General features: G+C 66.9%; 117 protein-coding genes and 1 tRNA gene (2 of these 118 only partly in view). 58 read left to right on the top strand and 60 right to left on the bottom strand.

Annotated elements, in window-relative coordinates; all coding sequences use genetic code 11:
* From ACQI46_RS16075 to ACQI46_RS16055, 5 genes are all read left to right on the top strand, one after another.
* Positions 1 to 98 carry the 3' portion of a hypothetical protein gene (locus ACQI46_RS16075; RefSeq protein ID WP_427095009.1) on the top strand. Its footprint begins 67 nt before the window's first position, so only the last 98 of its 165 coding nucleotides appear in the window; its start codon lies off the left edge, out of view; its stop codon occupies positions 96 to 98.
* A 10-nt stretch (positions 99 to 108) separates the two neighbouring features.
* The gene (locus tag ACQI46_RS16070; RefSeq protein WP_427095008.1) at positions 109 to 741 is read left to right on the top strand and encodes a hypothetical protein; all 633 of its coding nucleotides are present in this window, start codon (positions 109 to 111) and stop codon (positions 739 to 741) included.
* Between the two features lie 335 nt (positions 742 to 1076).
* Positions 1077 to 1361 carry a hypothetical protein gene (locus ACQI46_RS16065; RefSeq protein ID WP_427095007.1) on the top strand — a complete coding sequence of 95 codons (285 nt, stop codon included), beginning with the start codon at positions 1077 to 1079 and terminating at the stop codon, positions 1359 to 1361.
* A gap of 382 nt (positions 1362 to 1743) precedes the next feature.
* Positions 1744 to 5538, top strand: coding sequence for a transglycosylase family protein (locus ACQI46_RS16060; protein ID WP_427095006.1), 3795 nt, complete (start codon positions 1744 to 1746; stop codon positions 5536 to 5538).
* Between the two features lie 25 nt (positions 5539 to 5563).
* A complete protein-coding gene (locus ACQI46_RS16055) occupies positions 5564 to 6052 on the top strand; it encodes a hypothetical protein (RefSeq protein WP_427095005.1) in 489 nt (162 codons plus the stop codon).
* Between the two features lie 452 nt (positions 6053 to 6504).
* On the opposite strand, the gene ACQI46_RS16050 is transcribed toward ACQI46_RS16055, so the two are convergent.
* On the bottom strand, positions 6505 to 7209 hold the full coding sequence (locus tag ACQI46_RS16050; RefSeq protein ID WP_427095004.1) for a TIGR02391 family protein: 705 nt from the start codon (positions 7207 to 7209) through the stop codon (positions 6505 to 6507).
* Between the two features lie 839 nt (positions 7210 to 8048).
* Here ACQI46_RS16050 and ACQI46_RS16045 point away from each other — a divergent pair.
* The gene (locus ACQI46_RS16045; RefSeq protein ID WP_427095003.1) at positions 8049 to 8666 is read left to right on the top strand and encodes a hypothetical protein; all 618 of its coding nucleotides are present in this window, start codon (positions 8049 to 8051) and stop codon (positions 8664 to 8666) included.
* A gap of 829 nt (positions 8667 to 9495) precedes the next feature.
* Here ACQI46_RS16045 and ACQI46_RS16040 read toward each other — a convergent pair.
* Entirely contained in the window at positions 9496 to 9873 is a 378-nt protein-coding gene (locus ACQI46_RS16040; RefSeq protein ID WP_427095002.1) for a hypothetical protein, read from the bottom strand.
* Between the two features lie 656 nt (positions 9874 to 10529).
* Between ACQI46_RS16040 and ACQI46_RS16035 the strand changes: the two genes are divergently transcribed.
* Positions 10530 to 11351, top strand: a complete 822-nt coding sequence (locus ACQI46_RS16035; protein ID WP_427095001.1) for a siderophore-interacting protein — start codon at positions 10530 to 10532, stop codon at positions 11349 to 11351.
* Between the two features lie 3 nt (positions 11352 to 11354).
* Here ACQI46_RS16035 and ACQI46_RS16030 read toward each other — a convergent pair whose 3' ends face one another.
* Together ACQI46_RS16030 and cwsA are read right to left on the bottom strand one after the other, a co-directional pair.
* A complete protein-coding gene (locus tag ACQI46_RS16030) occupies positions 11355 to 11672 on the bottom strand; it encodes a hypothetical protein (protein ID WP_427095000.1) in 318 nt (105 codons plus the stop codon).
* Positions 11673 to 11737: 65 nt separating this feature from the next.
* Complete coding sequence (gene cwsA, locus ACQI46_RS16025) at positions 11738 to 12139, bottom strand: cell wall synthesis protein CwsA (RefSeq protein ID WP_427094999.1); 402 nt, start codon at positions 12137 to 12139, stop codon at positions 11738 to 11740.
* Positions 12140 to 12226: 87 nt separating this feature from the next.
* On the opposite strand from cwsA, the gene ACQI46_RS16020 reads away from it, so the two are divergent.
* A complete protein-coding gene (locus ACQI46_RS16020; protein ID WP_427094998.1) occupies positions 12227 to 12772 on the top strand; it encodes a peptidylprolyl isomerase in 546 nt (181 codons plus the stop codon).
* Between the two features lie 12 nt (positions 12773 to 12784).
* Here ACQI46_RS16020 and ACQI46_RS16015 read toward each other — a convergent pair whose 3' ends face one another.
* Positions 12785 to 13201 carry a PH domain-containing protein gene (locus ACQI46_RS16015; RefSeq protein ID WP_427095081.1) on the bottom strand — a complete coding sequence of 139 codons (417 nt, stop codon included), beginning with the start codon at positions 13199 to 13201 and terminating at the stop codon, positions 12785 to 12787.
* Positions 13202 to 13359: 158 nt separating this feature from the next.
* The gene (crgA, locus tag ACQI46_RS16010; protein WP_427094997.1) at positions 13360 to 13641 is read right to left on the bottom strand and encodes a cell division protein CrgA; all 282 of its coding nucleotides are present in this window, start codon (positions 13639 to 13641) and stop codon (positions 13360 to 13362) included.
* Positions 13642 to 13722: 81 nt separating this feature from the next.
* Between crgA and ACQI46_RS16005 the strand changes: the two genes are divergently transcribed.
* On the top strand, positions 13723 to 14484 hold the full coding sequence (locus tag ACQI46_RS16005) for a DUF881 domain-containing protein (protein WP_427094996.1): 762 nt from the start codon (positions 13723 to 13725) through the stop codon (positions 14482 to 14484).
* Between the two features lie 47 nt (positions 14485 to 14531).
* Positions 14532 to 15206, top strand: a complete 675-nt coding sequence (locus ACQI46_RS16000) for an aminodeoxychorismate/anthranilate synthase component II (RefSeq protein WP_427094995.1) — start codon at positions 14532 to 14534, stop codon at positions 15204 to 15206.
* On the opposite strand, the gene pknB is transcribed toward ACQI46_RS16000, so the two are convergent.
* From pknB to ACQI46_RS15965, 7 genes are all read right to left on the bottom strand, one after another.
* A complete protein-coding gene (gene pknB, locus ACQI46_RS15995) occupies positions 15184 to 17061 on the bottom strand; it encodes a Stk1 family PASTA domain-containing Ser/Thr kinase (protein WP_427094994.1) in 1878 nt (625 codons plus the stop codon). The two genes, ACQI46_RS16000 and pknB, sit on opposite strands and share 23 nt — an antisense overlap.
* Positions 17061 to 18350, bottom strand: a complete 1290-nt coding sequence (locus ACQI46_RS15990) for a protein kinase domain-containing protein (RefSeq protein WP_427094993.1) — start codon at positions 18348 to 18350, stop codon at positions 17061 to 17063. The genes pknB and ACQI46_RS15990 overlap by 1 nt, the downstream gene beginning before the upstream one ends.
* Positions 18347 to 19822: a D,D-transpeptidase PbpA gene (pbpA, locus tag ACQI46_RS15985; protein ID WP_427094992.1), complete on the bottom strand. Its 1476-nt coding sequence runs from the start codon at positions 19820 to 19822 to the stop codon at positions 18347 to 18349. Before pbpA ends, ACQI46_RS15990 begins: the two co-directional genes overlap by 4 nt.
* Positions 19819 to 21234, bottom strand: coding sequence for an FtsW/RodA/SpoVE family cell cycle protein (locus ACQI46_RS15980; protein WP_427094991.1), 1416 nt, complete (start codon positions 21232 to 21234; stop codon positions 19819 to 19821). Before ACQI46_RS15980 ends, pbpA begins: the two co-directional genes overlap by 4 nt.
* Positions 21231 to 22763: a PP2C family protein-serine/threonine phosphatase gene (locus ACQI46_RS15975; protein WP_427094990.1), complete on the bottom strand. Its 1533-nt coding sequence runs from the start codon at positions 22761 to 22763 to the stop codon at positions 21231 to 21233. Before ACQI46_RS15975 ends, ACQI46_RS15980 begins: the two co-directional genes overlap by 4 nt.
* A complete protein-coding gene (locus tag ACQI46_RS15970) occupies positions 22760 to 23227 on the bottom strand; it encodes an FHA domain-containing protein FhaB/FipA (protein ID WP_427094989.1) in 468 nt (155 codons plus the stop codon). Before ACQI46_RS15970 ends, ACQI46_RS15975 begins: the two co-directional genes overlap by 4 nt.
* Before the next feature lie 90 nt (positions 23228 to 23317).
* Entirely contained in the window at positions 23318 to 24745 is a 1428-nt protein-coding gene (locus ACQI46_RS15965; protein ID WP_427094988.1) for an FhaA domain-containing protein, read from the bottom strand.
* Positions 24746 to 24953: 208 nt separating this feature from the next.
* Between ACQI46_RS15965 and ACQI46_RS15960 the strand changes: the two genes are divergently transcribed.
* Positions 24954 to 25036: transfer RNA gene (locus ACQI46_RS15960), tRNA-Leu, on the top strand.
* A gap of 369 nt (positions 25037 to 25405) precedes the next feature.
* On the opposite strand, the gene ACQI46_RS15955 is transcribed toward ACQI46_RS15960, so the two are convergent.
* The gene (locus ACQI46_RS15955) at positions 25406 to 26692 is read right to left on the bottom strand and encodes a hypothetical protein (protein WP_427094987.1); all 1287 of its coding nucleotides are present in this window, start codon (positions 26690 to 26692) and stop codon (positions 25406 to 25408) included.
* A gap of 676 nt (positions 26693 to 27368) precedes the next feature.
* Here ACQI46_RS15955 and ACQI46_RS15950 point away from each other — a divergent pair.
* Positions 27369 to 28667, top strand: a complete 1299-nt coding sequence (locus ACQI46_RS15950) for a hypothetical protein (RefSeq protein WP_427094986.1) — start codon at positions 27369 to 27371, stop codon at positions 28665 to 28667.
* A gap of 113 nt (positions 28668 to 28780) precedes the next feature.
* Here ACQI46_RS15950 and ACQI46_RS15945 read toward each other — a convergent pair whose 3' ends face one another.
* The 7 genes from ACQI46_RS15945 to putP all read right to left on the bottom strand — a co-directional run bounded on the left by ACQI46_RS15945 (position 28781) and on the right by putP (position 36129).
* Entirely contained in the window at positions 28781 to 29506 is a 726-nt protein-coding gene (locus ACQI46_RS15945) for a DUF6308 family protein (protein ID WP_427094985.1), read from the bottom strand.
* A 176-nt stretch (positions 29507 to 29682) separates the two neighbouring features.
* Positions 29683 to 30336: a GntR family transcriptional regulator gene (locus ACQI46_RS15940; protein ID WP_427094984.1), complete on the bottom strand. Its 654-nt coding sequence runs from the start codon at positions 30334 to 30336 to the stop codon at positions 29683 to 29685.
* A gap of 15 nt (positions 30337 to 30351) precedes the next feature.
* Positions 30352 to 31899 carry a GMC family oxidoreductase gene (locus ACQI46_RS15935; protein ID WP_427094983.1) on the bottom strand — a complete coding sequence of 516 codons (1548 nt, stop codon included), beginning with the start codon at positions 31897 to 31899 and terminating at the stop codon, positions 30352 to 30354.
* Entirely contained in the window at positions 31896 to 32774 is an 879-nt protein-coding gene (locus tag ACQI46_RS15930) for a dioxygenase (RefSeq protein WP_427094982.1), read from the bottom strand. The genes ACQI46_RS15935 and ACQI46_RS15930 overlap by 4 nt, the downstream gene beginning before the upstream one ends.
* Before the next feature lie 486 nt (positions 32775 to 33260).
* Entirely contained in the window at positions 33261 to 34070 is an 810-nt protein-coding gene (locus ACQI46_RS15925) for an alpha/beta fold hydrolase (protein WP_427094981.1), read from the bottom strand.
* Between the two features lie 105 nt (positions 34071 to 34175).
* Entirely contained in the window at positions 34176 to 34535 is a 360-nt protein-coding gene (locus ACQI46_RS15920; protein ID WP_427094980.1) for a nuclear transport factor 2 family protein, read from the bottom strand.
* Positions 34536 to 34599: 64 nt separating this feature from the next.
* Positions 34600 to 36129: a sodium/proline symporter PutP gene (putP, locus tag ACQI46_RS15915; protein WP_427094979.1), complete on the bottom strand. Its 1530-nt coding sequence runs from the start codon at positions 36127 to 36129 to the stop codon at positions 34600 to 34602.
* Positions 36130 to 36478: 349 nt separating this feature from the next.
* Here putP and ACQI46_RS15910 point away from each other — a divergent pair, with 349 nt between their 5' ends.
* Positions 36479 to 37093 carry a universal stress protein gene (locus ACQI46_RS15910; RefSeq protein WP_427094978.1) on the top strand — a complete coding sequence of 205 codons (615 nt, stop codon included), beginning with the start codon at positions 36479 to 36481 and terminating at the stop codon, positions 37091 to 37093.
* Positions 37094 to 37131: 38 nt separating this feature from the next.
* Here ACQI46_RS15910 and ACQI46_RS15905 read toward each other — a convergent pair whose 3' ends face one another.
* The 6 genes from ACQI46_RS15905 to ACQI46_RS15880 all read right to left on the bottom strand — a co-directional run bounded on the left by ACQI46_RS15905 (position 37132) and on the right by ACQI46_RS15880 (position 42083).
* Positions 37132 to 37581 (bottom strand): hypothetical protein, encoded by a 450-nt coding sequence (locus tag ACQI46_RS15905; RefSeq protein ID WP_427094977.1) that lies wholly within the window; start codon positions 37579 to 37581, stop codon positions 37132 to 37134.
* A 70-nt stretch (positions 37582 to 37651) separates the two neighbouring features.
* Positions 37652 to 39475: an alpha/beta hydrolase gene (locus ACQI46_RS15900; RefSeq protein WP_427095080.1), complete on the bottom strand. Its 1824-nt coding sequence runs from the start codon at positions 39473 to 39475 to the stop codon at positions 37652 to 37654.
* A gap of 69 nt (positions 39476 to 39544) precedes the next feature.
* Positions 39545 to 40363 carry a mycofactocin-coupled SDR family oxidoreductase gene (locus tag ACQI46_RS15895; RefSeq protein ID WP_427094976.1) on the bottom strand — a complete coding sequence of 273 codons (819 nt, stop codon included), beginning with the start codon at positions 40361 to 40363 and terminating at the stop codon, positions 39545 to 39547.
* Between the two features lie 121 nt (positions 40364 to 40484).
* The gene (locus ACQI46_RS15890) at positions 40485 to 40811 is read right to left on the bottom strand and encodes a contact-dependent growth inhibition system immunity protein (protein WP_427094975.1); all 327 of its coding nucleotides are present in this window, start codon (positions 40809 to 40811) and stop codon (positions 40485 to 40487) included.
* Between the two features lie 19 nt (positions 40812 to 40830).
* Complete coding sequence (locus ACQI46_RS15885) at positions 40831 to 41250, bottom strand: pyridoxamine 5'-phosphate oxidase family protein (RefSeq protein ID WP_427094974.1); 420 nt, start codon at positions 41248 to 41250, stop codon at positions 40831 to 40833.
* A complete protein-coding gene (locus ACQI46_RS15880; protein WP_427094973.1) occupies positions 41247 to 42083 on the bottom strand; it encodes an NAD(P)H-binding protein in 837 nt (278 codons plus the stop codon). The genes ACQI46_RS15885 and ACQI46_RS15880 overlap by 4 nt, the downstream gene beginning before the upstream one ends.
* Positions 42084 to 42163: 80 nt before the next feature.
* Between ACQI46_RS15880 and ACQI46_RS15875 the strand changes: the two genes are divergently transcribed.
* Positions 42164 to 43123 carry a cupin domain-containing protein gene (locus ACQI46_RS15875; protein WP_427094972.1) on the top strand — a complete coding sequence of 320 codons (960 nt, stop codon included), beginning with the start codon at positions 42164 to 42166 and terminating at the stop codon, positions 43121 to 43123.
* Between the two features lie 92 nt (positions 43124 to 43215).
* Here ACQI46_RS15875 and ACQI46_RS15870 read toward each other — a convergent pair whose 3' ends face one another.
* From ACQI46_RS15870 to ACQI46_RS15835, 8 genes are all read right to left on the bottom strand, one after another.
* A complete protein-coding gene (locus ACQI46_RS15870) occupies positions 43216 to 43416 on the bottom strand; it encodes a contact-dependent growth inhibition system immunity protein (RefSeq protein WP_427094971.1) in 201 nt (66 codons plus the stop codon).
* A 160-nt stretch (positions 43417 to 43576) separates the two neighbouring features.
* A complete protein-coding gene (locus tag ACQI46_RS15865) occupies positions 43577 to 43903 on the bottom strand; it encodes a contact-dependent growth inhibition system immunity protein (protein ID WP_427094970.1) in 327 nt (108 codons plus the stop codon).
* A 130-nt stretch (positions 43904 to 44033) separates the two neighbouring features.
* A complete protein-coding gene (locus tag ACQI46_RS15860) occupies positions 44034 to 44366 on the bottom strand; it encodes a contact-dependent growth inhibition system immunity protein (protein ID WP_427094969.1) in 333 nt (110 codons plus the stop codon).
* Positions 44367 to 44406: 40 nt separating this feature from the next.
* Positions 44407 to 44745, bottom strand: coding sequence for a contact-dependent growth inhibition system immunity protein (locus ACQI46_RS15855; RefSeq protein WP_427094968.1), 339 nt, complete (start codon positions 44743 to 44745; stop codon positions 44407 to 44409).
* Between the two features lie 120 nt (positions 44746 to 44865).
* Positions 44866 to 45201, bottom strand: a complete 336-nt coding sequence (locus ACQI46_RS15850) for a contact-dependent growth inhibition system immunity protein (RefSeq protein WP_427094967.1) — start codon at positions 45199 to 45201, stop codon at positions 44866 to 44868.
* Between the two features lie 120 nt (positions 45202 to 45321).
* Entirely contained in the window at positions 45322 to 45654 is a 333-nt protein-coding gene (locus ACQI46_RS15845) for a contact-dependent growth inhibition system immunity protein (protein WP_427094966.1), read from the bottom strand.
* Positions 45651 to 47492 carry an RNase A-like domain-containing protein gene (locus ACQI46_RS15840; RefSeq protein ID WP_427094965.1) on the bottom strand — a complete coding sequence of 614 codons (1842 nt, stop codon included), beginning with the start codon at positions 47490 to 47492 and terminating at the stop codon, positions 45651 to 45653. The genes ACQI46_RS15845 and ACQI46_RS15840 overlap by 4 nt, the downstream gene beginning before the upstream one ends.
* On the bottom strand, positions 47489 to 47767 hold the full coding sequence (locus tag ACQI46_RS15835) for a hypothetical protein (protein ID WP_427094964.1): 279 nt from the start codon (positions 47765 to 47767) through the stop codon (positions 47489 to 47491). The genes ACQI46_RS15840 and ACQI46_RS15835 overlap by 4 nt, the downstream gene beginning before the upstream one ends.
* Before the next feature lie 197 nt (positions 47768 to 47964).
* Between ACQI46_RS15835 and ACQI46_RS15830 the strand changes: the two genes are divergently transcribed.
* Positions 47965 to 49569: an SLC13 family permease gene (locus tag ACQI46_RS15830; RefSeq protein ID WP_427094963.1), complete on the top strand. Its 1605-nt coding sequence runs from the start codon at positions 47965 to 47967 to the stop codon at positions 49567 to 49569.
* Positions 49566 to 50630 carry a tartrate dehydrogenase gene (locus ACQI46_RS15825; protein WP_427094962.1) on the top strand — a complete coding sequence of 355 codons (1065 nt, stop codon included), beginning with the start codon at positions 49566 to 49568 and terminating at the stop codon, positions 50628 to 50630. Before ACQI46_RS15830 ends, ACQI46_RS15825 begins: the two co-directional genes overlap by 4 nt.
* A 22-nt stretch (positions 50631 to 50652) precedes the next feature.
* Here the strand turns inward: ACQI46_RS15825 and ACQI46_RS15820 are convergent, their stop codons facing one another.
* On the bottom strand, positions 50653 to 51273 hold the full coding sequence (locus ACQI46_RS15820) for a TetR/AcrR family transcriptional regulator (protein ID WP_427095079.1): 621 nt from the start codon (positions 51271 to 51273) through the stop codon (positions 50653 to 50655).
* A gap of 149 nt (positions 51274 to 51422) precedes the next feature.
* Between ACQI46_RS15820 and ACQI46_RS15815 the strand changes: the two genes are divergently transcribed.
* The 4 genes from ACQI46_RS15815 to ACQI46_RS15800 are packed head-to-tail and all read left to right on the top strand — an operon-like array spanning position 51423 to position 53779.
* The gene (locus tag ACQI46_RS15815; protein WP_427094961.1) at positions 51423 to 52145 is read left to right on the top strand and encodes a hypothetical protein; all 723 of its coding nucleotides are present in this window, start codon (positions 51423 to 51425) and stop codon (positions 52143 to 52145) included.
* The gene (locus ACQI46_RS15810; RefSeq protein ID WP_427094960.1) at positions 52142 to 52915 is read left to right on the top strand and encodes a hypothetical protein; all 774 of its coding nucleotides are present in this window, start codon (positions 52142 to 52144) and stop codon (positions 52913 to 52915) included. Before ACQI46_RS15815 ends, ACQI46_RS15810 begins: the two co-directional genes overlap by 4 nt.
* Positions 52912 to 53502: a cytochrome c oxidase subunit 3 gene (locus ACQI46_RS15805; protein ID WP_427094959.1), complete on the top strand. Its 591-nt coding sequence runs from the start codon at positions 52912 to 52914 to the stop codon at positions 53500 to 53502. The genes ACQI46_RS15810 and ACQI46_RS15805 overlap by 4 nt, the downstream gene beginning before the upstream one ends.
* Before the next feature lie 4 nt (positions 53503 to 53506).
* Positions 53507 to 53779 (top strand): cytochrome C oxidase subunit IV family protein, encoded by a 273-nt coding sequence (locus tag ACQI46_RS15800; RefSeq protein ID WP_427094958.1) that lies wholly within the window; start codon positions 53507 to 53509, stop codon positions 53777 to 53779.
* Here ACQI46_RS15800 and ACQI46_RS15795 read toward each other — a convergent pair.
* Both ACQI46_RS15795 and ACQI46_RS15790 read right to left on the bottom strand, forming a co-directional pair.
* Complete coding sequence (locus tag ACQI46_RS15795; RefSeq protein WP_427094957.1) at positions 53764 to 54450, bottom strand: phosphonatase-like hydrolase; 687 nt, start codon at positions 54448 to 54450, stop codon at positions 53764 to 53766. The genes ACQI46_RS15800 and ACQI46_RS15795 overlap by 16 nt on opposite strands.
* 8 nt (positions 54451 to 54458) lie before the next feature.
* A complete protein-coding gene (locus ACQI46_RS15790) occupies positions 54459 to 55574 on the bottom strand; it encodes a TIGR03364 family FAD-dependent oxidoreductase (protein WP_427094956.1) in 1116 nt (371 codons plus the stop codon).
* A 109-nt stretch (positions 55575 to 55683) separates the two neighbouring features.
* Between ACQI46_RS15790 and ACQI46_RS15785 the strand changes: the two genes are divergently transcribed.
* The 4 genes from ACQI46_RS15785 to ACQI46_RS15770 all read left to right on the top strand — a co-directional run bounded on the left by ACQI46_RS15785 (position 55684) and on the right by ACQI46_RS15770 (position 60697).
* A complete protein-coding gene (locus ACQI46_RS15785) occupies positions 55684 to 56199 on the top strand; it encodes an HD family phosphohydrolase (protein ID WP_427094955.1) in 516 nt (171 codons plus the stop codon).
* The gene (locus ACQI46_RS15780; RefSeq protein ID WP_427094954.1) at positions 56196 to 56891 is read left to right on the top strand and encodes a GntR family transcriptional regulator; all 696 of its coding nucleotides are present in this window, start codon (positions 56196 to 56198) and stop codon (positions 56889 to 56891) included. Before ACQI46_RS15785 ends, ACQI46_RS15780 begins: the two co-directional genes overlap by 4 nt.
* Before the next feature lie 271 nt (positions 56892 to 57162).
* On the top strand, positions 57163 to 59298 hold the full coding sequence (locus tag ACQI46_RS15775; protein ID WP_427095078.1) for an MMPL family transporter: 2136 nt from the start codon (positions 57163 to 57165) through the stop codon (positions 59296 to 59298).
* Between the two features lie 112 nt (positions 59299 to 59410).
* The gene (locus ACQI46_RS15770; RefSeq protein WP_427094953.1) at positions 59411 to 60697 is read left to right on the top strand and encodes a nucleotide disphospho-sugar-binding domain-containing protein; all 1287 of its coding nucleotides are present in this window, start codon (positions 59411 to 59413) and stop codon (positions 60695 to 60697) included.
* On the opposite strand, the gene map is transcribed toward ACQI46_RS15770, so the two are convergent.
* The gene (map, locus tag ACQI46_RS15765; RefSeq protein WP_427094952.1) at positions 60620 to 61390 is read right to left on the bottom strand and encodes a type I methionyl aminopeptidase; all 771 of its coding nucleotides are present in this window, start codon (positions 61388 to 61390) and stop codon (positions 60620 to 60622) included. The genes ACQI46_RS15770 and map overlap by 78 nt on opposite strands.
* Before the next feature lie 81 nt (positions 61391 to 61471).
* Here map and ACQI46_RS15760 point away from each other — a divergent pair, with 81 nt between their 5' ends.
* Positions 61472 to 61738, top strand: coding sequence for a helix-turn-helix domain-containing protein (locus ACQI46_RS15760; RefSeq protein ID WP_427094951.1), 267 nt, complete (start codon positions 61472 to 61474; stop codon positions 61736 to 61738).
* Here the strand turns inward: ACQI46_RS15760 and ACQI46_RS15755 are convergent.
* Positions 61735 to 63252 (bottom strand): glycosyltransferase family 39 protein, encoded by a 1518-nt coding sequence (locus tag ACQI46_RS15755; RefSeq protein WP_427094950.1) that lies wholly within the window; start codon positions 63250 to 63252, stop codon positions 61735 to 61737. The two genes, ACQI46_RS15760 and ACQI46_RS15755, sit on opposite strands and share 4 nt — an antisense overlap.
* Positions 63253 to 63303: 51 nt before the next feature.
* Between ACQI46_RS15755 and ACQI46_RS15750 the strand changes: the two genes are divergently transcribed.
* Positions 63304 to 63573 carry a YdeI/OmpD-associated family protein gene (locus ACQI46_RS15750; protein ID WP_427094949.1) on the top strand — a complete coding sequence of 90 codons (270 nt, stop codon included), beginning with the start codon at positions 63304 to 63306 and terminating at the stop codon, positions 63571 to 63573.
* On the opposite strand, the gene ACQI46_RS15745 is transcribed toward ACQI46_RS15750, so the two are convergent.
* Both ACQI46_RS15745 and ACQI46_RS15740 read right to left on the bottom strand, forming a co-directional pair.
* On the bottom strand, positions 63570 to 63989 hold the full coding sequence (locus ACQI46_RS15745) for a ChaB family protein (protein WP_427094948.1): 420 nt from the start codon (positions 63987 to 63989) through the stop codon (positions 63570 to 63572). The genes ACQI46_RS15750 and ACQI46_RS15745 overlap by 4 nt on opposite strands.
* Positions 63989 to 65344 (bottom strand): aldehyde dehydrogenase family protein, encoded by a 1356-nt coding sequence (locus tag ACQI46_RS15740; RefSeq protein WP_427095077.1) that lies wholly within the window; start codon positions 65342 to 65344, stop codon positions 63989 to 63991. The genes ACQI46_RS15745 and ACQI46_RS15740 overlap by 1 nt, the downstream gene beginning before the upstream one ends.
* A gap of 86 nt (positions 65345 to 65430) precedes the next feature.
* Between ACQI46_RS15740 and ACQI46_RS15735 the strand changes: the two genes are divergently transcribed.
* Complete coding sequence (locus ACQI46_RS15735; RefSeq protein ID WP_427094947.1) at positions 65431 to 67068, top strand: RecQ family ATP-dependent DNA helicase; 1638 nt, start codon at positions 65431 to 65433, stop codon at positions 67066 to 67068.
* A gap of 45 nt (positions 67069 to 67113) precedes the next feature.
* Positions 67114 to 67725 (top strand): hypothetical protein, encoded by a 612-nt coding sequence (locus ACQI46_RS15730; RefSeq protein ID WP_427094946.1) that lies wholly within the window; start codon positions 67114 to 67116, stop codon positions 67723 to 67725.
* Positions 67726 to 67801: 76 nt separating this feature from the next.
* On the opposite strand, the gene ACQI46_RS15725 is transcribed toward ACQI46_RS15730, so the two are convergent.
* A complete protein-coding gene (locus ACQI46_RS15725) occupies positions 67802 to 68014 on the bottom strand; it encodes a DUF3072 domain-containing protein (protein ID WP_427094945.1) in 213 nt (70 codons plus the stop codon).
* 99 nt (positions 68015 to 68113) lie between these two features.
* On the opposite strand from ACQI46_RS15725, the gene ACQI46_RS15720 reads away from it, so the two are divergent.
* Positions 68114 to 68614, top strand: a complete 501-nt coding sequence (locus ACQI46_RS15720; protein WP_427094944.1) for a pyridoxamine 5'-phosphate oxidase family protein — start codon at positions 68114 to 68116, stop codon at positions 68612 to 68614.
* On the opposite strand, the gene ACQI46_RS15715 is transcribed toward ACQI46_RS15720, so the two are convergent.
* The 4 genes from ACQI46_RS15715 to ACQI46_RS15700 are packed head-to-tail and all read right to left on the bottom strand — an operon-like array spanning position 68607 to position 70544.
* Positions 68607 to 69416: an acyl-CoA thioesterase domain-containing protein gene (locus ACQI46_RS15715; RefSeq protein ID WP_427094943.1), complete on the bottom strand. Its 810-nt coding sequence runs from the start codon at positions 69414 to 69416 to the stop codon at positions 68607 to 68609. The genes ACQI46_RS15720 and ACQI46_RS15715 overlap by 8 nt on opposite strands.
* A gap of 37 nt (positions 69417 to 69453) precedes the next feature.
* Positions 69454 to 69786, bottom strand: coding sequence for a GNAT family N-acetyltransferase (locus tag ACQI46_RS15710; protein ID WP_427094942.1), 333 nt, complete (start codon positions 69784 to 69786; stop codon positions 69454 to 69456).
* Entirely contained in the window at positions 69786 to 70088 is a 303-nt protein-coding gene (locus tag ACQI46_RS15705) for a GNAT family N-acetyltransferase (RefSeq protein ID WP_427094941.1), read from the bottom strand. Before ACQI46_RS15705 ends, ACQI46_RS15710 begins: the two co-directional genes overlap by 1 nt.
* Positions 70089 to 70118: 30 nt before the next feature.
* Entirely contained in the window at positions 70119 to 70544 is a 426-nt protein-coding gene (locus tag ACQI46_RS15700) for an EVE domain-containing protein (RefSeq protein ID WP_427094940.1), read from the bottom strand.
* A gap of 94 nt (positions 70545 to 70638) precedes the next feature.
* Between ACQI46_RS15700 and ACQI46_RS15695 the strand changes: the two genes are divergently transcribed.
* Both ACQI46_RS15695 and ACQI46_RS15690 read left to right on the top strand, forming a co-directional pair.
* Positions 70639 to 70908, top strand: coding sequence for a DivIVA domain-containing protein (locus ACQI46_RS15695; protein WP_427094939.1), 270 nt, complete (start codon positions 70639 to 70641; stop codon positions 70906 to 70908).
* Entirely contained in the window at positions 70901 to 72439 is a 1539-nt protein-coding gene (locus tag ACQI46_RS15690; RefSeq protein ID WP_427094938.1) for an acyl-CoA carboxylase subunit beta, read from the top strand. Before ACQI46_RS15695 ends, ACQI46_RS15690 begins: the two co-directional genes overlap by 8 nt.
* 10 nt (positions 72440 to 72449) lie before the next feature.
* Here ACQI46_RS15690 and ACQI46_RS15685 read toward each other — a convergent pair whose 3' ends face one another.
* Complete coding sequence (locus ACQI46_RS15685) at positions 72450 to 72743, bottom strand: WhiB family transcriptional regulator (protein WP_427094937.1); 294 nt, start codon at positions 72741 to 72743, stop codon at positions 72450 to 72452.
* Between the two features lie 383 nt (positions 72744 to 73126).
* On the opposite strand from ACQI46_RS15685, the gene ACQI46_RS15680 reads away from it, so the two are divergent.
* From ACQI46_RS15680 to ACQI46_RS15600, 17 genes are all read left to right on the top strand, one after another.
* Entirely contained in the window at positions 73127 to 73852 is a 726-nt protein-coding gene (locus tag ACQI46_RS15680; protein ID WP_427094936.1) for a transcriptional regulator, read from the top strand.
* Between the two features lie 280 nt (positions 73853 to 74132).
* A complete protein-coding gene (locus ACQI46_RS15675; RefSeq protein ID WP_427094935.1) occupies positions 74133 to 75386 on the top strand; it encodes an EspA/EspE family type VII secretion system effector in 1254 nt (417 codons plus the stop codon).
* Between the two features lie 17 nt (positions 75387 to 75403).
* On the top strand, positions 75404 to 75745 hold the full coding sequence (locus ACQI46_RS15670; protein WP_427094934.1) for a type VII secretion target: 342 nt from the start codon (positions 75404 to 75406) through the stop codon (positions 75743 to 75745).
* A complete protein-coding gene (locus tag ACQI46_RS15665; protein ID WP_427094933.1) occupies positions 75742 to 76593 on the top strand; it encodes an ESX secretion-associated protein EspG in 852 nt (283 codons plus the stop codon). The genes ACQI46_RS15670 and ACQI46_RS15665 overlap by 4 nt, the downstream gene beginning before the upstream one ends.
* 16 nt (positions 76594 to 76609) lie before the next feature.
* On the top strand, positions 76610 to 77134 hold the full coding sequence (locus ACQI46_RS15660) for a hypothetical protein (RefSeq protein ID WP_427094932.1): 525 nt from the start codon (positions 76610 to 76612) through the stop codon (positions 77132 to 77134).
* Positions 77131 to 78852 carry a type VII secretion AAA-ATPase EccA gene (eccA, locus tag ACQI46_RS15655; protein WP_427094931.1) on the top strand — a complete coding sequence of 574 codons (1722 nt, stop codon included), beginning with the start codon at positions 77131 to 77133 and terminating at the stop codon, positions 78850 to 78852. Before ACQI46_RS15660 ends, eccA begins: the two co-directional genes overlap by 4 nt.
* 12 nt (positions 78853 to 78864) lie before the next feature.
* On the top strand, positions 78865 to 80340 hold the full coding sequence (eccB, locus tag ACQI46_RS15650; protein WP_427094930.1) for a type VII secretion protein EccB: 1476 nt from the start codon (positions 78865 to 78867) through the stop codon (positions 80338 to 80340).
* Complete coding sequence (gene eccCa / locus ACQI46_RS15645; RefSeq protein ID WP_427094929.1) at positions 80337 to 82565, top strand: type VII secretion protein EccCa; 2229 nt, start codon at positions 80337 to 80339, stop codon at positions 82563 to 82565. Before eccB ends, eccCa begins: the two co-directional genes overlap by 4 nt.
* The gene (locus tag ACQI46_RS15640; RefSeq protein ID WP_427094928.1) at positions 82562 to 82708 is read left to right on the top strand and encodes a hypothetical protein; all 147 of its coding nucleotides are present in this window, start codon (positions 82562 to 82564) and stop codon (positions 82706 to 82708) included. The genes eccCa and ACQI46_RS15640 overlap by 4 nt, the downstream gene beginning before the upstream one ends.
* Complete coding sequence (gene eccCb, locus ACQI46_RS15635) at positions 82705 to 84486, top strand: type VII secretion protein EccCb (RefSeq protein WP_427094927.1); 1782 nt, start codon at positions 82705 to 82707, stop codon at positions 84484 to 84486. The genes ACQI46_RS15640 and eccCb overlap by 4 nt, the downstream gene beginning before the upstream one ends.
* Before the next feature lie 146 nt (positions 84487 to 84632).
* The gene (locus ACQI46_RS15630) at positions 84633 to 84929 is read left to right on the top strand and encodes a PE family protein (RefSeq protein ID WP_427094926.1); all 297 of its coding nucleotides are present in this window, start codon (positions 84633 to 84635) and stop codon (positions 84927 to 84929) included.
* 29 nt (positions 84930 to 84958) lie between these two features.
* Entirely contained in the window at positions 84959 to 86266 is a 1308-nt protein-coding gene (locus ACQI46_RS15625) for a PPE family protein (RefSeq protein WP_427094925.1), read from the top strand.
* An 88-nt stretch (positions 86267 to 86354) separates the two neighbouring features.
* The gene (locus tag ACQI46_RS15620) at positions 86355 to 86657 is read left to right on the top strand and encodes a WXG100 family type VII secretion target (protein ID WP_427094924.1); all 303 of its coding nucleotides are present in this window, start codon (positions 86355 to 86357) and stop codon (positions 86655 to 86657) included.
* A gap of 30 nt (positions 86658 to 86687) precedes the next feature.
* The gene (locus ACQI46_RS15615; RefSeq protein WP_098005647.1) at positions 86688 to 86975 is read left to right on the top strand and encodes a WXG100 family type VII secretion target; all 288 of its coding nucleotides are present in this window, start codon (positions 86688 to 86690) and stop codon (positions 86973 to 86975) included.
* A gap of 94 nt (positions 86976 to 87069) precedes the next feature.
* Positions 87070 to 88446, top strand: coding sequence for an ESX-1 associated ATP-binding protein EpsI N-terminal domain-containing protein (locus ACQI46_RS15610; RefSeq protein WP_427094923.1), 1377 nt, complete (start codon positions 87070 to 87072; stop codon positions 88444 to 88446).
* Positions 88443 to 89969: a type VII secretion integral membrane protein EccD gene (gene eccD, locus ACQI46_RS15605; RefSeq protein WP_427094922.1), complete on the top strand. Its 1527-nt coding sequence runs from the start codon at positions 88443 to 88445 to the stop codon at positions 89967 to 89969. Before ACQI46_RS15610 ends, eccD begins: the two co-directional genes overlap by 4 nt.
* Before the next feature lie 7 nt (positions 89970 to 89976).
* A complete protein-coding gene (locus ACQI46_RS15600; RefSeq protein WP_427094921.1) occupies positions 89977 to 90294 on the top strand; it encodes a type VII secretion target in 318 nt (105 codons plus the stop codon).
* 16 nt (positions 90295 to 90310) lie between these two features.
* Here the strand turns inward: ACQI46_RS15600 and ACQI46_RS15595 are convergent, their stop codons facing one another.
* From ACQI46_RS15595 to mycP, 4 genes are read right to left on the bottom strand one after another with little or no spacing between them, the layout of a single operon-like run.
* The gene (locus ACQI46_RS15595) at positions 90311 to 90649 is read right to left on the bottom strand and encodes a YbaB/EbfC family nucleoid-associated protein (RefSeq protein ID WP_427094920.1); all 339 of its coding nucleotides are present in this window, start codon (positions 90647 to 90649) and stop codon (positions 90311 to 90313) included.
* Positions 90646 to 92256, bottom strand: coding sequence for a PPE domain-containing protein (locus tag ACQI46_RS15590; protein ID WP_427094919.1), 1611 nt, complete (start codon positions 92254 to 92256; stop codon positions 90646 to 90648). Before ACQI46_RS15590 ends, ACQI46_RS15595 begins: the two co-directional genes overlap by 4 nt.
* Positions 92253 to 93650, bottom strand: coding sequence for a type VII secretion protein EccE (gene eccE, locus ACQI46_RS15585; protein ID WP_427094918.1), 1398 nt, complete (start codon positions 93648 to 93650; stop codon positions 92253 to 92255). Before eccE ends, ACQI46_RS15590 begins: the two co-directional genes overlap by 4 nt.
* Positions 93647 to 94993, bottom strand: coding sequence for a type VII secretion-associated serine protease mycosin (gene mycP, locus ACQI46_RS15580; RefSeq protein WP_427094917.1), 1347 nt, complete (start codon positions 94991 to 94993; stop codon positions 93647 to 93649). Before mycP ends, eccE begins: the two co-directional genes overlap by 4 nt.
* Positions 94994 to 95364: 371 nt before the next feature.
* On the opposite strand from mycP, the gene ACQI46_RS15575 reads away from it, so the two are divergent.
* Both ACQI46_RS15575 and ACQI46_RS15570 read left to right on the top strand, forming a co-directional pair.
* Positions 95365 to 96426 (top strand): diguanylate cyclase domain-containing protein, encoded by a 1062-nt coding sequence (locus ACQI46_RS15575; RefSeq protein ID WP_427094916.1) that lies wholly within the window; start codon positions 95365 to 95367, stop codon positions 96424 to 96426.
* Between the two features lie 186 nt (positions 96427 to 96612).
* Positions 96613 to 97587 carry a pirin family protein gene (locus ACQI46_RS15570; protein ID WP_427094915.1) on the top strand — a complete coding sequence of 325 codons (975 nt, stop codon included), beginning with the start codon at positions 96613 to 96615 and terminating at the stop codon, positions 97585 to 97587.
* A 9-nt stretch (positions 97588 to 97596) separates the two neighbouring features.
* On the opposite strand, the gene ACQI46_RS15565 is transcribed toward ACQI46_RS15570, so the two are convergent.
* The 5 genes from ACQI46_RS15565 to ACQI46_RS15545 form a co-directional block, all read right to left on the bottom strand.
* Positions 97597 to 98007, bottom strand: a complete 411-nt coding sequence (locus tag ACQI46_RS15565; protein WP_427094914.1) for a type II toxin-antitoxin system VapC family toxin — start codon at positions 98005 to 98007, stop codon at positions 97597 to 97599.
* Positions 98004 to 98282 (bottom strand): type II toxin-antitoxin system Phd/YefM family antitoxin, encoded by a 279-nt coding sequence (locus ACQI46_RS15560; protein ID WP_427094913.1) that lies wholly within the window; start codon positions 98280 to 98282, stop codon positions 98004 to 98006. The genes ACQI46_RS15565 and ACQI46_RS15560 overlap by 4 nt, the downstream gene beginning before the upstream one ends.
* 63 nt (positions 98283 to 98345) lie before the next feature.
* The gene (locus ACQI46_RS15555) at positions 98346 to 99227 is read right to left on the bottom strand and encodes a TIGR03854 family LLM class F420-dependent oxidoreductase (protein ID WP_427095076.1); all 882 of its coding nucleotides are present in this window, start codon (positions 99225 to 99227) and stop codon (positions 98346 to 98348) included.
* Positions 99228 to 99252: 25 nt separating this feature from the next.
* A complete protein-coding gene (locus tag ACQI46_RS15550) occupies positions 99253 to 101400 on the bottom strand; it encodes an FUSC family protein (protein ID WP_427094912.1) in 2148 nt (715 codons plus the stop codon).
* A gap of 59 nt (positions 101401 to 101459) precedes the next feature.
* On the bottom strand, positions 101460 to 102026 hold the full coding sequence (locus tag ACQI46_RS15545) for a TetR/AcrR family transcriptional regulator (protein WP_427094911.1): 567 nt from the start codon (positions 102024 to 102026) through the stop codon (positions 101460 to 101462).
* Positions 102027 to 102193: 167 nt separating this feature from the next.
* Here ACQI46_RS15545 and ACQI46_RS15540 point away from each other — a divergent pair, with 167 nt between their 5' ends.
* The 8 genes from ACQI46_RS15540 (at position 102194) to ACQI46_RS15505 (ending at position 109240) form a co-directional block, all read left to right on the top strand.
* Positions 102194 to 102829: a TetR/AcrR family transcriptional regulator gene (locus ACQI46_RS15540; RefSeq protein WP_427094910.1), complete on the top strand. Its 636-nt coding sequence runs from the start codon at positions 102194 to 102196 to the stop codon at positions 102827 to 102829.
* Positions 102830 to 102924: 95 nt separating this feature from the next.
* Positions 102925 to 103857, top strand: a complete 933-nt coding sequence (locus tag ACQI46_RS15535) for a class I SAM-dependent methyltransferase (protein WP_427094909.1) — start codon at positions 102925 to 102927, stop codon at positions 103855 to 103857.
* 78 nt (positions 103858 to 103935) lie between these two features.
* A complete protein-coding gene (locus ACQI46_RS15530) occupies positions 103936 to 105339 on the top strand; it encodes an aldehyde dehydrogenase family protein (RefSeq protein WP_427094908.1) in 1404 nt (467 codons plus the stop codon).
* Between the two features lie 69 nt (positions 105340 to 105408).
* On the top strand, positions 105409 to 106272 hold the full coding sequence (locus ACQI46_RS15525) for an SDR family oxidoreductase (RefSeq protein ID WP_427094907.1): 864 nt from the start codon (positions 105409 to 105411) through the stop codon (positions 106270 to 106272).
* A gap of 8 nt (positions 106273 to 106280) precedes the next feature.
* Positions 106281 to 107270: an NADPH:quinone oxidoreductase family protein gene (locus ACQI46_RS15520; RefSeq protein ID WP_427094906.1), complete on the top strand. Its 990-nt coding sequence runs from the start codon at positions 106281 to 106283 to the stop codon at positions 107268 to 107270.
* Positions 107271 to 107278: 8 nt separating this feature from the next.
* The gene (locus tag ACQI46_RS15515; RefSeq protein WP_427094905.1) at positions 107279 to 107980 is read left to right on the top strand and encodes a haloacid dehalogenase type II; all 702 of its coding nucleotides are present in this window, start codon (positions 107279 to 107281) and stop codon (positions 107978 to 107980) included.
* A 21-nt stretch (positions 107981 to 108001) separates the two neighbouring features.
* Positions 108002 to 108736 carry a methyltransferase domain-containing protein gene (locus ACQI46_RS15510; RefSeq protein WP_427094904.1) on the top strand — a complete coding sequence of 245 codons (735 nt, stop codon included), beginning with the start codon at positions 108002 to 108004 and terminating at the stop codon, positions 108734 to 108736.
* A gap of 18 nt (positions 108737 to 108754) precedes the next feature.
* Positions 108755 to 109240, top strand: a complete 486-nt coding sequence (locus tag ACQI46_RS15505) for a DUF456 domain-containing protein (protein ID WP_427094903.1) — start codon at positions 108755 to 108757, stop codon at positions 109238 to 109240.
* Between the two features lie 91 nt (positions 109241 to 109331).
* Here ACQI46_RS15505 and ACQI46_RS15500 read toward each other — a convergent pair whose 3' ends face one another.
* The 3 genes in view from ACQI46_RS15500 to ACQI46_RS15490 are tightly spaced (at most 57 nt apart) and all read right to left on the bottom strand, a layout consistent with a single transcriptional unit that may run on beyond the window.
* Entirely contained in the window at positions 109332 to 110132 is an 801-nt protein-coding gene (locus ACQI46_RS15500; protein WP_427094902.1) for a tyrosine-protein phosphatase, read from the bottom strand.
* Positions 110132 to 111376: an acyl-CoA dehydrogenase family protein gene (locus ACQI46_RS15495; RefSeq protein ID WP_427095075.1), complete on the bottom strand. Its 1245-nt coding sequence runs from the start codon at positions 111374 to 111376 to the stop codon at positions 110132 to 110134. The genes ACQI46_RS15500 and ACQI46_RS15495 overlap by 1 nt, the downstream gene beginning before the upstream one ends.
* A gap of 57 nt (positions 111377 to 111433) precedes the next feature.
* A protein-coding gene (locus ACQI46_RS15490) for a cytochrome P450 (protein ID WP_427094901.1) crosses the window boundary here: on the bottom strand, positions 111434 to 111762 show its final stretch. The gene runs 1048 nt beyond the window's last position; the window shows 329 of its 1377 coding nt (coding positions 1049-1377); its start codon lies beyond the right edge, outside the window; it ends in the stop codon at positions 111434 to 111436.

The following is a 111762-nucleotide window of genomic DNA, read 5'->3' as shown; positions in this document are numbered from 1 at the left end:
TACCCGCCGACGAGTTCAATGCCCTCGTCGCCCGCACCCGCGAACCCGACGAGCTGGGCACCACGCCCACGCAGAACCTCGCCACGACCCACCACTAGGAGAACCGCCATGACTGACTATCCCCGCTCCGAGATGGCCCGTATCCAAGGCCGCCTCAACAGGGAAGCCGAGGCCATCCGTACCAGCCGCCGATACAGCGACACCGGTAAGCGAATCGAAATGGCCAAGGCCCTCAAGCAGGCCCGCCGCGAACGAGACCAGCTCAAGCAGTCGTTCCTCGCCGATCGACAGTCACGCCGCGAAACGTTGCAGCGAAAACTGTTCGGCATCAGCGGCGACGCCACCCCCGAACAACTCATGATCATGCGCGACTCACGCGACCGCGCCGCCAAACTCGACGGCCCCGAAGACGCCGCCACCCACCTCGAGCTGGCCACCACCTCCGGCGACACCTACATGGCCCAGGCCATCGCCATGGTCGCCGCCACCAAAGGCTGGAACGGTGTCGTCAACACCTACGCCCAGAACGCCCCCGCCGGAACAGCCACCGCCCTCGAAGAACTGGCCGACATCCCCTCGGGCTCACGCACCAACCTCATGGACACCGCCGTCTTCCGACTCGCAGAACCCGACGAACTCCGCCACTACCGCACCGACACCGACCTTGAGAACCTTGCCGCCCAAGACGCCGAACCCATCCCCGCCGGCGGCATGCGCTACGAAGGCGTGCCGACATCCTGAGACCGGTGACTCGGGGCGGCTCCTTGTCATGGCAGCCACCCCGAGTCACCCCCAAATCCCAAGGAACAGACCATGACACACCAGCCACAGCGACCTTCCGGCGCAACCGCTGCGCGCCAGGACGTTTGCTGCGGGGTGCATACGTGCAGTTCAGATGGGTGGGGAGGGACCCCGATGTTTGCTGTGGAGAAGCCCGGATGGCATAGGGCCTGCCGGTCAGTGCATGCAACGCAGATTTTCCAGGAGAGGGGCTAACTAAATTGGCCGGACAGGTCTCTGCTGGTGAGCGTCTTCGGGAACAGATGGACGCCGCCTTGGCCCGAGCTTCTCAGGAGATGGGTCAGCCGGCGGATGCGCCTCTGGAGTGGACCGAGCAGGAGGCTTCGGCACTGGAGGCCGCTTGCACCGCCGCGGACCGTTCCGAGGTGTTGAAGTCCGGTTTCGATCGGGAGTTGGCCGGGGAGAACCGTCCGTCGGTGTTGGTGAAGTTGTCTGCGGAGGTGCGGGCGCTGGACCGGCAGGTGGTGGACTTGCTGGCGAAGGTGAACGTCGGCCTCGGGGAGGGGATTTCTCAGCGACATCAGAGGGCGTCTAGGGCGCGTTGGGGGGCGAAGCGCTGATGGCTAGGGTTGCGGCGCCCCGGACGGTCTTTCCGGTCGAAGGGGTGTATCAGGCGGTCCGCCTGAAAGTCGTTGAGGGTCTGCGGGAGAACCCGAATCATGCTGGCTGGCGGCGGTGCTTGGAAGCGATCACTGCGGGGGAGCCGGTGCGTGTTCTAGACAGCTTGCTTCCTGATGACGTGAAGTCGAGTGCGGCGTACGTGGCGGCGAAGCGGGGTGTCGGCTGCTCTGGGGAGCGCTTCGTACGAACGGCCGTGACCGCGACGGTTTATCCGGATGGGCGCATTTCGTATGACGCCCAGACTGCCGCTGACTGGATGGCGGAATACATGCCCGAAGACCTTCTCGACTGGCGAGACCTCTGAGGGATTAGGAGTCTGATATGCCCATATACGTCGATGTTCTGACACGTCTGGATGAGCGTTCAGCGGCTGTGGCTGCCCGCCAGATTGAGCGGCAGTTCTCGGATGCGGGGGAGCGGGCGGGTCGGTCGTTTCAGTCTTCGATGAGTTCTGGTGTGACGGGGGGGACTGCGGCGACTGACCGGATTGGCCGGGAGATGGTGTCGCAGTTCTCAGGTCACGGCGCGCAGGCTGGTCGCGGGTTCGGGTCGTCGTTTGGTTCGGAGTTGAGCCGTTCTATTCCTGGCGCGTCGGCGTTCTCGTCCACGCTTTCGGGGTATCTGGGTGTGGCCGGTAAGGCGGGCGCTGTTGCCGGCCGGGCGTTGGGGTTGGCGTTCACGACTGCTGCGGCGGGCCTGATTGGCGCCGCTGGTGTCACCTTGTTCAAGGGGTTTGAGCGGTATCAGGCTATTGATTCGGCGAAGAACCGTTTGGAGAACCTGAACCGCGTTTTGGAGCGGACGGGCCGCGCCACTCTTGATGTGGGTGCGGTGATGGAGACCGTCAACGCCGCAGTTGAGGGAACCCCGTACTCGTTGTCGGCGGCGTTCTCCATTGCCTCTCAGGCGTTATCGACCAGTTCGGGTGATTTGAAGCGGTTCATGTCCGCCGTCACCAACACTGCCGCCTATCTGGGTAAGCCCTTGGATTCGGTCGGTGAGGGTTTCCTGCGGATCGCTTCGTCCGGCAAGGTCAGCCTCGAGCAGTTGCAGAACCAACTGGAGGGCTTCCCGGTTGACCGGATGGCCTCCATCGTTGGTGTCTCGACCGCGGAGCTGTACAAGCTGATCAGCGACGGCAAGATTGGCTTGGAGACGTTGTTGCAGACCGTCGAGCAGAACATGGACGGTTTCGCCAAAGGGTCGGTGAACACTTTAGCCGGCTCGATTGAGCAGGCGCAGACCGCTGTTGCCCGTCTGGGTGCGAACTTCCTTGGCGCGCTGTTCGGTAAGCCGACCGATGACGCCAACACGCTCAAGGATGCGATCAACGCGGTGTCGGGTCGCCTGAACGATGTGAATTCGTGGGTGACCGCGAACCAAGGGCAGATCCGGCAGGTCTTCGAGGATGGGGTTCAGGCGGCGAAGGATCTAGCTAACGCTGTCCAGGATGTGCTGGGTTGGATCGACAAGATCGGTGTCGGTGTTGACGACGCGGTCAAGGCGTTTGTGGCATGGAAGTCCATCCAGGGTGTTTCCGCGCTGACGACGGCTTTGACGAGCACGAGCACGATGCTGTCGACGGGACTTCCGGGCGCGGCGGATAAGGGCGCCAAGGGCATCAGCGCCGCCCTCTCGCGAGTGGCGGTCCCGGCCTGGCTGACCTACCTGGCGATGTCAAACGGTCCTGACATTGAACGGTGGGCCGAAGACAACATCCCCGGCGCGCGAGAACTCAACGAACTCCCCAACCCGGGCGACGCCGGTAAGGCCGCCCGCGAATGGTGGGACCGCACGATTCAGGGCGACCCCGGCAGCCCTGCGACGCCTGCACCTCTGCCGCAAATGGGCGGAGGCAGCGGCCCGGCCACGGTCGGCGGAATCCCCATCCCCGGCCTGGTCGGCCCCGGCCAAACAGGCGCGCCCCCAGCACCGTTCGGCAATTTGCCCGGACAGATCCCGCTCGGCGGTGCAACAGGTGATGCTCAGCGTCAGCGGCGCGGCTCCACGGGATTCACCCTGCCAGGCCCGGCGCCCGCCGGCAGTCCCATCCTCGATCCGACGGGCACTGGCGATGGGGAGAAGGCGAAGCTGCCTGATGCGCCGGTTCTTCCGCTGGTGTATCAGTCGACCGCTGGTTTGGATGCGTCTCTTGCTGCGGCTCTGAATCGTGTCGATGAGGCCCGTCACGATCTTGCCGAGAAGGAAGCTCGGTTGCAGCAGTTGTTGGCGTCGAATGTGGCTACTGAGGCGGATATTCAGGATGCCCGTAATGATGTGGCGAAGGCTGGGCAGGATGCGAACGAGGCGCAGGCCCGTTTCGCTGAGGCGCAGCAGGCGGCAGCCGAGAAGCATAAGAAGAAGCTGAAGTCGGCTACCAGTGACATGGAAAGCCTGGGCGCGGAGCTGGATAAGGACTTCGGTATTTCCAAGGGCTTGGCGGGGATCTTGGAGAACATCACGAAGTTCGTCGGCAATCTGATGTTGTCGGGTCCGTTGGCGATGCTGTCGAATATCGATAAGGCGAACCCGAATCAGGGGTCTGGCCTGATGGGGTTGCTGGCGTCTCAGGGGGCGTTTGGTGTCGAGTACACCCCGGCTTATCGGGCGATGCTCGAGGCCGAGAAGGAAGCGGCCTCGGCGGCGGGCGGATCGAGTGCATCGACTCCGGTTCCCGCAGCACCTATGGATGCCTCTTCGATTCCGCAGTCGAAGCATCCCGATGCTGGGTTGACGCCTGCTGCGGCGAAGCTCAATGACATTGTCGCCGCCTACTTCCCGCAGATTCAGACCATTGGCGGATACCGGCAAGACCCGCACCCGGATCATCCGTCGGGTCGGGCGCTGGACATCATGATTCCCGGCGGTACTACCCGTGGTGGTAAGAATCCGCAGGGTAAGGCGCTGGGTGATCAGATTTGGAACTTCCTTGTGGGTAACGGTTTGATCGACGAGAAGGGTTCGTTGTGGCAGACCGATACCGGTGGCGACCATTTCGATCACATCCATGCCCGGATCAAAGAGGGCATGGAGAATGCGCTGCCTGGTGTTGTGCAGGCGGCTACGACTGCGGCGCTGCCCGCGGGGGCCACCACGGCGGGTGGGTATGCGCAGTTGCCGCAGTCGCCGTTTGGGTCGATTCCGCTGCCTTTGCCGGTCACGATCGTTGGTGGTGCTCCGGGGAGTCTGCCTGGTGGTCCGACGCATGGCGGCGGTCTTCCTGGACCCGCACCTGCCGCCGCGCCGGCTTCGTCCTCTGGGCGCAACTGGGATGCGCTCGCTCAGGCCGAGGCCAGTGGGAACTGGTCGATCAACACCGGTAACGGTTACTACGGTGGGTTGCAGTTCGACCAGTCCACGTGGGATGCGTCGAAGCTGCCCGGTATGCCTGGGCGTGCGGATTTGGCGACTCGTGAGCAGCAGATCGCCGCTGCGGAGAACGCGATCCGTATGCGTGGCGGTGACCCGTCAACGTTGTGGCCGGCCAATCATCATCTTCTCGGCACCCCGGCAGCCCCGCCGGTCAGCACGGGGGTCGGTACCGGACCTATACCCGGACCGATGCCCGGTCTACCTCAAACCATGATCGGCGGCGGGGAGAGCGCCCCGATCGGGTTGGGTGGCCAGGCATACCCGGCCAGCCCTGGTGGTGGTGGTGTCGGTTTGGGTGGCATGGCGATGGACGCCGCCATGATGGGCACCAGCGCCCTCGATGTGATGATGCCCGGCTCCGGCGCGTTGGCGAAGATGGGCATTCAGCTCGCCAACCGAAGCATTCAGCAAGCCAGCCAGGTGGCGGGCATCATCGGGTCTGGCTTCCTCGAAACCTTCACCCCCGCCGGGGATAACCCGAAAGCCAGCATTGGGAACTCCTGGTTGGGCAAGGCCCTCGGCGCTGCGGCTAGCGCGGCACCGGCACTGCCCAACTTGGCTGGCGGGAAACGGGAGCAGCCGCTTGGCGGCGAAGAAAACGCCGGCCAGGGCGGCAGTCAGGCTTCGGGTAACACGATCAATCAGACGGTCAATCAGACGAATAACTACCCGACGAATGATGTTGCGGCGAGTTCTGCGGTGCGTGAGATGGGTGCGATGCATGCGACTCCGGGGCGGCAATGACCGTATCTCTGAGAAACTGACCAACGTGGCCAGCCAATCCCACGAGCCCAGTGCCGGCGACTTCCGCCGCGCAGCAGCCCTTATGACGCACCGCGCATCCACCAACGCCGATGACGTCAATGAAGGCGTCCGAGCCATTCTGGAAGAAGCCGTTGCGCATGGGCGGCTCACCCGCCTCTTGCTTGCCCTCGATGAGGCTTACCGGATATGGCTTGACAAAGTTGGGGCCGCACCGCGCGAAGCGGTCGACTATTTCGTCGACCACACAGCAAGTCAGCACGAGGACCCCTACACGCGGCGCGCGGCGGCGGCGATTCAAGCGATCAGACGCGACGATGTTAATGCGCTGAATGCGCTACTAATCGAAGTGAATGCGGAAAACGGAGGACCGCGCTTGGTAGGCGCCGTCTCCGACATCTACACAACCGCGATCCCGGAACTCTCTACCCCAGAGGTGATCTCCGATCTGCAGGCGTGGACTTTGGAGATCGCATGCTACGACCACGAGGAATGATCGACGCGCCGTGCGAGACGCCGCGAAGCGGACGCTTGGATGTCGGTCAGTACGCGTGGCGGCCTGTGTCGGCGATCGCTGTTACGTTCGACCCCTCACCGCCCAAGCAACGACCGAAGTAAGGGAAACGCGATGCTCAGCACCAGACTCGAATTGGTCCGCGAAGCTATTCAAAATTGCCAGAGCGCGACCGCGAAAGTGAGTCAGTACCGGTCGGACAACGATCCGGCCGTCAAAGCGCTCGCGGACGCGATCCACTTCTTGTCGTTTGGGGTGCAGCAGATTGGTCTCGCACTCTCAGACGAGGGCCGCGTCAACGATCTCCCCAGCCAGCGAAGCAGGTAGCCCGCAGAAAGCTTCCTACGGCCGGTGCACTTCAACGTTGGTTCAAGTCGCTCGGGCGGCTCGGTGACCGGTTCATTCGGAGGTCCTTCGACCTCCATGTCGGGTGATCACAACTTGGATGCGGCGACATCAAGCCTGCGATGAAGGAGGCTGGCGAAACCGAGGTATTCGATTGCCTGCCGGGGGTCCTCCGGCTTGAACAACTCATGCGCCTTGGGGTTTCGCACCGCTAACATCGCTCCGCTGAACAGGGCGGCGAAACCCTTTTGCTCATTCTCACCGCTATGACCGAGTTCCGATGCCACGTCGAGCACTGGGTCCGCCGTGCCGAACGCGGCACCCATCAACTTGGCTCCCGTGCGGTCAGAGATTCGGGTGAGGGCTCGAACGCGAACCTCAATAGACTTGAATGCCTCGGATACAGCGGACGCGTAGTGTCCATCGTTGAAAAGATCACTCGATGCTGAGATCACATTCGGATGCAGGTACTCGATCGTCAGGCGACGGATTGGTGCGCTCCGTGGAGGCCCTGCCTTACCCCAGATCACCTTGATCCGCGACATGCGGGGATTGCCGTTAACCTTGTTGACCCGAACCTCAGCGGCGAGACGACGGTCCTTGCCGCCGCGGGGATCGTCGACCTCGACGATGTCTCCTTCGTAGATCGGCGTTTCAATCTCGAAAGACCCCGTCCTGCCCTGAATGTGGGCCTCAACAGGCGTGCGTGTTTCGTCTTCAAGACCTTCGTTGTGGATGATGACGACAGTCTCGGTTCCCATCGTGTTTCGAATGCCATCGAGAAATCCAGCCATCAGTCAAATGTCTCCCATCGAATAAATGACGGAGTCCATGGTGGGGGGTTCGCCATCCGCTTAGGGTAAGCACGTTCTCCGCCGGAAGCGGTGACGCTGCATCAACCGGGCCGTTGTCGCTCAGCGTGACTTTGATCGAGTGCTTCACGGCAATCACCGGCGGTGGGCACCTCGACTCGCTCAGGAGAGAAGCTGCGCCATGGAGGTTCCTAACCCAATGAGCGTCGCAGCTGCGAAGAGGACGTGACCCCAGCGCTTCCGTGCGCGGTCGGGGAGTGCGAAGTCGTATAGCTGGGCGTCGTCGGATTCCCAGATATCCACGCTCGGTGTGACCCATCGTTCAGCGACCTGGGCGCCTGCCGCGGCGAGGTAAAGCGCGATAGTAATAAGTGCTGATGTCTGCATGGCCGCGCATTCAACCTGGCGGGGGTGCAGCGGTAGCTCACAGCATCGACGCACAGAGCGGCAACGCGGTCACCAATCGGGGCTGAGCCTCCGCGCCATCGCCAGCGCCACTGGGCAGAACCACCAGACGGTCGCCAATGACCTGTCTAAAAGTAGACATTCGGCGGGCGGGCGGTGTCTCATGCGGACTATCTTCACTTCGACTGGAACCGTTTGCCCGCAGGGGACGTCTAAATGATCATGCGGGACAGCGACATTGTTGACTCTGAGTTACGACTACTTCGCGCAGTGCATCGCTCACTGCGCGCCGCGGGTGGAAGTCCAACATTCGAAGCAATCGATAGGTTGCTCGACGAACGAAGCGCGATAGCCAACTCGCCTGAAAGTAGGCATTTAGACTGCGTCGAAAGGTGCCAGCGGGAAGGGGACGGCTTATGAGCGCGCAAAATGGGTTAGTCGTCGGCGCGCTCCTACTTCTAGTATTTGCTGTTGTTCTCCTGATCTATCGTAGGAATAAGGGGCGGGCGGGCAGGGCCGGAATCGGCCTATCTGTTGGTGAGTACCCATCAGGGACCGCTGCAATCGACATAGCCCTTGGCGAACTGGCCATAGCTACAAGGTTTTTCGAGAAGCGAAGGAATCAGGCGAAATACAAGGCAGAGAACGTCCTCGTTGGAACGCGAACCGCGAACGGTCTCATCGCAGTAATCGGTGTGTTGGTGACCTTCGAAGGGTGGTCTCGATGGGGGATCGTATCCACCGCCTTGGCTGCACTTGTCGCCGGCATAGCCGAGTGGGACGCTCATTACCGTCACCGCGAACTATGGATACAGAGGACCGTGGTGCTCAGCAAACTCCAGAACCTACTGCGTAACAGTCGATTTCGACTCGCACGCGGCGATGATCCTGACGGACTGGCCGCAGAGATTCTGGTAAGCCTTAGCGCGATCCTCGATGAGGATCTTAGTAACTGGACAACAATGCGCGGAGACACGGAGGATCCTCCACAAAGTCCGGAGAAGGACGTGCCCCCGAGCCCAAATGGCCAGTAATTGCCTTGGTTATTCAGTGACAGTGGAGATCAAAGAGATCGCATACAGTGCGGAGCGCGGGGTTCCGTTCAGGGCTATCAATCGCCTCGCCAGGGCCCGCGCGAGTAGGTTCACTCGATGCGTCTTTGCCGTCGTCTATCGCCCGAAGCCAAATGGCGTAGTTTAGCCAGTGGCTATCGTGCTTCGACCCATAGACAATTCCAAGCGGTAACGATCCGTCATCAAGCACCTGTCGGTGTATCCACCCCGCGATGCTAGAGGTCAGAGCTCGATCCTCACCGCGAAGGTGCGACGTGGTCAGTTGGGGCACAGCCGCCATTGAAAGGGCCGGCTGAAGGTTATTGATTATCGAAGCGATGGACGACGAGTGCTCAATATCAATGAACCAGCCACTGGTAGGCAAAGTCAGAGGATAGATCAGCCTCTCATTCCGCCAAGACCGGGCGATTTGATGCGGCGACATGTGGTCGCGCTCGGTCCACTCCTTGATGATCTCCTCTTCAAGACTTCCGAAATAAGTGTCATCGTCGAAGTACTCGGAGAGCTCGATGTCGATGTCGGGCCGTGCGTACGCAAGGGATTCAGCGTATGCACACTGTGGCGGCGCTGCGGCGTAGATAGTCCGGTGGTTAAGCACGTCGTAGCGCCCCCACTGTCCCCGCGGCTTCTTCGAGGTGCGTAACAGCGGGTTGAGCGGCCCGTACGATTCCTTGGCGATACGCCATGCAGAACCCCCAGTAGAGGGGGCGAGAGCTAGCCCAGAGACAGCGCATATGCGCTGTCCTTTATCAATGTCTGCTTGGACCATCCCTCGCCCCCATCGCCTGGTCTAGTCGTCGGTGCTATCAGCGAACGCAACGGCTGCGTCCCACACTGCCGATAGCTCACCCTCACGGAGTCGAAGAGCGGGCGACACCTCACCCAAGCGCGGGTTGGCCCCAATGAACCATGTACGAGCAATGCTGTCGTTCTCTGCTGTAGACACCTTCGCCCACACGCGATGGGCCATGATAAGTCTCGCCAAGGCCTCGTCGCGTGGTGTCGGACCGTCTGCCTTAGCCCACTTATGGGGGAGTTTCTTGTCCCGAACGCCAGCCAACAGAGCGACCAGCGTCGGTCCGAGATGACTGTTGAGTTGGCGAACCAACTCATGCGTGTCCATCTTCAGGGTTTCTTCACCGATCTTGGTGTCGATATCAATCGGCATTGCAAGATCACCTCATTTCCAATCGTGGTGGGGTGGTAGTCAGGGCCGTCGCCTCAGCCACAGGGGTCGTCACCATGTCTGAAGGTTGCGCGGCTCAGCGGTACAGTTCATTCGAACCCCCTCTTTCGATGAAGTACCGCCGACCACGCAGTCATGCTACCCAAATTCCACTCTAATGCAACCAGTCTACACGGAATATTCCGTAGCGAATCTCTCGGCGATACCGATGAGATTGCGTTTTGTGGCCTCATACCTGCGGTTCTTTCCTTATCGGACGCGCGTGCACCTCGCCTAGCTAGGGGTCGCCCCGCACACGGTGTGTTGAAAGCTCAGCGAAGCTCAAAGATGGCAGCTTCTGCCGAAAGGGTATGTGCACACGAAAATTTCAGCTGTGTAATTTGGCCCTGGCGAAACATCGGGGGTTGAGCAGTGAGCGTGCGATTGGGGGCGCGTACCCAATTCTCCCGTTGCACACACCGTGCCCACAATCTGCCCACAGTTACAGGCACTTGCAGTTATGCAGTGTTACAGGATCATTCGGGCCAAGCTGCACCGAAGCGTCCAACCTGCAACATGATTCGCCTTTGCAAGGCAGATGTCAGGAGTTCGAATCTCCTAGGCTCCACAAGTTCCCAAGGGTTTCCTACGCTGAGCCCGTGAGTTTCTCGTATGCGTCTGTCATCGAGACCAAACCCCTGAACCCCCGGCTGATCCGGATCTCCCTGCGCATCGACGATCCCGCCGGGCTGGATGTGCAGCAGGCCGCCGATTCCGCCGTCGGGGTGTACTTCACCGCCCCGGAACCGGGCGCCTCCCCCGACGGCCCGGCACGCAACTACACGGTGCGTGCCCAGCGCGACGACGTCATCGATCTCGACGTCGTTCTGCACGAGCGCGGGCCGGGCACGACGTGGGCCCGCCACACTCGGCCCGGCGACCGCGTCGGACTGGATCACGCGAGGTCCTGGTACCGACCCGATCCCGCCGCCCGGTGGCAGTTGCTGGTCACCGATCTGTCAGGCCTGCCGGCCGCCGCGCGCATCATCGAGGAACTCGATCCGACGACACCGGTGACCGTCATCGCCGAAGTCGCCGACCGCGCCGACCTGGATTACCTGCCCACCCACCCGCGACAGACGCTGGTGCACAGCATCGGCACCGGAAACGGGTACGCGCCCAGTCGGCTCGCCGCGCTGGTCGAGGAACTCCAGCTTCCCGAGGGGCACGGGTACTGCTGGTTCGCCGGTGAGGCCGCCCAGTCGCGGGCAGTCCGCAAGTATCTCCGCGGCTGCGGATTCGACCGCGACCAGTACGACATCACCGGTTACTGGAGGTTCGACTCCGAAACCTGGGACGCCGAATACGCGCGGGTGGGCGGCGCGATGTTCTCGATCTACGAGCGCGCTCTGGCCGCCGGCAAGAGCGACAAGGCCGCCCTCGAAGAGTTCGACGACGCCCTGGAGCGAGTCGGCCTGTAGCCGCTAGTCCTCGACGGTATCGATGAACGCGTGGATCTGCGCGATGTCCGGCCCCGGTGCCGCAGCGTCCTTCCAGGACTGCAGCGACGTCGTCGCCGCGCCCTGCAGCACCCGCAGATAGTCGGTCACCGAAGTCCCCGACAACGTGCCCAGCCGTTTGGCGACCTCCGGGAGGAGCGGTTCCAGAGCCGTGGCGGTGCTGGAGCCGTTGCCGGTCGCGGGCGCTTGAGCCAGCAGGGTGACGACGCGTTCCAGATCCGACCGGCTCAACCGCGGATACGCTGCGGCGAGATCCTGCTTGACGTCGTCTTTGATGCTCATCGGCTGCCTCTCGCTCGGGATGTTCTCAAGCGGCAGCGATACCCATCGTGGACGTGGCGCTACACCTAAGGCTTGGGCGTCACCTCGACGCTTGGCGGCAACGGTGACGGCTCCGGCTGCGCGGACTGGCGCGCGACCTTGAACACCGCGGCTCCCCCGGCCAGCGCCGCGACACCGAGCCCGACCCACAGCAGTTGCCGTCGCCGACGCGCGGGTTTGCGCTTTTTTGCGAGCGTGTCCGGCAGGCCGGCCACGACCTCTTGTGCTGCGGCCAGGTCCTCCTTGAGCTGACGCGTCAGCTGACCGTTGCGGTACCGGTTACCGGCCCATGCAGCCGTCGATCGCACCGAGTCGACGCCCATACCCACCGCTCCCCTGGTCAGGTCCACCGGACCGACCGTCGTGTAGTGCAGGCCTCGGGTGAACCGCTGGCTCGGCGTCATGCGGACACGCGTCTTGGAGCTCATTTCGAACCTCTTTCCACCGGACGACATCGCGATCCCAGCCTGCCATCTCCGCCAACCCCACGGTGCCGGGTTGGCCTCCAGAGCGGCGTGGCAGACTGGCTTCCCGTGACCAGTCCTATTCAGACCGCGACCGCGACCCTGCACACCAATCGTGGCGACATCAAGATCGCACTGTTCGGAAACCACGCACCCAAGACCGTGGCCAACTTCGTCGGACTGGCCCAGGGCACCAAGGACTACAGCACGGAGAATGCCACCGGTGGTACCTCCGGCCCGTTCTACGACGGAGCGGTGTTCCACCGGGTCATCGACGGTTTCATGATCCAGGGCGGCGACCCCACCGGCACCGGCCGTGGCGGCCCGGGCTACAAGTTCGAGGACGAATTCCATCCCGAGCTGCAGTTCGACAAGCCCTACCTGCTGGCCATGGCCAACGCGGGCCCCGGCACCAACGGCTCGCAGTTCTTCATCACCGTGACCAAGACGCCGCACCTGAACCGCAAGCACACCATCTTCGGTGAGGTTGTCGATCCCGAGTCGCAGAAGGTCGTCGACGCCATCGCCACCACGGCCACCGACCGCACCGACCGTCCGACCGAGCCGGTCGTCATCGAGTCGGTCACCATCTCCTAGCTGTTCGCCGCGTCACCGGGAGCCGGGTACGAACCCGGCCTCGGTGAGCGCGTCGAGCACTTTCAGCGGATCCATTCCTAGATCCCAGCGGCTGAGCACCAGCAGCCGGTCGTCACTGGTCTCGATCTCCAGCAGCCGAACCTTGCGTCCGATGCGGCGAAACTCCGTGATCCGGATGAGGGCGATGTCTGCGCGGCCGATCCGCCGCTCGCGCCACCATCCTCGGTAGACCAGCGAATCGGCGTTCTCGACGATTGCCAGTTTTGGACGTGCCTGCCACGACATCTGTGCAAACACAAGCAAACCGATGGCGGCAAGACCGACCAGGATTCGACCCGGCACGTCTGTGACCAGGGTCACAGCCCCTACGGCAAGCGCCAGACCCACTCCCGCGGCTGCGATGATGCCCCCCGTCGGCGGCGCCCACATTGTTTGCTGTGTGGACAATTCACAGCCTCCTAGCGCGGCATTCGCAGTTATCCACAGGTGCTATCCCCAATGGGGATGAATCACACGCGTGTGATCCGGTAACGCGCAGGTTGCGGGCAACCGAACGGTTCCGAACCCGTGGTCGAGGGACTCGGACGTCACCGCCAACGCATCGTCAGCAGCAAACCCGTGATCATGAAGCCGAACGCGATCGCGTAGTTCCACACATTGAGGTCGGCCATCCACTGCAACACGCTCGGCACCTCTGGGCCGCTACCGGCAAGCTGGAACACGATCAACCACGCCAGGCCGATCAGCATCAAGCTGATGAAAAACACGACAAACCAGGTGCTCGACGGACCGGCCTTGACCTTCACCGGAGTCCGACTCACCGGGTTGATGGTGAAGTCGTTCTTCTTACGGACCTTGGACTTGGGCATGGGAACCTTACCGACGGTGCGACGATGTGTTGAAGAAAGCCTAACGTAGCCGCTGACCGCGCTTGTAGAAGGAGACGACGCGTGAAGGACCAGCAGACGTCCGCACACCGCCGTTCGCGGTGGCGGTTCGGCGTGCCGGTCGTGTGCGCAGCGGCCGGTCTGCTCCTCGGGGTGACCCACGGGGTGTCCGGCGGCGACGAGATCCGACGCAGCGACTCTCCCCGTCTGGTCGACCTCGTGCGTGAGGCGCAGCAGTCCGTCGACCGGATCACCGCCCAGCGCGATGAACTGGCCCGCGAGAGCGAGAACCAGCACGGCGGCTCTCCTGCCACGGCCGAGGCGCTGCAGGCGATGACGCGGCGCTCCGACGCGCTGACCGATCAGACCGGTCTTCCCCCGCTGCGCGGCCCCGGTTTGGTCGTGACGCTCAACGACGCGCAGCGCGACGCGCACGGTCGCTTCCCGCGGGATGCGTCACCGGATGATCTGGTCGTCCACGAGCAGGACCTGCAGGCCGTCATCAACGCGCTCTGGAGCGCCGGCGCCGAAGGCATCCAGGTGCAGGACCAGCGCATCATCGGCACGTCCGCGATCCGGTGCGTCGGCAACACGCTGCTCCTCAACGGCCGCACCTACAGCCCGCCGTACGTCATCTCCGCAGTCGGCGACGCCGCCGCGATGCAGGCGGCCCTGGCGGCCGCTCCCCTGGTCTCGCTCTACAAGCAGTACGTGGCCCGATTCGGGCTCGGCTACCTCGAAGAAGTCCGCGATCTCGAACTGGTCGGCTACACCGAACCCGTGCGGATGAAGTTCGCCACGCCGCTCGGCCCTCTGGGCTACTGACCGGCTTCGACTACGAACCGACCGGCAAGGCGCGATAGCCTGGTCGAATGCAGGTTCTGGTCGTCGACAACTACGACAGCTTCGTGTTCAACCTGGTCCAGTATCTGGGCCAGCTCGGTGTGGACGCGACGGTCTGGCGCAACGACGACGCGCACCTGGCCACCGAAGCCGACATCGCCGCGGCGGCCCGCGACTTCGATGGCGTCCTGCTCAGCCCCGGCCCCGGCACGCCCGAGCGGGCCGGCGCCACCATCGGCATGGTCAGAGCCTGCGCCGCCGCGCAGACTCCCCTGCTGGGTGTGTGTCTGGGCCACCAGGCCATCGGGGTGGCGTTCGGCGGCACCGTCGACCGCGCCCCGGAACTGCTGCACGGTAAGACGAGCACTGTTCACCACACCGACGAAGGCGTGTTGCGCGGATTGCCGGACCCGTTCGTCGCCACCCGGTACCACTCGCTGACGATCCTGCCGGAGACGCTGCCGGCCGAACTGACCGTGACCGCGCGCACCGAGGGCGGCGTGATCATGGGTGTACAGCACAGGCAGCTGCCGATTCACGGTGTGCAGTTCCATCCCGAGTCGATCCTGACCCAGGGCGGGCACCGCATGCTGGCCAACTGGCTCGGCTACTGCGGCGCGGCCCCGGCCGAGACGCTGGTCCGCCAACTGGAGGACGAGGTCGCCACCGCCGTCGAGGCCGCTACGACGCGAAGCTCAGCGTAATCCGGCCACCGAAGTTCACGCCGCTGCCGGGCGACGGCGACTGACGCACCACGGCGTTCGTGCGCTGACCGCTGTTCGGCAAGTCCGGCCCCTTGTCCAGCACGCCCGTCCACCCCAGCGCGCGCAGGCGCGGCTCGGCATCGGTCCAGAACATGCCGGTCAGGTCGGGCATGACGAACTGATTGCCGCGCGACACCTGCATCTGGATCACGGTGTCCTGTGGCACGGTCTCACCGGCCGCGGGTTCGCTGCCGACCACCTGCCCGGCCGTCACCGTACTGTCCACCTCCACCGGCACCGACTTCGTGAAACCCGACGCTGCCAGCACCTGCTGGCAGACCTCGGTGGTCTGGCCGACACAGTCCGGCACCGCGGCGGTCGCGGGCCCGCGGCCGACGACGACGGTGATCTCGTTGGTGATCGCTGAGGTCTGGTTGGCCGGCGGCACCGTGGACAGCACCTTGTCACGCTGCTCGGGCAGAGAAGTCGACATCGTCTGCCGGAACCGCTCGAACCCGGCCTGGGTGAGCTTGCGGACGGCGTCGGCGTAGCTGAGCCCGGACACGTCGGGCACCTCGCGCTGTTCCGGACCGGTCGACACGTTCAGCGTCACCTCGTCTCCGGCAGCCACCGAGACGTTGGCATCGGGTTCGGTGCTGATCACATGGTCGGGCGGCACCGTCGAATCCGGCCGCTGCTGCGTGCGGATGGTGAACCCGCGGTTCTGCAGTGCGGCGATCGCATCGGCCGAAGCCTGACCCCGCACGTCGGGCACCTGCACCTCACGGGTCTCGCCGCCGAACATGTTGATCGCCACCGTGACGACCACGGTGAGCACCGCCAGCACCGCCACCGCCACCAGCCATCGCGCCACCGACCCGCGCCGGGCCGAGGTGTCGTACCGGGACTGGTGGCGACCGCCGACGGCGGCGGGCTCGGCCTGGTGGTGCGACGGCGTCGAGGCCAGCAGGGAGGTCCGCTCGGCGTCGGTGAGCACCTTCGGTGCGTCCGGCGTCTGCCCGCTGTGGACCTTGACCAGGTCGGCGCGCATCTCCGCGGCGGTCTGGTAACGGTTGTCCGGGTTCTTGGCCAGGGCCTTGAGCACCACCGCGTCCAGGTCCGGGGAGATGCCGCTGTGCCGCTGCGACGGCGGCACCGGATCCTCGCGGACGTGCTGGTAGGCCACGGCCACCGGGGAATCGCCCACGAACGGCGGCTGACCGGTCAGGATCTCGTAGAGCACACAGCCCAGCGAGTACACGTCGGAGCGGGCGTCGACCTTCACACCGCGCGCCTGCTCGGGTGACAGGTACTGCGCGGTGCCGATGACCGCCGCGGTCTGGGTGACCGGGTTGCCGGCGTCGGCGATCGCGCGGGCGATGCCGAAATCCATCACCTTCACCGCGCCGGTCTTGCTGATCATGATGTTGGCCGGCTTGACGTCGCGGTGGATGATGCCGTGCTGGTGGCTGAAGTTCAGCGCCTGGCACGCGTCGGCGATCACCTCGATGGCCCGTTGCGGTTCCATCGGGCCGTCGGTGTGGACGATGTCGCGCAGCGTGACCCCGTCGACGTACTCCATGACGATGTACGGCAGTGGCCCGGTGGGCGTCTCGGCTTCGCCGGTGTCGTACACCGCGACGATCGCCGGGTGGTTCAGCGCCGCGGCGTTCTGGGCTTCCCGCCGGAATCGCAGATAGAAGCTGGGGTCGCGGGCCAGGTCGGCACGCAGCACTTTGATCGCGACGTCGCGGTGCAACCGCAAGTCGCGTGCCAGGTGGACTTCCGACATTCCGCCGAAGCCCAGGATCTCCCCGACTTCGTACCGGTCGGACAGTTGCCGTGGGGTCGTCATCACACAGTCTGTTCTGAAGCGGGCGAGCTCGCCGCCACCGGCGGTGGACGGTCAATCAACGTTGTTACCCAGTATCCGTCCGATTCACGATCGATTGTGACCGCCGGCATGGCCGCCGGTGTCTCGGTGGGCGCCACCTCCGACGTCGGGGTCTCGGTGACCGTCGGCGGCGGCGTGCGGTCCCGGCGGTCCTGGGCGTTGAGCACGATCAGGATCGCGATGACGATCGCCAACGCGCCGAGCACCCCGGCGGCCCACAGCAGCGCCCGCTGTCCCGACGAGAACGTGCGTCGCGGCGGCGGTGCCGAACGGTGGCTGCCGGTGGCGCGGGCGCGCGCCGCGGTGGCCGGGGCGCGGCCGGTCATGTCGGCGGCCGGACGGGGCTGGATGGCGGGCGGCACCGCGGTCGGTGCGGCCCGACCGATGGCCGGCGCGGCGTTGGGCCGGGGCGGCCGGCGTCCGGCCCGCACGGCGGCGACCGCGTCGGCGAACGCACCGCCGGACCGGTAGCGCATCCCGGGGTTCTTCACCAGGGTGATCTCGATCAGCTCGCGCACATTGGGCGGCAGATCGGCCGGCAGCGGCGGCGGGGTTTCCTTGATGTGCTTCATCGCCACCGTCAGCGCACCGTCACCGGTGAACGGCCGCTTGCCCGAAACCGATTCGTAGCCAACGACTCCCAGCGAGTACACGTCGCTGGCCGCGGTGGCGTCGTGACCCAGGGCCTGCTCCGGCGCAATGTACTGCGCGGTGCCCATCACCATCCCGGTCTGGGTCACCGGCGCCGCGTCGACCGCCTTGGCGATACCGAAGTCGGTGAGCTTGACCTGCCCCGTCGGGGTGATCAGGATGTTGCCCGGCTTGACGTCGCGGTGCACCAGACCGGCGGTGTGGGCGACCTGCAGGGCGCGGCCGGTCTGCTCGAGCATGTCGAGCGCGTGGCGCAGCGACAGCCGGCCGGTCCGCTTGAGCACGGAGTTCAGCGGCTCACCGTTGACCAGCTCCATCACCAGATACGCGGTGCGGCCCTCGCCGTCGATGTCGGTCTCGCCGTAGTCGTACACCCCGGCGATCCCCGGATGGTTGAGCATCGCGACGGTGCGCGCCTCGGCCCGGAAGCGTTCGACGAACTCCGGGTCGGTCGAGTACTCGGCTTTGAGGATCTTGATGGCCACGCGCCGGCCGAGCCGCGAGTCGACGCCCTCCCAGACCTGGCCCATTCCGCCGGTCGCGATGAGACGCTGCAGCCGGTAGCGACCCGACAGCGTGACCCCCACGCGGACGCTCATGAGCCCTCCTGCAACGCCGCCGCGATCGTGGCGCGCCCGATCGGGGCCGCAACTGCGCCGCCGGTGGCCGAGAGCCGATCCCCGCCGTTCTCCACCAGCACGGCGACCGCGACCTTGGGTGCCTGCGCGGGCGCAAAAGCGATGTACCAGGCATGCGGAGGCGTGTTACGCGGGTCCGTGCCATGCTCCGCAGTGCCGGTCTTGGATGCGATCTGCACGCCGGCGATGGCTCCCTTCTGCTGCGTCACCTGCTCGGCGGCGACCATCAAGTCGGTAAGTGTATCTGCGACCTGCTCGGTGACCGCCCGCCGCTCTTCGGTGGGCGCCGTCGTGGCGATGTTGGACAGGTCGGGGCCTTGCAGGCTGTCGACCAGATAGGGCTGCATCGTGACACCTCGGTTGGCGATAGTCGCCGCGACGACGGCGTTCTGCAACGGGGTCAACGCGACGTCCCGCTGCCCGATGCTCGACATGCCCAGCGCGGCGCCGTCGCTGATCGGCCCGACCGTCGACTCGGCGACCTGCAGGGGGATGCCGGCGGGGACGCTGTCGATGCCGAAGTCGCGGGCAGTGTTGCGCAGCGCCTCGGCGCCGGTGTCGAGCCCGAGCTCGACGAACGCGGTGTTGCAGGAGTGCGCGAACGCGTACTGCAACGTGGCGGTCGGACCGCCGCCGCACGGGTTGCCGCCGAAGTTCTGCAGCGTCGCGGTGCTGTCGGGCAAGGGGATTCGGGGCACCGCGGTCAGCTCGGTGGCCGGCGTGGCCCCGGACTGCAACGCGGCTGCGGTGGTGACCACCTTGAACGTCGACCCGGGCGGGTAGGTCTCGGCGATGGCGCGGTTGAGCAGCGGCGAGCCGGGATCGTCGCGCAGCCGCTGCCAGGCCACCGACTGTTCGGCGGTGTCGTGGGTGGCCAACAGGTTCGGGTCGTACGACGGTGCCGACACCATCGCCAGGATCTTGCCGGTCGACGGTTCCAGCGCGACCACCGCGCCGCGGCACGGCCCGTTGCAGCCGTCCTCCATCGCATCCCAAGCCGCTTGCTGCACTTGGGGTTTGATGGTCGTGTTGACGTTGCCGCCGCGCGGGTCGCGGCCGGTGAAGAAGTCGGCGAGGCGTCGGCCGAACAGCCGTTGGTCGGACCCGTTGAGGATCTGGTCCTCGGCGCGCTCGAGGCCGGTGCTGGAGTAACTCAAGGAATAGAACCCGGTCACCGGCGCGTAGGTCTGCGGGTTCGGGTAGACGCGCAGGAATCGGAAGCGGCCCTCGGTGGCCACCGAATAGGCCAGCAGCTGCCCGCCGGCCGAGATCTGGCCGCGCTGACGCGAGTACTCGTCGAGCAGCACCCGTTGGTTGCGCGGATCGGATCGCAACCCGTCGGCGGTGAAGACCTGGGTCAGGGTGGCGTTGGCCAACAACAGCACGACCAGAGCCATGATCATGACCGAGATGCGGCGCAGTGAGGTGTTCATACTTTCTCGATCACCTCGGTGCTGGCGGCGGCCAGATTGCCGGCGGGAAGCGGCTTTCCGTCGAGCGGTCGGCGCGCCGAGTGCGAGATCCGCATCAGGATGGCCAGCAGCAGGTAGTTGGCCACCAGCGACGAGCCGCCGTAGGACATCCACGGCGTGGTCAGGCCGGTCAGCGGGATCAGCTTGGTCACCCCACCGACGACGATGAACAGCTGGATGGCCAGCGTGGAAGCCAGCCCGGCGGCCAGCAGCTTGCCGAAGCTGTCGCGCACTGCGATCGCGGTGCGCAACCCGCGGATGATCACGATGGTGTACAGCATCAGCACCGCAGCCAGCCCGACCAGTCCGAGTTCCTCGCCGACGGCCGCGATGATGAAGTCGGTCGACGCGGCCGGCACGGTTCCTGGTTGGCCGTTGCCCAGTCCGGTGCCGAAGATGCCGCCGGTGGCGAAGCTGAACAACGACTGCACCATCTGGTAGCCGGCGCCGTCGGGATCGGCGAACGGGTCACGCCACGTCTGCACCCGCACCCGGACGTGGTCGAACACGTAGTAGGCGATGACGCTGGCCGCGGCGAACAGCCCGAGACCCAGAACGACCCAGCTGAAGCGCTCGGTGGCGATGTAGACCAGCACCAGGAACGACGCGTACAGCAGCAGTGAGGTGCCCAGATCTTTCTCGAAGATCATCACCCCGATCGAGGCCACCCACGCGGCCAGCAGGGGCGCGAGGTCGCGCGGGCGGGGCAAATCCATGCCGAGCACGTGCTTGCCGGCGCTGGTGAACAGATCGCGTTTGGACACCAGCACCGCGGCGAAGAAGACCAACAGCAGGATCTTGGAGAACTCGGCGGGCTGAATCGAGAAGCCCGGCAGCTTGATCCAGATCTTGGCGCCGTTCTGCTCGGACATCGATCGCGGCAGGAGGGCAGGGATGGCCAGCAGGATCAAGCCGCTCAGACCGCACACGTAGCCGTAGCGCGACAGAGTGCGGTGGTCGCGCAGCAGCACCACCACCGCCGAAAAACCCAGCACGCCAACCAAGGTCCACAGCATCTGCTGGTTCGCAGAGCCGCCCAGACCCTGCGCGGTGGTGGTGCCTTCGGCGAGGTCGAGGCGGTGAATCATGACCAGCCCCAACCCGTTCAGCAACGCCACCAGCGGCAGTAGCAGCGGATCGGCATAGGGCGCGAAGCGCCGGACCGCCAGGTGCGCACCACCGAACAGCGCGAGATAGGCGATCGTGTACTGCGCCAGGTCCCAGTCGAGGCCTTGTTCCTGGTTGGCTTCGACGAGCAGCAACGCCACGGTCGTGATCAGCGCCGCGAAGCCGAGCAACAGCAGTTCGGCGTTGCGTCGGTGGGGCAGCGGTGGTGTCACCGCGACCCTGGACTGCGGCGGTGGCGTCGTCATGCCACTTCCCGGCAGTTCGTTCCCGGTTCAGGTGGCGGCGGCGGAAGAGCGGTGACCGTCGGTGAGGGCGACGGTGGGGGAGGAGGCGCCGCCGGCGACGTGACCGTGCGGGGCGTCTCGGGTGCCGGTGCCGCCGTCGTGGTGCGCGGATTGGCGTTGGGCGCAGGCGATGTCGGCGTCGCGGGCGCTGAAGTCGTTCCGGATGCGCGCGGGGGTGCCGGTGGTGCCGGCGCGCGCGTCGTGGTGGTGCGTTCGGCGCACACCGGGAGTACGGAACTGCGGGCCAGTTCTTCGATCTGGCGGATCGCGTCGTCGAGAGATCCAGAGGGCAGACCGGCGATGACCTGTGCGCGTTCGGACGGACGCATGTCGTCCACGGCGAGCAACCGGCAGTCCAGGTCGTCGCGGGACTGGCCGGCGCTGATCAGGGAGAGTTCGTTGCGGGAGTTCAGGCATCCCAGCAGATACGGCTCCTGGAGCGGGTAGCCGAGGAAGGAACCTTGGACACCGCGGAGGATGGAGACGGTGCCGTCGTGTTCGGTGACGTAGTAGTTGTTGCGGATGATTTCGCGCCCGACGGCCAGGCCGGCCAGCACGACAAGGACGATCACTGCGGCCGCGATGTAGATACGCCGCCGTGACCGAGGTCGTGGCGGCGGTTCTTCCGGTTGGGGCACAACCCGTTTGGCGGCTGTGCGTTTGGGGTTGAACGCTGAGGCTCGCCCCGCCGCGGTGTTGGGCGGAGCGCTCTGGTCGTCGTCCCCGGAGACCGCGCCGGCCAGGATCGGCTGGGTCTGGCCGTGGTCGTAGGAGGCGACGTCGACGACGTCGGCGACCACCACGGTGACGTTGTCGGGTCCGCCGCCGCGTAACGCCAATTCGATGAGCCGGTCGGCGCTTTCGGCGACGTCGGGGATGCGCAGCGCTTCGGCGATGGTCTCCTGGCTGACCGGATCGGACAGCCCGTCCGAGCACAGCAGGTAGCGGTCCCCGGCGTGGGCTTCCCGCATGATCAGCGTCGGTTCGACTTCGTGGCCGGTCAGCGCGCGCATGATCAACGAGCGCTGCGGGTGGCTGTGGGCTTCCTCGGCGGTGATCCGGCCTTCGTCGACGAGGGTCTGGACGAAGGTGTCGTCCTTGGTGATCTGGGTCAGCTCGCCGTCGCGCAGCAGGTAGCCGCGGGAGTCACCGATGTGGACCAGGCCAAGGCGGTTGCCGGCGAACAGGATTGCCGTCAGCGTCGTGCCCATGCCCTCGAGCTCAGGGTCGGCCTCGACGTGTTCGGCGATGGCCGAATTGCCTTCGCGTACCGCGGCGTCGAGTTTGCTCAGCAGGTCGCCGCCGGGTTCGTCGTCGTCGAGGTGCGCCAGGGCGGCGATCACCAGCTGCGAGGCCACTTCGCCGGCGGCGTGGCCGCCCATGCCGTCGGCCAGCGCCAGCAACCGCGCCCCGGCGTACACCGAGTCTTCGTTGTTGGCGCGCACCAGGCCACGGTCGCTGCGGGCGGCGTATCGGAGAACGAGTGTCACGGGCGCAGCTCGATCACTGTCTTGCCGATTCGCACCGGTGTGCCCATCGGAACTCGTACCGCTGTCGTCACCTTCGCCCTGTCGAGGTATGTACCGTTCGTTGATCCTAGGTCCTCTACATACCATTCAGGACCTCGTGGTGAGAGCCTGGCGTGGCGCGTCGAGGCGTAGTCGTCAGTCAACACCAGCGTGGAGTCGTCCGCGCGTCCGATGAGGATCGGCTGAGTGCCCAGCGGAATGCGGGTCCCGGCGAGGGCGCCCTCGGTCACGACGAGCTGCCGCGGCACGTGCCGACGCGCCTGGTTCGGCCGCAGCGAACCGCGCAACGCCAATCCGCGGCGCACCATCACCGTGCCGGTCGGTGCGTAGATGTCAGTGCGCAGGATGCGCAGCACCGACCAGATGAACAGCCACAACAGCAGCAGGAAGCCGACGCGGGTCAGCTGCAGTACCAGGCCCTGCATCTGACGTCCTCTCCGTCTCCTGTCCTTTCGGCACCGACACCTTACTGGGGTCGACCGGCACGACTGTTTCCGTCAGCGGCCCGAAGCGCTTCAGTGAACGCGGACGATGATCTCGGAATGGCCGAGCCGGATGACGTCGCCGTCTGCCAGCTGCCACTCCTGGACCGGAGCGTTGTTCACCGTGGTGCCGTTGGTGGAGTTGAGGTCTGACAATAGCGCGACCTGCCCGTCCCAGCGGATTTCGAGATGCCGACGTGACACACCCGTGTCGGGCAGACGGAACTGCGCGTCCTGGCCGCGACCGATCACGTTGGTGCCTTCGCGCAGCTGATAGGTGCGGCCGCTGCCGTCGTCGAGCTGCAGCGTCACCGTCGCGCCGGCGCTGGAGTACTCGCTCTGGCCCGCGCCGTAGCCTCCGGCGCCGTATCCGCCGCCGTAGCCCCCGTCGCCGTACCCCTGGTCGGGATATCCGCCGGCGGGCTGCTCGTAGCGGCCGTAGTCGGGCTGACCGTAGTCCTGGCGCCCGTAGTCCTGCCGGCCATAGCCGCCCTGGTCCGGGTAGCCGCCGTGATCGGGGTAGCCGCCCTGGTCCGGGTAGGACGGACGTCCCGGCTGGCCAGCCGGTTGGCCGTAGCCGCCGTCGTCGGGACGCCCGGGCGGGCGGCCGTAGTCGTAGTCACCAGAGGGACCGCCGTAGCCGTGCTGGCCGCCGCCGGGCGGCGGGCCGTAGCCGCCTGGACCGGGACGGTAACCCTGATCCGGATAACCGCCCTGCGGCGGGCCGTAGCCGGCCGGGGGACGCTGCTCGTAGGACTGCGGGGGATAGCCGCCCTGGTCGGGGTAACCGCCGCCGCGCGGACCGTAGCCGCCCTGCTCGGGATAGCCGCCATGGTCGCCCTGGGGGCCGTAGCCGCCCTGCTCGGGGTAGCCCTGCTCGCTCTGCGGGCCGTAACCGCCCTGATCGGCCGGAGGCGGCGGATAACCGCGATCGTCCGGACGGTTGTAGCGCTCGTCGTAGTAATCGTCTGCGGGCCGACCCTGACCAGGGCCGCCTCGGTAGCTCGGATTGTCGGTCATCGGTGGTACTCCTGGTTCTGCGGGGGACGAGCCTTCTCGTAGCGGTCGGGCCGGTTGATCCGTGGTGGAGTCAGGATTGACCGCGCCACGCGCGCGAAACTGTCCGGTGTGCAGGGTGGGTGACTGCTCGAATCTGACGACCACATCACCATACGTTTGCCATCCCTGCTCATGGATGTATCCCTCCAGATGCTTGGCGAACGTGGTCGAGGTGATGTCCGGATCGGCACTCACCTTGCGATAGTCAGGCACACTGAGGGTAATGACGTAGTCGTTCGGTGCCAAAATGTGGCCACCGGGGATTTCCCGGGCGCCGGTGTCGGCCTCCCGGCGCAGCAGCGCTTCGACCTCCTGCGGAACGATCGATCCGCCGAAGACCCGGGCGAAGGCATTGGCGACCGAATCCTCGAGCTTTCGCTCGAATCGGTCGACGAGTCCCATCTTCCGCTGCCCTCCGTTGGTGGTTCACCAGCGTGTCGCCTGGTGGCTGTGCTGCCTGCATGGTAGTGCGCGGATGCGTCAATGCGGGACCGTCGGAATTGTGAGAATCCGATTCGGGCAGGTCAGGATGCTGTTTTGGTGGATCAGGGGGTGCGCCGATACGGTTGGGGAGTTCGACGGAGTGCGTGATAGGCTCCCTCGGTCGTACGGGCGAGTGGCGGAATGGCAGACGCGCTGGCTTCAGGTGCCAGTGTCCTTCGGGACGTGGGGGTTCAAGTCCCCCTTCGCCCACACTGAGCGGTTCTACGAACTGCGACGCATGAGGTCACGAACCAGAAATGGTTCGTGACCTTTGTGTTTTGTGCGGGTGAGCGAACCTTCCGGCGACACGGCTGAGGGATTTTGTAGCGGCAAGTCCCGACCCTTGACGGTCCTTGACGCGTCGCCGTCGTATCGATCGCGAATGAATCTTCAGCCTTGTGCGCCACCAGTCGGCGGGGCCACTACGTAAAACATCCGGTCAGTTCAGGACGACGAGTCGAGGGGCGTCGTGAGCACCGGCGAGTTGAAGAACGGGGAGTGCTCCCGCAAGCCTGTCTCGTTTCTCTGGAAGCGAGACAAGTCGCTTCCATGTTCTCGTTGCAGCCCGGAGCCTGAGCCTTAGCGGGAACCGTTTGCAACTGGCGCGAGTTCGACGAGCCGGCCTCGGATCGCCCAACGCGCATGCTCGACGCATCCCGGCTCGTCGGCCGGTGCGGCCAGCAGTTCGCCTGCAACGCACATCTGGTCAGAGGGCTGCCACTGCACGCCCGCGCCGAATGGTTTGACCAACAGGGGTACGGCGCCAATCACCGCGTGGCGTTGATTGAGCAGAAGCTCATCGATCTCTCGCGGAGACTCTCCGAGTACGGACGCGATCCGTTGGGCCACAATCGGCAGGACCGCCATGTCGGTGTGGGCTTGATACGCGCAAATCGCACCGTCGAAGAAGCTCTTCACCAATCCGCCCCATACAGGTCGCTGTCCGCGCGGTGGCCGGACCTCCAGGTGCAGTGCAAATGGCACAGTGGGGCCACGAGGGGGCCCGAAGGTAGAGCACGGGTTGCGTGACAGCGCCAGCCAGATCTGCGCAAGAGAAGGAGTCTTTCTCGGATTCCCCACCTCGGTCCACCCGAAAGCGGCAAGTTCTCGGTCAGGCCGCCAGTCGTTGAAGCCGCTTTCACGCGACGCGAGCGAATAGGTATAGCCGACCGGGTACTCCCTGCCATCGGGTGACGGCGGCGGCACGACGTCGCCGTGCTCGAAGCGAATACCGTTGCTTCCTGCCGAGTTGAACGTGCCGATGTTGTAGAGCACGAGATTCTCGACGTCGGTTCTGGAGTCCTTCGCGCCGAAGTACGCCGCGTGCAAAACCTCGCCGGCGCTTGGGGTCAGGTCCGCGCATCTGCTTCGGATTTCGGCTCGAAGCGCGTCTTGCCACGGCGGGCGGCGCTCGAAGTGGATGTAGTCATCGGCCCACGCCGCTACATGACGTTTGTCCACAGCGGGCCCGAAAACTGCGAAACGGCCGTTAGTTACTGGGGTGGAGTGGGTGGGTGCCGCAGGCCCTGCTTCCCCGACGATCAGTGTTGTGTCTGCGGTGGCTGTGTATTCACGGAACCTGACCGTCGGGCGGCACGTACCGCACGGCTGGATCTCCCGTCGGACGGTCTCGCTGGCCCACTGCATGAGATGGTGCACGTCGTCTGCGCAACGCTTAACGTAAGACCCTGTTAGGGCCTTTCCGGGATACTTGGTGCCCTTGATTTCGTTACAGGACGCCAGATGCAGCCGCGCGCCTGACGCACTGTAGTTGCGCGCAATGTTGATGACATACCCATTGGGATGGCCTGTGAGCCATTGCAGATAGCCGTCGTCATCGTCGCGGAACTCCACAATTGGTGACACAGCTGGATATTGTGCCGGTGGCCACCGACATCGGACCTATTGTTGGCGATGCTGCTGTCATCGCGGTCTCCGGCAATCGCCTGTGCGGCCGGAAGTCCGATGGATCGGAGCATCCGCAAAAAGACTGATACTTCGCTGGAGAGCCAGGCGTCGAAGTCGTGTGAGCGACGTTGGTGCGCTCGATGGAGACGTGCGCCCGGTTATCGAGGGATGTTGGGCGGCCATGCTCTGTTCTGACCATCAAGTCGATGGACCGGATTGCGGTCCGCACTGCATCGCTCGAAGGTTTCTCACTTGTAAGGTACGAAACGATGAGTCGGCTGCAATTGCGCTGGCGCAACGTGAATGCCGTTGACACGTAGACTTTGTAGCTGCTGTTCGTGCCCCTTCTCGGTCGTGGCGAACACCGACAGCGTCTTGCTCCTGCGCCACTGCTCCCGAGATGACGTCGTTCCAGTTCGGCGACCCGCGGCCAGATTATGGCGGCTGTTCCGCACCTTCCGGAAACGAAGCGCCGATCCTTGCGGCCATTTCAGCGTACTGTCGCGCCGTCCCGGTCACCCCGGTGCCTATACGCACAACTGGACAACCGCAATCGCGGGCGGTGCCAAGCGGCTGAACGATCGATATGGCGGTGTCGGTCCCGGCCCGCTCAGGCAGCGATTACTGTCGGGCCGTGGATCAGCACCTGAGCATCTTCCGGCCCTACGACCGTGATCCCAGACACGAGGACCAACTCACCAGGGCCGCCTTGATCGTGATGCGACTGGTACCGCTATGCCAAGAGGCATTCCTCGGCCTTGCCAACTGCCCGAGGCTTTCGGAACTTCCGCGCCCCCGATTCGACATGCAGACCGAATCCCTTGTTGCGCTTGAGGCCGAAGTCGAAGACGCCACGGTCGACGAGTTGGTCAGTGTCTTCCTGGGTCCACATGAACACCTCGTCGCCGGAACCGACGAACTTGACCTGGCTTCGGAACGACGCGCACGTTATGACGGGGTGATCCAGTACGGCACCACATTGGTGGTCGTCATCGAAAGCAAGCTCTACGCCAACGCCAGCGAGCAGCAGGCCTTGGAGATCAACACCAAACAACTTCACCACCAAGCGAAGCGATGGGTTCCGGTACGGTGGCAGGATCTGCTCGACCATTGGTGGAACCTCCTCGAACTCGAGGTGCTAGGACCGGCGGAGGCAGCGGTCGTTAATGATTTCTTCGACAACGCCGAGATGAACTTCGGGGACCTACTGCCCTACACCGATCTTGAACGTTGTGGGGATCACTCTGGCCGCCAATCGCGCCGTCTGCGAACGATCCTTGAGGAGGCCACGGGGTTCACCGCTGAGGTGCGCGACGTCGGCGGGCATGCCGGCGTAAAGCTCCCATCCGATCAGGTCGTGGCCTTCGATCGGATCAGTCTCTACATTGAGGGAGACAATGTAGTGCTCAGCGCCTGGCCAGCCGAGCTCGCTCCCCAGTACAAGCACGTCTATGCCAATCCGGATCGCGCCGAAGCGTTGATCGCGTTGACCGCAGAGCCGGCCTGGCAAGTCCACGGGAACTTCCACCTTGCCTTCTGGCGCTCCAGCAGTCCGCAGCGCTGGTACCCCGGGCGACGCCTGCCCGGCTCCACCTATGTGCGCCAATGGGTCGAAGACTTCTCTGACGGCCGAGCCGGACGGCGACCACGAAAAGAACTCAATGACAGGGCATTCCGTGAATGGATCCTCCAGCGCGGCTACGCGACTAATGCAGAGATGGGCAGCCTCGACCAGTGGTCGGACCGGCTACCCATGGACAAGTTCGATGTCCGTCCGAGCATTCAGGTGACGCGGTCCTGGCAGTACGCCGACGCCGTTGCCCGCGACCGCACCAGACAGCTCACTGCCGAAGTCCGCGACGCTATTAACACCCTGCTAGCTGCGCTGGACGAACCGCAGTTGCACGACCTCACTCTCTCATCTACGGCATGAATCGATGGAGGTAACGGGTTCCGGTGCTGAAAAGTGTGCGCAGTGCAATAAAGCCGGCCGACCGAGATCGGGCCGCAGCGGGGCTGCTCACGACCGAGGTCAAGCGCATGTATCTACTGACCGTGCTGGGTCGAGGCCATCCAGAGGGCGACGTCTATGCGGCGGAGCAGGCTGACGTCGGTGGGTGCACCTGCGCATACTTCTGTGACTGTCATCCGTTGCGACTCGTCGGACAGCTCGTCCCACATCGAGACCCAGAACCGCGAAGCGGGTGGCTGAAGTAGGTCTCGTACCTTGTTGTCCAGAATGGGGATCATGCGCGGTCTTTTGGCGGCGAGCAGCTTGCCGGCGATGACCCAGTCAACGCCCGGAAGGGTACGCAACATCGTATGCAACTCAGCGGCCGGACCGTCTTGCAGTGTCTCCCGGGGGACATCCCAGATGTCGGTTGAGCGAGGTAGCTCCCTGAGCAACGCGTTGAACCGATCAGGTTCCTTGAGAATCAGTTTCGCTGCCGCCTCGGGGGGCACCTGAACACTGAGGGCCTCGACAGCGACCAGGTCGGAAGCGTCGAATCTGTTTGGGTCGCCGACGGCGGCGAATGGTTCGAACCAGCGGCCGGTGAAACTCGTGAAGTAGCGGTCAAAATCCACGGCGATCTGCGCGGCGTTGGCTTCGAACCAGTCGGCTAGGTCGAAGGCGAAGCGGGGTTGTGATGACCGGGACGGCTTTGGCGAGGCGACGTAGCCCTCCACAGACTCGCGGACCGCACGGGCGAATGGGTCATGATTGAAGTAGTTCTCGCCAGATTGGTTTTGGGCGCCGATCTTAGGTTCCATGACCTTCATGCTGCGCGATGACCGCCACGTCGTGGGCTATTGAACAAACGTTGATGTCTTCCAACGAGTCAAGATCGGAAACGAAGATGCAACCCTCGATGGGAATAAGCGGTTGTACTTGGTCAAGTCCCAGCTCGCCGAAGTCGCCTGGACCCCGATGTCCTCCAGGAAAGCCGTCACGTCTCAGGCAGTTGCGACAGCGTCTGCCAGTTGCGTTCGGTGGCGTCCGCCGCGGCGACGGCGTCGCGTTGGCGGCACCGATCGATGATCTCGTTGTGCTGGGCGATCGACTCGCGCCCCGGCAGCGATGAGAACCGCAGGAACTCCACACGGCGCAGCACCGGTGTGACCTGCTGGAGGACCTGGGCGATCACGTCGTTCCCGGACGTCGCCACGGCCACCTCGTGGAAGGCGTCGTCGCTGCGGATGGCCGCCTCGGCGTCGCCGCGCGACAACGCATCGGCGAACTGCTCGTTGGCCTGTGCCATCGCTTCGAATTCCTTGTCCCCCATACGCGGAACCGCGGTGCGAACGGCGAGCGCGTGCATCGCCCCGGCGACACTCTGCGCGTTGAGCACCGCCTGCCGGTCGATCGCCGACACCGCCGTCGACCGACCCGGCGTGGTGTGGACGAGCCCCGCCGCCTCGAGGCGGGCCAGCGCTTCCCGGATCGGGGTGCGGCTGATACCCAGCCACTCTTCGAGCTCCGAGTCGCGAAGTTTCTCCCCCGGGGCGAGGGTGCCGTTGACGATCGCGTCGCGGATCGACACGTAGGCCTGCTCGCGCAGCAGGGAGCGACGGTGTTTCCCACGCTCGACCGGCACCGGCATGCGACATACGGTATATCAGCGCGCGAAGTCGACCGGCTTGCGACGGATCAGATCGGCGGCCTTCTCACCGATCATGATGGTTGCGGCGTTGGTGTTGACGGACACGATCCGCGGCATGATCGAGGCGTCGGCCACCCGCAGCCCGCTCAAGCCGTGGACCCGTAGCTCCGGGTCCACCACCGCGTCTGGCCCGGTACCCATCGCGCAGCTTCCCACCGGGTGGTAGTAGGTGCTCGTCGCGTGCCCCAGGAATGTCTGCAATGCGGCCGCGTCGGTAGCCCCGGCTCCGGGCAGCACCTCCCTGCCGCGCCAAGAGCGGAAGGCCTCGGTGGCCGCGATCGTGCGAGCGACGTTGATCCCGTGGATCATTCGTTCAACGTCGACCTCGGTGCCGAGGTAGTTCGGGTCGATCAGCGGTGGGGTCGTCGGGTCGGGTCCCGCCAGGCGGATCGACCCGCGCGCCTCGGGCACGGCGGCGACCCCGAGCGTGAAGCTGTTCGCGGGCGCGGAGAGGTGCCGTGGATGGAAAGGCACGTGGATGAACATCAGTTGCATGTCCGGGCCCGCGAGGGAGGGGTCGCTGCGCCACGACAGTGACGTTTCGGCGAGGTTGGTACGCCCGGCGGGGATCGGCCGCGCCGCCTCGTACACGATCCCGCACAGCGGATGGTCATGCAGGTTGCGGCCAACCCCGGGAAGATCGTGGACGACGTCGACGCCGGCGGCCGCCAGCTCCGCGGCCGGTCCGACCCCCGACAGGAGTAGCAACCGCGGTGAGTCGACCGCGCCGGCGCTGACCACGACCTCGAAATCGGCATGCACCGTGACCAGTTGACCATCGCGTACGAATTCCACACCATGACAGCGATTCCCGGCGATGAGTAGTTTTTGAGCCCGTGATCCGGTCCAGACGGTGAGGTTGGGCCGGTCAGCACGCACGGGATGCAGGTAGGCCGCTGCGACACTCTGCCGGGCGCCTCCGGAGATCGAAAGATCGTGCCACCCGGCGCCTTCGGGGCGGGCCCCGTTGAAATCGCCGGTCAACGGAAAGCCGGCCTCGACCGCCGCGGCAAGGAAGACCTCGGATAGTGGGTTGGCCTCTTCGATCGCGGCGGGGGAGGGAGTCATCGGGCCGTCGGTGCCGCGGTAGCGGGGATCTCCGTCGCCGACGGTCTCCATGCGGCGGAAGTGGGGCAGCACGGATTCGTAATCCCAGCCCACGCACCCGTCTTTCGCCCACCGGTCGAAATCGTTCGGGTGGCCCCGCAGGTACACCATCGCATTGATGCTGCTGCTGCCGCCGAGTGTGTGTCCGCGTGGCCAGCTGTGTGCGACGCCACCGGTTCCGGCTTGCGGCACGGTGTCGTACGCGTAGTCGACCTCGGTGCCCCACAGCGTCGGCCATGCCGGCGGTGTGGTGATCTCGGGCCGGCTGTCGTCGCCACCGGACTCCAACAGCAAGACCCGAATCTCCGGGTTCTCCGACAGTCGGGCGGCCAATACGCAACCGGCCGACCCTGCGCCGACGATCACATAGTCGAAGTGGCGGTCGTGCATCGTCATGTCCAATCCTTCTGATCTTCTTCGGCTTTGGGTTGCAGGACGAAATCGTGGGTCACCAGGAGCCACGGCACGTCGCACCTGTCTCCACGCGGGGTCGTGCCCGGATCGCGCCGTTCGAACTCGACGACGAGCTCGGGCTTGGTCCCGAAGACGACGTCGCTGTCGAGGTACTGCCCGCCCTTTTCGAACAGGTGGGTGATCAGCGGTTCGTAGCCTGGTGCGTCGATCCAGAAATGGATGTGCGCGGGCCGGAACGGGCTGATGGCGGTGCGTGTGATCAGTTCGCCGACCGGGCCGTCCATCGGGATGCTGTAGCCGCGCGGCGCGACCGTGCGCAGGCAGTATGCCCCGTCGGCATTGGAGATGTACGTGGCACGCAACCGTGCCTGCGACACCTCGAGTTGTGCCTCGTAAGCTCCGTCCGCGTCCGCCTGCCAGACGTCGATCACGGCGCCAGGCACGGGGTTTCCGTGAAGGTCGCGGACTGTACCCGTGACGAAGAGCGGCGTGCCGGGGACTCCCTCGGACATGTCGGCGCCGTACTCCAGGCGCGGCGAACCGGAGATGTGGAAGGGACCCAGCACCGTCGCCGGTGTGGCACGCGCACCGAGACGGCTGTTCAACTCGACGACGAGCATCGACAGGCCCAGCACATCAGAGGCGAGGATGAACTCGTTGCGCTTGCCGTCACTGGCCTGTCCTGCGCGCACGAGCCACCGCATCGCGGCTTCCCATTCGACTTCGGTGAGCATGATTTCGCGGGCGAGTTCGTGCAGGTGCCGCACCACGGCCGCCATGATGTCGGCGAGCCTCGGGTCGCGCGCGGTGGCCCAACGCGCGATGGCGTGGGCGGTCAGGTCGTCCTGAGTGTGCATGTCTCTCCTTTCTTGTTGCGGTACCGTGCATCTCGCATGCGTCGCCCGCGACGAGACATCAGGAAGGGAGTCGCAGTGCTGAGCAGATCCCCATTGCGCAGGTGATCTGGCACCTCCGCCAGCTGGACTTGCCACTGGCCGAGGTGAAATCGATTTCGGCGACGGGTGATCCGGCACAGCGAGCCGAGGTCGTCGCCGGCCATCTCGGGCCTTGGAGGCCGAGCTGGATGGGACCCGAGCCGCCGTCGTCTCGCTGCGTCGGTTGCTGCATCACGATCCCGCAGACCTGTCCGTCGACGTGCGTTCCGTTCCAGCCTGTGCCGTGGCGGCGGTCACGGCGGCCGAATGCACTGGCCCGGCGGGCCCTACGCCAACGAACTATCCACCGAAGGCGCCGGCACCATGACCGATGGAGATCGGCTGGCCGGCCTTCCCGCTCGCACCGGTGACCTCGGCGTCCGGGTACAGATGAGCGCGGTGGTCACCTCAGGCGGTGACCGCGTCGGCGGCCTGGGTGATCAGGTCCGCCACGGCTTCGGGCTTGGATACGGTGACGGCGTGCGAGGCGTCGATCTCGACGTTGTGTGACTGCGCCCGCTCGCCCATGAACCGCATCGACTGCGCGGGGATGGCGAGGTCCTGCGTGGTCACCAGGTTCCACGACGGGATGGTCTTCCAGGCCGTCTTCGTCGCGGGAGCCGCGAGCGCTTCCGCGGCGATGGGACGCTGAGTGGCGGCCATCAGTTGGGCCGTTTCTGCGTCGACATCGGCCGCAAAGACCCTCTGGAACTGATCCCGCTTGATGTAGAGGTCATCGGCCAACGTGCCGTCGGGCAACGGGAATTTGACGGTCTGGAGGGCGGGCCCGAGTTCGGCGCCGGGAAACTTGGCGGCCAGTTCTCCGGTGCTCTCCCCGCGTTCCAGGATGAAGCTGGCGATGTACACCAGGGCCTTGACGTTCGGGTGCCCGTCGGCGGCCAGACTCATTACCGACCCGCCGTATGAGTGCCCGGCCAGGATCACCGGACCGGAGACACTGTCTAGGACGCTGCGCACGTAGGCCGCGTCAGAGTCCAAGTCCCGCAACGGGTTCGCCGCGGCGATCACGGGATAACCGTCCTGTTCGAGGACTCGGATCACGCCGGTCCAGCTGGAGGAGTCGGCGAACGCCCCGTGGACCAATACCACGGTGGGCTTGTCTCCGCTGGCAGGGGGCTCTGCCGCCGCCCCTGTGCAACCTGCGGTCATGGCCGTCGCCGTCAGCAGACCCAGCGCGGTGAGTAGCGATCTGTTCATGTGCGTCCTTAAGGGGTTGATGACGAATCGGCACGCCGGTATGCAATATATTACATACCGGCGGCCGCTGGTCAATTGTCAAAAGGCGCGGTCAGCGCGCGTGTATCAGGGCTCGATCACCAGACGCCGGACCCGACCCCCGTCGAGAGTGAACCGGAAATGCAGGTCGGCAACCCCGCCGGGAAAATCGCCCTCCAGATGCTGCACCACATCGACCTGGTCCGCACCGGCCATGGTGGCGTGGGTGAACTCGGTGGTGTAGGTGTACTCACGTCCGGCCCGTCTCAGCCAAGCCTTGATCTCCGGCCGTCCACGGTGGGTGTGACCCTCATCGGTCACTTCCGCATCGGCGGCGAAGGCGGCAGTCGCGGCGCCGACATCCGAATTCGATTGGGCGACTAAGAAAGTCCGCACGACCTCGGGAAGCTCATCCCAAGAGGTGCCGGTGAATTCGTTGATGGTCATGGTCTCAGCGTGGAGTCTCCCCCAAGGGGAGAGTCAAGCTGAGCATCCCGCTGTCCTGCATTCCCTAGGCAGACCCTGCACCCGCGGGGGAGCTCGCCTTCTCGGCCATCTCGGTGAACTCGCGCTGGATCTCGTCATCTTCGCGGGCGGTCATGAGCGATACGGCGACGGCGACGACCAGGCATGCGATGAAGCCCGGAACGATCTCGTACATCGCGCTCGACAGCACCTCTGTCTGGCCCCAGATGCCGACGACCGCGGCGCCGGCGATCATGCCCGCGATCGCACCGGCGGAGGTGAATTTGCGCCAGAACAGCGAAAGGAGGATCAGTGGTCCGAACGCGGCGCCGAAGCCGGCCCAGGCGAATCCGACGAGGCCGAGGATCGTCCCATCCGGGTTGAGCGCCAACAGGATCGCCACCACCGCGACCGTCAGCACCCCAAGGCGGCCGTAGGTGACCAGCCGCGCGGGGCTGGCCTCCTTGCCGAACGCGCGGTAGATGTCCTCGACCAGAGCCGACGAACACACCATGAGTTGCGACGAGATCGTCGACATGATCGCCGCCAGCACCGCGGCGAGCACGACCCCGGCGATGAACGGATGGAACAGGACCTGCGCCAGGCGCAGGAACACGGTCTCCGGATTGTCGAGCGTGACACCCTCTCGGAAGAAGTACGCCAGGCCCGCGAACCCCGTGGTGATCGCGCCGATCGCGGTGAGCACCATCCAGCTGATGCCGATGCGGCGACCGGCCCTGGCGTCCGCCGCGGAGCGCATCGCCATGAACCGGACGATGATGTGTGGCTGACCGAAGTACCCGAGTCCCCAGGCGGCCGCGGACATGATGGCGAGAAAGCCACTACCGAAGAAGAGCGATGTGCGGTGCAGTTCGTCACCGGCCGCGCCGGCGGCGTTGTGGGCGGCGTCGGCCGTCCGGACCAGATCGATCACCTCGCCCGGGCCGCCGGTGACGACGATCGTGACGACCGGGATGGTGACGAGCGCGGCGAACATCAGCAGCGCCTGCGCGACGTCGGTGAGCGACGCGCCGAGGAAACCACCGAACAGCGTGTAACACAACGTGACTCCGGCGACCAGCAGCATGCCCACGAGGTACGTCGAGCCGAATGACGTTTCGAAGAACACGCCACCGGCGACCATCCCGGACGACACGTAGAACGTGAAGAAGACCAGGATGATCGCGCCCGCCGCGATCCGCAGGACATGCGAATGGTCACGCAGCCTGTTCTCGAAGAAGCTCGGCACGGTGATCGAGTTGTTGGCGATCTCGGTATAGGCCCTCAGCCGCGGTGCGACGAACTTCCAGTTCAGCCACGCGCCGATCACCAGACCGATCACGATCCATGATTCGACCAGGCCGGAGGCGTAGATGGCCCCGGGGACACCGAGGAGAAGCCAACCCGACATGTCCGACGCGCCAGCCGACAAGGCCGCAACGCTCGGCACCAGCTTGCGCCCGCCGAGCATGTAGTCGTCGAGGTCGCTGGTGCGGCGGAAGGCGTAATAGCCGATCGCCAGCATCATGGCGAAGTACAGGCCGATCGCCACCATCTGATATGTCAGGTCGGTCATCTGAGTGGCTCGTTCCGTCGAGGGGACTGAGACGGGATCGTCCCGTGAAACCCACCTCGTCGTTTGAACCTACTTCCATAACCGCACGAGATGTCGAACTTGGGGGTAGTCGGCATCGACCGGTCCACGTTCGAGGCGGTCCTCAACGGCGGCGTGGTCCGATGGCCTGGCGACCGAGCAGAACGGTCCGGTTTCGGACTTGGATGAGCAGAGCCGACACGCTTGAACCCGGTAGGCTCTTGTTCGGGCGCGCCGGGAAGTCTGGTCGGCATCAGCAGCGTCATGACTCGGTCACGGCGTTGCAGGGAATCTGTTTCGACCGGAAAGGCTGCGCTGAAGCGCAATTGACATGGACACTTCCAGTCTGGCAATAGCATTTGTTGCGGTTTGGCTCATCACTGGTGCAGTCACGGGACTGTGGCTCGTTAGGCGTGGCCATGATGTTCGGTGGATCCCAATCTCTTTGATGCTGGGCCCCATTTTCGTGCCGATCGCGTTGGAACGCGTGGATCGCGGTGGGCCGCGCCCGGCAACGACTGGTGACCGCGGTGACTCGACGCCGCCATCCGGGGCGCCACGGATCCTTGTGGGTTTAGACGGATCAGCTCAATCGTCGGCGGCATTTGATGCCGCGAAGCGTTTGTTCGGTGCGACGGGCCAATTCGTCGTTACTGAGGTTGTCGCGTACGAAGCCGCGGAGGATCCTGACCAAGTGGCAGTCACGACCGCCAGGGAGAGGTTGACCGCCGCCACGGCCGACGGAGCCGCGGTGCGACGAGAAGTTCTTGTCGGTGCTCCGGCGGAGGCGCTGTCCCACTTCGCCGAGCAGATCGACGCAGACGTCATCGTGGTTGGCCGTCGTGGCCGCGGATTGACCCGCCGGCTCCTCGGCAGCGTCTCCTCTTCACTTCTCGAACAGGCGGAGGTCCCCGTCCTCGTCGTCGACGCCGCCGTTCGTGCTTAGCGGTTCACGAACAACCTTGTGTCTCAGCCAATTACATCTCAGCCCGTGAGTTCGTCGCGGATGTCCTCTTCGGCGGCGCTGTGGTCGCCGGCGTTGCGGCACTCGCCGTAGATCTCGATGTAGCCGCGGTCGGGATGATCGGGGTTGGCCGTGACGATGGCCATCACCTCACCCAGACTCATGGCGCGCCCGTGCGGGTTCTTCCCGGGCGGCGCTCCCTCGCTCCAACCGTCGGCGACCATGGCGGAGGTGATCTCGTCCAGATAGGCGTTCTTGTCGGCACCGGCGGGGAACGTGAATCCCATCGTGACCTGCCCCCGGAACGGAGCGACCTCCTGATCGGTACACGAGTCGAACTCGAAGGTCGCACCGCGCAACTGCAGACCGACCGACTGGACCAGCCGCTTGGCCGGATCGACCACCTGCGCGCGGGTCTGCTCGTCGCTCATCTCCGGCCCGTCCAGGTCGGGCGACCCCTCGGCTCCCATCGCGCATCCTCCTAGCAGTAGTACGGCGGCCACCACGGCCGTGCTCAGCGCGACCCAACGGCGCGGGCGGTCAATACTGGTGATCGTTGGTGACGGTGCCACGGTCGCCTTCCGGGTCGTTGAGGTCGGGAGTGCCCGGTATGGGAGTGTCCCAGTCCGGCAGGTCGACCGGTGGGAGTCCCGGGAGATCGAGTTCGTCGGGTAGCCCGACGCGTGGCTGCGTGCGTGCGTCGGCGGTGTACCCGTGGTCGGACAGCGTCGATTCGTTGCCGTTGGCGATATCGGTCATCGCCCGCAGCGACTCACTGCCGACGTCGTAGTACCGCGAGTGGTCGGCGAAGTCGGGCAGGCCGCTGCGCCCGGGCACCTCGGCGTCGAAACGCACACTGCCGAACCCATCCCCGGCCGGATCGAGGCCGAGCCCAGCCTCGGCTCCCAGCGGATAACCCAGTTCCCGGTTGATGATGTCAGGAATCGGACCGGCCTGCCCCAACCAGGACACCGGATCACTGGATGCGGCGCCGACATACACCTGGCCCCCCTCGGGGAGGTTGAAATCCGCTGCGTTCTCGGCCAAATCGGTGCCGGGGCTGCCGATCAGCACGGCGTTGTCTGCGCGCATCCCGCTGCTGGCGAAGGCGTCGGCCACCGTGGTGGAACCGTACGAGTGCCCGATGACGGTGACGTTGGAGGGCCCACCGGCATGCGTGACACCCAACCCGTTGACGTCGGCGGCCAGCAGGTCACCGCCCGCGCGGGCCAAACCGGGGGTGGCGATCCGCGGATCGGTGGGGCTGTCGGGAGCGTCGTAACCCATCCACGCGATCACCGACGCCGGCTCCTCGGGGTCACCGAGGCGCATCTGGTCATACAGGTTGGTGGCGTTGTCGCCTTCCAGCCAACCGTCTGTGACGCTGCTGCCGGTACCGGGGACCACGACCGCGGTGTTCCTGGCCTTGTCTGGATTGCCGATCGCCACCGCGGCCTTGCCCTGACCGTTGAACGCCAGCGGATCGTAGGCCCACAGCATCACCGGTCGGTCCTGCTTACCTTCGGCGGTCATCTTGTCCAGACCCTTCTGCGTCTGCACGGCGTTGGTGTAGCGGACGGCATCCGCCGCGCTCATCCCGTAGGCGTTCGGGTTGGCCAGCACCTCCTCGGTGGAGACCCCGTGCTGCGCAGCCGAATCCGTCACGCGGGCAATGTCATCCCGCAGCACAGCCTGGTTCACCTGATCGCGTACCTCGGACGGAATCCCGTTCAGGTTGCCCAGCTCGGGTGGATGCTCGGCGATCAACTGGGTCTTCTCGGCCTGACTGAGCGAGTCCCACCACTTCTTGACGTCCTCGGGGGTGGTCCCGGGCAACGGAAGCTGGCGCGGGTCACCGAGGGTCCCGGGCGGTGTCTCGGGTACCGGCCCCGTGACCGCGGCGTGGATGGCTGCCGCAGTCTGCGCGTCGATCTGGTCGAAGAGCGCCAACAGCCTCTGGAGGATGGCCGTCCACGCCGGGGCCATCAACCGCAGAAGGGGCGGCAGCGGGGGAGGTGTGGCGGTGCCGTCGTCGGCGACGTGCCAGCCTGTGGCGCGCAGCATCGAGACGACGGTGAGCAGCCCACTGCGCGCGAACGACAGCTGAGTGCCGGCAGCGTCCAAGGCCTGCCGCAGCGCGGAAAGCCGAGCACGCAGTTCTTCCTGCCGGTTGAGGTCCTGCTCAGCTGTGACGATCGCCGCCGCGGCGGCCCGGCCCTCCCAGGATTCCCGCAGGCGGGTCAGAGCTTGACGTTGCCCGTCCATGGTCACGTCGAGGGCGGCGATCTGGGTACCGAGCTCAGCCGCCGAAGCGAGTAGTTGCTCAGGCCGCGACGCCAGGACCGTCGACACCGTCACCGACAACACCGACCCCCTCGCGTCCGCGTTTCATCGTCGCACGGTCGGACACACCGCCGGAGCGCTACCGGCGGGCTAATCCATGCCGTTGGCCAGGGTCAGGGACTCTCCGGACTTGCATCGTCCCTCGTCGGAAACGAGATACAGCACGGCATTGGCGACGTCCTCGGGCTCCAACAATCCCGGACGGGGACGGCCCTGGGCGAAGACTTCTTCGACGTCGTCGCGGGTCGGGTCTTCGAGATCGGGTCGGATGACACGGTACGTCGCAGGGTTGTGGATCATCTCGGTGTTGACGCCGGCCGGTAGGACGGCGTTGACCGTCATGCCGTACTCGGCGATCTCGTGTGCCAACGACTTCACCAGCGCGACCACCCCGGCTTTGGCGGCCGCGTAATGCGCGGCGGTGGCAGCTCCGCTCTGGGCCACTATCGAGGAGATCGCGACGAGGCGGCCTTGCCGGCGCTCGATCATGTGCGGCAGCGCAGCGTGGAACGTGTTGAACACACCGGTGAGGTTGACGTCGATCATGGTGCGCCAGCACTGTTCGGACATCTCTGCGACGGAACCGCCAGTGGCGATGCCGGCGTTGGCGACCACGATGTCGAGCCCGCCGTACTCGGCGACCGCCGCATCCACCACGGCGCGCATTGCCGCCAGATCCCGAACGTCGGCCGTCAACGCGAGACAACGCCGGCCGATCGCCTCCACTGCGGCAACGGTCTGGTCCAGATCTTCGGTGGTGGCCGGTCGGTAGTCGACGGTCTCGACGGGTCCGGCCACATCGCAGACGACGATGTCGGCGCCTGCGCGGGCCAGTGTCGTCGCGTGGGCGCGGCCCTGCCCGCGAGCCCCGCCGGTGATCAGCGCCGTCCTGCCGTGGAGATCTGCCATGGGTGTCCTTTCGTACGTTGACCGACGGTAGATAGACCCGCGTACGCGACCAGATTCATCACGCAGCCTTGGTCACCAGTCGGCGACGGCGAAGTGTGGCGCCCGAGCGTTGGTCCTCGAACTATCTTGCGCGGCTCTTTTCGATGCCGTCAGCGTGCAGGCGCAGTCGGCGGGCGATTTGACCGAGCCATTCCTTGTACGTCAATGGTTCGGGACCGTAGGCGACGCCGACAGTGCGCACGAGGAACTCCTCCAGATCGGGTTCCGTACGCGCCTCACGCACGTCGTCGATCTCGTCGGCCAGTCCACGTAGGGACTCGACGACCGGAAAATCATCGACGTACCCATCCACCAAGCCGGCCCAATCGGCGGCCTCGATATCCCAGTCTTCATGGAAGTATGCGGCAAGAAACTGGTACAGATCCTCAGAAATCGAACCGTCATTCATGGCGGTATCGAGTCTAGGGCTACATCGCGTAGCGGCTGACCTTCTCCGGGTGGATCACAATGCGCAACCATGCTTGCTCCAGCATGGCTTCGAGTTCTTGAGCACGTACCGGATCGTCGGTATCCCAATAGCGAGCCGCCAACCGCTTCAACAAGTCTCGGCCTCCGTCTGGTTCCAATGTGGTGGGTCCGGCGACCGATATCCACCGCTCCCGCTCGCCCACGGGAGCGGTGACGACGAGCGACGCACGGGGGTCTCGGCGCAGACGCTTGACCTTCGCAGCGTCTGGCTCGGTGAACAACTGAAGCGTGCCCTCGCTGGTGGTCTCGAACCACACCGGCCGCGGCTGCGGCGGCGTCGGACCTGAGGCCACGGTGAAGAATCCGTAGAGGGGACGTGCGAGGAACTCCAGATCTTCGACGGTCAGCACGGCGCTCATCGCGACCACGCTCCGGTCGCCGCGGTCCGCAGCACGTAGTCCTCGAATGTGCGTGCGGGGCGTCCGAGCACTCGGGCGACATCGTTCGTCGTCTCGGACAGCTGCGCACGTCCCATCAGGACGAACATCTCCGCGATGTGGTGCGCATCGTCGGGACTCAGGCCTTGTTGTTCCAGCAGCGCCTCGTATTCGGCGGGGGAGATCTGCTCGTAGGCGACGGGTCGTCCTGCCGCGCGACCGATCAGTTCAGCCGCCTCGGCGAACGTGACGGCGCGCGGTCCACTGAGCTCATAGATTCGCCCGCGGTGCCGCCCGGGTTCGGTGAGGACGGCAGCGGCGACGTCAGCGACGTCTTCGAGGTCGATGAACGGCTCGGGCACATCGCCGGCCGGTAGCGCCAGTTTCCCGGCCTGGACCGGCGCATGCCAGAGCTCTTCGTCGAAGTTCTGAGCGAAGTTGTTGGCACGCAACACCGTCCACTCCAGCGCTGATCCCCGGACGGCGTCCTCGGCGTCACGCATGTCGCGCCCAAAATCGGAGTCGCCCCAATCGTCGGCGCCGCGTCCGGACAGCAGCACCAGCCGTTGGACTCCGGCGTCCTGCGCTCGGGCGACGAACTTGTGTACCGGACCCGGGATAGAAGGCGGTACGACGTAGACGGCGGAAACACCGGCGAGGGCCGCGTCCCAGCCGGCCGGCTCGGACCAGTCGAACGGCGTGTCGCTGGACCGGGACGCCGACCGCACCGGGAGGCCGCGCAGCCGCAGTCGCGCGGCGACGCGACGGCCGCTCTTTCCGCTGGCGCCCAGGACTAGGAAAGTTTCAGTAGCCATAACTTGATCGAACACCGCGGGTATGGACGAATCCATTGGCCAGAGGCCGCTATGCCTGTGAATTCGTCTAGCTTGGTGAGATGGACGTGTTCGGCGACCTCTTCCGCGGCGTACGCGCGCACGGCGCGCTGTTCGGCAGCACATCGTTGACCCCGCCGTGGGCGTTGCACTTCGTCGACGGCGCACCGTTGACCTTGTGCACGGTGCTCGGCGGCTCAGGGTGGATCGTGCCGGAACACGGCCCGCCGGTGGAACTGCGCGACAGCGACACGGTGGTGGTGCGCGGGCCGGAGACGTTCACCTTCGTCGATACTGTCGGGACGCAAGCGGATCCTGTTGCGTGCGGCGAGTTCTGCGCCACGCCCGATCAGGGTGGCACGCGTCATCGTCTCGGCTGGAATGACTCCGCTGACAAGGCGGCGGGCACCGCGACGCTGATCGTTGGTGCCTATCCGGTACACGGCGAAATCGGCCGGCGCTTACTGGACGCGCTGCCTCCAGTGTTGAGGGTCGAGGGTGGAGGCGCCGGGGACACTGTTCTCGAGCTCGTCGCCGCCGAAGTCGCCCGCGATATCCCCGGCCAGCAGGTGGTACTCGATCGACTGCTGGATTGGCTACTGGTGTGCACGTTGCGCGAATGGTTCGACCGGCCCAACGGCGAGCCACCCGCCTGGTGGACCGCTCAGCGGGATCCCGTGGTGGGTGAGGCGCTTCGCGTGCTGCACGCCGAGCCCGCGGCGTCCTGGACGGTGTCCGCCCTCGCCGCTCGGGTGGGGGTGTCTCGCTCGACGTTGGCCAAGCGGTTCACCGACCTGGTTGGCGAGCCCCCGCTGACGTACCTCACCGGCTGGCGGATGACGCTCGCCATGGATCTTCTCGTCGAGAAGGAGACGGCGACGGTGGCCGAAGTCGCGCGCGCGGTGGGCTACCACGATCCGTTCACCTTCAGCGCGGCGTTCAAGAGGGTGCGCGGGGTCAATCCGAGTGAGTTCCGCCGACACGCGTTGCGGTGTCTCGAGACGGCGGCGGTCGCGGAGTAGTTCTGCTGCAAGGCAATTGGATGTGACGGGGCGGTCGACGCGAACTCCTGCACCGGGGACTGCCGCCCGAATCAACCCGTACCCAACACGTCTCATGGACCACTTACGGAGGCGCGCAGGCGCATCCGTTCGGCGATGCGGCCTAGCCACTCGGTATACGTCATTTCCGGTCGTGGATCGTAGAAGGCGCCAATTCTCAACAGCAGTGCGTGAAGCTCGACATCCGTTCTGCTATTGCGAAGCTCGTCGATCTCACGGGCCAAGGAGCGCAACCGGTCGGGTTTCTCGCCCACCGCGAAATCGTCGACTATGTCAGGCCAATCCGCAGCTTCAAGATCCCAGTCGGGATGGAATTGCCACCGAGAAACTGTTCCAGTGCGGACGACACCGAACCGTTCACGGCAGATCACCCCCGGTCGCGATACTCCCATAGCCCATGCCGTCATCCGCCGACTACGGTGTGTAACCGTTGCCGAGGCGCGAAGCGTGTTCGCGCAGACGGTCCGCGACCTGTCCGAGCCATTCCTTGTAGGTCAGCGGTTCGGGCCCATAGGCAACGGCGACAGCTCGCACCAAGAACCGTTCCAGATCGGGCTCCGGGCGGGAATCCCGCATCTCGTCTAATTCGTGGGCCAGGGTCCGTAGGCGCCCAGGAACAGGCCAATCCTTGGCGTAATTGTCGACGATGCCTTGCCAATTGGCGGCTTCCAGATCGCAATCCTGGTGGAAGTAGCCGGCCAAGAATTCATATAAATCCTCAGAGATCGAGCCGTCGTTCATGACGTGACGAATCCTGTTAACACGTACCACCCACCAGTTCCGACGCGTATGTCGGCGACCCCATCCGCGCTCCCACTTCTGTCGCGTCGCAACGCATCACCATCCCTACATTCGCTAGCGGTGGATGACATCAACCAGAGGATGAGCTGCCGTTGCCGATTACCACTGCGCGCTCGCGAAGCCTTTCGGCGACGTGCCGCATCCATTCGGCGTATGTCATTTCGGGCTCGGGGTGGTCGAAGCCGCCCATCTCCATCATTGCGGTCGCGAGTTCGGAATCTGGCCGGCTGACCCGTAGCTCGTCGGTATGCCTCGCGAGTGTGTGAATTTGCTCTGGCGTACGTGTCGTCGACGACGAATACGGGTCGACAATTCCGCGCCAGTCTTCAGCCTCAAGCGTCCAATCTTGGTGGAGATAGGCACCAAAGAAATGTTCCAGTGCGGACGACACCGATCCGTTCACGACAGGCCTCCCCCGGGTCGGAATATCCCACTAGTCTCCGTCAGTCGCAGATTACGGTGTTGGGACCCCTGCCGAGGCGCGAAGCGTGTTCGCGCAGTCGGCCGGCGACCTGTCCGAGCCATTCCTTGTAGGTCAGTGGGTGAGGACGGTAATCGACACCGAGGTTGCGCACCAGGAATTGTTTCAGGTCCGGTTCCGGGCGGGATTTCCGCATGTGATCGATTTCGAGGGCTAGCGCCCGTAGGCGCTCGGGTAGGGGCCACATCTTGGCGTAGTTGTCGACGATGCCTTCCCAGTCGTCGGCTTCCAAATCCCAGTCCTGGTGGAAATTCGTCCCCAGAAACTGGTCCAGTACCTCAGAGATCGAACCGTCATTCATGGCATCGGGAATTCCGTCAACACGTACCACCCGCAGTTTCCGTCACTTCGGCCGAATCTTCATCCAGCTATGTCGCCTACGTCGCGCTGTTATGCAGAGCACCCGCTACGCGGTGTGTAATCAACTCTGGGATGCATCGCTGTTGTCGATACCCGCCGCGCACTGGCGCAGCCGCTCGGCAACCTGTCCGAGCCACTCCTTGTAGGTCGGCGAACTGATGCCGTAGACGACGCCGACCGTATGAACAAGAAACTCTTTCAGGTCCTGTTCCGGGCGAGCCTCCCGCAGGTCGTCGATCTCACGCGCCAGTGTTCGTAGGGGCTCAGCAGCGACGGGATGTTCATTGGCATGATTGTCGACGATGCCCTGCCAGTCATCAGCCTCTAGATCCCAGTCTTCGTGGAAGTTCGTCGCGAAAAATTGGTACAAACCCTCAGAGATCGAGCCGTCATTCATGGCATCGGGACTTCCGTCAGCACGTACCACCCGCCGTTTCCGTCACTTCGGCCGAATCTTCATCCAGCTATGTCGCCTACGTCGCGCTGTTATGCAGAGCACCCGCTACGCGGTGTGTAATCAACTCTGGGATGCATCGCTGTTGTCGATACCCGCAGCGCACTGGCGCAGCCGCTCGGCGACCTGTCCTAGCCACTGGTTGTAGGTCAGTGGCTTGGGCCAGTAATACATGCCCACGGTGTACACGAGGAAATGTTCCAGTTCTGATTCGGGGCGGGCTTGGCGCAAGTTGTCGAGCTCCCGTGCCAACAGGCGAAGGTGCTCGGCAGCAGGATGATCCGCGGCGTAGCCGTCGACTATCCCGTCCCAGTCGTCAGCTTCCAGGTCCCAATCTTCGTGAAAATATGCGGCGAAGAATCGGTGTAGCTCTGCTGAGATGGAACCGTCGGTCATGGCGTGACGAATCCTGTCAGCACGTACCACCCACCAGTTCCGTCGCCTTCAAGCACCACCCGGACCCCGCTTCCCTCTACCGCTTCCGTAGCACCACGATGCAATACCTGGCCGCCTCTGAACGGTGCTACAAGTTCGATCTTTCCTTGAGCACCATCTGATAGCCAATTGTCGATCACCTGGTGATTCTGTTGCAGCGCGCTAGCCGTGGCTGAGGCCGCCTCGTCTGCGTTGTAGAAGGACGAGACGACTGGCAAGCGCGTTGACTCCAAGCGCGCTGCGAGCTCATCGAAGGACTTACCGACATGACGCTCGAGGAGGTGTCCGCCCGCGGCTTCGCTGGCTGACAGCAGGGCCGAGGCATCTTCGACCCCCAGCGGTATGGCAACGCCGCCGTCCGGAACATCGACATGGGGCGTGGGGACGTCATCGAGATGGCGGGTTGCGCCGAGCGCGTCTAAAGCGTGTTCGATTCCTTCACCGAGGGGCTTGCCGAAGGGGACCGGGGCCATTCCGGCGACGTCGAGGACGGCTTGCAGTCGGTCGGCGGAGGAACGCTGGTCCCAGTTGGTGAATGTGTCAATGTCTTTGGCGAAGTCCGGAATCAGGCCGAAGCTGTCCTCATTGAGCGCGCGGCTGCTTTCGGCGAATGCCGACGGTTCCGGTGGGAACGCTTGCACTTCGGTGTTGGGAGGAAGCGGCGTGACCGGAGCGGTCGGGCCACCGGATGCCGCCGAGGCGTAGTTGAGCTCATTGAGGATTCGGGTCTGCTCGGTCAGCTCAGCGCGGGCGTCGAACACCGCTTGGCTCAATGGGTCGGTGACATCGCGGCCCGGCGCGGCCCCCGCACCTTCGGTGTAGGCCTGAGCGGCCGCGGTGTCCAGGTCGGCCTGCGCGGCGGCGAGGTTCTGGCGAGCCGCCTCTACTTTCGCGGCTTGTCGGTCGATGGCCGCCCGTTCGGGTGGCGGAGGAATCTGGCTGAGTGCCGGCGGCAACCCGCCAGGCTTCGCGTCCTCGGGAGCTGTCGGCTCACCGTCCTCCGGGGTGCCCGACGGAGTGTCGCCGACGCCGAGCAGGTCGCCGAGATCACCGCCGACATCGCTCTTCTTGGAGGGCTCGCCGACGCGTTCGACTTCGCCGTCCTTGGCGGCGTCTTCGACGGATTTTGGCACCGGGAACGGACCGATTTGGCCCGGCGCCTGCTCCGCGGGTCCCTCTTGTTTGTCTTGAAGCTCGCCCTCGCCCTTGTTGTCGACGAGCCGAATTGTGCCCTCGTCGGAACGCTGGTCGCCCTCGCCCTCGAAGCGAATCCCTGTCAGCTCCCCAGCCTTGGCCTGGAGCCGCTTGCCGACGAGAGCGTCGGCAGCCACGAGTCGCTCGGCGTTCCAGCGGATGTCCTCGGCGTGCTCGACCGCTGCCAACTGGCGTGCGGCCATGGTCGCGGGGTCAGGTGTGCGGGTGTCGGTGACCGACAAGTCCTCGCCGACCCGGAAACCGTCGGCTTCGGTTTCGGTGATGGCGTTCAGTGCGTCGCGTTTGGCCGCGTTGATGTCGGTGACGCCGTTCTCGGCGATGGTCGCCGCTTCGCGTAGGACGGCGCAGTGCCTGCCGACGACGGCGACGTCGGCGGTCACCCGGTTGAGTGCGGCGTCTTTCGCGTCGCCCTCCCACGTGGCGCCGCCCGGCGACGCAATGTTCTGCCGGTGCCGATCAAAAGCGTCCTCGGACGTCGTTGCCGCGGTCCGCCAACCGGACGCGGCGTCAGCCAGATGCGAGGTGCTCCAGCCGGCGATCTCAGAGCGGGTTGGCAGAGATGCGGGCGAAGCCGCAGGACTCACACCGACACCGACGTGATTGCCACCGCTCCCTCGGTGTCGGTGGTGTCATAGCGGGCACTACTGACGGTCAGGTCGTCGGCCTGGCCGCCGATCCGGCTCGACTGACGCTGCCTGATCGCCGACAGGGCGGCGTTGACCGCTGCCACACCGGCGCCACTGGGCTGCAGCGGGATTGGACCGCTGGAGCCGATGCCGGTCAGGGTCGTCGCTGTGCTCTGACTGTCGGCGGCTGCGGCGCGCAGGCCGCCGGTATCGACGCGAAGTTCGTTTGCCATGTCATCCCCCGTGTCGGCGAACACTCAGGTCGTAAGCCTAAGGCCAGATCAGCACCCGCCCGGGCGCCAATTTTCTCGGCCGCGTCCGCTGCCAACAGTGATTAGTTCTCAGGCGCACTGGGCACTCACTCCGCGCGCGCCATGTGAGGCATGCCACACCTGGCTGTCGCCGAACGACTCACGGCAGGGAGGCCACCGTGACTGCGGAGAATCCGGTGAAGAAGACCGACGTCGACCAGGCGCTACTCGGCGGCGCGACCTACCGCAGCCTCGGAGAGCAGCGACTGAGCCCCCGCGAGGAGCGTTTCGAGAAGGGCCGCCGCACCGTCGGGCTGTTTCTCGCGCCGGCGGTGGCGATCGCATTCCTGCTACTGCCGATGAACATTCCGGCTCAGCAGCAGACGCTGGCCGCGGTGCTGCTCGGCGTCATCGTGCTGTGGGTCACCGAGGCGGTTCCGATCCCGATCGGAGGCCTGCTCGGTGTCGCGATCGTGGTGTTCTCCGGGGTCGCGCCCGTCGACGAGGTTCTGGCCCCGTTCGGCTCCTCGACGGTCTTCACCTTCATCGGGGCATTCATCCTGGCCCAGGCGATGCTCAAACACGGGCTGGCGCGACGCTTCGCCTTCCGGATCCTGGCGCTACCCCGGGTCGGTCAGTCGACGACCGGCGTCATCGTCGCGTTCGGGGGCATCACCGCGCTGCTGTCGGCGTTCGTCTCGAACACCGCCACCGTCGCCATGTTGCTGCCCACGGCCATCGGCATCCTGGGCGTGATCGCGAAACTGCTTCAGGCCCAAGGCAAGGTGGCCGACGACTTCGACCCGCAGCGCCTGAATGTGGGTGCCGCGATCATGTTGATGCTGGCCTACGCGGCCAGTGTCGGTGGCCTGCTCACCCCGGTGGGCAGCCCGCCCAACCTGATCGGGCGTGGCCTGATCGAAGAGGCCACCGGGGAACGCATCAGCTTCGGCCAGTGGATGGTGCTCGCCGCACCGATCTGCCTGCTGATGTTCATCGTGCTCGCGTTTGTGCTGATCAAGCTCAACAAGCCGGAGATCAAACGCATCGACGGCGTGACCGAGTACGTCGAACAGCAACGCGCCGAGATGGGCGCACTGTCCCGCGCCGAGAAGAACACGCTGATCGCCTTCGGGGTGACGGTGACTTTGTGGGTCCTGCCCGGCGTGGTCGCGCTGATCTTCGGCAACGAGTCCGACATCTACGCCACGGTCAGCGACCGACTCGACGAGGGCGCCGTCGCCGTGTTCGGTGCGGCATTGCTATTCCTTCTGCCGACCGACTGGGGCAGCAGGGAATTCACGTTGCGCTGGAAGGACGCCGCGGCCATCGACTGGGGCACCATCGTGTTGTTCGGCACCGGCATCATCTTCGGCTCGATGCTCGCCGACACCGGCCTGGCCGAGACCATCGGCACATCCGTCGCCGACGCTCTCGGCTTGGGCAGCGTCGTGGCCATCACGGTCTTCGCGGTGCTGCTGGCGATCGTGGTGTCCGAGACGACGAGCAACACCGCCTCGGCAGCCGTCGTCGTCCCGATCATCATCCCGGTGGCGATGGCGGCGGGCGTCAACCCGTTCGTTCCCGCACTCGCCGCGACGTTCGCCGCGTCGTTCGGATTCATGCTTCCGGTGTCGACGCCGCAGAACGCCATCGTGTACGGCTCCGGTGCCGTGCCGATCACGACGATGATCAAGTCCGGCATCACGTTCGACATCGCCGGAGCAGCATTGATCGTCGTCTTCCTGCCCCTGATGATCGCGGTCCTGGGGCTGGGCGCATGAGCGGGCACCGCATCGCCGTCATCCCGGGCGATGGGATCGGGGTCGACGTCATCGAGTCGGCGCGCGTGGTGCTCGACGCTGTCGCCGCACAGCATGACTTCACCTTGGAGTACACCGATTTCGACTGGTCGTGTCAGCGCTACGAACGCGACGGCACCATGATGCCGACAGACGGCATCGACACCCTGAGCGGGTTCGACGCCATCTTCCTAGGCGCCGTCGGCTGGCCCGGGGTGCCCGACCACGTCTCGCTGTGGGGCCTGCTCATCCCCATCCGGCGTGCGTTCCGCCAGTACGTCAACATGCGACCGATCCGTGTCTTCGACGGCGTACGCAGCCCACTCCAGAACGCTCATGGCGTCGACTTCGTGGTGGTGCGGGAGAATGTCGAAGGCGAATACAGCGAGATCGGCGGACGTATGAACCGCGGCTTCCCCGACGAGATGGCCGTGCAGGAGTCGGTGTTCACCCGCGTCGGCGTCAGTCGCATCGCGGACTTCGCGTTCGACCTGGCCCGAACCCGCCGCGGCTATGTCACCTCGGCGACCAAGTCCAACGGCATCGTGCACACGCTGCCGTTCTGGGACGAGGTCGTCGCCGAACGCGCCGCGCACTACCCCGACGTCCGCGTCGACAGCGAGCACATCGATGCACTGGCAGCCAAGTTCGTCCTGCAGCCCGACCGATTCGACGTCGTGGTGGCGTCAAACTTGTTCGGGGACATCCTCTCCGACCTGGCCGCTGCCGTTGCCGGTTCGATCGGGATCGCGCCTTCGGCGAACCTGGACCCCACCAAGCAGTACCCGTCGATGTTCGAGCCCGTGCACGGCTCGGCCCCTGATATCGCCGGGCAGGGAATCGCGAACCCGGCCGGAGCCATCTGGTCGGCGGCGATGATGCTCGAGCATCTAGGACATCCCGACGCGGCCGCCGATATCCTCGACGCGATGGCGCAGACGCTGGCGAATCCGGACACGCGCACCGGTGACCTCGGCGGCACTGCCACCACCGCGGTGGTCACCGAGGCGATGGTCGACGCGCTGCGCAACAGAACCGGGTGATGCAGGAGGTCACGGTCGCTGACTACGTCGTCGGCTGCAGGCTGCGCAGGGTGCTCGTGACGAATTTCTTCAGCGCCACGTCGCGCTCGGTCCGCGATTCCCCGACGGTGGTCAGCAGGGCGTAGACGCCGAGAAGGAAGAACGCCGCGCTGTGGTAGGCGTCGACGTCGTCGTAGAGCTCGCCGCGGATGCGGGCGCGCTCTATCTCGGCTGCGAGCAGCACGAAGAGCGGGTGGTTGGCCCACTGTTCTCGCTCCGGCCGGGTCGGCGAGAAATAGAGGCTGATCACGTCGTGGAACAGCGCTGAGCCCCAGCGGCTTTCCAGGTCGAGAACGAGAGCGACGATCGTCGTCAACACCGACGGTAGGTCGTGGCGGGTGTCGAGGAATCGGCCGAGCTCGTTGGCGAGCTGCACTTCGTCTCGTCGGATCAGCTCCAGCAGGACATGTTCTTTGGTGGGGAAGTGGAAGTAGAAGGTGCTGCGCGCGACGCCGGCGGCTTTGACGATCGAGTTGATGTCGGCTGCGTGCGTACCGGACCGCCGGAACTCCGCGATGGCGGCGTCGAGTAGCCGCGCACGGGTCAGTTGGCGTTGGGCATCCCGCCGGGTCGCACTCTCGGGCACGCGCCCATTGTGCAGCATCTGGTCCATTCGCTGACGTATGTCGTCCAAAAACGTCGACAATGCACCGTATTGAGCCGGGACCGGCACAATTTCGTTGTCATCCGTCAGCGAGCGTGCTAGACCTATGCAGGACTCGACCGCCGGAAGGCAGACAGGCAGAACATGCGATGACGACGACAACGCCGATGAACACCAGGGGCCAGCGCATCCTGCTGTGGACGGTCCCACCGGCGGCCGGTCTGTTCCTGCTGGCTTACTTCCTGTTTCCGGTGTTCTCGCCACCGCTGTCCCCGACGATGACGCCCGAAGAAGTCGCGGCGTTCTTCGGCAACAACGTCACCGGGATCATCGGTGTGGCAATTCTGTGCAACCTGATCGCCTGCTCGCTGGTGCCACTCTTCGCGGTGACCGCCGTGCAGATCTCGCGGATCGGCACATCGAGCAACGTCTTCACCTACGCCTACATGCTCTGCGTCGGCGTCGGTCTGACGTCGTTCATCCTCGCCGACTACTGCTGGGGGATGGCCGCTTTCCGGCCTGAGCGCGATCCGCAACTGATCAGCCTGCTCAACGACATGGCGTGGTTCTTCTTCATCGCGCCGGTCGGCACCATCGTGGTGGGTAACCTCTGCCTGGCGATCAGCATCTACCTCGATGCCCGACCCGATCCGATCTTTCCCCGCTGGGTCGCCCACTTCAACATCGCCACGGCCGCCCTGCTGATTCCGAGCGCGTTCTCGCTGCTGCACAAAACCGGGCCCCTGGCGTGGGACGGCGCGCTGTCGTTCACGCTGCGCCTGGCCGTGTTCGCGGCGTACATCGTGGTGATGTTCGTCGTGCTGGTGGGTGTGGTGAACCGTCAGGGCCGAGAGCAGGAGGCCCTGATATGACGCAGAGCGTCGCGTCCCCTGCCGCCCCGGCACCGAAAAGGCGCTGGCGCGACTCCAAGAAAGTCGACCAGTGGATCGCGTTCTGGATCGTCCCGGTCTTCTTCAGCCTGTTCGGACTGGTGTTCATCCCATTGAGCTGGATGATGCCGCCCCGCTCGCCGAGCAGTTCGCAGGACGAGATCGTGGAGTTCATGCAGTCGCCCAACCTGCTGATCGCCTGCCTGATCCTGACGCTGGCATTCGGCATGGCGCCGGTGTCGAATGCGTGCTATCTCAACCAGATCCGGCGGATGTCGGTCAGTCCCGTGCTGCGGTACTGCCTCATTGCCGGTGCGACGACGGGCACGATCGTCGGGATGCTCTTCCCGATGTTCTGCTTCGGGCTGGGCGCATTCCGGCCAGGCTACGACCCCGCGATCCTGGCCATGCTGTACGACTTCGGCTATCTCGCGTTCATCGGCTCGCTGGGCTGCTTCTGCATCATGTGGATGGCGTTCGGGTTGGCGATCATCCTCGACCAGAACAACATTCTGCCGAAATGGCTTGGCTACTACACGGTCTGGCAGTACGTGACCGAGCTGATGGCAGCGCCGGTGTGGATCGCCAAGTCCGGTCCGTTCGCCTGGAACGGGCTCATGACGTTCTGGTTCGCGATGGCGCTGTACGTCCCGTGGCAGATCATCGTGTACCTGTGCATCTACCGCGCCATCAAGAACCAGCCTGAAGAAGAGCTCGACAATGTCGACCTGAACACCAGGGTGGTCGCGTGACCACCGCCCCGGTCACCAGCGCGCCGGCAGCCCGGAAATCACCCGGGCACCTGCCCGGCGAATCGAGCATGTGGTTCTTCGTCATCGGCGACCTGCTCATCTTCGCTTTCTACTTCGTGGTGTACGTGTACTACCGCGGGCAGAACCAGGAGCTGTTCCTGGACAGCCAGGCCAAGCTCAACACCGACATCGGCGCGGTCAACACCGTTGTGCTGCTGACCAGTTCGTTGTTCGTCGCACTGGGGACGTCGGCTGCGCGGTCCGGCAAGACGGCCGACGCCTACCGGCTGCTGTGGCTGGCGCTGCTGTGCGGAGCGGCATTCCCGGTGCTCAAAGCCTTTGAGTACATCCCGGAAGTCCTGACAGGCCTGACCCCGGGAACGAACTTGTTCTTCATGTTCTATTTCGTGATGACCGGGATGCACCTGTGCCATGTGTTCCTCGGCCTGGCGATCCTGTACTTCGTGGTCCGCAACGTGCGCAACGGCCAACCGCGCATGTCCCTGGTCGAGACCGGCGCCACCTACTGGCACATGGTCGACCTGCTGTGGATCGTCCTGTTCGCGCTGCTCTACCTGATGAGGTGACCCTGTGACCACCTATGTCCGGCACCCACTGACGATCGTGTGGGCGGTGCTCACCGTGGTGACGCTCGCGTCGTGGCTGACCGCGCGAGACAGCGGCGTGCACCACGTCGACGCCACCGTCACCGCCGTCGTCCTGCTGATCGCCGCGGTCAAAACCCAGCTGGTGATCTGGCACTTCATGGAAGTCCGGCACGCACCCGGCTGGCTGAAGATCGTGACGAACGGGTGGCTGGTCGTGCTCTTCGGACTGTTGTTGGGGTTCTACTTCGCGGCCTGAACCAACTCCACGAACTCGGTCACTGAAGCGACGACGTGCGTCGCGCCGGCCAACCGCAGCTGCTGCTCGTTGTGAGCGCCGGTGAGGGTTCCGGCGACGATGGCCGCACCGGCGCGCACGCCGGACTCGATGTCGCTGGTGGTGTCGCCGAGCACCGCCAGGTTTCCGACGCCGTCCCCGCCCAGCCGCATCAGCGCGGTCAGATTCAGATCTGGATACGGTCGCCCCCGGACCCCTTCCCCGGCGGCCAGCGCCATGTCGGCCACTGACTGCCATCCGAGCGCGGCCAGCAACTTGTCCTGCGTGGGGGAGCTGAACCCCGTGGTCAGGGCCACCCGTGTCCCGGCAGCCCGGAGCTGCGAGATGGCCTCAGCAGCACCGGTGATCGGCGTCGCCGCACCTGAGTCGAGCAACTCGGCATACGCATCCTCGAACGCCACATTGGCCTGCTGGGCCCGACCCTCGTCGCCGAACAACGCGCGGAAGACCGAGATTTTCGACTGTCCCATCGTGTCCATCACGTACTGCCGTGCGTGGTCGCGGTCGGGCCCCGACGACGGCACCCCGACCGCGGTGGCCGCCGCGTCGAACGCGGCAATCACCAGCCCGTCGTCGGCGACCGTCGTGCCCGCCATGTCGAGCACGACAACCTGAATCGAGTTGAGTGTCAAGGAAACTCCTAGAGTCCGGCGAGGTCAGCGGTCTGCTCGGCCAGCGCCGGCCCCAGGGTCATTCCGCGTCCGCCGGGCCCGGTGATCACCCAGACCCCGTCGGCGGGGGAGGTGCGGCACACCAGCTGCTGCGGATCCACACACTGGCTGTACACCCCGGCCCAGCGGCGCTGGATCGGTGGCAACGCGCGGCCGAGGAACCCCTCGACGACGTCGACCAGGTGGCGATACGGGTCCTCGTCGACGTCGAACGCGAACGGTTCGTCGTACTCGTGAGTGTCGCCGATGGTCAGACCGCCGTGCAGACGCTGCACACACAGCAGCTGCATGTGGTGGTCGGCTGCGACGGGCTGTTGAGGTTCGGTGCGCCGCAGGGCATCCAGCGTCGGTCCGGCGAAGCCGGGGTAGTAGCGGAAGCTGTCGCCGTCGGCGATCGCGGTGGTGAGGGTCTCACCCAGTGGCGCCGTCTGCATCATTTGGAGGCGAACCCGGCGCACAGGGAGTTCTCCGGCGAGCTCCCGGACCAGACCGCCGTGGGCTGCGCCGGTGCACACCAGCACCATGTCGCCGTGGTGTTGCGCATCGCGGTCGTCCCGCACGACCGTGCCGTCGACGCTGCGCGCCTCGGTGCCGGGCAGGAAGGTGTAGCGGCCCCCGGCTGCCAGGTAGGAGCGGATGGCCGGTAGCGCCTGCCGGGATTCGACCGCGGCATCAGTCGAGCAGTGCAGGCCGGCCAGGTACTTGCCCTGCAGGGCCGGATTCAGCGCTCGCACCCGATCCGGGTCGAGCAGGGTGAAGCCCCGAGCTTCGGCACCGGGGCGCGCGGCCGCCTCCTCTGCGACGGCAACTTCCGCGGGAGTGCGCAGCAGTGTGATGGAACCCGTTGCGCGGAAACCGATGTCAGGAACCCGTAGCGACAGGTCCTCCCACAGCTCGCGCGAGCGCAGCGTGATGTGCAGTTCGTGCTGCGAGCGTCCCGATACCCACACCAGACCGAAGTTGCGGACCGTCGCCCCGCGGGCTTCGGTCTCGCGCTCCAGATGGACCACCTCGTGGCCACGGCGGATGGCCTCCACGGCATGGGCCGTGCCGAGAATCCCGCCGCCAATGATGATGACCCGCATGTGGTTTGACGCTCCCGCTCGTTGCTGACCGGCGTCCGTCCAGGATGTGAGGCAGCGCCGAACACTAGGTTAATGATTGGTATAGACCAATTGGCGCTACACTGCACGCGTGGATCCCCTCACCGAGGTCGCCGCACTGCTGCGTTCCCTGCGCGGAACCTGGGACGAGGAGGCGGTCGACGAACTCGACCACGCCCTGCAGGCGGCCGCCCGGGCCGAGGACGACGGCGCCGACGACGAACTCCTGCTGGCCGCCGCTCTGCACGACCTGGCCCACAGCCCGCTGCTCGGATCGGTGCCCGACGACAACCACGACCGCGTCGCCCAGCAGTGGCTCACACCACGGTTCGGTGCGCGGGTCGGTTGGCTGGCCGGCGCGCACGTCGCCGCCAAGCGTTACCTCGTCGCCACTGACCCGCACTACGCGGCAACACTTTCCGCGACCTCCGTCCTGTCGCTGAGCCACCAGGGTGGCGCCGGTGTCGACCCGGCGTTCGCGATCCACCCGTGGCGCGACGACGCGCTCCGGCTGCGTCGGTACGACGACGCCGCGAAGGACCCGGACGGCACCGGGATGACGATCGAGGCGGTACTCGCCGTCGCGGCGCGGGTCGCGCGGGCATGAACCGGCTTCCCAAGGCACGTGCCGTACGGGTCGGCGTCGACAAGATCCTGGCCGGACTCGACGAGGGCGACCCGGTTCCCGCGGAACGCGAGCTGGCGGCCCGCTTCGGGGTGGCGCGCGAAACGGTCCGGCAGGCACTGCACGAGCTGCTCGTCGAGGGACGCATCGCGCGGCAGGGCCGGGGTACCGTGGTCGCCAAACCCAAGATGGTGCAACGGCTTTCGTTGGGGTCGTACACCGAAGGTGCCGCCGAACACGGGCGGACCCCCGGCCGGCTGCTGGTCAGCTGGGACACCGTACCCGCCACCGCGGATCTGGCTGCGGCGCTGGACATCCGGGTCGGCGACGATGTCATGCAGCTCGAGCGCGTCCTGCTCGCCGACGACCAACGCATCGGGTTGGAAAGCACGTATCTGGACAAGGCACGGTTCGCCTACCTGCTCGACACCTTCGACCCCACCACGTCTCTCTACGCGGCCCTCCGTGCCGGGGGCATCGAATTCGGTGAAGCCGTGGAACGGATCGAGACCGCCTTGGCGTCGCCGCGGGAGGCCCTGCTGCTGCAGACGAGTACGGCGATGCCGATGCTGCTCCTCAACCGCCGATCGGTGGATACCGGTGGGCGCCCGATCGAAGTGGTTCGCGCGCTCTACCGCGGTGACCGCATCTCATTCGAGACCGTGTTGACCTAAGCCGGCCAACACCAGGTCCGCGAAATCGGCCGCGCGCGGCCGGCGATACCGCCACGATTCGGCAATGCGGCGCACCAGGGGTACGGCGCCGCGGAGACGATCCGTACGCCGGGCTCGGCGCACCACGACTGCTCGACGCCGGAAACGTCGGCCAGCCAACGGGCCCTGAGAACAAACGGTGAAGAACTGGTATAGACCAATCGGGGGCCAACCGGACCGTGGCCTGTTCCGAATACGTGGGTAAACAGCGCTACGACGAAGGGGAGTCGTCCTGCTGCAGCGAGCCACCGTGTGGGCCACCGCCGCCCCGCGCCGCATCGCGGCGATCGCCGTCCTGGTGATGATCGCCGCCGCGGCCTTCGGCGTGCCTGCTGCGGGCAGCCTTTCGGCGGGCGGGTTCCAGGACCCGAACGCGGAGTCGATGTCGGCGGGCCGCACTCTTGCCGAGGCCCTCGGCCGCAGCGACGTCCCGCTGATCCTCACCGTCACCCACCCCGACGGCGCCGAGAGCGCGCGTGCCGCCGGCGTCGCGCTCGTGACCCGCGCCGAGCAGGACCCGAACGTCGCCGACGTGCAGTCGGCGTGGACGTCGCCGGCCGGGCCGCCGTTGGTCTCCGCGGACGGCCGCACCGGACTGGTCGTCGTCTCGTTCACCGGAACCGAGGACGACGCCTCCGGCTACGCCCAACGCCTCGTCGACGACGTCGAAGACAGCGTGCTGCCGAACTACGACGACGTGGAGGTGCTTGCCGGCGGCTCGGCGATGGTGTTCTCCCAGATCACCGCCCAGACCCTGCGCGACGTGCTGATCATGGAAGCCATCGCGGTTCCGCTGAGTTTCCTGGTTCTGGTCTGGGTGTTCAAGGGGCTGTTGGTGGCAGCCGTACCGATCGCAGTGGCGGGCTTGACGATTGCCGCGTCGATGGCGGTGTTGCGGCTGATCTCGCTCGGGACCGACGTGTCGATCTTCGCTCTGAACCTGACCACCGCCCTGGGCCTGGCCCTGGCCATCGACTACACGCTGCTGATCATCAGTCGCTTCCGCGACGAGATCGCCGCAGGCGCGGCACGCGACGATGCCCTGCGCACCACCATGCGCACAGCCGGTCGGACCGTGGTGTTCTCCGCGCTGACGGTCGCGCTGTCGATGGCGACGATGGTCCTGTTCCCGATGTACTTCCTGAAGTCCTTCGCGTACGCCGGTGTGGCCACCGTCGTGTTGTGCGCGTTGGCGGCGATCATCCTGACCCCGGTCGCGATCGTGTTGCTCGGCCCGCGCATCGATGCCCGTGCGCGGCACTGGGCGGACGAACCCGTCGAGCGCAGGTTCTGGTACCGCTGGACCAAGGCCGTGACGCGGCGGGCGCTGCCGATCGGTCTCGCCACGACGCTGCTGCTGGTCGGGGTAGGGCTGCCGTTCGCGGGCGTGACGTGGGGCCTACCGGATGACCGCGTCCTGCCGAGATCCGCGTCGGCCCATCAGGTCGGCGACATCCTGCGGGAGCAGTTCCCGGCCATGGAGTCCACCGTGACGGTCGTGGTGCCCGACGCGGCCGGCGTGCCCCCCGCAGAAGTGCAGCGATACGCAGCTGACCTCGGGCAACTGGCCGGCGTCTCGACCGTCACCCCCGCGGTCCTTCCCGACGCGGGGGTCGCCGTCTTCACCATCGGCAGCACCGCCGAGGTCTTGTCGCCGGCCTCCGATCGGCAACTCGACGACGTCCGAAGCGTCGCCCCTCCGGGCGGCCGCGACATCCTGATCACCGGCAGTACCCAGGTCAACCGCGACACCGTCGATTCCGTCACCGAACGCCTGCCCACGGTCCTGATCGCGATCGCGGTGGTGACGTTCGTGCTGCTGTTCTTGCTGACCGGCAGTGTGGTGGTGCCGCTGAAGGCTTTGCTGCTGAACATCCTATCGCTGACGGCCACGTTCGGCGCGCTGGTGTGGATCTTCCAGGACGGGCATCTGGGCGCGCTCGGCACCACCCCGACCGGCACGCTGGTGGTGAACATGCCGGTGCTGCTGTTCTGCATCGCGTTCGGCCTATCGATGGACTACGAGGTCTTCCTCATCTCCCGGATCCGCGAATACTGGCTGACCAGCGGACGAACCCGGGCGGACAGCGACGAGAGCGTCGCTCTGGGTGTGGCGCACACCGGCCGCGTCGTCACTGCCGCGGCGCTGATCATGTCGATCTCGTTCAGCGCCCTGATCGCCGCCCAGGTGTCCTTCATGCGGATGTTCGGTCTGGGTTTGACCTTGGCCGTTCTGGTCGATGCCACCCTTGTGCGGATGGTTTTGCTGCCGGTGCTCATGCAGCTGATGGGGAAGTGGAACTGGTGGGCGCCGGCCCCGCTGGCCCGTCTGCATCAGCGCATCGAACACCGCGTGGCGCACGTCTGACGTCGCAAGCATTGCGCCCATCCGATCCCGTGGCCGCTCCGAATGCATGGTGATGGATCGGTATTCGGTATGAGGGGGCGCAGTTGAACCACCACCTGGCAGGGCAGTGACGATGGCCGTCGTCCTCGCCTACATGTCCCCGGCACTGGGCCACCTGTTTCCGTTCTGCGCGGTCTTGACCGAACTCGCCCGCCGCGGCCACCACATCCACGTCCGCACCCTGGAGGCCGGTGTGGCGATGTGCCGACAGCAGGGCTTCGCCGCGCAGCCGGTCGACCGCCGCATCGAGGCGTTGCAGAGCGCGGACACCACCACCAACGTGCTGAAGTCCGCGCGCGAGACGGTCGAGGTGCTGACGCGGCGGGCCGCGCTGGAGGTCGACGACTTCGGCCGCGCGCTGGCCGCCGTCGAACCCGACGTCGTGATCGTCGACGCCAACTGCTGGGGGGCGATGTCGGTGGCCGAGACGCAGAGCCGCCCGTGGGTGGCACTGTCGCCGTTCATCCCGTATCTGCGTTCGCCGGGGTCGGCGCCGTTCGGCGCCGGCGCGCGGCCGTGGCCTGGACCGCTCGGGGTGATCCGCAACCTCGGCGTCGGCGCCGTCACGAGCCTGGTGTTCGACCTGCCGTTGCGGCGCGGGATGCGTCCGGTCCGGGACTCGCTCGGCCTGCCGCCGGTGCGCACCGCCGACGAACTGTTGCGACGCGCACCGAAACTGTTGGTGGCCACCGCGAAACCGTTCGAGTACCGGCACACGGACTGGGGCGACACCGTCGAGATGGTCGGCCCCGCGGAGTTCGACGCGCCCGGCAGCCGGCCGGCCTGGCTCGACGGCATCGACCTGCCCATCGTGCTGGTCACCACGTCATCGGTGCCGCAAGCCGACCATGCGTTGATCCACACCGCCATAGAGGCGTTGGACGACCTGCCCGTGCATGTGGTGATCACCGCCCCCACCGCCGGCGGCCGCACAGCGAGAATGTTTGAGCGCGTGACCTTCTCCGGCTTCATCCCGCACTCGATGCTGTTGGAGAAGGCGGCCTGCGTGGTCACCCACGGCGGGCTGGGCATCACCCAGAAGGCTCTGGTCCGCGGCATCCCGGTGTGCGCGGTCCCCTACGGTCGTGACCAGTTCGAGGTCGCCCGCCGCGTCGAGGTGGCCGGCGCGGGCACCCGGTTGCCCGCAGGGCGGCTGACGGTGGACCGGCTGCGCGCGGCGGTGCAGACCGCGATGACGATGACCGACGGTGCCCGCGCGGTGGCCGACGGTTTCGCCGCGTCCGGCGGGGTGGCCCGCGCTGCCGACGTGGTCGACCAACTGCTACCGAGCGGGTTGCGTCAACACCAGCGCGTGGTCGTCGGTGACGGCGATGGTGTGTTCGCTGTGCGCGGTGCGTGATCCGTCGGCCGACCGGATGGTCCAGCCGTCGGGGTCATAGACGATGCGGTCGGTGCCGGCCGCGAACCACGGTTCCAGCGCCAACGTCAGGCCGGGCCGCAGCTTCAGGCCTCGGCCCGGCCGCCCCTGGTTGGGAACGTGCGGATCTTCGTGCATGGTGCGGCCCAGACCGTGACCGCCGAAGTCGGTGTTGACCGGATAGCCGTAGCCGGCGGCGACGGCGCCGATCGCGGCGGAGATGTCACCGAGCCGATTGCCGGGCCGCGCGGCGTCGATGGCGGCGGCCAGCGCGCGTTCGGTGGCCTCGATCAAACGCTGATCCGCGGGCCGCGGCGTGCCGACGATGAAGCTGCGCGCGGCATCGGCGACCCAGCCGTCGATGGACACCGCGAAGTCCATGCTCAACACGTCTCCGTCGCGGAGGAGGTAGTCGTGTGGAAGGCCGTGCAGCACAGCATCGTTGACCGACAGGCAGATGACGTTGCGGAACGGGCCGTGGCCGAACGACGGTGCGTAGTCCCAGTAGCAGGACTCGGCGCCGCGCTCGGCGATCATGTCGCGCGCGCGGCGCTCGAGGTCGAGCAGGTTCACCCCGACCTGCGCGCGGGCCTGCAGGTCGTCGAGCACCTCGGCGACGAACGCGCCCGTCGTCCGCATCGCCGCGATCTCCGAGGCTGTCTTCAGCTCCACCACGCCACACCTCCTGCCGGTATAGAAATACCAGGCTAACCGAAGGCTCGGTATTTTCATACCGCAGCGCGTAGTCTGCTGATCATGGTCCGATCACCGTTGACGCCGCAGCAACTCGCCGCCGGAAAGCGTCTGGGCGCCTGCCTGCGCCAGGCCCGCGGCGACCGCACCCTGGTCGAGGTGGCGCAAGCGGCGGGGATCTCCCCGGAGACGCTGCGCAAGATCGAAACCGGACGGTTGGCCACCCCGGCCTTCGCCACCGTGGCGGCGCTGGCGCTGGTGCTGGATCTCGCGCTCGACGAGCTGGTCCGCATCTGTCTGCCCGAGTTGGGGCTGCAGCAGACCGGCTAGCTCTGCGCCCGAACGGCTTTCACGACACGGCTCTGGTTGATGTCCCACCGCTGCACCGGCTGGAAGCCCTCGGGCCAACGGTTGTCGGTGGTCTCGCTGACGATCCACACCGTCGCGCAGTCTCGCAGGTCACGCGCAGTGACGTCCTTCCTCTCGCTCCACAACGAATCCTGCTGCGCTACAGCGGCTCCCACATCACGTAAACCGTCCCGGTACACCAGACGGGCACCTTCGAGCGCATGCACCGCAGACGGCGGCCTGTCGGGATCGACGAGCAGACACTCGCCGGACCGGGACTGGGTGGACAGCAACCGGGCGACCTCGCTCTGGTCGGAGCCGAACTTCGCATAGCTGGTGCGCTGGGCGATGTAGTTCGGCACCGCAGCCACGGCAATCAACAACAGCAGGGTGATCCGTTGCGGTGTGCGGCCGGCGGCCACGACGCAATACCCAACCAGCAACGCCAACCCCGGCGCGGTGAACGACAGATACTGCGCCTGGTACAGCGGATCAGCGACAAGCGAGTACAGCACCAGCAGCACCGTCGGCGCCACCACCCAGGTCCCGCCGCCCCACAGCAGCGTGCGAGCCGGCGGCGCGCCGACACGTCGCCGTCTGAGCACCGCGACAGCGGTGATCCCGGCCAGCACCACGATCACCGGCGCCACCCGAGCCCACGACTGCACCGCGACCCCGAACTGCTCGGCGGTGAACTCCTGTTGATCCGGGCCCACCACGCGCATGCCGGACGAGTACACCGACGGGAAGTACTGCTCCCCGAAGATCTGTCCGAGCGTCACCGCGCTGATCGGCCAGACCCAGCCGACCTGGCTGCGCTGCTGCACCACCGCCAGGACAAACGGCGCCACCGCGGTGACCGCCACCCCGGTCGTGACCGCCCAGACCGCGACGGCGCGCCGCGACGCCGCCATCGCGAACAACATCGCCGCGTGCGCCGTGATGACCAGCAGCACAAGCACATTCACCAGCACACTCACGGCCAGGGCGACGCCATAACCCGCCCACCACCATCGACCCCGCCGCACGGCCACGACGAACACGACCGTCAACCAGACCGCACACGCCATGGTCAGCGCGTAAGAACGACCGTCGGCACCGACCCCCGTCGCGCGCGGCAGCACCGCCAACACCACCCCGGCCGCCACGCCCACTGCACGGCCCGACAAGCGATCGCCGAGCACCACGACACCTGCGGCGGCCACCCCCACCATCAGCGCACTGGGCAGCCGCAGCCAGAACTCGGTCGCCGGGAACACGGCGAACCAACCGTGCATCAACAGGTAGTACAGGCCGTGCACCAGGTCGACCTGGCCCAGCAGGCTCCACAATTCGCGTAAAGGGCGCGTCGATGCCGACAGCGTCGCCGCCTCGTCGACCCACAGCGACGGGCGGCCCGCGCCGATCGCACTGACGACGGCGGCCAGGACTCCGATGACAACGGCGCACAGTCCGATGACGACGGTGTCGTCGCCGCGCCCGGACTCGGACCGCATGCCGGTGCATGTTGCCGCTCATCGCGCAGGTCAAACAGTTACCCTCGGCGCGTGAGCACCCAGCAGATCCAAGGCGGGGTCGTCCATGACCTGCCCGCCGACCTTCGTGACGCGCTCGCCGGCAATGCCGTGGCGCTGACCGCCTGGAACGACATCACACCGTTGGCCCGCAACGAATTCATCTGCTGGGTCGAAGACGCCAAACAAGCCAAGACACGGGAACGGCGCATCCGGCGCACCCAGGAGGAACTCGAAGAAGGGAAACGCCGGCCCTGCTGCTGGCCCGGCTGCAAACACCGGGAAAGAACCGGAAAGCCCTAACGGTTGCGGGCCGACTCCCGGCGGTTGGCCTTCTGAATCTCCTTCACCAGCTCGTCTTTGGTCATCTTCGAGCGGCCCGAGATGTCCAGTCGCCGCGCGATGTCGAGCAGGTGCTTCTTGCTGGCGTTGGCGTTGACGCCCTCGTTGCTGTCACCGCTGGCCCGGGGACCGCCGCTCTCGGCGCGCTTGTCCGACGGACCCTTCTCGTCCTTGGGCTCCCAGTGGTCGCCGACCTTCTCGTAGCTGTGCTTGAGCGCGCTGTAGGCCACCCGGTGCGCCCGCTCGCCCTCGCCGTATTCTTCGGCGGCCGAGTCGTGGGCTTTGGCGAACGTCCTCTTGGCCTTGTCGTCGGACTTCTGCAGCGTGCTGGGCAGCTCGCTTTCCTTCGCTTTACCGGACTTCGTGGTTTTCGGCATCAGTTCCCTTTCTCTCGTCCGGGTGGTGACCAGTGCACCACCTTCAGTGCGGTCATCTCGTCGAGTAGTTCCGGCCCGTAGCCGACGCCGCTGCCGCTGGCCCGTCGCGGCTCGGCCGACCCGCCGGGCGCGCCGCCGAACACCGCATTGATCTTCACCGTGCCCACCGGCAGCGCGCGCGACGCTTCCTGCGCGTGCGCCATGTCGGGCGTCAGCACGGTGGCCGCCAACCCGTACCGGTCGTCGGCAGCCTCGGCCAGCGCGGTGTCGAAGTCCGGCACCACCCGCACGGGGGCGAGCGGCCCGAACGTCTCCTCGCTGAACACCAGCATCTCCGGAGTGCAGTCGGTGAGCACCGTCGGCGGATAGTAGGCACCGGCGCCGGGCCGGGGCTGACCGCCGGCCAGGACCTGGGCACCGTGTTTGACGGCGTCGGTCACGTGGCTGTGCACCAGGTCGCGGTGCCGCACGTCGACCACGGGTCCGATCTTGTCGGACCACTGATCGGCTTGCGCCACAAGGAAATCGACGAACTCGGCGGCCAGCGATTCGACGACGTAGATGCGTTCCACCGACACGCAGATCTGTCCGGCGTTGGCGAACGCGCCCTGGGCCGCCTGCTCGGCGGCCCACGCGGCTCCGACGCCGTCGTCGACGATCAGGGCGTCGTTGCCGCCGTTCTCCAGCAGTGCCTTGGCGCCCCGCTCGGCGCACGAGCGGGCGATCATCCGGCCGGTGGCGCTGCTACCGACGTGGGCGACCACGTCGACCGCCTCGGCCCGGGCCAGCCGCGCGCCGACCGTGCCGTCGCCGTCGACGATCTCCAACACGCCGTCGGGCAGCGCGGCGGCCAGCACCTCCGCGAACCGCCGGCCGGTGGACGGGCAGCGCTCACTGGGCTTGTGCACCACGGTGTTTCCGGTCACCAGCGCCGCACCGATCAGCCCGGCGGCCACCGCCACCGGATCGTTCCACGGCGTCAACACCGCGACCACACCGCGTGGCTCGGCGATCATCAGGTCGGTGGCCGACCATGCGCCCTGCAGGCTGCGACCGCGATGCAGCGGACCGAGCTCGGCGTACTGGCGCAGCGTGCCGATGCCCGCTTCGACACCACCCAGCGCGTCGTCGAACGGCTTGCCAGTCTCGCGCTCATTCCAGCCCGCGAGCTCTTCGGCGATGGCGGCGACCGCGTCGGCCGCCGTGGTGACGGCGGCGGCCCGTTCGGCGGCCGGGGTGCGCGCCCACGCCTGCTGCGCGGCCCGTGCACGGCTCAGCGCGGCGTCGCACTCGGCTTCGCCGGCGATCGGGACCTCCGCGACGACGTCGCCGTTGCGGGGATCGGACACGGTGATCGTGGAGGCGGGCACGCGCGACGGATACCCGACTTGCAGCGCTTGACACCCGGATTGAGGACGGGCCGACCGGGTACAGGGCTGCGGTGACGCGACACGACGAGCTGGAATCCGTGGCCGAGCGGCTGTTCGGGTGGCCGCACCTGCGCCCCGAACAGCTCGACGCCATGCAGGCCGTGCTCGACGGTCGCGACGTGCTGGCCGTGATGCCGACCGGGTCGGGGAAGTCGGCGATCTACCAGGTCCCGGCGGTGCTGACCGACGGCCTGACCGTGGTGGTGTCCCCGCTGCTGGCGCTCCAGCAGGACCAGATCGAGGCGCTGCGCGGCAGCGACGCACCCGACGCGGTGGCGATCAACTCGGCGCAGAGCGCCACCGAGAACCGGCGCAGCTGGCAGGCCGTGCGTGAGCAGGAGGCCGAATACGTCTTCCTGTCCCCGGAGCAGCTGCTCAACGACGACGTCCTGGCCGAACTGTCCGAAGTCGAGCTCGGCATGGTGGTGGTCGACGAGGCGCACTGCGTGTCCGCGTGGGGACATGACTTCCGGCCCGGCTATCTGCGGCTCGGCGACGCCGTGCGCCGACTGGGTGCGGACGAGTTGCCGCTGGTGGCGCTGACCGCGACCGCATCACCGACGGTGCGCACCGACATCATCGACCACCTGCAGCTGCGCGACCCGGTGGTGATCGCGACCGGGTTCGACCGCCCCAACATCCGTCTGGAGGTCGAGCAGTACCTCGACGACGACGCCAAACGCGCGGCCGTGGTGAAGGCCGTGTGCGAACTGACCGGACCGGGCCTGCTCTATACCGCGACCCGCAAAGACGCGGAAACGTACGCCGCTTCGCTGGCCGAGTGCGGCGTGGCGGCCGCGGCCTACCACGCCGGACTGAAGGCGGCCGACAAAGAAGAGGTGCACCGGCGCTTCCACGACGACGAGGTGTCGGTGGTCGCGGCCACGTCGGCTTTCGGGATGGGCATCGACAAACCGAACGTGCGGTTCGTCGTGCACTCGTCGGTCCCGGACTCGGTGGACAGCTATTACCAGCAGATCGGCCGCGGCGGCCGCGACGGTGAAAAGACGCTGGCCCGCCTGTTCTATCGCCCTGAAGATCTCTCGCTGGCCCGCTTCTTCAGCTCCGGGCGCGCCGACTCCGAGCAGCTGCGCGCGGTGCTCGCCGCGCTGCAACCACGTAAACCCAAGCGGCTCAAACAGTTACGCGAAGAGCTCGGGCTGCGGGGTCGGGCGCTCACCCAGGCGGTGAACCTGTTGGAGCAGGCGGCCGGGCTGAAGTCGGGCAAGCGCGGGTTCACCTTGGCCGATGACGACGTCGATGCCGTCGTGGCGCGCGCCGTCGCGATCACCGAGGCCACCGAGCGTGTCGACCGCACCCGCGTGGAGATGATGCGCGGCTACGCCGAGACCACCGACTGCCGCCGTCGGTTCCTGCTGGGCTACTTCGCGCAGACCCTGCCCGAGCCGTGCGGCAACTGCGACCGCTGCTCCGAGCGTGCCGCCTCAGGAACCACAGAACAGGTCACGGAGTCGGCACTCGCACCGGAAACTCTTGTGCGGCATCGCGAATGGGGCCGAGGCGTGGTGATCAGCGGCGAGGAGGACCGCATCACCGTCCTGTTCGACGACTACGGCTACCGCACGTTGGCAATGGACGTCGTCGACGAGGAGGGGATTCTGGAAGTCCTCCCGCGAGCAGGCACGTAGCCCCTGCGTGCGTCTGGCGGCCGGGGAACGGGTACTGGCCCGGGCATGGAGATCGCTGATGCCGTCGCGCTGACCACCGGCACCCAGGCGGTGCGCGCCACGGCGGGCGCCGCGCTCGGCCAACCCGGTGGTCTGTTCGGCGGGGCGGAGGAAAGGTTCGACGCGCTGCTGACCTTCGATGACGACGCGTCGTTGCCCGGCGCGCTGTGCACGCCAGGGTCCCGATACCGGGCCGTCGTGGCCGTGGGCCCAGACCGGCGCGGCTCCGAACCGCGCAAGCTGTGCCTCAAGGTGCCCGACGCGTACGGCCCGGGCCGGGACCAGGATTTCCTGCTGGCGTCGTCCGGCGACGGCGCACCGTGGCATCACGCGGTGCTGCCGTCGGCGCCGGTCGCGGCGCTGTACTCGTCGTTGTGGCTGTATCTGGTCGGGTGGGAGCCGATGCTGTTCGGGATGCGTCCCCGGATCACCGGCCGCGACCTGCGGTTCGGCGTCGGTGACGAGCTGAGTTTCCTGGTCAGCCCGCCGGTCGGCCGGTTCCGCCGCATCGCGACGCTGAAGCTGACCGGCGTCGCCGACCGGCCCGTGCGGTTCTCGGGCGCCAACACCGGAGGCGGCATCCGCGCCCTGCCGCCGGTGCTCTTCTTCAACGCGTGAGCAGACGCGTAATCGCCCGTTTTGCGCCTCTTTTGGGCGAGTACGCGTCTGCTCGCCGGCGAAAGATGCCGGGCGGCTAAGCGCCGCGGCCGGTCTGGGTCTGCAATTGATCGATGAGCTCCGAGGCCTGGGCCTTGGTCAGGTTCTCGTCGACCTCGGTGCCGGCCTCCTGGGCCAGTGTCTGCAGGTAGCTGCGCTGCGGGCCGGTCATCGGTTCCTCACCGGTCACCCACTGCGACGGGTCCTTCTCCGGGTTCTCGCTCGGGGCCTGTCCCACGTTGTCCGTCATGTCTGTGATCACCTCCGCACCGGGGATGCCCATCGCAAATGTGTTCGAAACGCGTAGTCGGCCTGTCGCTTCCCGCGGTCACCTGAAACCATGCATGCCGTGGGCAGAAACGAACGCGCGAAGATCGTCATGACCGACGACGAGGTCGCCGAATTCATCGAACGCAGCCGCACCGCCACAATGGCCACGCTGCTGCCGAACGGGCGTCCGCACCTGGTCGCCATGTGGTACGCGGTGCTCGACGGCGAAATCTGGTTCGAGACCAAAGCCAAGTCCCAGAAGGCGGTCAATCTCCGCCGCGACCCCACGGTCACGGTCATGGTCGAAGACGGCTTGACCTACGACAGCCTCCGCGGGGTGTCGATCGACGGGACCGCCGAGATCTACGACGACCCCGAGACCAGCCTGCGGGTCGGGATCAGCGTGTGGGAGCGCTACACCGGCCCCTACTCCGAGGACATGAAGCCGTTCGTCGACCAGATGATGAACAACCGCATCTGCGTGCGGGTGGTGCCGTCTCGGGTGCGCAGCTGGGATCACGGCAAGCTGGGCATGGCGGCCATGCCGCTGTCCGGCAGCACCGCGCAGTACCTCAGCTGAAGTTTCGGGGCGGAGCGAAGCCCGGATTCGCCAGCGCGGTGGCGGTGGCCGTCCCGATCGGGCCCTCCTGATCGACGACCAGCGCCGTCCCGGTGGCGACGCCCTGGTCGCTGTGGTGCGTCAGCGCCGCGAGCCCGATGTAGTCGGTGCGCGGTAGCCGGCTCAGCGTCAGCGTGTAGTCGGCGTTGATGAACGGCAACCCGTCGGGGCCGAAGTGCGTCAACGAACTGGCCATGTCCCCGGCCAGAGCCGCGCGGACGAACGGTGTCAGCTCGACGCCCTCGACCATCGGCCCGAGCTCACGCGTCCAGATGTACTTGGGTCCGCGGTGCGCCCACGCGTCGAGACCGAGGCTCGGGGTGTCGCCGTTCTTGCCATAGCTCCACACCAACGTCACGACGTGCGGGGGAACCGGTGTCGATGCGGGCGGCACCGGCGGCATGGTCACCTCGGTGGTGAACCGCTCGGCGGTTGGTTGCTCGCCCCGGCGCAGGAACAACGCATTGGCCCGGCCGACGAGCGTGCCCGACTGCGTCATGGTCGCGTCGACGAGCTTGAGGCGACGGCCTTCGCGCACCACGGACGTCTCGACACGGACCGGCTCATCGATCGAGGCCGGCCGGAGCAGGTCGACCGTCAGGCGGGCGGGCTGCAGCTCGGGGTCGCCGGCGTCACGCTCGACGACGTGGCCGAGCAGTCCGCCGACGTAGTTGCCGCTGATGGTGTGTCCCCACGGGCCGCACGCCAGGTCGGTGGGACGGAATGTGTCGCCGTCGGGAACGAAGAAGGCCGGGCTGGTCACCGCGGCACGATAGCGCAGCAGCCGGCGACTGCTCGGTTCAGTGCTTGGCGAGGAGGTCTTTGACCTCGTCGGTCACCGGGTCGGTGATCTCCTTGAACTCGGGGTGCTTGTCGATGAACTTCTCCACCATCGAGCACACCGGCACGATGCGCTTGCCGGCTTTGCGGGTGTCCTCGAGCGCCTCCTGCACCAGGATCGAACCCAGGCCGCGGCCGCTGAACTGGTCGTCGACCTCGGTGTGCGGAAAGATGCGTTGCCCGTCGTGGTCGACGAACTCGGTGAACCCGGCGCGTTGGCCGTCGACGGAAATGGTGTAGCGGTCGGATTCGGCAGAAACCTCGGTAGGTGCGCCGGTCTTGTCGGTGCTCATCACGCCTTCCTTTGGACCAGACCCGCGTATTCCGGGTTCTTTTCGATGAATTCGGCGACCATCCAGCACTGCGGCACCACGTACAGGCCCGCTTCCCGGGTGGCTTCGAGTGCCTCGCGGACCAGGATGGTCGCCAGGCCACGCCCCTGGTAGGTGGGGTCGACTTGCGTGTGCGGGAACACCCGCACACCGTCGCGGTCGTAGAAGTCGGCGAATCCGACGGTGCGGCCTTCGACGGCGATGCTGAAGCGTTCCGAGTCCGCGGTCACCTGCGTTGGTGCACCAGTCCTGTCGGCGGTCATGACTACTCTATACCCCCGCGGTACGGGAGTTCACGCGGACGTATCGAGACGAAGCATCGCCGAGCGGATGACGTCGACGTCGTGGTCGTCGACGCGGAAGCCGCCGAACCGGAACCGGTAGCCCCAACGGGCCTTGTCCTCGATGAAGTCCAGCCGTTCGATCAGCGGCCGGATCGGTGTCTCGAGACAGTCTTCGAACTCCACCGGGCGACGCCACGGCCGAAAGTCCGAGAGCTCCGCCTGGTAGGGGTCGCCGTCAACGACGCGGCCGATGGCGGTGAACGCCTGTAGGCGGTCACCGTCGGGGTGTTCGGTGCGCGGCGAGTAGCAGATGATCCAGTCGCCCGGCGCCATCGCGCGCACCGGGTGCGGCCGGCCGTGATTGGCCTGAATGAAGCTGCCCTGTACGGCGCGGAGCACATGGTCGCGGCTGGCGGTGATGATCCAGTTCGTCATGTCCCGCACGCTATGCGCGGACTCCGACGAACGCGCTCAGTTATCCACAGCCTGGGGACAACCCGATTTCTGGGTTGACGGATAAAGTCACGCCATGGGCGACGGTGACCTCACGGCCGAGGATCTGCGCAACGTCACGTTCGACAAGCCGCCATGGGGGCAGCGCGGCTACAACGAGAAAGCGGTCGACGACGTCATCGCGCTGGCCGCCCGCCGGCTGGACGGGCGCGGGCATCTGTCCGCTGACGACGTGCGCCACGTCGTGTTCAACAAACCTCGGATCGGCCGCCGCGGCTACCACACCGGGCAGGTGGACGCGCTGCTCGAGCGGATCGCCGCCGCGATCGACGCCCTCGATGGCTGACGAACGCGCCGACCTCGCCGAGCTGCGGCAGCGACGCGCACTCACCGAGGACGCCGCCCGGCCCGACGCCGTTGCACGCCGGCATGCCGCCGGTGCCCGCACCGCGCGCGAGAACCTCGACGACCTCGTCGACCCCGGCTCGTTCGTCGAATACGGCCGGTTCGCCATTGCCCCGCAACGGATGCGGCGCGAGGTCGCGGATCTGATCGCGCGCACCCCGGCCGACGGCTTGATCGCCGGCACCGCGCGCATCAACGGCGGCGCGTGTGCGGTGCTGTCCTACGACTACACCGTGCTCGCCGGCACCCAGGGCGCGGTCGGGCACCGCAAGAAGGACCGCCTCTTCGAGCTGATCGAGCGGATGAAACTGCCCACGGTGTTCTTCGCCGAAGGCGGCGGCGGGCGGCCCGGCGACACCGACTACCCCGTGGTCTCCGCGCTCGATACCCGTGCATTTGCGTTGTGGGCCAAGCTCTCTGGCGTGGTGCCGCGCATCGCGGTGGTGCACGGCCGGTGCTTTGCGGGCAACGCGGTGATCGCCGGCGCCTCGGACCTGATCGTGGCCACCCGTAACGCGTCGCTGGGCATGGGCGGCCCGGCGATGATCGCCGGTGGGGGACTGGGCGAGGTGCATCCCGACGCGGTCGGTCCGATGGAGGTGCAGGAGCCCAACGGCAATGTCGACGTCGTCGTCGCCGACGAGGCCGAAGCCGTCGCCGCAGCCAAGAAACTCCTCGGCTACTTCCAAGGCGCCACCACGGATTGGACCGCGCCGGACCAGACCGCTTTGCGCACCGCGGTGCCCGAACGCGCGCGCCGCGCCTACGACGTGGCGCCGATCATCGAGACTCTCGCCGACGAGGACTCGGTGACGTTCCTGCGGCCACGGTTCGCCCGCGAGATGGTGACCGCGCTGGCGCGCATCGAGGGCCGGCCGGTCGGGGTCATCGCCAACGACACCCGGTTCACCGCCGGCGCGATCACCGCCGCGGCCTCGGACAAGGCAGCAAGGTTCCTGCAGCTGTGCGACGTTTTCGGGTTGCCGGTGATCTCGCTGATCGACTGCCCCGGATACATGGTCGGTCCGGCCGCCGAGGCCGAGTCGCTGGTGCGACGAGCCTCGCGAATGCTGGTGGCGGGGGCGGCTTTACGGGTGCCGCTGATCGCGGTGGTGCTGCGGCGCGGCTACGGCCTCGGTGCTCAGGCGATGGCCGGCGGCAGCCTGCACGAGCCGGTGCTGACGGTCGCGTGGCCCGGCGCGCACCTGGGTCCGATGGGGCTCGAAGGTGCGGTGCGGCTCGGGATGCGCAAGGAACTCGAAGCGATCGCCGAGGAAGAGGAACGCGAACAGCGGGTGCGCGAGGCGACCGCGGCAGCACAGGAGCACGCCAAAACGCTCAACGCGGCGATGCTGTTCGAAATCGACGACGTCATCGACCCGGCGGAGACCCGTGCGGTGATCGCGTCGACGTTGACCGCTGCCACTGCGATGACCGGGGACTTCGGGAGCCGGTTCGTCGACACGTGGTGACGACCCGGGCTCAGGCGCTTTCGGCGTAGTAGACACGGCGGGCCCGCACCGGGTAGCCGTTCTGCTCGGCCAATGACTTGAGCTGGCGCAGCGCAAAGGTGCGACCGCGGCCGGCTTCCGGCACGTAGATGCCCGCCCAGAGTCCTTCCGCGCGCGGCGACTCACACGCCTCCCGTGCGCACAGCCACCGTCGCGGGCAGGACCGGCAGATGGCCTTCGCCTCGTCGTCGGCGGTAGTTGTCCAACGTTCGGGGTCAGTGGTGCACGCGCCGACCGGTGTCTCGTCAAACGGCAGTCCGTTCATCGTGTCGCTCCTCTGTGCCTGGCGGCGTCATGCCGCGATGCTGCAAAAGCTAACCGACAAACCGTAGCGATGCAACAGTTACCGCGATGGAAGTGTGATCGTTCGGTGGGCGGGCTTTGGTCGGGTGGCCGAGATTCCACTTGCGTCGCAGTCCCTTGAACTGGCCATACACCCATTTCTGGGTGTGATGACGCGGAAGGCGGATTTCCGGGTGACACTCCGGCATCTCTGCAGAAATGCCGACACTGAAGGTGTAGCTTTGGCACAGAAAGAGTTCGGTTTTGCTCACCCAAGTCGTAGCGGACGGAGGCTCGATCGTTACGATGACGGCACTGATCGACCGAGCGCACCGCTCCCTGACAGCACGAGGTATCCGGGCCACGATGACGAACGCGGAGTCGACCGACGCGTCGACCAGCGCCCCGGACCCAGGAATGGTGCGGGCCGGCGCCGCCGCGGCAGCGCGCCGCCGTGAACTCGACATCAGCCAACGCCGACTCGCAGCCGAAGGCATCATCAACGCCGGCGCCCTGATCGCGTTCGAGAAAGGCCGAAGCTGGCCGCGGCAGCGCACGAGGGCCCGCCTGGAAGAAGTTCTGCGCTGGCCCCCGGGAACCATCGAACGGTTGCGGCGCGGCGAGTCGGTCCAGCCCACCCCGTCTCCGGCCCCCGGGAACGACGAGATCAGCCTGCTTGCTCAGGCGGTGACGACGGCGGCGGGGACCCTGCGCTCTACGGTCGCGGCCCTGCCGGGACCCGACGACGACTCGTTCACCCCGCGCGCCACCGCGGTGTTGTCGGACTTGCGCCAGCTGGAAGCTGTCGCAGCCCGCGCCGCCCGCATCGGTCGGGTCACGCCGGCTCTGATCAAGGCGCTCGGCACGGTGCGCAACCTGTACGACGAGCTGATGTTGCGCGCGGCGACGGCACCCCACGCCACGCTGGGCCAGCGCCTCTATGCCGTCCGGCGCGGGGCCAACCTCACGGTCGCCGAAACTGCCCAAGCTGCGGGAATTTCCGAGGAAGCCATCCGTCAGGTGGAAGCCGAGGAACCGGTCTCCGTAACCGATGTCGAGGCAGTCGAAGCGCTGGTTCGACAGATCGCCTGACGGACTAGCAAAGTAGGCGACCCCGGGAGCGCCGGCTGGATGAGGTCGAAGCCCCCACGCCGCCGGCACGTGAGCAGCCTGGCGACGCGAGAGTGTCCCGATGGCTCGACGGTGCATGCTCTGAAATTTGCCGCATAGCCCAAAGCCCAGCATAAAAGGCGACTGAGGACTTGCTGAGAGAACGTATTTCGCGCCGTCCGGTAGCGAAATCGGGGCCAGAATTGGCGCGTGGAGCGTCTCGCAGGCGCTGGTAGTCTCCTCCGGGGAAGGGGTGGACCAGATGGATCTGAACGATCTATTCGGGCGAATCGGCAAACCGTCGCCGGCGTATGTGGCAGATCAGTTCGGCGCGGGTGGCCCACGTCGTGCATACGGATCGCCCATCCTGGCGGCGGGGCAGGCGGTGATCGCCGGTATGCGCTCGACCACCGGGTGGGGGGAGCCGGAATCAGGGGAGAGGTTCGGTCTGTCAGCCGCGCGTTTCGACACCGCCGGTGGCACCTTGGCCACTGCACTTCCGACCTCCGACTGGGAGGGTGCCGGCGCCCAGACGTATGCGGCGGCCAACCTCCGGCAGTCCGGACGAACAACGTCGATCGGCGTTCTCGATCGTCGTGTGCAGCAGGTGGTTTCGCGTCAGGCGCGCCAGATCGCGACCCATCGCGAGAACCTGGATCAGCAGTCGGACTTCCTTGCTGATCTCAGCCACGCGACGCGGGCTCTTTCCTTCGTCCCGGGGGTCGGCCCGGCCGCCAAAACGACGGTGGAGGTGGCGGCGGTGGCCACCGCCGTGCAGGCCGGCGAGCAGGACCTGCGCGCGCTCACCTATGAGGTGTCCGACAGCCGAGCTGAGCTGAACCAGCTGGCGGTCGAGTACGCCTCGCTCGCGGTGCCGGAGAGTCCGCCGGTGCTGACCGAGGAACCCATGCTCGGCAAAGACGGCAAGGACGACGGAGTCGTCGTCGACGAGCACGTCGACGAGCACGGCCAGCACGTCGACGACGCCAGACACGACGGTCCGTACGGCTCATCGATCGCGTCGGCGGACGGCGACCCGGGCGTCGGTTTCGCGGACCCGCCGTCCCCGATTCCCGCTTCGACGGCCCCGTGGACGTCGACCTCGGCAGCACCGGCAGCGGCCGCACCCGCGGATCCGATGGCGGCGATGAACGCAGCCGTCGGTGCCGCCGGCGGCATGATCGGCGCCATCGTCGCCCCGCTGTCCGCGGTGCTGGCCGCAGCGGTGGGAGCAGCGACCGAGTCGGTGTCGGCCGTGACGTCCGCCGGTGGCGACACCGAGGCCGCCGAGGAATCGGCACTGCAGAGCGAGAGCGCCGACGAGGCGCGCGACGACGCCGACGAACCGGACGTCGACGACCGAGCCGCCACCGCGCACGACACCGGGGCGGCGGGACCCTCCGCCGGTGACCCCGCGCCCGCCTCGCCGACCACGGAGGGAGCACGCACACCCGTGCCCGCCGACAGGTTGGAGCCCGCCGTGCCCCCGCCCGCCGCGACCCGCCCCCCGCAGTGACGAGCAGGAGAACCGCCATGTGGAACGAAACGCTGCGCGTCGAACCCGGGCATGTCCGGGAACTGGCCGCCAAGCACGCGCAGGCGGCGGCCGAATTGGCCTCTGCCGCCGCGCTGGTCGACGGTGTCGACACCGACGTGCAGATCTCGCACGGCGTGATCGCGTGGCCCAGCGCCGGTGCGCTCGCCACGGTTCAGCGGGCGCGTCAGCGGGCGGCCCGCCGGATCGCCGAGCGCTCGGCAGAGCTGTCCGATGGGCTGGCATCGGCCGCCGCACGCTACCTGAGCACCGACGACAGCTCCGGTGCTGCTCTCGATCGGACAATGACACCGACGCCGCCCGCGCCGAGGCTGCGATGACGGCGGGACCGTACCTGGGCGAAGGGGAACCGACGCACTACGACGACGTCGTCGGCGTCGAGCTGACCATCGACGGGATGCTGGTGGTGGCCGACCTCCTGCACCTGGTCGACTTCCCGCTGTCGCTGGGCATCCGTCCCAACATTCCCTACGAAGACCAGCGCAAGATCGTCTGGGACCAGGTCACCCGGGACCTCACCGCGCAAGGAGTGCTGACCGCCTTCGGCGACCCGCACCCCGAGGTGGCTGCGATGGTCGATGTGCTCAGCAGACCCGACCGAACTCTCGATTGCCGCTGGTGGCGGCGCGATGTCGGTGGCAAGATGATTCGGTTCGTGGTCTGTCGCAAGGGGGATCGCCATGTCGTCGCCGCCCGCGATGAGGACATGTTGGTACTGCAGCGCGTCGCTCCGCAGATCGGGCTCGCCGCGATGGTGAACGTCGTGATCGGTGACGAACCCGCGGCGAACGTCGAGCCGCTGACGGGCCTGGCCCATGAGCTGGCGCGCGTGCGCGGCGCCGATCAGCTCGCCGGGTATGGGCAGCCGCCGTCGTCAGCGAAAATCTACGCCGAGGCGACCGGCAAGCCGAGCAGTTGGGTGGAGATCACCGCCAACGAGCGCCATCCCGGCGGAACCTACTCGCAAGCCGGTGTCGGTGCCGGCGTGCTGGATTCGTCGCACGGCCGAATCGTCTCGATCCCCCGGCGGGTGAACGGCGAGTTGTACGGCAGCTTCCTGCCCGGAACCCCGGAGAACCTGCAGCGAGCGCTCGACGGGTTGGTGGAGTTCCTGCCGTCGGCGAGGTGGTTCGACTCCACGCCCGCAGATACGACCTACCACGACTGAGAAAGGCGAGACCACGGTGGCTTACCCTCCGGCCGGTGCCCCCGACGACGGGGAGCGCGACGACCTGGCAGCGCTGGACTTCAGCGCCGCCGGCGGTGCCGAGGGCGAAACCGACCTCGGTGTCATCCTCGACGCCTACACCGCACCCGAGATCGACGACGTCGACCCCGTTTTCACGATCGACGACGACCGTGGGCCCGGCGAGGACCCGATGCCGACGTTCACCGTGACCAACCCGCCCGGAACCGTCACCGTCACCACCTTCATGGACGGTCGCGTCCACCACATCGACCTGTCCCCGAAAGTGGTGTCCATGACGGAGATGGGACTGGCCGAAGAGATCGTGGTCATCGCCGGGCTCGCCACGCAGGACGCCCGCTCGGCGCAGTACACGTTCATGTTGGAAGGGATGCAGGAGCAGGGGCACGACAACGCCGCTACTCGCGACTTCCTCAGCCGCGATCTGGATCTGCCCACCCCGGAACAGGCACAGGCCGCGCGGGCCGAACTGTTCGCGACTCGATACACAGGTGAGGAATGACTGAACATCTGGCCAGTCTGTTCGGCACCGCGGTCGGAATGCTGCCGACCGCGCCCGCGCGTTCCCTCGAAATGTTCACCGAGATCACCGATTTCGATGAGACAGCCTGTGACGCCTGGGTGGGACGCATCCGCTGCGGCGACACCGACCGAGTCACGATGTTCCGGGCCTGGTACTCCCGCAACAACTTCGGTCAACTGGCCGGTGCGGCCGAGGTGCCGATCATCACTCTCGGAGCGCGGGTGCCGATCGGCGGGATGTACGGCGACATCACCTACCCGGTGAACTCACCGCTGGCCATCACGATGGGTTTTGCCGTCACCGAAGCGGCGGTCGGCAACTACACCGACGCGATGGAAGCGCTCGAAGGAATCCCGTCCGCCGGTGCCGAACATCTCGTGTCCTGGGGCAAAGCCGTGATCTACGGTGCGGCGCAACGCTGGACCGACGTGATCGACGAGGTGCGAGGCGCCGGCGCGTGGCCCGACAAGTTCCTGGCCGCCGCAGCCGGTGTGGCCCACGGTGTCGCCGCCGCGAACCTGGGACTGTTCACCGAGGCCGAACGGCGTCTCGTGGAATCGAACGCGTCCCCGGCGGGCGAGGCGTGCGCCCAGGCCATCGCCTGGTTCCTCGCGATGACACGGCGGGGGCAGGGCAACGAGGAGGCCGCGGTCGCACTCCTCGAGTGGTTGCAGGCCACGCATCCAACCCCGCAGGTCACCGCGGCGTTGAAGGACCCGAACTACCGCTTGCAGACCACCACCGCCGAGCAGATCGCCACGCGCCGGGACGTCTGGGATCCCGACAGCGTGGAGGCCGACACGTCGGGACGCGAGAAGCTGCTCGAAGAGGCACAGGCGGAGTTGGACCGACAGATCGGCCTGGCCCGGGTCAAGGAGCAGATCGAGCGGTATCGTGCGGCCACACAGATGGCCAAAGTGCGTGCGGCACGCGGGATGAAGGTGGCCCAGGCGTCCAAGCACATGATCTTCACCGGCCCGCCAGGTACCGGTAAGACCACCATCGCGCGGGTGGTGGCCAACATCTTGGCCGGGCTCGGCGTCATCGCCGAACCCAAACTGGTGGAGACATCCCGCAAGGATTTCGTCGCCGAATACGAAGGGCAGTCCGCGGTCAAGACCGCTCGTACCATCGACCGTGCAATGGGCGGCGTCCTGTTCATCGACGAGGCGTACACCCTGGTGCAGGAACGCGACGGGCGCGCCGATCCGTTCGGCACCGAAGCTTTGGACACGCTGCTGGCCCGGATGGAGAACGACCGCGACCGGTTGGTGGTGATCATCGCCGGCTACAGCACCGACATCGACCGGCTGCTGGAGAGCAACGACGGTCTGCGCTCGCGGTTCGCGACCCGCATCGAGTTCGACTCGTACTCTGCGGAGGAGATCGTCGACATCGCCAAAGTCATTGCGGCAGGAAATGACTCATCGCTCAGCGATGACGCGGCCAAACAGGTCCACGAGGCGGCCACGCTGCTCAGTGCCAGCACGGTCAGCGGGAAGCCGGCGCTGGACGTGGCGGGCAACGGCCGCTACGCGCGGCAGTTGGTGGAGGCCGGTGAGCAGACCCGCGACATGCGGCTGGCGCGTTCGCTGGACATCGACTCCCTGGATGTGGAGCAGCTCAGCGAGATCAACGGTGACGACATGGCCGCGGCGATCACCTCGGTGCACGCCCGCCTCAACATCGGCGGATAGGTCAGGGCGCGGATGGCAGGTTTCAGGCTCACCACCAAGGTTCAGGTCAGCGGCTGGCGTTTCCTCCTGCGCCGCGTCGAGCACGCCATCGTGCGTCGTGACACCCGGATGTTCGACGACCCGCTGCAGTTCTACAGCCGAGCCGTCACCGCCGGCATCGTCATCGCAGTGTTGATCTGTTTGGGCGCAGCGCTGCTGGCCTACTTCAAACCGCTGGGTAAGCGGGGAGGAGACGCGCTGCTCGTCGACCGAGCCACCAACCAGCTGTATGTGGTGTTGCCGGACAACGGCCAGCTGCGGCCCGTCTACAACCTGACCTCGGCGCGGCTCATCCTCGGCAGCAGCGGGACACCGGTGGCGGTGAAGTCCGAAGAACTCGACCGGATGCCCAAGGGGCAGCCCCTCGGCATCCCCGGCGCGCCGTACGCCACCCCGGTGTCGTCCACGCCGGAATCGCAGTGGAGCCTGTGCGACACCGTCATCAAGCCGGAAAGCGTCGCGCCCCAAGTGGATTCGTCTGTGCTCATCGCACCACTGGCGATGGATTCGTCGGTGGGGCCGATGCGCCCGGACGAAGGCATGCTGGTGTCGTTCAAGGAACAGGACTGGCTCGTGACGGCCGCCGGCCGGCACGCCATCGACCTGTCCGACCGCGCGGTGACCTCCGCGGTGGGCATACCGGTGACCGCCCGGTCCGCACCGATCTCGCAGGGGCTGTTCAACGCCCTGCCCGATGCGGGACCGTGGCGCCTGGCGCCCATCGCCGCGGTGGGCACGCCGAACACGGTCGGACTGCCCCCGGAACTGGTGGTCGGCAGCGTCTTCAAGACCGTGACCGAGAACGACCAGCAGCACTACGTGGTGCTCACCAACGGTGTGGCCAAGGTCAACGACACCACGGCCGCAGCGTTGCGGGCCACCGACTCTTACGGGTTGGTGGCACCACCGTCGATGGAGCCGAGTGCAGTGGCCCGCATCCCCGAGCAGGTGTACAGCTCTCCGCTGCCGGACTCCGCGATGAACATGTTGCTCAGGCAAGACATGCCGACCCTGTGTTGGTCCTGGGTGCGTGAGCCGGGTGATCAAGGGCCGAAGACCACGGTGATCGCCGGTCGCCGGCTGCCGCTGTCCGCAGCGGCCCGCACCACCGGCATCGACCAGATCACCGGTGACAACACGGTGTACATCAACGGCGGTCAGTACGTGAGGCTGCAGTCGCCCGATCCGAAGTACGGCGAGAGTCTCTATTACATCGACCCGCAGGGGGTCCGCTACGGTCTGCCCGACGAAGACACCGCGGCTGATCTGGGGCTGAGCGCTCCGCGCACCGCGCCCTGGCAGGTGGTCAGCCTGCTCGTGGACGGCCCGGTCCTGTCCAAGGATGCCGCGCTGGTCGAGCACGACACCTTGCCGGGAAACCCGTTCCCGCGCAAGGTCAACGGCCAGGACGCCGTACCGGCCGGAGCCGCGACCGGAGGTGGCGGATGACGACGCGCAAGTTCACCCCGATCATCAAACGGGGACCCCGCCTGACACCCGGCGAGATCAACGTGACGCCGCCGGACGACCTCGGCATCGACATTCCGCCGTCGGGCATGCAGAAGGCGCTGCCCTGGGTGCTCGGCGGATGCATGCTCGGCATGATCGCGATCATGCTGTTCAGCGGGATACGCCAGCTCTCGCCGTACATGCTGATGATGCCGCTGATGATGGTGATGGCCGCGGTCGGCCTGATGGCCAGCGGTGGCAGCGGCGGCAAGAAGGTGCCCGAGATCAATGCCGACCGTAAGGAATACCTGCGCTACCTGGCGAACCTGCGGACCCGGGTGACGTCATCGGCGGCCGCACAGGTGACGTTCTTCAACTACCACGCTCCGCACCCCGACGACCTGCTGTCGATCATCGGAACCCACCGGCAGTGGTCACGACCGGCCAACGCGGACTTCTACGCCGCCACGCGCATCGGTCTGGGTTCAGAGCCCGCCGTCGACCGGCTCCTCAAACCCGCAGTCGGCGGCGACCTGGCTGGTCCGACAGGTGCCCCGCAGCCGCACCTGGAGCCCGTCAGTCACATGTGGGTGACCAAGTTCCTGCGCACCCACGGCCTTATTCACGACTGTCCGAAACTGGTGCAGCTGCGGACATTTCCGACGATCGCCATCGGCGGCGACATCGACGGTGCCGCGGCATTGCTGCGAGCCATGGTGTGCCACCTGGCGGTGTTCCACCCGCCGGACCTCCTGCAGATTCGCGTGCTCATCGACAACCCGGAAGACCCCGACTGGGCCTGGGTCAAGTGGTTGCCGCACACCCAGCATCAGTCCGACACCGACGCCGCAGGCTCCACCCGGCTGGTGTTCACCCGCCCTGACGGACTCAGCGACCTGGCGGCCCGGGGACCCCATACCGCAGACGCCGTACCCAACGGGCCGTATGTCGTCGTGGTCGACCTGACCGGCGGCCGCGCCGGATTCCCCGTCGACGGACGGGCCGGGGTGACTGTCCTGACGCTCGGGAATCACCGCTCCGCATACCGGATTCGGGTCGACGCCGACGGAACGGCCGACGACAAGCTGCCCAACCAGACGTTCCGGCTGGTCGCCAACCAGGTGGACGCGATGACACCGGGCCAGGCCGCGCGCATCGCCCGCAAGTTGGCGGGCTGGTCGATCACCGGGACCATCATCGACAAGAGCACCCGGGTGCAGAAGAAGGTCGCCACCGAATGGCACGAGATCGTCGGTGCGCAGTCGGTCGAGGAGGTCACCCCGGCGCGCTGGCGGATGTTCGCCGACACCGACCGCGATCGGCTCCGGATCCCGTTCGGCCACGAACTCAAGACCGGCGACGTGATGTATCTGGACATCAAAGAGGGCGCCGAGTTCGGCGCCGGACCGCACGGCATGCTCATCGGCACCACCGGCTCCGGCAAGTCGGAGTTCCTCCGCACGCTGATCCTGTCGCTGGCCGCCACCCACCATCCCGACCAGATCAACCTGCTGCTCACCGACTTCAAGGGAGGTTCGACCTTCCTGGGGATGGAGAAGCTACCGCATACCGCCGCGGTGGTGACCAACATGGAGGAAGAAGCCGAGCTGGTCAGTCGGATGGGCGAGGTGCTCACCGGCGAGCTCGACCGTCGGCAATCAATCCTGCGGCAGGCCGGTATCCAGGTCGGTGCCGCCGGAGCGCTGTCCGGAGTCGCGGAGTACGAGAAGTACCGCGAACGGGGGGCTGACCTGCCGCCGCTACCGACGCTGTTCGTCGTGGTCGACGAGTTCGCCGAGCTGCTGCAGAACCACCCCGACTTCATCGGGCTGTTCGACCGCATCTGCCGCGTCGGACGGTCACTGCGTGTGCACCTGCTGTTGGCCACGCAGTCGCTGAACACCGGCGGCACCCGAATCGACAAACTCGAACCCAACCTGACCTACCGAATTGCTCTGCGTACCACCAGTTCCGCCGAGTCCAAGGCGGTCATCGGGACGCCCGAGGCGCAGTACATCTCGAACAAGGAGAGCGGCGTCGGCTTCCTGCGCGTCGGGATGGAGGACCCGGTGAAGTTCCAGACCGTCTACACCGGAAACCCCTATATGCCGACCGTTGCCGACCTCGGGGACGACGATGCCACCCCAGGGGCACACGCCGACAAGAGCATCCGTATCCACCGCTTCACGGCGGCTCCGATTCTGGACGCGACGGTGCTGTCATGACGCCGAGCGAGGAGCCGGAGGCGGATCGCGCATTGACGCCGAGCGAGGAGCCGGAGGCGGATCGCGCATTGACGCCGAGCGAGGAGCCGGAGGCGGATCGCGCATTGACGCCGAGCGAGGAGCCGGAGGCGGATCGCGCATGACAATCGATCCCGGACAGAAGGTGCTGCGCGAGGTTGTCCTCGAGCAGCTCTCCACCGGCGACAACCACGCGTATCGAATGTGGTTGCCGCCGTTGGCCGACCCGACCCCGGTCAACGAACTGATCTCGCGCGACTACGAACGCCGCCCGCTGCGCATCGGGCTGGGCATCATGGACGAGCCGCGCCGGCACCGCCAGGAAGTCTGGGGCATCGATGTGTCCACGGCTGCCGGGAACATCGCCGTCGGTGGCGCACCCCAGACCGGCAAGTCGAACTTCCTGCAGACGTTCATCCTGTCGGCGGCTGCCTCCCACACCCCGCGGCAGATCCAGTTCTACTGCGTGGACATGGGCGGTGGCGGCCTGATGTACGTCGAAGACCTGCCGCACGTCGGCGGCGTGGCCACCCGCGCGGAGCCCGACCGCGTCAACCGCGTCGTCGCCGAGGTGAAAGCCGTTCTCCGGCAACGCGAACAAACGTTCAAAGAGATCCGGGTCGGTTCCATGGCCGACTACCGGCAGCTCCGTGAGGACCCCGAGCACCCCGCGTCCGCGGACCCGTTCGGCGACGTCTTCCTCGTCATCGACGGCTGGCCCGCGTTCGCGGCGGAATTCCCCGATCTCGAGCCCGTCGTCCAGGACATCGCGGGCCAGGGCCTGTCGTACGGCGTACACACCATGATCTCCACGCCGCGCTGGACCGAACTCAAGGCCCGAATCCGGGACTATCTGGGCACCAAGGTCGAGTTCCGCCTCGGCGACGTCAACGAAACCCAGATCGACCGCATCACCCGCGAGATCCCGTTGAACCGACCCGGCCGTGCCGTCTCCACCGAGAAGCACCATCTGATGATCGGCGTGCCCCGCATGGACGGAGTGCACAGCGCCGACGGGTTGGTGCCCGCGCTCACCGCCGCGGTGCAGGAGATCGCGGCCCGGCACACCGACGAGGCTCCGCGAGTTCGCGTGCTGCCCAGCCGAATTCACCTGCACCAGCTCGACCCGACACCGCCGGGCCCCGACTCCGACTACCGGACGCGGTGGACGGTGCCGGTCGGAGTGCGGGAAGCCGACCTGACCGTCGCCCACAACAACATGCACACCAGCCCCCACCAGCTGATCTTCGGGGCACCCAAGTCCGGCAAGACGACGATCGCCGCCGCGATCGCGCGGGCGATCTGTGCCCGCAACAGTCCCGAGCAGGTGCGGTTCATGATCGCCGACTACCGATCCGGGCTGCTCGAGGCCGTGCCCGACACGCATCTCTTGCGCGCGGGCGCCATCAACCGTAACCACGCGACGCTGGAAGCCTCGATCAAGGCGCTGGCGATCAACCTCACCAAGCGGCTTCCGCCGACCGACCTGACGCCTTCGCAGCTGCGGGCGCGGTCCTGGTGGACCGGACCGGACATCGTGCTGCTGGTCGACGACTGGCACATGATCGTGGCGGCGGGCGGCATGATGTCGCCGATGGCGCCGCTGACGCCCCTGTTGCCGGCCGCCGCGGACATCGGCCTGCACCTGATCGTGACGTGTCAGATGAGCCAGGCGCACCGCGCGACCATGGACAAGTTCGTCGGCTCCGCGTACGGCGCCGGAACACCGACGATGTTCCTCTCCGGTGAGAAACAGGACTTCCCTTCGCGGGAGATCATCGTCAAGAAAAGGCCGCCTGGCCAGGCGTTTTACGTCTCGCCAGAGGGCAAGGAAGTCATCCAGGCCGCCTACTTGGATCCCCCCGCAGAAGAAGTGTTCCTACCACCCCCGGATGGCGGTTAGTATGGATTTCCGGGCGATCCAGCAAAGTCGCGGATCTCGCCCCAGCAAATGGAGTCGGGGGATTCACAAAGCAGTCACCGGCTGTCGGGACTAGTCGATCGACAAGTCAATACTTCGATCCCTACACGGATGGCAGGAGTCAGCAAATGCAGCCGTTGAGTCATAACGCCGGTGCGGCCGGTGTCGGAGGTCAGGTCGTCGCGAACGGCGCCCGCGGTTTGGCGGCCGGCACGGCAGCCACAGCAGAGGTCAGCGCACTGGCGCCGGCCGGGGCGGACGAGGTGTCGGTGATGGCGTCCGCGGCCTTCATGGCCGAGGGTCTGCAGACACTGGGGATCAATGCGATGGCCCAGGAAGAGCTGGCCCGCGCCGGTGCCACGGTCATCGAGATCGCCGGTATCTACCAGGCCGTCGACGGGGAGAACGGCGCCACTCTGGCCTGAGCCGGAGCGCCGAGACAACCGAGTACGCCATGGCCGTGCCGACCATTCCCATCCCGCCGATCTGGGGGGCCTTCCCTCCGGAGGTGAACACTTCGCGCCTGATGGCCGGAGCCGGGCCTGCGCCGATGTTGCAGGCTGCCGCGGGTTGGGAGGCGTTCGCGATCTCGCTCGAAACACAAGCAGACGAGCTCGCCGCAAGCCTGGCCTCGCTGGCGCAGATGTGGCAGGGCATGGGCAGCGAACGGGCGATCACCGCGTCGATGCCGATGGTGGTGTGGCTGCGCATGCTGTCGCTGCAGGCACACAAGCGCGCGATGCAGGCCACCGCGCAAGCCACCGCGTACTCCACGGCGATGGCCACCACGCCGCCGTTGCCCGAGATCGAACTGAACCACGTCACCCACGCGGTGCTGGAAGCCACCAACTTCCTCGGCGTCAACACCGTGCCGATCGGGCTGAACGAGGCCGACTACGTCCGCATGTGGGACCAGGCAGCCACCGTCATGAGCGTCTACCAGTCCGAGACGATGGTCAACGCCACGTTCGAGCCGGTGGCGATGCCCAAACCGATCGTGCTGCCCGGTGCTGCGGAGGCGGCCTTGGCGACCGGCATGGCCGGTGCAGCCCCGTTGATGGGCGGCGCCGCCGTCCGTAACGCGGTGTTCGCGCACGTGAGCGGGCAGGGCAAGGCCGACGAGGCGAACCTCAAGGCCGGCCGTGCCGAGCAGGGAGCGGCCCAGGCCGCGAATCAGGCACGCTCGCAAAGTGATTCGTCCAGCATGTTGAAGCAGGACCCGATGCAGATGGGCATGCAGCTCGTGTCCCAGCTGGGATCGGCGTTCGGGCAGGCGCCTCAGCAGCTGCAGGGCGTCACCCAGCCGTTCCAGCAGTTGGCGCAGCCGCTGCAACAGGTGTCGTCGCTGTTCGGTCAGATGGGCGGGATGGGCGGCGACAAGGGCGCGCAGGTCGGATTACTGGGCGCCACACCGTTTTCCAACCATCCGGCGCTCGGCGGCAACGGCGCCGCCACCGGTGCCGGGCTCGTGCGCGCCGCGTCGCTTCCGGGCGCCGGCGGTACCTCGGCGCGCACCCCGCTGATGTCCAACCTGGTCGGCAAGGAACTGATGCCGGGCATGAACCCCGTGTCGGTGGGCGCCGGTGCCGCGGCGGGGGGTGCCGGGGTCGGAGCCGCTCCGATCGGCGGCGCCGGCGGCGGAATGGGCGCGCCGATGGGCATGCTCGGACAGCGCGGGAAGAGCGGCGGGCACCGCGACGGACTGAACGCTCCCGCCCCCTTGGCACACGACCTCAGCGAGGACGAAGAAGACGACTGGTAAGTCGTCGACCACATCAAACTTGCCGGCCGCCTGGGTCGGGGAGCTCGTCAACCGACGAGAGCACAGGTAATCGAAGGAAGGGTCAGCAATGGGATTGGTGAATGCGGATACCCCGCAGTTGATGGCGGAGGCGGCGAATTTCGACCGCATCTGCGGCGAGCTCGCCACTGTTCTCGGCCAGGTCGAGTCGACCGCGGCCGCCCTGCAAGCCAGCATGAACAGCGAAGGTGCCGGCGCCGCCGCGCAGGCCGCGCTGCTGCGCTTCAACGAGGCCGCGGGCCAGCAGATCCGTCTGCTCGAAGACATCTCGCAGAACATCAACATCAGCGGCACGTCGTATCAGAACACCGATGCGCAGAACGCCGACGAACTCGCAAACCAGATGCTCTGACCGACCACCCGAGACTTTAGGAGAACAGACATGGGACTGATCGAATACAACTTCGCCGGAATCGAAAGCGGCGCAGGCGAACTGCAGGCCGCGGTGCAGCGCACCCTGGGTTTACTCGAAGAGGGACAGGGCTCGCTGGCGCGCCTGCAGGCCGCGTGGATGGGCGAGGGCTCGATGTCCTACCAGGCCGTGCAGCAGCGGTGGGACAACAACTCGATGGAGATCAACCAGGCCCTGCAGAGCCTCGGCCACGCCGTGAGCAATTCGGGCCAGAACATGGGCACCACCGAGAACGGTGTGATCGGAACCTTCACATAAGCGCACTCGAGCACAGCGGTGGGCGATCCGCCGAACGATGAACGATCGCCCACCGCGTGTGCCACCATCCCGACTACGACTTTGAGAGGTGCACATGTCGGCCGACTATGACCGGCTTTTCCACTCCCCGGATGCGCTGCGAACGGTCGACGACGACCAGGATCGGGAAACGCCGCCTGCGGGACGCGAGCCCACGGTTCCCGAGGGTGGCATGCCGCGCCACGAGGCGCCGCCGCCGATTCCTGTCAACCCCTTGAACACTCAGGGTGCGGCTGCACCACCACCACGCCAGACCGAGGTGACCACGCAGATCCCGCTCACCCCGGGGCCGGCGCCGCAGCAACTGCCCGACAACGGGTTGATGCGTGTGCCGCAGACGCAGCACACCTCGGGTGCGCGGCACCAGCAGCCGCACCCCGCTCCCGCTCCGGTGCCGCGTCCGGCGCCCCCGCCGTCTCCGAGCCAGCACTTCACCGAGGGCACTGTCGATCGCCACCCCGTTGTGCAGCAGGCGCCCAAGTCGGCTGCCGCGATCGGTAATCAGCGAGCCATCGACGCGCTGTCGCATGTCGGAGTGCGGTCGGCGGTCAAGCTGCCGCCGCAGCGCGGCTGGCGGCACTGGCTCTACCTGCTGACCCGGCTCAACCTGGGCCTGTCGCCCGACGAGCTCTACGAGATGGATCTGCACAACCGGATCCGCCGCAACGCCCGCGACTCGTACCAGATCGGTGTGTTCGGTCTGAAAGGTGGCATCGGAAAGACCGCGGTCACGGTCGCGCTCGGATCAGCGCTCAGCAGCATCCGCGGCGACCGCATCCTGGCCATCGACGCCGACCCCGACGGCGGCAATCTCGCCGATCGGGCCGGCCGCCAGTCCGCGGCCACCATCGCAGATCTGCTGTCGGACAAGGAACTTCACCGCTACAACGACATCCGTGCCTACACCAGCATGAACAGCGCGAACCTCGAAGTGCTGTCGTCGGAGGAGTACAGCGCGGCGCGCCGCGAGTTCAACGACGAAGACTGGCGTGCGGCCACCGACATCGTGTCGCGCTACTACAACCTGGTGCTGGCCGACTGCGGGGCCGGGCTGTTCCAGCCCGGGGCGAAAGGTGTCCTGTCCACGGTGTCGGGCCTGGTGATCGTCGCCAGCGCGTCGATCGACGGTGCCCGACAGGCCGCGATCACCATGGACTGGTTGCGGCAGAACGGCTACCAGGACCTGCTGGGCCGGTCGTGTGTGGTGATCAACCACGTGGTCCCCGGAAAGCCGAACATCGACGTCGAGGATCTGGTGCAGCAGTTCGAACGGCACGTGGCGCCCGGCCGGGTGATCGTGTTGCCCTACGACAAACACATCGCTGCCGGCACCGAGATCCAACTCGACCTGTTGGGCAGCACGTTCGAACGCCGGATCGTCGAACTGGCCGCAGCGCTGTCCGACGACTTCGACAGGCTCGAACGGCGTTGACCGCGACAGCTCCGTCCCCCACCTCGCCGACCCCGGCCACGGGGCGACCGTCGACGACCCGCGTCACCGTCCTGACGGGTCGGCGCATGACCGACCTGGTGTTGCCGTCGGCCGCGCCGATCGAAAGCTATGTCGACGAGACCGTCGCGGTGCTCGCCGACATCCTGGCCGATACCCCGGAAGACGTACTGGCGGGCTTCGACTTCAAGGCCCAGGGGGTGTGGTCGTTCGCGCGGCCCGGCGCCGCCCCGATCAGGCACTCCGCATCACTGGACGAGGCCGGCGTCGTGGACGGGTCGCTTCTGACGCTGGTCCCGGTCAGCCGCACTGAGCGGTACCGGCCGCTGGTCGAGGACGTCATCGACGCGATCGCCGTCCTCGACGAGACACCGGAGTTCGACCGCAGCGCGCTGTACCGGTTCGTCGGTCTGGTGCTGCCCGTCGCCGCTGTCATGGTCACCGTCGTCGCGATGCTGTCGTGGGCGTCGACCGGGCGGGACTGGTGGTGGGCCGTCGCCCTGGGGGTGCTGGGTGCCGGCCTGATGGGCGCGAGCATGTTGGCGCAGAAACGTTTTGACCACCTCGACATGGCGGAGAGCCTGCTGGTGTCGTCGCTGGCGACCCTGACCGGCGCCGTGGCGCTGGCTGTGCCGCTACCCCGCGGTGTCGATTCTCTGGGCGCGCCCCAGATCGCGGCTGCCGGTGCGCTGGTGCTGCTCCTGGTGCTGGCGACGCGCGGCGGTCCACGGCGGCGGGCCGAGGTCGGGGCGTTCCTCGCGGTGGGCGCGCTGGCCGTGACGCTCGCGGCGGTCGCCTACGGATACGGCTGGGGCAGTTGGGTTCCGGCCGGAGCCATCGCCTTCGGCCTGATCGTGGTGACCAACGCCGCGAAGCTGACCGTGGCGGTGGCCCGGATTGCGCTGCCACCGATCCCGGCGCCCGGCGAGACGGTGTCCAACGAGGAGCTCCTCGACCCCGTCACCACACTGGACACCTCCGAGGAATCCGAGACGTGGCAGGCCATCATCGCCTCGGTGCCGGACTCGGCCGCTCGCTTGACCGAGCGCAGCCGACTGGCCAAACGCCTGCTGATCGGTTTTCTTTCGGCCGGGGCCGTGACCTTGAGCATCGGCGCGATCGCGGTGGTGGTGCAAGGGCACTTCTTCCTGCACTCGATGATCGTGGCGTTACTGGTGACCATCGTCTGCGGATTCCGGTCGCGGCTCTACGCCGATCGTTGGTGTGCCTGGGCGTTGATGGCTGCGGCCGTGGCGATCCCGACAGGTGTGGCTGTGCGCCTGTGCCTGTGGTACCCGGAACGGGCGTGGCTGGTGCTCGCGGTGTACACCGTGGTGGCGTTGTGCGCGGTCATCATCATCGGCGCGACCGACGGTGTGCGCCGGGTGTCCCCGGTGACCAAGCGGATCTTCGAACTGTTCGACGGAGCGGCCATCGCCGCGGTGATCCCGATGCTGCTGTGGATCGCCGGGGTGTACGACCTGCTCCGCAATCTGAGGTTCTAGGGGCCTGATGAGCGGCATGTTGAAGGTCAACACCGACGAACTACGCACCGCCGGTAACTCGTTCACCGCCGCCGGTGAGCGGCTGGCGAATGTCAAGGCCGAGGCACCACTCGGTGACGCGGCCGCCGCTGTCCCGGGCCTGCAGACTGCAGTTGCCTGCCGCAGCGCCCAGACCGCCGTGGCGGCCGAGATGTCGGCGCTGGCGGGCGGTGCACGGAGCTACGGCACCAAACTCCGCGATGCTGCGGGGCGTTACGAGCAGACCGACAACCGATCGGGTGAGCAGATCCGCAGCGTCGAGGTTCCGAACCCCTCGCCCCGCTGACGGACGGCCGGATCGGTCATACCTCGTCGGAGAGTTCTGCGGTGATTTCGGCGACCACGGCGTCGATGCGCTCCCGGTCGGCCTCGATGGACGCTGATGCTTCGTCGTTGGCTTTCTGCAGCGCCTCGTTGACACGATTCTCGACAGTCTCGGCACCCAGCCGAAGCAGCCCGTCCTTGATGTGCACGTCCTGCAACCAGTGATGCCCGTTGAGCGTCACCTCGACCGTCTCGGTGTCATCCGAGGCGGTGAACGATTCCGACGCCATCTTCTCGAGCTGCTCATCCATCAGGTTCTGTAGCCGCCGCGCCTGCTTGAGCACCGCGGCCACCTCAGGATGCACGTCGTCGGTCACTGCGAGTCCTTCTTCCCGTCATCGATCCCCCCACGCCGCCGCGGCCGGTTGCCGATCACCGGCTCGGTCCAGGGCCGGTCCTCGGTGTAGAGGTCCTCGTCCTCCGACAGCTGCGGATTGCGCTTCTTGTCACCCGAATTGCCCTGCGCGCCATGCATCATCGGCGCCATACCGCCCATGCCGCCGCCCATCGCGGCACCTCCGCCGGCAGCCCCCGCTGCAGCGGCGGGCGTCACCGGGGCGACGACGGGAGTCGGGGCCACCGTCTCGGCGCCCACTGCCGGCTGCATCGGGCCGGCGGGAATCCCACCGCCGCCGCCACCACCGGCGCCGGCCCCACCGCCGCCCGCTGCCGCCGGCCGCAACGCCGGGTCGAATTTACGCGGGGAATCGGTCTTCGGGCCGCCCGGCATTCCCCCGCCAGGCATGCCGCCACCCGGTGCGCCGCCCGCTGGTGCGCCGCCGCCGGGTGAGCCGCCACTCGGCGCGCCGCCCGGAGCGCCGCCGCCCTCCTTCGGGCTACCCGCTGGAGAACCGCCTTGCGGGACTTGAGGATTCGCAGGAGGAGCACCGGCCGGTGGCGCTGACGGCTCCTGCGCGGCCTGAGGCGCGCCGCCCTGCGCGGGGGCGCCGGGACTGCCCCCGCCCCCGCCGGCGCCCTGACCGTCCTGGGGGAGGCGGCTGCGGGCCCTGCGGTGCTGCTCGGCTGTTACCGGGACGCCCGACACCACGGGATTGGGCGGGTCTTCGGGCGTGATCTGGTTGGGTTGCCCGTCGCGGGCATACGTGTTGCGGAGTGCCTCGGACTCTTTTTGCAGCTGCGCCATGCGCTCCATCGCCGGCATGGTGTGGGGTCCCATCGGCTTCCCCATGACCTGGTCGTGCAGCCGCTGGTACTCCTCGGCGATCGGACGATGGTCGGCTTGGGCCCGCTCGTGGGCTTCGACGATCCGATCAGCCTCACCCGCAAGGCGTTTCCAGTTTCCGGCCAACCCGATCAGCCAGTCGCGGTAGGCGTTGAATTTCCGGTACGCCGCGTCGGCGGCTTCGCCTTCCCACAGCACACTGTTGACCTCGAACTGGCCGGCCGACGTCTCGAGTGTCTGCGCGTTCATTCGCCACGTCTGTGCCGCGGTCCGCAGCGAGGCGCCGTCGTCGCCGGCGTCGAGTGCGCCCTGAACCTGCGGCGGGAACAGCATCTCGTCAGGGGGCGGCTGACCTTTCGGGATCGGCATGTCCGTCGGGCGCGGGGGAGCGGGGATGTTCACGCTCTGCGGGTACACCGTGGTGTCGGCGGGTGGGCCGCCCGGACCGCCCATGGTGGAGCCGATGTCCTGCCCGGCGGCCTGATCGACTTGCGCGTACGCGTTGGCGACGTTGTGCAGGGTCTGCGCCAGGCGTTGACCCTCGACCTTGCCGAACTGCTGGTGTGCCCACAACGCCGCGGCATTGGCCTTCAAATTGCCCACGGCCACGCTGCTGACGGGCAACGCATCCGGTGGCATCAGCTCGGCTTGCGCGGATGCATCCGCCCACGTCAGTCCCTCGATCTGCACCGCCTTGCGGTGCAGATCGTCGGGATTGACCTGAACTTCGTCACCGCTCATGGTTCGAGCACCATCTGGTAGCGGCTTTCCTCACGCGGATTGATCAGTCTGATCGGCAGTTGCTTGTGGCGGGGAGTGGCGATGAAGTTGTCCCGCAACACCACTCGGCCCAGACCGGGGTGTGCGCCGAGGTAGGTCGTCGCGTGCGGCCACGTTACTTTGGCGACCGGTCCGACATGGGCGTTGACGTACCCGGCGAACTCGCGGAACTGGGGCGTCAGGGTCACCTCTGCTCCCGCCGCCGCGGAGCGCACGACGAACTGGGTGAACAGCCGGGCGTCACCGAGGTTGATGCTGATGTCGACGTCGTCGAACGGCATGTAGACCGGGTAACGGTCGGCGGTCTCGCCGACCAGCACGCCGGCCGACCCGATCGGCAACTCGTAATGACGGTCGGTGACCGGGCTCTCCCCCAGCAGCGCGGCGCGTTGACCGCCGTACAGACACGAGAAGCCGCGCGGCGTCGAGGGATTGGCGAGCGTGGTGAGCAACACCGTGGCGGTGGGGGCGGTGCCGGGCGCGATACGCACCCGGGTCAGGGTGTGGTCTGCGCGCGCCGACCACCACGTGTCCGGACCGCCGGGAGCGGTGTAGGCGGCGGTGAAAGTGCTGCGCCCCTTGATCATCGACCAGGTTTCGCGCTCGAAGCTGATCTCGGTGGCGTTGTCGAAGTCGTCGAAGCTGCGGGCCGGTCGCGCGTCGACGCCGCGGCTGGCGAGATGGTCGGCGATGCGGGTGGTCGAGGACACCAGGTACTGCGCCAGCCCCGCCACGCCGACGTTGCGCCGCACGGCCGATCGGCGCGTGCGATCCGGGTCGGCGCGCAGCACAATCCATGTCCGTCGGCTTGCCGGCGCGGGGTAGGGCCCGACCACCTGTTCGTACAGCGCGACCAGCGCCGACGGCGCGGTCTTGCCGACGCGGTAGCCGGCGGACACGACGTCGGCCTGTAGGTCGGGGCAGTAGGCCTCCAGGAGTTCCTCGACGACGCGGGTGTCGAGCACGTCGTCGGTGAACGCTGCGCCGTTGACGATCACGGTGGGCGTGAACGGCCGCGGAACGAGCTCGATCACCGACATCAGGTGCTCGCCCTGCCAGCGCACCGCCACGTGGTCTGCGGGAATGACGGTCGCGCCGACCGCGGGTTCCGACGGCGCAGGCGGCGGTTGCCGGTGCCGACGTCGCCACGCGATCAGGGCAGCCACCCAGCCGGTGACGCGACGGCCACGGATCGTCACGACAGCGCCCAAACCGATCAGCACGGCCAATGTGATGCCCAGCCACAACAAATCGAGGGGACGGAACACCAGAACAACAGCGGGGATGAGGACCGCCGCACCCAGCGCGTGCCCGGTGGTGAAGCGCAACCCGAAGATCGACAGCAGCTTGTTCATCGGCGTCTCAACGCCCTTCGGGCCAGTGCACCCACCCCGAGGACGAGCGCGACGGCGCCGCTCACGACGACGACCGCGGTGATGGGCGTCCGGTCGGGCGGCGGCACGTGCACCGGCGGCGGGATCGTCTTCACCTCGTAGGGCACCTTGGCCGGCCCGGCCGGCACCTCCCACGTCAGCGCTGCGACGGGATCGACGACGCCGGCACCGACCACGTTGTCGACGCCGCCACCGGGATGGCGTGCGGTGGCCGTGATGCGGTTGACCACCTGCGCGGGAGTCAGCTCCGGGAAGCGTTGTCGGATCAGAGCGGCCAGGCCCGAAACGTAGGCCGCGGAGAACGAGGTGCCGCTGATCGGGATGGGGCCGTCCTCACCCTGCAGCGCATTGACCGGGTTGCCGTCGTAGCCCAGGGCGACGAGGTTCTCGCCCGGCGCGGCCGCGCCCACCCAGGGGCCGTGCATCGAGAAGCCGCTGGGCTGCCCGTTGGGCGCCACACTTCCGACGGTCAGCACCAGCGGCGAATACCACGCCGGTGACACGATCGAGGACACCTCCTGCCACCCGCGCGGGTCGGCAGGCACGGCTGGATCGGGCGGCGGGTTCTGGGTGCAATCGCCGCCGGTGTTGCCGGCGGCGACGACGACCACCGCGCCCTTGACGTTGACCGCGTAGTTGATCGCGGCACCGACGGCGTTCTCGTTGATCGGTCGCGTGGTCTTGTAGCAGGCCGCTTCGCTGATGTTGATCACCTGCGCGCCGAGGTTGGCGGCATGCACGATCGACCGGGCGAGGCTGCGCAGGGACCCGGCGGTGCGGGTGGCGTTCGGATCGTTGGGGTCGCTGCGGGTGCCGACCGGCTGGAAGCTGTCCGACGTCTGCCGCAGCGACAGGATGCGGGCGTCCGGAGCCACGCCGACGAACGCGTCGGTCGGCGCCGGGCGGCCGGCGATGACAGCTGCGGTGAGGGTGCCGTGGGCGTCGCAGTCGGACATCCCGTTGCCGGCCTGATCCACGAAGTCACCGCCGGGTTCGGCGGGGACGCGGGCGGAACCGTTGACGCCGGTATCGATGACGGCGACGGTGATCCCCGCGCCGGTCGCGAACCGATGGGCATCGGTCAACCGCAGGTAGTCGGCGGCCCAGGGCCGGTCGGCGAAGTTCGAATCCGGGAACACCGTGGGCGCCGCGCACACGCGGCGCTGTTCCATCGGCTGGTCGGGGCCGGTCTCGTCCGGGGGGATCGCCGCGGGGTCGATGACCGGCGGTTCGATCGCCGCCACCGGCGGAGCAAACAGCACCGTCAGGAGCACTGCGGCGAGCACACCACCTACACGCCGCATCTGATGTCACCCCCTGACAGTTTGTGCCTGCGCATAGTGTGCCGACTTGGATTCAGCAAACCCGAACCGCCCCCTCGGGCGACGCAAAGAACTACGTCAGGCCTTCGCGTCGGCAGCACACCGGCAAGTTTAGGGCGGATTCGCCGGGGGTCGATTCGCTTTCTTTGGCCCGACGGTCCGGAGGGCGAGCTGTCACGGCATTCCGGGGCTGATCAGCGCCGGTTCGTGGAGACGAGGGGACGAACCCCGCCTTTACGGTGCCAAACAAGATCAATCTTCGTACGATGCAGCCAGCCCACTTCGGCGTATGTCGGTCGGGAACGCCGACTGCGGCCGTCCGGCGATGGCGGGCGGACAACGGAGGTGACGATGTGAGCGGTGCGCAGCCTTTGCAGGGCGCGGGGGTCGCCCGCTTGCTGCAGGCCGTGCAGGAACTGTCGTTGGTCCGCAGTTTGCCGGAAATTCAACGGATCGTTCGTGTTTCGGCGCGCCAGCTGGTCGGCTGCGACGGTGCGACCTTCGTCTTGCGTGACCGGGAGCAGTGCTACTACGCCGACGAGGACGCCATCGCGCCGCTGTGGAAGGGCAACCGGTTCCCGATGAAGGCGTGCATCAGCGGATGGACGATGCTGCACCGGCAGGCCGTGGTGATCCCGGACATCTACGTCGACGCGCGCATCCCGCATGAGGCGTACCGCCCCACTTTCGTCAAGAGTCTGGTGATGGTGCCGATCCGTCGGCTCGATCCGGTCGGGGCGATCGGCGCGTACTGGGCGGACCAACGGATGCCCACCGACGACGAGGTGGCGCTGCTGCAGGCGCTGGCCGATTCGACGTCGGTGGCGATGGAGAACGTCGCGCTCGACGCCGAGTTGGAGCAGCGGGTGGCCGATCGCACCGCCGCACTCGAGCTGGTGACCGAGGAGATCCGGCGGCTGTCGCTGACCGATGAGCTGACCGGACTGAGCAATCGCCGCGGCTTTTTCGACCGGGCCGAGCCGGAGCTGCGGGACTCATGCGACGCCGGTGGGCGCTGCCTGTTGGCGTTTCTCGACATCGACAATCTGAAGTGGGTCAACGACACCCACGGCCACGATGCCGGGGACCGGGTGTTGTCCGACGTGGCGACGGTGTTGCGCACCGCGCTGGACCCGGCGGCACTGTGCGCCCGGCTCAGTGGTGACGAATTCTGCGTGCTGGTCACCGATTCGGTTCAGGAGCCCCACGAGCTCAAAGACCACATCGTGGCCGCGGTGCAGCAGTTCAACGACGCGCACACTCCGCCGAACCGGTTGTCGGTCAGTGTCGGGGTGATCGCGGTCTCAGCGGCCGATGCCGGCACGCTCGACGAGTTGCTCAGCCGTGCCGACGAACTGATGTACGCGGACAAGAAGAGCAAGACCGCGACCCAGGTTGCCGCGGTAAGAGTTTAGGGACGGTGCCGCCTGCGCCTCTCGGCGAGTGGTCGCTCGAAGCGACTTGTGTGATGGGGCCCGGGGCATGCCCGGCACCGTCGCGGAATGTAACGGCGCGTGGGGGCAGGGTATTCCTGCACTCGGAGTCGCTCGGCGCAGTAACCGCCCGGGAATGAATCGGACCGCAGTCCGGTTGATGTGGGCATGCCTGCCATCACTGCCGACACCCTCACGCTGCCGCGCCTGAGCGGCCCGTTGCCCTCCGACACCGAACGCCCGGTGCGGTCGATCACCACCGGCCCGTCCGGGTACGAAGGCGAAGGTTTTCCCGTCGTCCGGGCCTTCGCCGGCGTCAGCGCCCGCGACCTCGACCCGTTCATCCACATGGACCAGATGGGGGAGGTCGACTACGAGCCGGGCGAACCACGCGGAACCAACTGGCATCCGCACCGCGGCTTCGAGACCGTGACCTACATGATCGACGGGCGCTTCGCCCATCAGGACTCGCACGGAGGTGGCGGCCTGATCACCGACGGCGCCACGCAGTGGATGACCGCGGGTGCGGGCATCCTGCACATCGAAACCCCACCGGCCGAACTCGTCGAGAGTGGCGGCCTGTTCCACGGCATCCAGCTGTGGGTGAACCTGCCCAAGAAGGACAAGTTCGCCGCGCCGCGCTACCAGTCCATCGAGGGTGAGCGCGTTGCGCTGCTGTCGTCGGAGGACGGCGGTGCGTTGGTTCGGGTCATCGCCGGTGAGATCGACGGCCAGGGCGGCCCGGGCGCGACCTACACGCCAATCACCCTGGCGCACGCCACGATTCAGCCGGGCGCGCAGTTGAACCTGCCGTGGGACCGGAACTTCAACGCGTTGGTCTACGTGCTGTCCGGACGCGGGACGGTCGGACCGGTTGCGCATCCGATCCACCAGGGTCAGCTCGCCGTGCTCGGCCCCGGCGACCGTATCAGTGTGGCCGCCGAGCGTACCCAGGACTCGAACCGGCCCGCGCTCGAAGTCCTGCTGCTGGGTGGTCAGCCGATCCGCGAACCGGTGTTCCAGTACGGCCCCTTCGTGATGAACTCCAAGTCCGAGCTCATTGAAGCCGTCGAGGATTTCGAGGCCGGCAAGTTCGGCACCGTCCCGCCCGACGCGCTGATGCCGCACCGATCGACGCGCTGAGTTGTTCTGCTATGGTGCCGCCCCTGGCGATTGGGTGGCGAATCCGATTTCGCGGCAGCCCTCGAGTAGTCGGCGGTCGTATGCCACGAAGGCGGTGAGTTCGTTCCTGACCTGGAATGCCGCCGCGAGGTGGATTGCATCGAGTGAGCGCAGTGTTGCCGGACCGATTGTCTCGGCCAGCGTGACAACCGAATCGGTGATGGGCAGAACGTCCACCCCGTCGAGTAGGTAGCGTGCGCGCTCAGGCAGTCCCGGCACCGCCACACGCGCGACGGCTCTCATCAGTTCCACACGGCTGAGTGCACTGGTCACGATGGATTCATCACGGTCAAGTTGCGCGGTGAGAAAGGCCCGTAAATCCGATGACTCAGCCTCGGCAACCAGGAGCTTGGTCAGTGCGGATGTGTCCGCGTAGATCACAGTTCGTTGCGCATGTCATCGAGCACGGCGGAGAGAGTGCGCTTGCTGTCGTCAGTGGGTGTGGCGGTGACCTCGAGCAGGTTGCTTGGCCGACGTGCGGGGATCAAGACCCCGGCTTCGATGAGCGCTTCCCGCGACCGCTCGGCATCCCCTACAGGGACGAGTCTGGCGATCAACCGTCCGTTGTTGGTGACGCCAAGCTCCTCGCCGGCCTCGACGCGTGCGAGGTATCGCGACGCGTGTTGCCGTAGTTCTCGGACTCCTATGGCCTCCACAACGACGAGAGTAGCACACCCTGTGCTACTCTGCCGGTGGCTAGCTCGATGCGCCGAAGGCAGTCAATTCTGCCGCGGCAGAAGCTCTTCGGCGAAGCGGTCGACGAATGCGTCGAGGTCGGTACCCGCAGCAGGGCGGATCACGAACTTGCTGAGGCCGGCCTCGATGTAGGCGTCGAGCTGACGGTGCAGCTGCGGCCAGTCCGCGGCGATCAGGTCGGCGACGTCGGTGTCGGGTCGACGTTTCCGCACCATCGACGCCACGTCGTCGGGAATCGCGCCGTCGCACACCGCCAGGCTGATCCCGAAGTGGTCGGTCTCGATCTCCCGGCCGGCCGCGGCGGCCGCCTGCTGAATCTGCTCGCGGCCGCTGCGGGCTTCGTCGGGGGTGATGAAGCTGCCGAGCCAACCGTCGGCCAACCGACCGATCCGCCGGAACGCCGCGGGCGCCGAACCGCCCACCCAGATATCCAGCGGCGGGGACGGTCGCGGCGACACGGAGATGCCGCGCAGCGAGTAGTGCCGGCCGTCGAAGTCGCCGCCATCCTGTTCCAGGGCCGTACGCAGCAGGTGCAGCGCCTCGTCGAAGACCTCGGCGCGCTTACCGTCGGGCACGGTGAACAGTTCGCGCTCGGCGGGAATCGCCGACGTCAGCCCGAACACCGGCAGCACCCGCTTGGGCGCCACCGCCGCCAGCGACGCGAGCTGTTTGGCGACCAGCACCGGATGCCGGCCCGGCAGGATCGCTACCGAGGTGCCGACCTTGAGCCGTGTGGTCCGCCCCAGCGCGAACGCCATACCGATGAACGGGTCGACAGCCGGGGTGTAGACCAGCTCGGAGAACCACAGCGAGTCGATGCCGGCGTTCTCCATCCGGTCGACCAGCCCGGCCAGCCGGTCGGGTGCGGTGTCAGCGCCGATACCCACGCCGAACCGGATCTTCACCACGCGCCCATGCTACGGAGAGCTGTCACCTCACCGGACTGGGCAGCGGGTAGGTCAGCTCGAGCTCGCCGAGCAGCGCGGCGACCGTCAGCAGCGGCAGCGCCGCCGACACGGCGAGGTCGTCGTCGCGGGCCTCGGCACGCAGCGCACGCACGAACTCGTCGCTGATCGGGGCCGGCTGCTCGCAATCCGGCCTGCCGCACACGCGGGCAACCAGCGCGGCGCTGTGGGCTTCGAGCACCCGGCGCACTTCCGGATACGCCTCCAGCGGGGGCGGGGTCGGGATGTCGGCGATCAGATCGGCCGCGGAACGCAATCGCAACGCCCGGTTGAACGAGCGCACCACCGGCGCGCGCAGGTCCGTCTCGCCGCTGCCCTCCGAAAGATAGTGGCGCACCGCGTCATCCGCGACGCGGGCGGCTGTCACCGCCTGGAAGCTCGCGGTGGCGACCTCGTCGGCGCGGCCCTCGAATTCCCCGCGGGTGATCCGCAGCACCGCCACCCGCAGGTACCGCGCGAAGACCCCGCGCGCCGAGTCGACCGCACGCGCCACCGCTGCCCCGGCACCGCGCGGCCACAACAACAGCGACACCGCCACCCCGACCATCGCGCCCACCACGACGTCCTCGACGCGGATCAGTCCGACCTGCCACCCGGTCGGTGCGATCAGATTGAAGAAGATCAGCACCAACATCGTGAACGCGGCCTGCGCCGCGGTGAACGACGCGATCTCGGGCACATAGGCCGAGCCGAACACCACCACCGGCAACAGCAACCACATCGCCACCGGGTCGACACCGACGAGCCCGATCAGCAACGCGCCCAACAGGAATCCGATGCCGGTGCCGACCACCGCGCGCCACACCCGCGTGCCGGTGGTCAACGCGCTGCTACGCAACACCGACAACGCGCCCAGCACCACCCAGAAACCCTGCTCGACCGGAAACGTGTGCGTCACCGCGACCGCGACCGCCAATCCGAGACCGGTGCGCAGCGCGTTGCGCAGCGCCACCGCCCGGTTGGCGACGAAACCCGACGTGATCTGCGCGACCGCAACGGTTTCCGGTAGCAGACGATCCGACGCGCCCGTCGGCGGCAGACGCCGCCCCAGCGCCCGCGCCCAGACCGGTCGCGCATCGGCAGCCGCAGCCGCGGCGATCAACCGGCCGGTCGCACCGACCGTGGCGGCCACCGTCCGACGGTGCAGCAGCGCGCCGCCCAACCGCACCGCGTGCTCGTCGTCGACTGCGTCGAGGATCGCCTCGACGTCCTCGCGCCAGCGGCCCCGCGCCGCCGAGCGCAGCGTCGTCAGCGCGGCCTCGAGCTGCGCGCGGGCCGGAGCCCGGTCGACGGGTCGTGAAACCCGCAGCACCGCAGCGGCACTGCGCAACACCCGCGCCACCGCCTCCTTGTCGCGCAGGGTCACCTCGGTTTCCAGGCCGATGCGGTCGGCGACCCACTCCAAGTCGTCGACGACGCGAACCAGTGCGCGGCTACCGGCCGACAACCCGACCGGACGGTAGTCCGTGCCCAGGAACGTGCGGTTCAGCGCGTCCATCGCGTGCCTTACGTCGTCGGCCGACGCGGCGCCTTCGATCTGATCGGCCAGCGCGGCGCACGCCCGCGCCGCGCGTCGACGCAACAGTCCGTGGTGGCGCGGTGGCAGCAGGAACAACGCGGCGGGTACGCACACCGCCAAGGCGATGCCCCAGCCGAGGAGTCGTTCGTCGATCGGCCCCGGCGGCGTGCACAACGGCAGCACGAACGTCAACAGCGTCGCCCGCTGCCCGGCGGCCACCGTCTCGCTGAGAACACCGGAGAAGGTGACGACCACACCCAGGAGAAACATCGCGACCACGGCCGGCCCGGCATACGGGGCCATCAGCGTGCCCAGCGTGATCAGCACCGCTCCGTTGACACCCAAGCCGGCGTAGGCCAGCGCGCGGCCGTGCCGGTTGCCCGGGAAGTCCGACAACACCACCAGCGCCACCGACCCGAACAGCGTGAACATCGGTGTCTGCGTCGAGTCTCCAGCAACGAGGAAGCCCACCGCCGCCGCCACCGGCACCGCCACTGCGGCCCGCACGGCACGACGCAACGCGTCGCGGTCGGGGTCGCGGCGACGCACCCGCCCTACGAGGCGGGCCCACCATCCGTCCGCGCGGCCGGTCATCGCCGTGGCGGTGTCCCGGTCACGGTTTGCTACTGGAGAAAGCAGCCATCGGGCCCGCGTCACTCATCGTCGGGCACCGAACGGAATCGGCCGGAGTCGAGCGTGTCGAGCATCTGGTCGACGATCCACCGCGCGGCCGACACCTCGGTGGGCAGGATCGCCTGCTCATAACCCACCAGCAGGTACATGCCCCACGCCGCGAACACCTGGGCCTGTCGGCGGTTCTGCAGGATCTCCAACGCCGACTCGTAGAGCGCGTCGAAACGCTGCGCATCGACTGCGGCCTGCACCTTGCGCACGTCCGGGTCGACCGCACTCCACGCCCGGATCGCGCCCTCGGCGCTATGGGGCAGGGTCAGCCCGTTCTGGATCAACTTGTCGATTCGGGCGCGCGGGTCGGGTTCGGAGCTGGCCGAGTCGACCACCGCCACCGTCATCCCGTGCTGCCAGTGCACGACCAGCTCGCGGGTGAACGCCGACCAGCTCGAGAAGTAGTGGTAGAAGGAACCCGTCGTGACGCCAAGGCGCTGACATACCACCGCCAGCTTCAGCCCACCGAACCCCAGGTCGGCCAACACGGCCAACCCGGTTTCGAAAAACGACTCGCGTGACGACACCGCCCCCATGGGGCGCAACCCTAATTCCACGCCCGCCGCGGCGTCGGATGCACCACCGAATTTGATCGATCAAGACAAATGCGGCGATGGCCGTACGATTTGCTGAAACGGTACGGCGCGGCTCGGCCGGATGACCGGCGGCCACCAGGCCGAGTGGCGTGTGGCACAATTTGACCGTGCCGTACACGGCGAGTCGAGGACCAGGTCGTCCTCCTGCAGCTAAGGCCGCTGAAACGCGGGAACGCATTGTGCGTGCAGCTCGGGAGGTGTTCAGCGAACTCGGGTACGACGCTGCCACTTTTCAGGCCATCGCGATCCGCGCAGACCTCACTCGCCCGGCCATCAATCACTACTTCTCCAGCAAACGGATTCTGTGGGCGGAAGTGGTGCAGCAGACCAACACCACGATTGTTAGCGCAGGTATCGCCCGCGCACACGACCACACCCGGCTGGTGGATCGACTGGCGGCATTTCTGACCTCCGCGACACAGGCCGACGCCGACAACCGCTCGGCCGCAGCCTTCCTCGTGACCTCGGTGCTGGAGACCCGGCGCCACCCCGAACTGGTCGACGACGAGCACGATCCGCTGAAGAACTCGCAGGCCTTCATCCGTTGGGCCGTCGACGACGCGATCACGCGCGGTGAGCTCAGCACTGACACCGATGTCGAGCAACTCGTCGAGATGCTGGTCGCGGTGATGTGGGGCATGGGGTTCTACGCCGGGTTCATCGGCGACAAGGGCAACGTCGGCGGCGTCCTCCACAAGCTCGAGCTGCTGCTGGCGCACAAGCTCTGGAATCTCAGCGAGTAGAGACCAACGGCACAGGTTGCGCACAGGCGCAGCGTAATTCTCTTAGATAGACTTCCGAAGTACTTTTTGTCGTTCCTGTACCGAGGGAGCCTCCATTGAGCGCACTGCGCACTGACGACGACACCTGGGACATCGCCTCCAGCGTCGGCGCGACGGCCGTCATGGTCGCTGCCGCCCGTGCCGCCGAGACCGCCCGCCCCGACGCGTTGATCAGCGACCCCTACGCCGCGGTCCTGGTGGCCGACGCGGGCACCGGCTCCTGGGAACACATGCTCGACACCGGGCTGGTCGCCCGGATCCGGGACGTCGATCCCGAGGTCGCCGTCATGTTCGAGCACATGTTCAACTACCAGGCCGTCCGCACGCACTTCTTCGACCGGTTCTTCGCAGAGGCCGTCGACGCGGGCATCCGCCAGGTCGTCATCCTCGCCGCCGGCCTGGACTCCCGCGCGTTCCGGCTGCCGTGGCCGGCCGGGACCGCCGTCTTCGAGATCGACCAGCCGATGGTGCTGCAGTACAAGGGCGAAACCTTGGCCAGGCACGGCGTGACGCCGACCGCCGACCGTCGGGAAGTCCCCATCGACCTGCGCCAGGACTGGCCGGCCGCCCTGACCGCCGCCGGATTCGACCCGACCAAGCCGACGGCATGGCTGGCCGAAGGGCTGCTCATGTATCTGCCCGCCGACGCCCAGGACCGGTTGTTCACCCAAATCAGCGAGCTCAGCGCAACCGGTAGCCGGGTCGCCGCCGAGAGCATGGGCGTCCACGCCACCGAGCGCCGCGAACAGATGCGGGAGCGGTTCGCGGCTCTGACCGCGAAGCTCGGCGTCGACGAGCCGATGGACATCACCGACCTCGTCTACGACGACCCTGACCGCGCCGACGTCGCCGAGTGGCTGTCCGCGCACGGCTGGAAGGCCGAGCCGTTCTCCTCCCAGGACGAGATGCAGCGACTCGGTCGCCTGGTCGAGATTCAGCAGGCCGACGACCAGTCTTTCTCGACATTCACCACCGCCGAGCGTCTCTGAGTCTCCACAGGGCACCTGTTCACCAACCGGGTGGTTGGCTACGATTCGGGTCATCCGAGGTCGGAAGGAGACCCCGTCATGACCACCGAATCCGTCGCACAGGGCCAAGCCACACAAGCCGACATCCCCGCTGTCGTCAACCGTCTGCGCCAGACGTTCGCCACCGGCCGCACCCGCAGCGTCGAATGGCGTAAGAACCAGCTCCGCGCGCTCGAGCGCCTGATGAGCGACAACGAAGGCGCGATCATCGAAGCGCTCGAAAAAGACCTGGGCCGCGCCCCGTTCGAGGCCTGGCTCGCCGACATCGCCAGCACCGCCGGCGAAGCGGCCTATGCGGCCAAGAACGTCGGCAAGTGGATGAAGCGGCGCTACCGGATGCTCGAGATGTCGCAGCTGCCCGGCCTGGGCTGGATCGAGTACGAGCCCTACGGAACCGTCCTGATCATCGGCGCGTGGAACTTCCCGTTCGCGCTGACGCTCGGCCCGGCAGTCGGCGCCATCGCCGCCGGCAACACCGTGGTGCTCAAGCCTTCGGAGGTGTCGCCCGCCTCGTCGGCGCTGATGGCCGAGCTGGTCCCGCGCTACATGGACAACGACGCGATCGCCGTCGTCGAAGGTGACGGCGCGGTCAGCCAGGAACTCATCGCCCAAGGCTTCGACCACCTGATCTTCACCGGCGGCACCGAGATCGGCCGCCGAGTGTACGAAAGCGCCGCGTCGCACCTGACGCCGGTGACGCTCGAGCTGGGCGGCAAGAGCCCGGTGATCGTGACCGCCGACGCCGACATCGAGGTCGCCGCCAAACGCATCGCGTGGACCAAGCTGATCAACTCCGGTCAGATCTGCATCGCGCCGGACTACGTGCTGGTCGAGGCGTCGGTGAAAGACAAGCTGGTCGACGGGATCCGCAAAGCCGTCGACGAGTTCGAAGCCGGCAACCCCGGCGGCAAGAAGATCGTCAACGAGCGGCACTTCAACCGGCTGGCCAACGCGCTGGCCGCCACCAAGGGCACCGTGGCGATCGGCGGCGAAACCGACGCGGTCGACGTCAAGATCGCCCCGACCGTGGTGGTCGACCCCGACCCCGCCGAGCCGCTGATGACCGACGAGATCTTCGGGCCGATCCTGCCGATCGTGACGGTGCCGAACCTCGACGCCGCCATCTCGTTCGTCAACTCGCGGCCCAAGCCGCTGGCGGCCTACCTGTTCACCAAGTCCAAGGCGGTGCGCGAGCGGGTGATCAAGGAGGTCCCGGCCGGCGGCATGGTGGTCAACCACCTGATCTTCCACTTCGCCACCCACAAGCTGCCCTTCGGCGGCGTCGGACCGTCGGGTCTGGGCGCCTATCACGGCAAGTTCGGCTTCGAGACGTTCAGCCACAGCAAGTCCGTGTTGACCAAGCCGACCAGACCCGACCTCGGGGCCTTCATCTATCCGCCGTATACAGAGAAGGCGTGGAAGTTGGCGCGCAAGCTGTTCTGACCGGCGGGCAGGAACGCCGCGACCCGGGAAGATAGTTTGAGCGTTCGGACCCTTCAGAGAGGAACATCAGTGCCAGGAGTGCAGGATCGTGTCATCGTCGTCACGGGTGCCGGAGGCGGCCTCGGCCGCGAGTACGCACTGACGCTCGCCCGCGAGGGCGCCAGCGTCGTCGTCAACGACCTCGGCGGAGCGCGCGACGGAACCGGCTCGGGCTCGGCGATGGCCGACGAAGTCGTCAAGGAGATCAAGGACGCCGGCGGCCGCGCCGTGGCGAACTACGACTCCGTTGCCGATCCCGAGGGCGCCGAGAACATCATCAAGACCGCGGTCGACGAGTTCGGCAAGGTCGACGGCGTCGTCTCCAACGCGGGCATCCTGCGCGACGGCACCTTCCACAAGATGTCGTTCGAGAACTGGGACGCCGTGCTCAAGGTGCACCTCTATGGCGGCTACAACGTCATCCGCGCGGCCTGGCCGCACTTCCGGGAGAACGGCTTCGGCCGCGTCGTCGTCGCGACCTCCACCAGCGGCCTGTTCGGCAACTTCGGGCAGGCCAACTACGGCGCCGCCAAACTCGGCCTCGTCGGCCTGATCAACACGCTGTCGCAGGAAGGCGCCAAGTACAACATCAAGGCCAACGCGATCGCCCCGATCGCCGCGACCCGCATGACGCAGGACATCCTGCCGCCCGAGGTGTTCGAGAAGCTGACACCGGAATACGTGGCGCCGATCGTCGGATACCTGTGCACCGAGGAGCTGCCGGACACCCAGTCGGTGTTCATCGTCGGCGGCGGCAAGGTGCAGCGCGTCGCACTGTTCCAGAACAGCGGCGTGACGTTCACCGACGTGCCGTCCGTCGACGACGTCGCCGCCAAGTGGGGTGAGATCACCGACCTGTCGGCAGCCGAGCGGGCCACCTTCAGCCTCGGCTGAGACGCACTGTGAAAGCACTTGTCGCGCAGGAACTATCCGGACCTTCCGGACTGGCGTACACCGACGTCGATGACATCACGGCCCCCGACGCCGTCGTCATCGACGTCGGTGCCGCCGGCGTCTGCTTTCCCGACCTGCTGATGCTGCGCGGCGAGTACCAGATGAAGGTGCCCGCGCCGTTCGTCCCGGGACTCGAAGTCGCGGGCACGGTGCGATCAGCACCGCAGGACTCGGGTTTCGTTGCCGGCCAGCGGGTCTCGGCGTTCACCCTGCTGGGAGCGTGGGCAGAGCAGGTCGCTGTGCAGGTGGGCAGCGTGATCCCCACCAGCGACGCGCTCGACGACGGCGCGGCGGTGTGCCTGCTGGGCAACTACTACACGATGCACTTCGCGCTGCACCGCCGCGGCGGCCTGCGGGCCGGTGAGACGGTACTGGTGCTCGGCTCTGGCGGCGGTATCGGCACCGCGTCGGTGCAGATCGCAAAAGCGTTGGGCGCCAGAGTGATCGCCATGGTGCACCGGCCGTCGGCCGCGGAGTTCGTCGAGTCGCTCGGCGCCGATGTGGTACTGCCGCTGACCGACGGCTGGCTCGACGCCGTCAAACGCGAAACCGGCGGTCGCGGTGTGGATCTGGTCGTCGACCCGATCGGCGGCGCAGCGTTCGACGACGCCGTCCGGGCGCTGGCCACCGAAGGCCGGCTGCTGGTCATCGGGTTCGCCGCCGGCGGCATCCCGACCGTCAAGGTCAACCGGTTGCTGCTGCGCAACGTCAGCGTCGTGGGCGTCGGGTGGGGCGAATTCGTCAACCGCACCCCCGGAGCGCAAGCCGAAGTGGGCGCGGCGCTGGCCGAACTCGTCGACAACGGCCTCAAGCCACCCGACCCGGTGCGGTTCCCGCTGTCCGACGGGGCCGCAGCACTGCAGGCGTTCGCCGATGGGGAGATCCACGGGAAGCTCGTGCTGGAGCCGGCGATGAGCGCTTGCGCGAAGAGCAGATAGACGCGGTCGTGACCGTTCGCGCGCTGGCCTTCGACGTCTTCGGCACTGTCGTGGACTGGCGCTCCAGCGTGATCCGCGAGCTGACCGAGTTCGGCCTCCGCAACGACGTCTCCGCGGACTGGGCGCGCTTCGCCGACGACTGGCGCGCCGGCTACGCCCCCGCGATGGACCGGGTGCGCAGCGGTGATCTGCCGTGGGCCCGGCTGGACGACCTGCACCGCGGACGCTTGGTGGAGTTGCTCGACGACGCCGGGATCACAGTGAGTGACAACGAGGTCGACGACCTCAACCGGGCATGGCACCGCCTCGACCCGTGGCCGGACGCTGTGGCCGGGCTGCAGCGGCTCAAGCGGCGGTTCGTGATCACCACGCTGTCCAACGGCAACGTGTCGCTGCTGACCAACATGGCCAAACGTGCCGGCCTGCCATGGGATTGCGTGCTGTCGGCCGAGATCTTCCGTCACTACAAGCCGGATCCGCAGGCATACCGTGGGTGCGCGGAGATCCTCGACGTGGCGCCCGACGAACTGATGCTCGTCGCCGCCCACCCCGCCGACCTGCGGGCGGCCCGCGACGCCGGACTGGCCACCGCGTACGTCTACCGGCCCCTCGAGCAGGGACCCGACCGGACCATCCGCCGGCCTGCCCCGGACGAATTCGACATCCTGGCAGACGATTTCCACGACCTCGCGCTTGCGCTCGGTGCCTGAACCGCGCGTAGCGTGATGGGCATGAGTGATGCCACCTCGACACTGCCGCCTGCGCTGCAGATGGCCTATCGACTGCTCATCGACCCGCCCGAGCAGCCTGACGTCAGCAAGGGCTACCTGGACCTGCTGGGCGAAACGCCCGACGGCGAGAAGAACACCGGGCCGGTCCAGGCGCTGTGGGCGTCGCGGCTCGGCTCGCTGTTCTACGACAACGCACAACTGGTCATGCGCCGGCTGTTGACCGCGTGGCAGGAGCCCACCGAATGGCTGAATCTCCCCGTGGGCGGGGTGGCGCTCGACGTCGGCAGCGGACCGGGCAACGTCACCGCCGCGCTGGGGCAGGCGGTAGGTCCGGCCGGCTTGGCGCTCGGTGTCGACATCTCGGAGCCGATGCTGGCTCGCGCCGCGGCCGCCGAGGCGGGGCCCAATGTCGGGTTCCTGCGCGCCGACGCGCAGCGCCTGCCGCTGCAGGACGAGTCGGTCGACGCGGTGGTGTCGGTGGCGATGCTGCAACTGATCCCCGAACCGGCCACCGCGCTCGCGGAGATGGTGCGCGTGCTGCGATCCGGTCGCCGGATGGCGGTCATGGTGCCGACCGCCGGCCCCGCCACGCACATTTCCCGGTTCCTGCCCGACCTTGGCGCACACGCGTTCGACGACGACCAACTGGCCGACACGCTGGAAGATCTCGGCCTGGTCAGCGTGCGGTCCAAGGAAATGGGAACCGTGCAGTGGGTGCGCGGACGCAAGCCGTGACGGCCTAAGCTCGCTGAGGTGAGCCTCGGCGGCATTCTCCTGGTCGCACTGGCGATCGCCATCGGCCTGGCCGGCATCATCCTGCCGATCCTGCCGGGTGCGTTGTTGGTGATCGGTGCGATCGCAGTGTGGGCGTTCGTCGTGAACACCACCACCGCGTGGGTGGTGTTCGGCATCGCGCTCGCGCTGATCGTGGGGTCGGCGATCATCAAATACACCTGGCCGGTGCGCCGCATGCGCGAGGCGCAGGTACGCACTTCGGTGTTGGTCATCGGTGGGATCGCCGGTGTGGTGGGGTTCTTCGTCATCCCGGTGATCGGTCTGCTCATCGGTTTCGTCGCGGGGGTGTTCGCCGCGGAATTCGCCACCCGCCAGGATCTGACGCGGGCGTGGGCCTCGACCGTGCACGCGCTCAAAGGCGTTGCGCTGTCGGTCGGGGTGGAGCTGATCGGCGCGCTGCTCGCGACGGGAGCCTGGGTCGTCGGCGTCATCCTCACCAGCTGACCACGCGCCGAAATTGCATTCCACGCGCGTCAAATGCCGACTTGACGCGCGTGGAATGCAAGTTCGGCGGGGAAGGGGAAGAGGAAACGGGTCAGGGGTTCAGCGCCGCACGCAGGCGGCGAAGCTCCTCGTCGGTTACCCCGGACGCCTCCAGATAGCCACGCAGCGAACCGAACTGTTCCTCGATGGTGCGGCGCGCGGCGTCCAGGTACTGCTCCCGCACACCCAGCACGGACTCCGTCAGCCGAGCCTCCGCCAGCTCGACGACCTCCGGTGTCTCGGCCATCCGTGCCCGAACCGTCGCCAGGATGCTCTCGCGCAGCTGCGGCACCGCGGCATTGCTGCGCAGGTAGTCCGCCATCACCGCGTCGCGATCCACGCCGGCGGCTTCCAGCACCACCGCGATGGTGAACCCGGTGCGGTCCTTACCGGCGAAGCAGTGCGCCAGCACCCGTCGCTCGCCGCCCAGCAGCGTCACCACCCGACGCACCGCGCGCTGCGCCAACGGGGCAGCCGCTATGCGGCCGTACTCCTCGGTCATGTAGCGCGCCGCGGCGTCGGCAACCGATTCGTCGGCGGGTTTCTCGGTCATCATCCGCTGGAAGGCGTGCTCATGCGGCGCCTCGCCGTCGCTCGCGGTGGTCTCCACGAACGGCAGGTGGTGGATCTCCACCCCCCGCGGAACCAACCCCGGACCGTGCCGCTCCAGCTCGCGCAGCGTGCGCAGGTCGGCGACGTCGGTGACGCCGTAACCGGACAGCGCGGCTCGGCCCGCGTCGTCGAGCTTGGAAAGCTCACTGGCCCGGAAAAAGCGCCCGGGCGCGATACCCGTCTGCTCCGAGACGTCGCGGAAGTTCCACGCGCCCGGCAGCTCACCACCCGTGGAGGGCACTAGCTTGTCACCGCCCGGTCTGACTGGCGGCACGCCGCCGCCGCCAGCGCCGACTTCTCCTTGCCCAGCTCCGCCCGCGCGATGGTGCGCATGTGCACCTCGTCGGGGCCGTCGAACAGCCGCATCGCACGGTGCCAGCTGTACAGCCGCGCCAGCGGGAAGTCGTCGCTGACGCCGGCACCGCCGTGCACCTGAATGGCGCGGTCGATCACGTCGCACGCCATCTGCGGGGCCACCGCCTTGATCTGCGCGACCAGCAGCTGGGCGTCCTTGCTCTTGTTGCCGTGCTGATCGATGGTCCAGGCCGCCTTGTGGCACAGCAGGCGCGTCTGCTCGATCTCGTTGCGCGACTTGGCAATCGCCTCCCGCACCACACCCTGCTCGGCCAGCGGCTTGCCGAACGCGACCCGCTTCTGCACACGATCGACCATCAGCGCCAGCGCCCGCTCGGCAGCGCCGATGGCGCGCATGCAGTGGTGGATGCGGCCGGGCCCGAGACGGGCCTGCGCGATCGCGAAGCCGCTGCCCTCTTCGTCGAGCAGGTTCGACGCCGGCACCCGGACGTTGTCGAAGATGATCTCGCAGTGACCGTGCTGGTCCTGCCACCCGAACACCGGCAGCGAGCGCCGGATCTCCACCCCGGGAGTGTCGGAGGGCACCAGGATCATCGACTGCTGACGGTGGCTGGCCGCGTCGGGGTTGGTGCGGCCCATGACGATGAAGATCTTGCAGCGCGGATCCGCCGCACCGGTGATCCACCACTTGCGGCCGTTGATGACGTAGTCGTCACCGTCGCGCAGCATGGTCGTCTCGATGTTGCGGGCGTCGCTGGAGGCCACCGCGGGCTCGGTCATCGCGAACGCACTGCGGATCTCGCCGGCCAACAGCGGCTCGAGCCACTGCTTACGCTGCTCCTCGGTGGCGAACAGGTGCAACGTCTCCATGTTGCCCGTGTCCGGCGCGGCGCAGTTGGTGGCCTCCGGCGCAATCTCCATGCTCCAGCCGGTCAGCTCCGCCAGCGGCGCGTACTCCAGGTTGGACAACCCAGACACCGAGGGCAGGAACAGATTCCACAGCCCGCGCTCCTTGGCGATGACCTTGAGTTCCTCCACCACGGGAGGGACCGTGTGATCCTTGGGGCCCTTCTCCTCACGGTAGGAGTGGTACGACTCCTCGGCGGGGAAGACGTGCTCGGTCATGAAGTCCGTCAACCGCTGGTGGTAATCCTGAGCCTTGGCCGACATCGAGAAGTCCATGCCGCCACGATATGACACCTGTAATCGGTGGTCGTCTGCGGTCGCTCAAGCCGGGCGTGCCGTCAGCGGTGCCACCGGCTCGCCCTGGTCCTGCCGCGGCCGAGCGCTGAACGACAGCCCGAACTGGTTGAGCGTGGCCGGCAATGCCCGCGCCGGTGCCAGCGGCTGGCCCGATTCCAGCGTCAGGTGTACACGTGCGAGCAGTCCGGCCAACAACGTGCTGGTGGTGAACAGCACCAGGTTGCGCCCCGGGCATTCGGCGGGCCCGGCGGAAAACGGCACCAGCTGCGGATAGCGCTGCGCGGTGCCGTCGAGCCAGATGTCGGGGGCGAACGAGTCGGCGAACTCCAGCAGATCGGGATCCCGGTGGAACG

The sequence above is a fragment of the Mycobacterium sp. SMC-4 genome (assembly GCF_050205565.1).
Classification (GTDB): domain Bacteria; phylum Actinomycetota; class Actinomycetes; order Mycobacteriales; family Mycobacteriaceae; genus Mycobacterium.
This window is presented reverse-complemented; position numbering and strand designations above follow the sequence as displayed.

What these genes read in the sequence shown, in the direction of transcription:
- ACQI46_RS16030 (WP_427095000.1), bottom strand. Translation starts at nt 11,672, where the DNA reads ATGAGCATCAAAGACGACGTCAAGCAGGATCTCGCCGCAGCGTATCCG.
- pknB (WP_427094994.1), bottom strand. Translation starts at nt 17,061, where the DNA reads ATGACGACCCCACGGCAACTGTCCGACCGGTACGAAGTCGGGGAGATC.
- ACQI46_RS15745 (WP_427094948.1), bottom strand. Translation starts at nt 63,989, where the DNA reads ATGCCGAAAACCACGAAGTCCGGTAAAGCGAAGGAAAGCGAGCTGCCC.
- ACQI46_RS15680 (WP_427094936.1), top strand. Translation starts at nt 73,127, where the DNA reads ATGACGAACGCGGAGTCGACCGACGCGTCGACCAGCGCCCCGGACCCA.
- ACQI46_RS15760 (WP_427094951.1), top strand. Translation starts at nt 61,472, where the DNA reads ATGGTCCGATCACCGTTGACGCCGCAGCAACTCGCCGCCGGAAAGCGT.
- ACQI46_RS16065 (WP_427095007.1), top strand. Translation starts at nt 1,077, where the DNA reads ATGGGTCAGCCGGCGGATGCGCCTCTGGAGTGGACCGAGCAGGAGGCT.
- ACQI46_RS15880 (WP_427094973.1), bottom strand. Translation starts at nt 42,083, where the DNA reads ATGGCTACTGAAACTTTCCTAGTCCTGGGCGCCAGCGGAAAGAGCGGC.
- ACQI46_RS15510 (WP_427094904.1), top strand. Translation starts at nt 108,002, where the DNA reads ATGAGTGATGCCACCTCGACACTGCCGCCTGCGCTGCAGATGGCCTAT.
- ACQI46_RS15640 (WP_427094928.1), top strand. Translation starts at nt 82,562, where the DNA reads ATGACGCCGAGCGAGGAGCCGGAGGCGGATCGCGCATTGACGCCGAGC.
- ACQI46_RS15935 (WP_427094983.1), bottom strand. Translation starts at nt 31,899, where the DNA reads ATGACGATGCACGACCGCCACTTCGACTATGTGATCGTCGGCGCAGGG.
- ACQI46_RS15965 (WP_427094988.1), bottom strand. Translation starts at nt 24,745, where the DNA reads ATGGGACTCGTCGACCGATTCGAGCGAAAGCTCGAGGATTCGGTCGCC.
- ACQI46_RS15625 (WP_427094925.1), top strand. Translation starts at nt 84,959, where the DNA reads ATGGCCGTGCCGACCATTCCCATCCCGCCGATCTGGGGGGCCTTCCCT.
- ACQI46_RS15855 (WP_427094968.1), bottom strand. Translation starts at nt 44,745, where the DNA reads ATGAATGACGGTTCGATCTCTGAGGTACTGGACCAGTTTCTGGGGACG.
- ACQI46_RS15885 (WP_427094974.1), bottom strand. Translation starts at nt 41,250, where the DNA reads ATGAGCGCCGTGCTGACCGTCGAAGATCTGGAGTTCCTCGCACGTCCC.
- ACQI46_RS15700 (WP_427094940.1), bottom strand. Translation starts at nt 70,544, where the DNA reads ATGACGAACTGGATCATCACCGCCAGCCGCGACCATGTGCTCCGCGCC.
- ACQI46_RS15550 (WP_427094912.1), bottom strand. Translation starts at nt 101,400, where the DNA reads ATGACCGGCCGCGCGGACGGATGGTGGGCCCGCCTCGTAGGGCGGGTG.
- ACQI46_RS15980 (WP_427094991.1), bottom strand. Translation starts at nt 21,234, where the DNA reads ATGACGACGCCACCGCCGCAGTCCAGGGTCGCGGTGACACCACCGCTG.
- ACQI46_RS15695 (WP_427094939.1), top strand. Translation starts at nt 70,639, where the DNA reads ATGGGCGACGGTGACCTCACGGCCGAGGATCTGCGCAACGTCACGTTC.
- ACQI46_RS15665 (WP_427094933.1), top strand. Translation starts at nt 75,742, where the DNA reads ATGACGGCGGGACCGTACCTGGGCGAAGGGGAACCGACGCACTACGAC.
- crgA (WP_427094997.1), bottom strand. Translation starts at nt 13,641, where the DNA reads ATGCCCAAGTCCAAGGTCCGTAAGAAGAACGACTTCACCATCAACCCG.
- ACQI46_RS15615 (WP_098005647.1), top strand. Translation starts at nt 86,688, where the DNA reads ATGGGACTGATCGAATACAACTTCGCCGGAATCGAAAGCGGCGCAGGC.
- ACQI46_RS15820 (WP_427095079.1), bottom strand. Translation starts at nt 51,273, where the DNA reads ATGCTGCACAATGGGCGCGTGCCCGAGAGTGCGACCCGGCGGGATGCC.
- ACQI46_RS15730 (WP_427094946.1), top strand. Translation starts at nt 67,114, where the DNA reads ATGGAGATCGCTGATGCCGTCGCGCTGACCACCGGCACCCAGGCGGTG.
- ACQI46_RS15630 (WP_427094926.1), top strand. Translation starts at nt 84,633, where the DNA reads ATGCAGCCGTTGAGTCATAACGCCGGTGCGGCCGGTGTCGGAGGTCAG.
- ACQI46_RS15940 (WP_427094984.1), bottom strand. Translation starts at nt 30,336, where the DNA reads ATGCCGGTGCCGGTCGAGCGTGGGAAACACCGTCGCTCCCTGCTGCGC.
- ACQI46_RS15705 (WP_427094941.1), bottom strand. Translation starts at nt 70,088, where the DNA reads ATGACCGCCGACAGGACTGGTGCACCAACGCAGGTGACCGCGGACTCG.
- ACQI46_RS16045 (WP_427095003.1), top strand. Translation starts at nt 8,049, where the DNA reads ATGAGCGCGCAAAATGGGTTAGTCGTCGGCGCGCTCCTACTTCTAGTA.
- ACQI46_RS15570 (WP_427094915.1), top strand. Translation starts at nt 96,613, where the DNA reads ATGCCTGCCATCACTGCCGACACCCTCACGCTGCCGCGCCTGAGCGGC.
- ACQI46_RS15780 (WP_427094954.1), top strand. Translation starts at nt 56,196, where the DNA reads ATGAACCGGCTTCCCAAGGCACGTGCCGTACGGGTCGGCGTCGACAAG.
- eccA (WP_427094931.1), top strand. Translation starts at nt 77,131, where the DNA reads ATGACTGAACATCTGGCCAGTCTGTTCGGCACCGCGGTCGGAATGCTG.
- ACQI46_RS15865 (WP_427094970.1), bottom strand. Translation starts at nt 43,903, where the DNA reads ATGAACGACGGCTCGATCTCTGAGGATTTATATGAATTCTTGGCCGGC.
- ACQI46_RS15895 (WP_427094976.1), bottom strand. Translation starts at nt 40,363, where the DNA reads ATGGCAGATCTCCACGGCAGGACGGCGCTGATCACCGGCGGGGCTCGC.
- ACQI46_RS15790 (WP_427094956.1), bottom strand. Translation starts at nt 55,574, where the DNA reads ATGCGGGTCATCATCATTGGCGGCGGGATTCTCGGCACGGCCCATGCC.
- ACQI46_RS15970 (WP_427094989.1), bottom strand. Translation starts at nt 23,227, where the DNA reads ATGCAGGGCCTGGTACTGCAGCTGACCCGCGTCGGCTTCCTGCTGCTG.
- ACQI46_RS15815 (WP_427094961.1), top strand. Translation starts at nt 51,423, where the DNA reads ATGACGACGACAACGCCGATGAACACCAGGGGCCAGCGCATCCTGCTG.
- ACQI46_RS15725 (WP_427094945.1), bottom strand. Translation starts at nt 68,014, where the DNA reads ATGACGGACAACGTGGGACAGGCCCCGAGCGAGAACCCGGAGAAGGAC.
- ACQI46_RS15530 (WP_427094908.1), top strand. Translation starts at nt 103,936, where the DNA reads ATGACCACCGAATCCGTCGCACAGGGCCAAGCCACACAAGCCGACATC.
- ACQI46_RS16070 (WP_427095008.1), top strand. Translation starts at nt 109, where the DNA reads ATGACTGACTATCCCCGCTCCGAGATGGCCCGTATCCAAGGCCGCCTC.
- ACQI46_RS15755 (WP_427094950.1), bottom strand. Translation starts at nt 63,252, where the DNA reads ATGCGGTCCGAGTCCGGGCGCGGCGACGACACCGTCGTCATCGGACTG.
- ACQI46_RS15920 (WP_427094980.1), bottom strand. Translation starts at nt 34,535, where the DNA reads ATGACCATCAACGAATTCACCGGCACCTCTTGGGATGAGCTTCCCGAG.
- putP (WP_427094979.1), bottom strand. Translation starts at nt 36,129, where the DNA reads ATGACCGACCTGACATATCAGATGGTGGCGATCGGCCTGTACTTCGCC.
- ACQI46_RS15590 (WP_427094919.1), bottom strand. Translation starts at nt 92,256, where the DNA reads ATGAGCGGTGACGAAGTTCAGGTCAATCCCGACGATCTGCACCGCAAG.
- ACQI46_RS15925 (WP_427094981.1), bottom strand. Translation starts at nt 34,070, where the DNA reads ATGAACAGATCGCTACTCACCGCGCTGGGTCTGCTGACGGCGACGGCC.
- pbpA (WP_427094992.1), bottom strand. Translation starts at nt 19,822, where the DNA reads ATGAACACCTCACTGCGCCGCATCTCGGTCATGATCATGGCTCTGGTC.
- eccCb (WP_427094927.1), top strand. Translation starts at nt 82,705, where the DNA reads ATGACAATCGATCCCGGACAGAAGGTGCTGCGCGAGGTTGTCCTCGAG.
- ACQI46_RS15770 (WP_427094953.1), top strand. Translation starts at nt 59,411, where the DNA reads ATGGCCGTCGTCCTCGCCTACATGTCCCCGGCACTGGGCCACCTGTTT.
- ACQI46_RS15690 (WP_427094938.1), top strand. Translation starts at nt 70,901, where the DNA reads ATGGCTGACGAACGCGCCGACCTCGCCGAGCTGCGGCAGCGACGCGCA.
- ACQI46_RS16040 (WP_427095002.1), bottom strand. Translation starts at nt 9,873, where the DNA reads ATGCCGATTGATATCGACACCAAGATCGGTGAAGAAACCCTGAAGATG.
- ACQI46_RS15910 (WP_427094978.1), top strand. Translation starts at nt 36,479, where the DNA reads ATGGACACTTCCAGTCTGGCAATAGCATTTGTTGCGGTTTGGCTCATC.
- cwsA (WP_427094999.1), bottom strand. Translation starts at nt 12,139, where the DNA reads ATGAGCTCCAAGACGCGTGTCCGCATGACGCCGAGCCAGCGGTTCACC.
- ACQI46_RS15930 (WP_427094982.1), bottom strand. Translation starts at nt 32,774, where the DNA reads ATGCACACTCAGGACGACCTGACCGCCCACGCCATCGCGCGTTGGGCC.
- ACQI46_RS15905 (WP_427094977.1), bottom strand. Translation starts at nt 37,581, where the DNA reads ATGGGAGCCGAGGGGTCGCCCGACCTGGACGGGCCGGAGATGAGCGAC.
- ACQI46_RS15610 (WP_427094923.1), top strand. Translation starts at nt 87,070, where the DNA reads ATGTCGGCCGACTATGACCGGCTTTTCCACTCCCCGGATGCGCTGCGA.
- ACQI46_RS15545 (WP_427094911.1), bottom strand. Translation starts at nt 102,026, where the DNA reads ATGGGGGCGGTGTCGTCACGCGAGTCGTTTTTCGAAACCGGGTTGGCC.
- ACQI46_RS15685 (WP_427094937.1), bottom strand. Translation starts at nt 72,743, where the DNA reads ATGAACGGACTGCCGTTTGACGAGACACCGGTCGGCGCGTGCACCACT.
- ACQI46_RS15945 (WP_427094985.1), bottom strand. Translation starts at nt 29,506, where the DNA reads ATGGAACCTAAGATCGGCGCCCAAAACCAATCTGGCGAGAACTACTTC.
- ACQI46_RS15675 (WP_427094935.1), top strand. Translation starts at nt 74,133, where the DNA reads ATGGATCTGAACGATCTATTCGGGCGAATCGGCAAACCGTCGCCGGCG.
- ACQI46_RS16000 (WP_427094995.1), top strand. Translation starts at nt 14,532, where the DNA reads ATGCAGGTTCTGGTCGTCGACAACTACGACAGCTTCGTGTTCAACCTG.
- eccB (WP_427094930.1), top strand. Translation starts at nt 78,865, where the DNA reads ATGGCAGGTTTCAGGCTCACCACCAAGGTTCAGGTCAGCGGCTGGCGT.
- ACQI46_RS16060 (WP_427095006.1), top strand. Translation starts at nt 1,744, where the DNA reads ATGCCCATATACGTCGATGTTCTGACACGTCTGGATGAGCGTTCAGCG.
- ACQI46_RS15850 (WP_427094967.1), bottom strand. Translation starts at nt 45,201, where the DNA reads ATGAATGACGGCTCGATCTCTGAGGGTTTGTACCAATTTTTCGCGACG.
- mycP (WP_427094917.1), bottom strand. Translation starts at nt 94,993, where the DNA reads ATGCGGCGTGTAGGTGGTGTGCTCGCCGCAGTGCTCCTGACGGTGCTG.
- ACQI46_RS15710 (WP_427094942.1), bottom strand. Translation starts at nt 69,786, where the DNA reads ATGAGCACCGACAAGACCGGCGCACCTACCGAGGTTTCTGCCGAATCC.
- ACQI46_RS15825 (WP_427094962.1), top strand. Translation starts at nt 49,566, where the DNA reads ATGAGCGGGCACCGCATCGCCGTCATCCCGGGCGATGGGATCGGGGTC.
- eccE (WP_427094918.1), bottom strand. Translation starts at nt 93,650, where the DNA reads ATGAACAAGCTGCTGTCGATCTTCGGGTTGCGCTTCACCACCGGGCAC.
- ACQI46_RS15600 (WP_427094921.1), top strand. Translation starts at nt 89,977, where the DNA reads ATGAGCGGCATGTTGAAGGTCAACACCGACGAACTACGCACCGCCGGT.
- ACQI46_RS15990 (WP_427094993.1), bottom strand. Translation starts at nt 18,350, where the DNA reads ATGAGCGTCCGCGTGGGGGTCACGCTGTCGGGTCGCTACCGGCTGCAG.
- ACQI46_RS15620 (WP_427094924.1), top strand. Translation starts at nt 86,355, where the DNA reads ATGGGATTGGTGAATGCGGATACCCCGCAGTTGATGGCGGAGGCGGCG.
- ACQI46_RS15495 (WP_427095075.1), bottom strand. Translation starts at nt 111,376, where the DNA reads ATGTCGGCCAAGGCTCAGGATTACCACCAGCGGTTGACGGACTTCATG.
- ACQI46_RS16015 (WP_427095081.1), bottom strand. Translation starts at nt 13,201, where the DNA reads ATGTGGGCGCCGCCGACGGGGGGCATCATCGCAGCCGCGGGAGTGGGT.
- ACQI46_RS15810 (WP_427094960.1), top strand. Translation starts at nt 52,142, where the DNA reads ATGACGCAGAGCGTCGCGTCCCCTGCCGCCCCGGCACCGAAAAGGCGC.
- ACQI46_RS15890 (WP_427094975.1), bottom strand. Translation starts at nt 40,811, where the DNA reads ATGAATGACGGTTCGATTTCTGAGGATCTGTACCAGTTTCTTGCCGCA.
- ACQI46_RS15845 (WP_427094966.1), bottom strand. Translation starts at nt 45,654, where the DNA reads ATGACCGACGGTTCCATCTCAGCAGAGCTACACCGATTCTTCGCCGCA.
- ACQI46_RS16050 (WP_427095004.1), bottom strand. Translation starts at nt 7,209, where the DNA reads ATGGCTGGATTTCTCGATGGCATTCGAAACACGATGGGAACCGAGACT.
- ACQI46_RS15835 (WP_427094964.1), bottom strand. Translation starts at nt 47,767, where the DNA reads ATGGCAAACGAACTTCGCGTCGATACCGGCGGCCTGCGCGCCGCAGCC.
- ACQI46_RS15670 (WP_427094934.1), top strand. Translation starts at nt 75,404, where the DNA reads ATGTGGAACGAAACGCTGCGCGTCGAACCCGGGCATGTCCGGGAACTG.
- ACQI46_RS15875 (WP_427094972.1), top strand. Translation starts at nt 42,164, where the DNA reads ATGGACGTGTTCGGCGACCTCTTCCGCGGCGTACGCGCGCACGGCGCG.
- eccCa (WP_427094929.1), top strand. Translation starts at nt 80,337, where the DNA reads ATGACGACGCGCAAGTTCACCCCGATCATCAAACGGGGACCCCGCCTG.